Here is a 111051-nt window from a genome sequence, read left to right as displayed (position 1 = left end):
CCGCCGGATCGGCCGGCAGTAGCCCGTCACCCGACGCCGGACCCGAGGTGGGCAGTGCCCCGGCGGCCGCGACCAGGGCCGCTCCCGGCGCGGCACGCAGACACGCGGCGACCGAGGCCCGGTCCGTGCACCCAGCCTTGTCCGCGAAGGCACGGGCCCCGGCCTCCGCCCTCGTGCCGTCGGGCGTGTGCAGCAGCGAGCAGGGCCCGCTCTGCAGCACGGCCCGGTGGAACAGACCGGCGGCCGACGGCGCGGCCAGCAGGGCGCAGACGGAACCACTGCCCGCGGACTGCCCGGAGACGGTCACGCTGCCCGGATTCCCGCCGAAGGCGGCGATGTTCTCCCGCGTCCACCGCAGGGCCGCGAGCTGGTCCATCAGACCGAACGAGCCGGAACGGGACCCGTTCTCCCCGGCCAGCTCGGGCAGACCCAGATAACCGAGCTGCCCCAGGCGGTAGTTGATGCTCACCACGACGCTCTGCGTGAGATCGGCCATGGTGCGCCCGCCGAACTGCGTGCCCGTGCCCTGGCTGTACGCACCCCCGTGCATCCAGAACACCACCGGGAGGCGGGCCCCGGGACGCGCTCCCCGGGGCCGGTACACGTCCAGGTACAGGCAGTCCTCGCTGACGGCCTGCGGATCGCGCAGCCCGAACGGCGAGAACTGCAGGCACGCCGGGGCCTGGCGCACGGCCTCGCGTACGCCGTGCCACCGGGGCGGCGGCTGCGGGGCCCGCAGCCGGCCCGCCCCGACCGGGGGAGCGGCGTACGGGACACCGAGGAACTCCTCGGCCCCGCCCTCCTCCTGCCCCCGCAGGGCGCCCTGCGCGACGGCGACCACCGGGCGCGGGGACCCGCCGGGCAGCGCCCCTGCCGGCACCGCAGGGGTGAGCAGGGACGCCACCAGCGCAAGGACCGTGCAGAGCAAGGGCCTCGTCGGGTATGTCACGGACGCAGGCCGGCGATCAGGGCCGAGGTCACGGCCGTGTCGACCGGACCGGTGTTCCAGTCCGCGTTGATGGGGCTGACCGCGATCCTGCCCGCGTTCACGGCCTCGACGTCGCCGCCCTTGGCCGCCGGGCGCAGGGCCACCTTCACGGTCATCTTCCAGGTGCCGTCGCCCGCGTCGGTGTACTCCGGCTCCAGGACGGTCTGCGGGTCCTGGAAGGTGGCGGCGACACCGGCCGCAGTGCCCCTGCCGTCGGCGCCGACGACGGGGTGGTTGACGTTCAGGCCGACGCCCTGGGGCAGCAGCGGTCCGGAGCGGGCCCGCGAGTGCAGCCGGTCGATGAGCTTGACGGCGAAGTCGAGGGTCGGGCCCATCGCGTTGACGGTGGTGACGGGGTCGGGTGCGGAGGTGCCGCCGGTGCTCAGTGCGATGGCGGGCACGCCGTGCTCCAGGGCGGCGACGGCGCCGCCGACCGTACCGGAGTGGTTGGCCAGACCCGCCACGTTCGGGCCGAAGTTGGTGCCGGAGACCACCAGGTCGGGGGCCCGGCCGGCGAAGACCTGGGCGAGACCGAAGGCCACCGAGTCACCCGGAGTGCCGTCCACGGCCCACACCTTGGGCTCGGGGTGCTTCACCGTGACGGAGGGGGAGCCCGCCATCTTCGTACCGGTACCGCTCTGGTTGGTGAGCGGGGCGACGATGGTGACGTCGTGCCCGGCGGCGGTCAGCCGCTCGAAGGCCTTGCGGATTCCGGGCGCGTTGTACCCGTCGTCATTGGTGAGCAGGATCCGCAGCGGGCCACCGGTCGGGGCCGGCGCCTGCGGATCGGCGAGCGCGGGTGCCGTCCCGGCCACGGTCGACGTGCACAGCATCAGGGCAGCCAGGGGCAGAACACGCTTGAGCTTCACGGAGCGCTCCTCGGAAGGGAGTTGCAGCGGACGAGGGTGGACCGGCTGGAGACCGGCGGGCGCGCGACCCTCGGCGCGCGCCCGCCGAGGATGAGGGGTCAGCGCACGCTGCGGATCGGGAGGATGGCGAGCGCGCCGATCAGGGAGAGGGCTCCGCCGACCAGGAAGAGCGGGGTGTAGCCGCCCAGTCCGGTGACGATCGCCGAGGCGACGAAGGGGGCGATGATCTGCGGTCCGGCGTTCGCGATGTTGAGCACGCCCATGTCGCGGGCCGCGTCCTCGGCGCTGGGGAGGACCAGCGTGACGAGCGCGGTGTCGACGGCCATGAAGCAGCCGAAGGCGAGTCCGTTGAGTGCGCTGAACACGAGCATCCCGGTCCAGGTCGGGCTGACGACGGGGACCACCATGACGAGTCCGGCGAGTGCGGCGGAGACGCCGACGAACACCTTGCGGCGGTCCCAGCGGTCGGACAGCATCCCGCCGAGCAGGGTGGAGACCGCCATGGCGACCATCGACACCGGGGTGAGCACGGCCATCGCGGCCGGCGGGGTCAGCCCGGAGGGCAGCTTGATGTGGTCGTCGAGGATGTACAGCTGGTAGCCGACGACGGAGAAGTAGCCGAGCACCATCAGGGCGCGGCCCATGAAGGCCCACCGGAAGTCATGGTTCGCCAACGCCGAGAGGAACGCAGCCAGTTGGGCGCCCTTGGGCTTGGCGGCCGTGGGCTCGGTGCGCGGGACGTCCCGGCACAGGGTGGTCAGCAGCAGCGCCGACACGGCGACGATCGCGCCGAAGACGAGGTAGCCGGTGCGCAGATGGGCCGCCGTCTGCGAGGCGATCAGCACGCCGACCGTGCCGCCGATGGGCAGGCCGAGACCCACCAGGGCGGACGCGGTGCCGCGGCGGGCGACCGGGACGCGGTCGGGCACGATCGCGGTGACGGCGGCCTGGTAGACGTTCATGGTCGCCTGGACCAGACACCAGGCGATGCCGACGAGCAGCGCCGTGGACACGCTGCCGAGGAGGGCCAGGCAGGCGAACGCGGTGAGGGCGCCGCCCACGATCCACGGATTGCGGCGGCCCGTCCGGTCGGAGAGGGCGCCGGCGATCGGGTTGAAGGCGGTCGCGAAGATCGCGCTGATCCCGCCGATGAGTCCGAGGACGGCGACCTTGTTCGCCGGGTCGATCGCGGCGACCTGGGTGGGGAGCAGGACGGATCCCACACCCATGTAGACCGCGAGCATCGAGGAGTTGGCCACCAGCAGCAGGGGCAGGAGTGCGCGCTGGCGGGGAGGCCGAGCGGGGGCGGGAACGGGCGGATCGGCGACTTCGTGCGTGGCCATGACGACTCCTCGGGGGGACGGAACGGGGAGGTGGCGTACGAGGGGGAGAGGGGGCTGCGGGCTGTCCCGCGAGCGGACTCCGGGAAGCGGTGTCGCCGGCAAGCGCGGCGGACGGGACGCGGTGCTGCGGGGTACTGCGCGTTCACCTGATGTTGTTACACGTGTCACCAAGTGCGCTGGAGACTGTGTAGCACCCATTTCCGGGCCGCACTAGTGCCTGCGGGCGGTCGTTGTGCAGATCGTGACCGACGGGGCAGCCCGTTTGGAATGACGTGTAACCACCGTTCCACGGCCACCGGACCGGGCTGCCGTGTCGGAAAACCCTCTTGCTCTTGTGGCGGCCGTCACGCATGGGCCATACTCCGTGCCGCACCGCGACGAACCCGTCGCCGGCTGCCACTGCCGCCCCGCGTCCCGCCCGGCGGCCCCCGGTCGGCCCCGCGGGCCATCCCATCCGGATCCCGCCCGACCTGCGCCGCCCGCCACCGCACCTCTCCCCCCGGCCACCGCCGGGAGGTGCGCCCGGCGCCGGCGGAGCGCCCCGGCGCCTCCCGTACGCCTGCGCCGGTCCGCTCCGCCATGCCCTGCCGTCGTACGGGCCGAAGGCGCCTCGTGCCGGCGGTCCGTGCGGGCTCGGTCCGTGCGGGCTCGGTCCGCGCGCATCACCCGGTCGCGGCGCCGGTCGGAGTGCCCCGGTGCCCCGCCGGACCGCGCCCGTGCGTCCGGTACGAACTGCCGCCCCGCCGATCCGTCCCCCGTCGCTCCGCTCCCGCCGCCCGGCCCGCCGGGCCCCGCGGTGCGGCAACTCCCCGTACGCACGGCCGTGCTCACGCCGCGCCGCTCCCCGCCCGCTCCCCGTACGCCCAGCCCCGCCGCCCGGGGCGGCGATCGTGAAAGGCCCGTCATGCAGCCCTCTCGTCCCCCTGCGCCGTCCCGCACGCCGTACCCCGCACCGCCCGCGCGCCACCACCTTCCGGCGGCCCCGCCGCGCCACGCGCTCGGCGTCGGGCTGGTCCTGCTGCTCGTTTCGTTGCTGGTCGCCGGGCTTCTGGGCCTCGGCGGACGTCCCTTCTTCCAGGGGCTCGACGACCACTGGGCGGCCTCGGTGCGGGGCCCGGCCGAGGGATTCGTCCTCGTCCTCGACCGGCTCGGCGGTCCGATCGGCCTGGTCCTGCCGCTCGGGCTCATCGGCGGCCTCTGCGTATACGGCCGCTGGCGCTCGGGGCTGTTCGCCTTCACCGTGGCCGTCGGCGCCAACCTCCTGGCGGTCCTGCCCCTCAAGGCCCTCGCCGACCGCCCGCGCCCGCCGTACCCGGCGGTCCTGGTCAACGACGGTTCGTACCCCTCCGGGCAGGTGTTCAGCGCGGTCGCGCTCGTGTTCGTCGTCGCCGTGCTGGCCTTCCCGCCGCGCGCCCGGCGCTGGTGGTGGCCCGTCGGCGGTGCGTACGTCGTCGCCATGATGGCGAGCCGGACCTGGCTGCACGCCCAGTGGCTGACCGACACCTTCGCCGGTCTCGTCCTGGGGCTCGGTGTCTGTCTCGTGCTGTGGCGGGCGTTCGCGCCGATGCTGGAAGAGGAGGCGCGGCGCATGGCCTCGGGCACCCTCTGGCTCTGAGCAAGGATATGGCGAGCTGTTGACGGTCGCCAAATTCGCGCAATAGTCTCGTGGTGCCGGCCGGTCCGCCTCCGGCGGCGCAGCAAGGAAGGATCTGCTCATGTCTCATTCCCCGGCTCCGGACCACGTGCTGGTGGACCCGCCCGCAGGCTCGCTCCGAGGGGTGGTCGAGGACGGCCTCGCGGTCTTCCGGGGCGTGCCCTACGCCGCACCGCCCGTCGGCGACCTGCGCTGGAGGGCCGCCCGGCCGCATCCGGGCTGGAGCGGGGTCAGGGACGCAACCGCGGACGGGCCGAGCGCCCCGCAGATGTACCGGGAGGAGGGCGATCCCGTGCTCGGCGGGCACGGGTCGCCCCCCTTCGGCGAGGACTGCCTGACCCTCGACATCTGGACGCCGGCCGCCGACGGCGCCCGCCGGCCCGTGCTCGTCTGGATCCACGGCGGCGGCTTCGTCTCCGGTTCCGGCTCGCTGCCCTGCTACTCCGGCGCGACCTTCGCGCGCGACGGCGACCTCGTCGTCGTCAGCATCAACTACCGCATCGGGCCCCTGGGTTACCTCTACCTCGGCCCGTACGGCGATGCGCCCGAGGAGGGCGGCAACCACTGGCTCACCGACCAGCTCGCCGCCCTGCGCTGGGTGAAGGAGAACATCGCCTCCTTCGGCGGCGACCCGGACCGGGTCACCGTCGCCGGCCAGTCCGGCGGCGCCGTGTCCACCGCAGCCCTCGTGGGCCACCCGCAGGCGCGGGGCCTGATCCGGCGGGTCGTCCTGCAGAGCCCGCCCCTCGGCCTCGAGCTCCCCGGCCCGGACACGTACCTCGAACGCACCGCCGCGTACCTGGAACTGTGCGGGGCCGAGGATGTGCACGGACTGCGGGCCCTGCCCTGGCAGGACCTGATCGCCGCGGGCGCCGGACTGTTCGCGCAGACCGTGCAGTGGGGGTACTGGCCCACCCCGTTCCTGCCGGTGATCGACGGCATCACCCTCCACCACCACCCGGCCGAATCCCTGCTGCAGGCCGAGGCGGCCGGCATCGACGTGGTCATCGGGTGGACGCGCGAGGAGGCCAACTTCGGCTTCGCACTCGACGAGGGGTACGCCGCCGCCACCCGCGAACAGGTCACGGCCCGGATCGCGCAGACCTTCGGCGGGCCCTCGGCCGCCGGGGTGTACGAGGCATACGAGCGGGCCCGGCCCGGATCCCGCCCGGCCGACGTCCTCATGGACCTCATCACCGACGAGCTCTTCAGAATCCCCGCGGTCCGGCTGGCCGAGGCCATGGCCGAGGCCGGAAGGCCGGTGCGGGCCTACCAGTTCGACCTGCCCACCCCCGCGTACGAGGGCCGGCTCGGCGCCGCGCACTGCCTCGAACTCCCCTTCGTCTTCGACAATTTCGACCAGTGGAGGCACGCCCCCTTCCTGGCCGGGCTCGCACCCGTGGTCCGGGACGGCCTCGCCTGGACCATGCACCGGGCCTGGATCGCCTTCGTGCGCACCGGCGACCCGAACCACCCGGACATGCCGGCCTGGGACCCGTACGACACGGGGACCCGCACCACGATGCGCTTCGACTCGGTCGTGACGGCCCTCGGGGACCTCGCGGGCGCCTCCCGGCTCCTCTTCGGGCCCGGGCGGCCTTCCGCGTAGCCCCGCTCACCTGCCGTAACTCGTGTAACCTGAGGAGGGAAGACAGCAGCGAGCGACACACGAGCGGCAAGAGGATCGGCAAGGGACGTCATGGCCAAAGACACGCAGGTCCCCGCCTCCATCACCAGCGCGGACGTGGCCCGTCTCGCAGGGGTGTCCCGGGCCACCGTCTCCTTCGTCCTCAACGACACCCAGGGCCACCGGGTCAGCGCGAACACCCGCGCCCGCGTGCTCGACGCGGCGAAGCAGCTCGGCTACGTCCCGCACGCGGCCGCCCGCTCCCTGCGGGCCGGCCGCAGCAACCTGGTCCTGATGCCCGCGTCGATCTCCGCGATCGGCCGCCTCGTCAGCGACTGGGTCGACGACCTGCACAGCGAGCTCGACCGCCACGGCTACACCGCCGTGCTGCACGCGGGCCGCTTCGCCGACCCCCTGGACGCCGCCCGGGCCTGGGCCGAACTGCGCCCGGCGGCCGTCGTCGCCCTCGACGGGGACCGCTTCACGCCGCAGGCGGCCGAGCTCCTGGCCCGCGCAGGGGTCCGCGCTCTGCTGGCCTTCGCGGCCCGCCCCGTCGAGGGCATGTTCACCGTCGGCCTCGAGGGGGCCGACATCGGCGCCACGGCGGCTGAACACCTCATCGCCCGGGGCCGGACCAGGATCGGCGTGGTCATGCCCCTGGAGCGCGGCCTCGGCACCCTCGCCCAACCCCGCCTCGCGGGAGCGCAGTCGGTGGCGGCGCGGCACATGGCCACCGTCACCCCCGTGGAGCTCGCGTACACGACCGACTCCGCGACGGCCCTCGCCCGCCGCTGGCGGAGCCTGGGCCTGGACGGGGTCTTCGCCTACAACGACGAGTACGCCGCGCTGCTGATGCACGCGCTGCGGGCCGAGGGCATTGCCGTACCCGAGGACGTGGCCGTCGTCGGCTCCGACGACCTGGTCCTCTCCAGCCTCCAGCAGCCCCCGCTCACCACGATCCGGCTCGAGCTGCCGTCGCCGGCGCAGATCGCGGACACGGTGCACGACCTGGTCGAATCGGGCACGGCGCCGGCGGTCCCGCCGGTGAAGGCCGTCCTCGTACCCCGCGGCACCTCCTGAGCGGCAGGCCCGCCGGCGCGAACGCCGAGCGGGCCCGGACCGGCCGAGCGGGGACCGGACGGCGTCCCGCGCCGGTCAGCCGATGTCGCCCGCCGTCCGGCCGGTGTCCACGGCCGCCCCCCGACGGCCGTGGACGCGTGCGCCCTCCCGGGCGAGAGCGGGCTGGAAGAGCCACCAGACCAGGAGTCCGGCCCCGGCGCCGGCGGCCGCTCCGGCCACGGTGTCGCTCAGCCAGTGCGCGTGCAGCCAGGTGCGGCTCCACATCATGGCCAGCGTGAAGACCGCGCCCCCGAGCCACCACGCCCGCCGCCGGACCACCGGGACCAGCAGGATGCCGACGGCCACCACCAGCAGGGCCGCCGTGGCCGCGTGGCCCGACGGGAAGGAGCCGTGGTCGACGCGGACCAGCGGGTTCGCTGGGCGCGGCCGGTCCACCACGTTCTTGAGCGTCTGCACGACGAGCAGGTTGCCGCCGAGGTGGACGGCGAGCAGGAAGCCGGCCGACACCCACCGCCTGCGGACCAGCAGGAAGGTCAGGAGGGCGAGCGGGACGATGACGCCGACGGGTCCGCCGAACAGGTTCAGGGCCGAGGCCAGAACCTCGTACACCCCGTCGTGCGGACCGCCCATCCACCTCAGCCAGCGGTCGTCCAGCCCCTGGAAGGGCGGATCGGTGACGTCCGAGCGGACGACGAGCGCCGCCAGCCCGGCGGCCCCCAGGAGGGCGAGGGCCAGTACGAGGACGCCTGAACTGCGCGCCGCTTCGCGGCTGCCCGGTCTGGTGGGGTGGATGGTGGCCGGAATGCTGGACATGACTGCCTCTCGCGGCCGCGGCAGGGGCCGCGAGCCGGGTGTGCTGTGTGCCGTTCGGGGGTGAGGGGAGGGCGGGGGCGCGGTCCGAGTCGCGCCGCCGCCCTGGATCCGGCGCCGGGGGTCAGGCCCGCGCGCCGAGGTGGCCGGCCAGGAAGGCCACGCACTCGTCGACGATCATGACGATCTCGGGGGAGCCGAGGAAGATGTGGTCCGCGCCCTCGACGGGCCGCAGGGTGACCTCGCCGCCGGCGCGCGTCAGCGCCCCGGCGAGGGCCTCGCTCTGGCTGTACGGGACCAGGCCGTCCGCGGTGCCGTGCACCAGCAGGAACGGCGGCGGGTTCGAGCCCTCCGCGTACGTCACCGGGCTCGCGGCCCGCGCCAGCTCCGGGTGCTCGTCCACCCGGGCGCCCAGCAGGGCCTCGTACGGGTCGGGGAACTCGACCTCCGTCGGCATCACCGGCATGGGGTGCGCGGCCGCGGCGACCAGGTCGGAGACGCCGTACCAGTCGACGACGGCCAGCACCCCGGTCTCGCCGGAGCCGACGCCGTGCGTGCCCTCCAGGGCCGGGCCGTCCGGGCTGCCCGGGCCGACGAGCCCGGCCAGCGCGGCGAGGTGGCCGCCCGCGGACTCGCCCCAGACGCCGATGCGCTCCGGGTCGATGCCGAGGGCGTCGGCGAAGCGGCGGACGTAGCGGATGGCGGCCTTCACGTCGTGCAGCTGGGCCGGGAAGGGGGCCTCGAGGCTGTGCCGGTAGTCGATGGAGACGAGTGCGAGCCCGGCCTCCAGCACCGCGCCGTGCAGCAGCTCGGCGGGCACGGTCGGCGGCGGGTAGCGGCGGTCGCCGTCCAGCCAGCCGCCCCCGTGGATCCAGACGACCGCGGGGAACGGCCCTTCGCCGGCCGGGACCTGGACGTCGAGCAGCCGGGGACGGTAGCCGGGGGTGGTCGCGTACGTGATCCCGTCGAAGCGCCGTACGCCGTCCGCGCCGGTGACGGGCGCCACGGGGGACTGGAACGGCGGCGGAGGCCAGGTCATGTCGGCGGCGTCGAACGCGACCGGAGGGGATTGGGTCATTGCGGCCCTTCCAAGGCGGAGTGGGGCCCGGCGGACGGGGCAGGTTCCGTAACGTTTGTCCGAAATGCTTGCGCGGGCCGCCGGGATGTGCGTAGTGTGTTACACGTGTAATCAAGGACTCTAGCGACGCATTTCCGCTGGCGACAAGCCCTGACGTGATCGGGCTTCGAGATCAGTTACACGAGCCACCCCGGCGGCTGCGGCGCCTTCCCACCCCGGGAGCACGTCATGCACATCTCCACCGGCACCTGCGCGGTCCCCGCGCCGCAGGCGGTCCGCAGCTTCGTCCACTGGGTCGCGGACCCCGTCGCCGCCCACGTTCCGCAGGTCAGGGCCCGGGTGCGCACGCTCCTCGACGGCTGGCGGGTCCCCGTCCACACGGCCGACGCCCTGCTGCTGGCGGTGAGCGAGCTCGTCGGCAACGTGGTCCGGCACTCGGGTGCCGGCCGCATGCGGATCGCCCTGAGCTGCGGCGGGGGCTGGTTCCGCCTGGAGGTCGCCGACCAGGGGGCCGTGCTGCCGCGGCTGCCGTCCCCCCGGGCGGAGGCCGACCCGGAGTCCGAGGACGGGCGCGGGCTGCTGCTGGTGCAGCTGCTGACCGCCGAGCTGGGGGGCGGGCTCACCGTCACCGCCGATGCGTCCGGGAAGTCGGTCCGGGTGCGCATACCGGTGCGCATACCGGTGGGCTGAGCGGGTGCCGGCTCGGGGTCGTGCTCGTCGCTCGTCCTGTGCGTGGCGGTGGCCGCGGTTCCCGGGTCCTTCGATCAGTTCGTGTCGTCCGATGCTCCCCCCATCGCTCGCCCGTCGAGGTGCCCCATGGAGCCGTCCTCCTCCGCGCACGCCGACTCCTTCTGCCGGGACCGGCTGCCGCCCCCTTCCCTCCGGCCCGAATTCCATTTCGACCTGCCCGAGTTGGACTACCCCGACCGCCTCAACTGCGCCCACCGGCTGCTGGACGACTCCGTCGCCCGCCTGGGTCCCGACCGTCCCTGCCTCCTCACCCCGGACGACCGCTGGACCTACGGCGAACTGCTGCTGCGCGCCGGTCAGGTCGCCCAGGTCCTCACCGAGGACTTCGGCCTGCGGCCCGGCAACCGGGTGCTGCTGCGCGGGCCCAACAACCCCTGGCTCGTGGCCGCGTGGTGCGGGGTCCTCAAGGCCGGCTGCGTCGCCGTCACCACCATGCCGCTGCTGCGCGCGGCGGAGCTCTCCGAGGTGGCCGACATCAGCCGGCCCGCCCTCGCCGTGTGCGACCACCGCTACACGGAGGAACTGGACGCGACGGGCCGCGCCGGTACCGCGCCGGACCTGCCCGTCCTCACCTACGGGGCCTCCGGGCCGGCCGATCTGACCGCCCGGTGCGCGGCCAAGGACGGCCGCTTCGCCACCGTGGCCACGGCCGCGGACGACGTGGCGCTGATCGCGTTCACCTCCGGTACGAGCGGTCGCCCCAAAGCGACCCTGCACTTCCACCGGGACGTGCTGGCCACCGCAGACACCTTCTCCCGGTACGTCCTGCGGCCCCGCCCGGACGACGTGTTCACCGGCACCCCGCCGCTCGCCTTCACCTTCGGGCTCGGCGGGCTGGTGGTCTTCCCGCTCTCCGTGGGTGCGTCGACCCTGCTGGTCGAGCAGGCCTCTCCGGAGGGGCTGGCCGGGCTGGTGGAGGAGCACGGCGTCACCGTGCTGTTCACCGCGCCGACCGCCTATCGGGCGATCATGGCGGCGGGGGTGGTGGGACGGCTGGCGGGCCTGCGGCGCTGCGTGTCGGCGGGGGAGGCGCTGCCGGCGGCGGTGTGGGAGGAATTCCACGCGGCCACCGGGCTGCGCATCATCGACGGGATCGGTTCCACCGAGATGCTGCACGTGTTCCTCGCTGCCGCGGACGAGGACATCCGGCCCGGGTCGATCGGCCGACCCGTCCCCGGGTACCGCGCCGCCGTCGTCGACGAGCGGGGAGACCCCGTCCCCGACGGCCGGCCCGGCCTCCTCGCCGTGACCGGCCCCACCGGCTGCCGGTACCTGGCGGACCCCCGCCAGGCCGCGTACGTCCGGAACGGCTGGAACATCACCGGCGACACCTGTGTCCGCGACGAGCACGGCTACTTCTGGTACGTGGCCCGCAGCGACGACATGATCGTCTCCTCGGGCCACAACATCGCGGGCCCCGAGGTGGAGAGGGCCCTGGCCACCCATCCGCACGTGGCGGAGTGCGGTGTCGTCGGCGCGCCGGACGAGCGGCGCGGCATGCGCGTCACGGCGTACGTGGTCCTGCGCGCCGGGGTCCCGGCCGGCGGGGCGACGGTCCGCGAGCTCCAGGCCCACGTCAAGAGGGCCATCGCGCCGTACAAGTACCCTCGGGCCGTCGAGTTCGTGCCGGAACTCCCACGCACCGGCACGGGCAAACTCCGCCGCGCGGAACTGCGTGCCCGCGCCGGCGGCGAGGCGGTGCCCCCGGCGTAGCCTCCAGCGCGGGGGGCCGGCCGCGTACCCGCGGGCCCGCCCGCGCCCTCCGGCCTGCCGGCACCCTCCAGCCCGTCCGGCGTGTGAGGACCGGGGGTCCGGGGGCGGAGTCCCCGGCGGGTCCGGGGCGGAGCCCGGGTCTTTCAGCCTCGCCGGCGTTTGAGGCGCGGGGTCCGGGCGGAGCCCGAAGGGCGGGGCGGGGAGCGGCTCCGCGCAGCGGCACCCCGGGGCGGCCCGCACGCGAGGGGGGCCGCCGGGGCCGGGCCCGCGGCGGGGCACCTCCTCGGCCGTCGAACGTTTCCAGGGGTCGCAGAGGGAGAGCGGTGGTTGCGTTCGACGCCCTGCGGGGGCGCCCCACCGCACACCCGGCCCCGGCGGCGCGGGGCATTGCGGCGCCGCCCCGCCGCACACTCGGCCCTCGCGGTGCGGGGCTCCGCGTCCTGCGGGGGGGTGTCACGCGGGCCACGCCAGGCGCACGCGTTCCGTAGGGCCCCGTCCAGATGCCGGGGATCCGCCGCGCCGGCATCCACGCCGTGAACAGGGCCGCGATGACACACGCGAAGAACGCCGGCGGAATGAACCAGATCGTCACCCACGGGCGATCATCCCGATGGCCATGTACGACCCGAACGCAGCTCCTGCGACGGTGCCGCCCAACCCGCGGTGTCAATCCCGGCCACACGCCGCCGGGGCGTCAGGGCGCGCCCTCGCCCGCGCGGGCCACGGCCAGGACTCCCGCGCAGATGAGGGCCACACCCAGGAGTTGGGGGAGCAGCCACCACTGCGAGCGCAGGTGCTCCTCGTACAGCAGCACGCCCAGCGCGACGCTGACGCTCGCGTCGCCGAGGGTCAGCGCGGGCTGGGAGGCGACCAGCGGGCCGCCCTGCATGGCGTGTTCGAGCAGCAGCAGGGCGCAGATGCCGGTCGCGCCGAAGGCGTACGTCTCCCAGGCGGTCAGGAACGCGACGATCCCGCCCTCGTCGAGGAGGTGCACGGAGGACTTCATCAGGGCCGCCGTGAGCGCGTAGCAGACGGCCGTGGCCGCGCCCAGGCAGCCGGCCCGTGCCCGGCCCGGCGGGCGCCGCAGCCCGGCCAGGGCCAGTGCGGTGACGGCCACCGCGCAGGCGGCCAGGGCCAGGACCCAGCGGTCGAAGGGGACGTGCGTACGGTTCCCCTCGGGCGACGCGGCCGCCATCGCGATCCCGAGCCCGACGACCAGGATCGCGACCGCCAGCCACAGGGCTCCAGGCAGCCGTCGGCGTGTGAACAGCGAGGCTATCAGCAGGGCCAGCGGCAGTTCCAGTACGAACAGGGGCTGTACGAGCGCCAGCGCGCCGGTGCCCAGTGCCACGGCCTGGCCCACCCCGGCCGCGATGACCGCGAGGATCCCGCCGATCCACAGCGGGCGCCGCAGCAGGTCCAGGATCAGGCCGAAACGGAAGCCCTCGCTCTGCGGCACGGTGAGGGCGGCCCGCCGCTGGAGCACGGTGGCGAGCGCGTTGGAGAACGCCGCGAACAGTGCGCAGAGGACCGGCAGGACGACGCCCATGCCCCGATCCTCGGCCATCCCGGGGCCGGCCGCGGCCCGCGACACCCCCGCCTACCGGGTGGCGCGGGTCCGTCCGGTCGCATGGCGCAGGGCGAGCGCCGCCAGGGCCTCGGGGGCGCCGGCCTGGCCCCGGATGCCGGGGAAGGCGTTGACGTCCACGATCAGCGGCCTCCCGTCCCCGACGTCGATGATGTCCACGCCGTACACCTCCAGGCCGAACACCGTGCCGGTCTCCCGCACCAGACCGGCCCATCCGGCGGGCAGTTCGTCCAGGGGCAGCGACCGGGTCGGGCCCCGGCCCCCGGGGGAGAGCTCGGAGCGGCGCAGCGCGCAGAAGACCTGGTCCCCGATGGCCCAGAGCTTGTGGTCCCAGCCGTTGTTGGGGGCGAACTCCTGGACCACGACCGGCTCGTTCGGCCACTCCTGCGCCAACTGCCGCAGCTGCGCGCCGTCGTCCGCCCGGGCGACGAGGTCGCCCCGGCGGCTGCGGCGGCTCTTGACCACCACGGGGGAGGGGAGCTCGGCGGCGGACGCCCACGCCGAGAGGGAGCCGTGGGTGCGGGTGGTGGCGAAGGGCAGGCCGGCCCCCCGGGCGAGTTCCGCCATGAGGGTCCGGTCCTGGCACAGCGCGGTGGCCGCCGCGGAGTTGACGACGGCCGAGCCCCTGCCCTCCAGCTCCCGGGCGAGCTCCAGGGCCCGTTCGGTGCGCGACTTCAGCAGGTAGACGTCGGCCGGCCGGCCGGGAGCCCCGTGCGGGCCGCCCGGGTCGAGCACCTCGACGGTGTGCCCGGGTGCCAGCAGGGCGGTGGCGGCCGCGAGCAGCGGATGCCCGGGATCCGGGGTGATCAGGCCGATCCTCACGCGTTCTCCCCCGCCCGGGCGGAGATCCCTTCCGGCGCCGCCTGCGCCGGAGCCGCCTGTACCGGAATCGACACGGGCAGGGTGTACGGCAGGGCAGGGGCGTGGGCCGGGCCCGTCCGTGCCAGTTCCAGCACCGCCGCGGCCACCCGTGCGGCCGCGTCCGGCACCTGGCGGAAGCTCGGGAAGTCGTTCACGTCGACGACCACCGGACCGTCCGGGCCCAGCAGCACGTCCACGCCGAACAGGTCGAGCCCGTACACCTCGCCCACCCGCGCGGCGATCGCCGCCACCTCCGCGGACAGCGGCACGCGCCGCTCCCGCACCGAGGGGTCCGGGTGCAGCGGGGAACAGCGTTCGGTGGCGAACAGCTCGCCGCCGACGCCGTACACCTTGATGTCCGTACCGCGGTTGGGTACGTACGGCTGGGCGATGAGCATGCCCTCGCCCGCGAGCAGGGGGAGCATCGCCTCCAGCTGCTCCGGCGAGGACACCAGGTGCACGGCCCGCCCGGAGCTGCCGTCGGCGGGCTTGACGACCAGCGGGTACTCCGCCTCCGGTATCTCCCGCAGCAGTTCGGGGAGGGCCACCGCATAGGTGACCGGAAGCGGGAGCCCCTTGCCGCGCCCGATGGCGGCGGCCAGCGCCTTGTCCCGTACGCCCCGGATCGAGCGGGCGTCGTTGACCGTGGTCGTCCCGGCCGCGGCGGCCGCTTCGAGGAGGGTCAGCCCGGGGCCGCCGGAGACCGTCTTGAGCACCCAGGCGTCGTGCGCACCCGCGTCGACCGCCTCGCTCATGCGCAGCAACGAACCGCCCGGCCGCACCACGTCGACCCGGTGGCCCCATGCGGTCAGTTGCCGGATCACCTCGTTCGGCATGCCGTCATGGCGGTAGTGCTCCTCCACCAGGAAGCAGAGCCTCATGGACCTTCCCCATATTCCCCGGACGTCCGCCGATCCCGTCCGGCGAGTTGTGACGCCACAGGATGTCATGAACCGCAATGTGATGATCGGTCCGGGCCTGCCCGGCTGTCACGCCGCCGGTCCGCCGCGCCGTCCGGGGAGCGGGGCGGAAATCCGGGTGAATCATCGGACAAGCCGCTGCTACGTTGATCGCGTGCCGAAGCTGAATCAGATCATCGCAGTCGAAAAGGGCGTCAAGTCCAAGTCCCTCTCGGAGCTCACCCAGGCCCATCACGACGTGCAGAAGCCCGCCCTGCTGGCCGGCATCTCGCGGACGTACCAGCCCAAGGACGAGGAGGGCGAGCAGCTCCCGCCCGAGTCCACCCGGGTGCAGATCAAGGCGGAGGACGTGCTGCGCGCCACGGCGGGAACGCTGACGCGGCTGTTCGACGTCACGGCGACCAAGGACTGGGCGAACCGCAGCGCGGCCGCCGACGTGGTCGTGGACGGGAACGTCCTGCTGCCGCAGGTGCCCGTCCCGTACCTGCTCTTCCTGGAGAAGCAGCTCACAGATCTGCACACCTTCGTACGCAAGCTGCCGGTGCTCGACGCCTCCGAATCCTGGAACCTGGACCCGTCCACGGACTCCTGGAAGACGGACCCGGTGCGCACCGTCCGCACCAAGAAGGTGCCGCGCAACCACGTCAAGGCCGAGGCCACCGAGAAGCACCCGGCGCAGGTCGAGGTGTACTACGAGGACGTGCCGGTCGGCTACTGGACGACCGTGAAGTTCTCCGGCGCCCTCCCCGCCCGTCGTGTCAACGAGCTCCTCGACCGGGTGGAAAAGCTCCAGCAGGCCGTGAAGTACGCCCGCGAGGAGGCCAACAGCACCGAGGTCACCGACCAGCGGGTCGGCGACGCGGTGTTCGGCTACCTGTTCAGGTAGCCCCGTGAACGCCCCCCGCCCGTGTGCGGGGGGTGCGCGAGAGCGCAAGCTGAAACTGAATGTCGAAGCTGAACGTGGGGTGTCAGTTGGGGGTTCGAATCCCTCCCCCGGCACACGTGCCGGGGTGGCCCAAGCCTGGCAGAGGCGGCCCCGTAAATCTCAGATTCTCGCTCCAGTCTCAGTATTCGCCGCCGAACACCGGATCGACCGAGCGTGGACGATCATCGATGGATGGGGGTTCAAGTCCCCTCTGCGCCTCTCTCGTGGCGCGGTAGTTCAAAGGCAGAACACGTCGATCTAAGAATGATCCGCGACTCTTAAACGTGCCGGTGTGCGCAATTGGGTGGCACACAGGAGCCCGGGAGCTGGATATGCTCCCGGGCTCCGTCACGTCCGCAGTCAGACCCGTACGGACACGAACGCGCGGCCCGCCTCGTTCTCGACCAGGATCTGCTGGACGTCCGCGGGGTCCACGGCCGCCGAGCCGTCCAGCGACGCGCCCTTGCCCTCGCCGCTCGAAGCGCTGCCCACGACCCAGCCGCCTGCGGTGGTGCGCGTGCCGTCCTTGGCGACCACGACCAGCCGGCACCGCTCGCCCGGCGGGACTCCCGTGACCGCCGCGTTCAGCCGCACCCACTTCATCGCGGGTGTCATCTTCACGGTGATGCGCGCCCCGGTGCCCGGATCGGTCGCGGAGACCACCTTGGTCCCGGGGACGGGAGCCGAAGGGGCCGTCGACACCGTCGGGGAGGGCAGCGGAGGTACCGCCACGGCCCCCTCGTTGCCGGAGCCGAGCTGCGTACCGGCCCAGAACACCGCGGCCAGCGAGGCCGCCGCGGCCACTGCCACGAGCCCGGTGCGCCGGCGCCGCCTGCCCTCCAGTTCGCCGCGCACCTGCCGCAGCGTGCGCTGGAGCAGCAGGTCGCCGCCCTGCGGGGGCCCGTCGAGGAACGCCTCCCCGGGCACCTCGCCCAGCGCCGCCTCCATCTCCCTCAATGCGGCCACCTCCTCACGGCACCCCACGCATCCGCTCACGTGCTCCTCGATCCGGCGGACGTCCTCGTCGTCCAGCACGCCGAGGACGTACGGGCCGAGGAGTTCCTCCTCGTGCCGCTGCCCGTTCATGCCACCACCTCACGCAGTCCGGCGGGCTGCTGGGGCGGCCTGCCCGATCGTTTGCCGTCTCTGAAACTGCCTTCCCTCGCGCCGGCGTCGACGAAGAGCTCGCGCAGGGCCTTGAGCGCGTAGTGCGCACGCGATTTGACCGTACCGGCCGGGATGCCGAGGCTGTCCGCGGCCTCCGCGACGCTCAGCTGCCGGTAGTACAGCACCGTCAGCACGTCCCGGTGCTCCGGGGACAGCCGGTCGAGGGCGCCGAGGACCGTCATGGTGTCCACCACGGACTCGGCGTGGTCCGCCTCCACCGGGGGAGCGGCCGCGGCCCCGGAGACCTCCGGCGGCCGGGCGGCCTTGGCCCGGTAGCGGTCGGTGATGATGTTGCGGGCCACGGTGAGCAGCCAGCCGCGCACCGAACCCTTCCCGTTGACCAGGACTTCGGAGTGCCGCCAGGCCCGGATGAGGGTCTCCTGGACCACGTCCTCGGCGGCGGCCCGGTCCCCGGTCAGCCTCGTGGCGTACGCGAGCAGGGCGTGACCGTGCTCCTCGTACACCGACTTGATCAGTGCCTCGTCGGTCGAGCCCCGCCGAGTGCGGGGCCACAGTGGTCCGGCCATCTCACCCTCTCCGTCTTCCTCGCATGGTCGTGCGGTCGGAACACGCCGCCCGCGCGGAGACGGTTCAGGTGACGTGCGTCACTCAGGTGCGGCAGTCGCGGCCCGTGTTGAGGCAGTCGACGACCCCGGCCATCTGGCCGTCGGTCATCGCGTTCACGAACATGGCGTGGTCCGTCCTGGGGCTGTGCCGCTGCTCCGGGAAGGAGTCGAGGGCGATCGGCGCGCCCGCGGGGACCTCGTAGGCGAGGGTGAGGCGGAGTTCGGGGACGGGGAAGGTGCCCTGCGGGCAGATGCCGCCCGCCCCCGGGAACAGCAGGTGCGAGCGGTGTCCGGCGCCGGCGCCCGCCGTGTCCAGCCCGTTCCAGCAGCTCGGGAAGGCGAGGGTGCGGGTGACGAGGTCGCCGGCCGGGCAGCGCGGGTAGCGGGTGGTGGAGCGGTCGGGGGAGCCGGAACAGCCCCACCGGGCCCGGACGTCGGCGCCCGCACCCGCCGTGAACGCGGCGGCGTCCCCCGTCATCCCGCGCAGGAACCGGGGCATCGGCACCACCTTGCTCACCGGGTTCCCGCGGAACTCCACCCGCACCGAGGCCTCCGGCAGGACCGCGCCCGCGTTGCCGTGGCCCGCCGAGGTCTCGAACGGGCGGGTGCCCGGCCGGTCGGTGCGGCGCAGGACGGGCCAGTAGTACGTGGACCGGTCGCCGCCCCTGCAGCTCGTGGCGGCCGCGTCCAGGGAGGCGTCGGTGGACATCGCGTCCGCGGAGAGGTTCCCGACGTACGCGTGCGTGTGGTGGGCGCCGGCCCGCAGCCCGGGGGAGACCACCAGGTTGTCCTCGTTGTAGTGGCCCTCCCCGTTGCGCCCGCACTCCACCGTCACCGAGCCGGCCGACCCGTCGGGCCCGGGGGCCGGACCGGGACCGGGGGAGGGGGAGACGTCCCCGATGTCCACGTAGTCGGCGGGTGCCGGTCCGGCGGAACCGTGCCCCGGCTGCGGGGCGGACGCCCGCGAGGCGCCCAGCACGGCGGCGAGCAGGCCGCCACCCAGCACCAGGCAGATGACGAGAGCGAGCAGTCGGCGTTCGTTCCCCATGGCGGTCACCGTCGCTGGTGGGGCCACCGCCGTCAACCGGCCGTCCGCATGCCGGTCCGGCCCGCCGGGGCCTGCCGTCGCATTCCCGTCAGCCCCGCCACGACGGGCTCCGGGCCTGAAGCGTTCTTGTCCGGTGGCCCGGCGGATGCGCACAGTACGTCCCATGACACCTGCCGAGCTCGTGAACGCCCTCGCCCGCACCCGCGCGTCGCTCGACGGCTCCGAGGTCACCCTCTGGTGGTCCGGCGACGTCCACTCGTGGGGCCCGGGGGAGCCGTACCGGCGGCTCTTCGGCTTCGAAGGGGTCAGCGTCGCCCGCCTCCTGCCCGACGAGGAGACCGGGGGCTGGCAACTGCTGAACCGGGAAGCCGCGTTCTACCTGGACCCGGTGACCAGGGAGATCATGGAGACCTGGGAGGGCAAACCGGTCATCCACGTCTGGAACGATCCGGCGAACCTGCGGCTGCGGCCGTTCCCCGTCCCCATGACCGAGCTCGGCGACCAGGTCTGCTTCAGCCTGGAGATCCCGCTCGCCTATCCCTCGCCGCTGCCGGTCGCCGAGTTCCCGCTGAACTCCGGGGACGACACCTACCGGGCGCTGGAGCTCTTCCAGTACTTCGCCCCGGCGAGCGTGACGACCACCGACGCGCCGAGCGTGCCCGCCACCCTGTCGTGGACGCGGATGTCCCCGTGGCTGCCCTGGATGGAACAGGGCCCGCGGCAGGGCGGCCTCGCCTTCCACTGCCGGGGCCGCAAACTCGCCTCCTACGACGAGGTGCCCGAACGCACCCGCGCCTACATCGCGGCCCACCACCCGCAATTCGCCCGGGCCCCGGAGAAGTGGACCGAGCCGAACGAGACCAGCTGGACGTACTTCCGCAAACTGGCCCGTCCCCAGTGAAATCGCCGCACCGGGCCCACACGGCCGAACCCGGTGCACACCCCGCCGAACCTCCCCCGGGAGGCTGCGCCTAATATCCCGCGAGGGGATCTCCGGGGGCCCGACAAGGGTTTTCCCCGTATCCAGTTCATCAGCCCGTTGCCTACTGTCTGCCCATCGGCGATCTTCCCCCGGGCCGGCCGGACCCCACGCCAACCCCACATGGCGTGAATCCGAGCCGCCCGGCGGACCGCCGGTACCGCCGTTGCCCTGCCCCGCCGTCGAGGCCGGAGCGACGTGGCGCGCGGTGGCGGCCGGGGCGAGTTCGACCAGCTCGCTCCCGGCCCCGCAGCCGCCGGTTCACCTCCCACACTGCACCGACCGGCCGCTCCGGCCTGCCCGGAAACGGCCCGTGAAAGGGAACACCGTGCACGCATCCAGACGTCGCAGGCTCATATCCGTGGCGGCCATCTCCGTCACCCTGCTCGCCGGCAGCGCCACCGCTTCCGTGGCCGTCGAGACCCCCGCCGGGGCCCCCGCCGCCGCTGCGGCCGGCACCGCGCCGGTGGAGAACCTCATCGTCGGATACAAGACTTCGGCCTCCGAGGCCAGCTCCAACACGGCGGCCGCCGCCGACGCCACGGCCAAGGGGAAGAAGGCCGGCAAGAAGGCGAAGTTCGACCGCCGCCTCGGCACCGGTGCCGCCCTCGTCAACCTCGGCGGTTCCGTCGCTCCCAAGGACGCGGCCGACGTGATGGCCCAGTTCCGCGCCGACCCGGACGTCGCCTACGTCGAGGTGGACTCCCGGGCCTACCCGCTGGCCGTCAACCCGAACGACACCGAGTACGCGAAGCAGTGGGACCTCTTCGAGCCCACCGCCGGCATGAACGTTCCCGCCGCCTGGGACACGACCACGGGCTCCGGCGTCACCGTCGCCGTGATCGACACCGGCTACGTGGCCCACTCGGACGTCGCCCCCAACATCGTCGCGGGCTACGACTTCATCACCAGCTCCACCGCCGCCCGTGACGGCAACGGCCGCGACAACAACCCGGCCGACCAGGGCGACTGGAGCGCGGCCGGCGAGTGCGGCACCGGCTCGAAGGCCAGCGACTCCTCCTGGCACGGCACCCACGTCGCGGGCACCATCGCGGCCGCCACGAACAACTCCAAGGGCGTCGCGGGCATCGCGTACGGCGCGAAGATCCAGCCCGTCCGCGTGCTCGGCAAGTGCGGCGGTGCCACCTCGGACATCGTCGACGCCATCACCTGGGCCTCCGGCGGCAGCGTGGCGGGCGTCCCGGCCAACGCCACCCCGGCCAAGGTCATCAACATGAGCCTCGGCGGCTCCGGCGCCTGCAGCTCCACCTACCAGAACGCCATCAACGCGGCCGTCGCCCGCGGTACGACCGTCGTCGTCGCCGCCGGCAACAGCAACGCGGACGCCGCGGGCTTCTCCCCGGCCAGCTGCAACAACGTGATCAACGTCGCCTCCACCAACCGGACCGGCGACCGCTCGTTCTACTCCAACTACGGCGCCATCATCGACGTCGCCGCCCCGGGCGGTGAGACCCGCCGCGCCACCGACACGCCCGGCACCGTCACCACCCCCGAGAACGGCATCCTCTCGACGCTGAACGCCGGCACCACCACCCCGGGCGCCGAGATCTACAAGCCCTACCAGGGCACCAGCATGGCCGCCCCGCACATCGCGGGCCTGGCCGCCCTGCTGAAGTCGGCGAACCCGGCGCTCACCCCGGCGCAGATCGAGACCGCCATCAAGGACCACGCCCGCCCGCTGGCCGGCACCTGCACCGGCGGCTGCGGCGCCGGCCTCGCCGACGCGGCCGCGACGGTCGCCGCGGTGACCTCGATCCCGCCCACCACGGGCTTCGAGAACACCACGGACTACTCGATCGCCGACAACAGCACCGTGGAGAGCCCGATCACCGTCACCGGTGTCACCGGCAACGCCCCGGCCGCCCTCAAGGTGGGCGTGAACATCGTCCACACCTACATCGGTGACCTCAAGGTCGACCTGGTCGCCCCCGACGGCACCGTCTACACCCTGCACAACCGGGCCGGCGGCAGCACCGACAACATCAACCAGGTCTTCACCGTCGACGCCTCCTCCGAGGTCGCCAACGGCACCTGGAAGCTCCGGGTCAACGACAACGCCGGCGGCGACACCGGCAGGATCGACTCCTGGAACCTCGGCTTCTGACCGAGCCCGGACCCGCCCTCCGCGCCGAGCCCCCCAACTCGGCCTGACGGGGCGATAGTACGGACCAACCGAGCCCGCGGACCTGCTGATACACCTCGTATCGGCAGGTCCGACGGGTTTTCCTGTCGGTCGGCTGATTTCTGCGTCACAATCGGGGCCCGCCCGCCCTGTGACCTCGTATTGTCGCGTCTCACAGGAAGGGCACAGGAGCTGGGGACCGAGAGGCTGGTGGCTGTGCGTGGTGGCGGCGGGGCACCCTGACGCAAGTGTCGGACATGTTGAACTCATCAAGGCGGTCGACCGCGCGCTGACCACGCACGGCCGGGCGCTCGTCACCGGACCCGCCGGCGCGGGCAAGACGGAGCTGGTCCGCGCCGTCGCGGCCGCGGCCGAGGCGCGCCGCGAGACGGTGCTGCGCCTTGCCCCCGAGGCCGCCGACCAGCGGATACCCGAGGCCTCCGCCGCGGCTCTGCTCGCCTCCGTGCCCGGGGCCGGCCTCGAGCAGCTCGCCGGGCCGCAGCGCACCGCCATCGCCCTGCTGTGCCGCGAGGCGGAAGCCCCGCGCGTCGGCCGCGACCACGTCGCCCTGCGCCTCGCCGTCGTCGAGGTGCTGCGGACGCTCGCCGCCCGCCACCCGGTCCTGCTCGTCCTGGACAACGCCCAGTGGATGGACGCCGAGAGCACCGACCTGCTCCGCTTCGCCCTGCGCCTCACGCCGCCCCGCGTACGGGTCCTCGTCGCCGAACGGCCTCAGGACGCCGCCTCCGTCGGCGAACCCCTCTGCGGCCCCGGCACCCCCGCGATCCGGATCCCGCCGCTCGGCGCCGACGAGGTGGCCGAACTCCTGGTCCGCCACGGCCTGCCCGCCCGCCTCGCCGGCCGCATCCACCAGGCCAGCGGCGGCAATCCGCGCCTCGCCCTCGCCCTCGGCCACTCCTTCGCCGAAGCCGCCGGTGCCCGCGACGGCGGCGCGCACCACGCCGACGCCCTGCCCGTCTCCGGACAGGCCCGCGAGGTGGCGCGCAGGCTGCTCGCCGGAGTCCCCGCGGAGGCCCGCCGCACCCTGCTCCTCGCCGCGCTCGCCGCCCGCCCCACCACCGCGCTGCTGCGCCGGGCCGGACGCCCCGACGCGGAGGCGGAGCTGGCCGCGGCGGAACGGGCCGCACTGGTGCGGGTCGGGGAGGACGGCAGCGTGGAGTTCACCGCCGGCGCCCTGCCCACCGCGCTCGCGGCCGACGCGGGCTGGCCCGAACGCGCCGCCGGGCACGCGGCCTTGGCCGACGCCGTGGACGACCCGGTCCAGGCCGTACGTCACCGGGCGCTCGCCGTGGACGCCCCCGACCAGTGGCTCGCCGCCGAGATCACCGAGGCCGCGGACGTCTGCCGCCGCCTCGGCCGGCGGGCCCTCGCGGCCGAACTGGGCCTGCTCGCCGCCGAACGCACCCCGTCCTGCCTGGCCGGTGAGGAACTCGCCCGGCTCGTCACCGCCGCCGAGGACGCGGGCTGGGCCGGCCGGGCCGACCTCGCCCGCCGCGCCACCCGGGCGGTGCTCGCCCGCGACGCCTCGCCCGCCGACCGGGTCCGCTCCAGGCTCGCCGTCATCGACGCCGCCGGGCAGGCCCTGGGCACCCTCGACGAGACCTTCGCGTGCGCCATGGCCGACGCCGCCGGGGACCCCTCGCTCCAGGCCGCGGTCCAGCTGCGCATGGCCTGGAAGCACAACCTCAGCGACGGCGACCCCGTCCGCGCCCGCGACGCCGCGGCCCGGGCCGGGGCCCTCGCCGCGCTCGGCGGCGACCAGGTGGCCGAGGCCATGGCCCTCACGGTGCGGGCCCGCATGGGCCGCATCCTCGGTGACCCGGGCGCCGAGGCGATCCTCGCCGAGGCGCTCGCGCTGCCCGCCCCCGAAGTCCCGCTCGGCATGCGCAACGCACCCCAGTACCTGGCCGTGCGGCACGCCCTCTTCGACGACAGCCTCGACGACGCCCGCCGCCAGCTGATGGTCCTGCTCCCGGCGGTCCAGCGCACGGGCTCCGCCGAGGACGTCTTCGAGGTGCTGCGCAGCCTCACCGAGGTCGAACTGCGCGGCGGCCGCTGCGAGGCCGCCTCCACGCGTGCCCGCCAGGCCCTGGAGCTGACCATAGAGGCGGGCCTCTCGCCCGGCCCCGCCTGGTACCTCGCGGCGATGGCGGAGGCCGCGGGCGGCAGTTTCGCGCGGGCCGCCGGATACGCCCGCCGCGGCATCCAGGCCTCGCACGAGGAGCGGGACCAGGTCTTCCTCTCCCGCAGCCTCCATGCGCTCGGCCTCGTCGAACTGGCCACGGGGGAGGCGGCGAAGGCCGTCGCCACCCTGCGCCGGGTCGAGGAGCTCGAAGCCGCACAGAAGGTGGCCGACCCCTCGATCCTGCGCTGGCACGGGGAGCTCGCCGAGGCGCTGGTCGCCGCCGACGCACCGGCCGAGGCCGCCCGGCTGACCGACCGCGTCCGCACCGTCGCCGTCGGCCTCGGCCGGGGCGGGGTCGTCGCCGCCCTCGACCGGGCGCGCGGTCTGTGCCTGTCCGCGCAGGGGGAGCCCGATGCGGCCGTCCACCTGCTGGAGACCACCGCGCAGCGGTTCGAGGCCCTCGGACTGCCGCTGGAGCGAGGCCGTACGCTCCTGGCCCTCGCCCGGGTCGAGCGGCGGCGCCGACGGCGCGCACCCGCCCGCGCCGCGCTCATGGCGGCGGCGGAGGTGTTCGGCCGGGCCGGGGCCACTCCGTGGGCGGAGCTCGCGAGGGAACCGGCCGTGGGGGAGGGCGTCCGTACGGAATCGGCGGCCCTGGCCCTCACCGAGGCGGAGGCCCGGCTCGCGCTGCTCGTCAGCCAGGGGGCCAGCAACCAGGAGGCCGCGGCGAAGCTGTTCGTCAGCGTCAAGACGGTGGAGGCCCGGCTGACCCGCATCTACCAGAAGCTCGACGTGCGCTCCCGGGCCCAGCTGGCCACCGCCCTGACCAAAAGGAACGCGCCGGCGTAGCGGGTGCTACGCCGGCGCGTGACCGGAGACGGACCGGGAAGGTCAGCTGCCGGCGGAGAGGTTGCCGGACAGGACCGGGATGTTGCTGAGGATGTGCGAGGCCGTCTCGTCGCCCTTGGCCTGGGTGGAGTTCTCGGCGCACTGCTGGTTCTGCGGGTTGGACGCGATCGGGATGTCCTGGACGCCCACGTTGACGAGCGCGAGGATCGACTGGGCGTTGACCTTGGCCGGCAGGCCGACGCAGAGCTTGTTGAGGGAGCCCTGGACCAGGCTCGCCTGCGGGCTCATCGCGCCCTGGGTCTCCTGGTTGCCGTAGATCTGCGCGGAGCCGTTGCCGTTGACGGTGTTGACGCCGTTGTCGTTGCCGATCGCCATCGCCGGGGCGGCTACGGCGGCACCGGCACCCAGGACGGAGGCGGTGACCGCGGCGGTGGCCATGAGCTTCTTGAGCATTTCGGGGATCCTTCTGTCGCACTGTCGCATGAGATAGCTGCCCTCGGCGGGACAGGCTGATCAACTGCTGACGGCGTCAGGGGTTATCCCCCATCACCCGGGTGGCCCATTTGGCACACCGGACCACCCGGCGTGGACTCCTCGCCCCGGGCTCAGCCGGTCTTGCGGCGCACCTTCTTGTTCTTGCCGCCGCCGCCGCTGCTGGCACCCTGGACCTTGGCGCGGTTCTGGTGCGCCTGCTGGGACCGGGCATTGGCGGCGTTGCGGTCCAGGGCCTCCCGGAACTTGCGCTTGGCCGCTTCCGCCGGGGTCTCGTCCGGCGGGGTCTGCGTCTCGTCTGCCATCTGTCCTCCTGGGGTGATCAAGAATTCAGTCTGTCAGCCGGTGCCCCGGGTGACCAGCGAGTTCGGCAGGGAGGGGCCGCCCGACCGGGAGGGGAGCGGGCGCCCCAAAGGGATGCTTGGGCAAGTCATAAGTTTTGTTTATGGGGGTATAGGCCGGCACCGGGTGCTAGGTAAGGCTGCCTTTCGTTTAGGGTTCAGCATGATCCACTGTGCTGTCGCTCGAAGGGAACCATTGCCATGCCTCGCCCTCTGCGAGTAGCAATCGTCGGTGCCGGCCCCGCCGGCATATACGCCGCCGACGCCCTGCTGAAGTCCGAGACCGCTGCCGAACCGGGCGTGTCCATCGACCTCTTCGAGCGGATGCCCGCGCCGTTCGGCCTGATCCGCTACGGGGTCGCGCCGGACCACCCCCGGATCAAGGGCATCATCACGGCCCTGCACCAGGTGCTGGACAAGCCCCAGGTCCGGCTCTTCGGGAACGTCGACTACCCGAACGACATCGGCCTCGACGAGCTCCGGTCCTTCTACGACGCCGTGATCTTCTCCACCGGGGCCACCGCCGACCGCGCGCTCCCCATCCCCGGTGTCGGCCTCGAAGGCTCCTACGGCGCCGCCGACTTCGTCTCCTGGTACGACGGCCACCCCGACGTCCCGCGCACCTGGCCGCTGGAGGCGGAGAAGGTCGCCGTGCTCGGCGTCGGCAACGTCGCCCTCGACGTCGCGCGCATCCTCGCCAAGACGGCCGACGAACTGCTGCCGACCGAGATCCCGGCGAACGTCTACGACGGCCTCAAGGCGAACAAGGCCCTCGAGGTGCACGTCTTCGGCCGCCGCGGTCCGGCCCAGGCCAAGTTCAGCCCGATGGAGCTGCGCGAGCTGGACCACTCGCCGAACATCGAGGTCATCGTCAACCCCGAGGACATCGACTACGACGAGGGCTCGATCGCCGAGCGCCGCAAGAACAAGCAGACCGACATGGTCGCCAAGACCCTGGAGAACTGGGCGATCCGCGACGTCGGCGAGCGCCCGCACAAGCTGTTCCTGCACTTCTTCGAGTCGCCGACCGAGGTGCTCGGCGAGGACGGCAAGGTCGTGGGCCTGCGCACCGAGCGCACCGAGCTCGACGGCACGGGCAACGTCAAGGGCACCGGGCGGTTCACCGACTGGGACGTCCAGTCCGTCTATCGCGCCGTGGGCTACCTCTCCGACGAACTGCCGAAGCTCCCCTGGGACGCCGAGTCGGGCACCGTCCCGGACGAGGGCGGCCGTGTGATGGAGGCCGGCAGCCACCTGCCGTCGACGTACGTGACCGGCTGGATCCGGCGCGGTCCGATCGGCCTGATCGGCCACACGAAGGGCGACGCGAACGAGACCGTCGCCAACCTGCTGGCCGACCACGCGGCGGGCCGGCTGACCGTGCCGGACGCGCCGGAACCGGAGGCCGTCGAGGCCTTCCTCGCCGAGCGCAGCGTCCGCTACACGACCTGGGACGGCTGGTACAAGCTGGACGCCGCCGAGAAGGCGCTGGGCGAGCCGCAGGGCCGTGAGCGCGTGAAGATCGTCGAGCGTGAGGGCATGCTCGACGCGAGCGGCGCGTAACGCCGCGGAGGGCCGGTGCTCGTGGGCGGTTTCTACCGGCCCTCGCGCGCGTGGCGGGGTCCGGTGATCCGGCACGGCGCCGCTGCCGGCGGCTCCGCCCCCCGCGCCCCGCGCCTCGAGCGCCGGAGGGGCTGGATTCTCGTCCACGGCTCAGCCGCGGCGCTCCAGCAGGCCCCGTACGAAGGCCGCCTGGCCCGCGTGCTGCCAGTCGTCGCCCAGCACGCTCACCAGGCGGACGCCGAGGGTGACCGGCGGGTCCCAGCGCTCGTCCACCACCCGCTCCAGGTCGGCGGCGGCGAGGCCGCGGACGAACCGCAGGGTCTGTTCGTGCACCGCGTCGTAGTACCCGAGGAGCAGCTCGGGCGAGTCGACCCGGACCGCGGCGACCTGGCGGGCGGTGTGCCCGTACCCGGTGGAGCCGGCGGGCAGCGGCAGCGCGAACCGGTCCTGCCAGCCCTGGGACCGCCAGACCTGCTCCAGCTCCGCCGCGTCCGCGATGTGGTCGTCCTGGATCCGGGTCAGGTGCCAGACCAGCCAGGTGATCGAGTTCGCGGCCGGGTCGACCTGGGCGTTCAGCGACTGCGCCGGGAGCCCGTCCACGACCTCGTGGACGAGCTCCCGGATGCGTCCGAACCCGTCGGTGATGACCTCCGTAGCCTTCATGCACCCACCATGCGGGGCCGGGCGGCCGACCCGCCGCGCGCGACACGCGGGGGGCCGGACGGAGCTGCTCAGGCGGTCGCGTCGGCCTTCTCGGCCTTCTCGGCCTTCCCGGGGTTCGCCGTGACCGCGGCCCCGGCCTCGGCGGGCGCCGGGACCGACGCGGTCGCCACCGTGCCGTGGCCGCCGCGCAGGCCCAGCCAGCCGATCACCGCGACCAGGGCGAAGGCCACGGCCCCGATCCCGAAGGTGAGGGTGAAACCGGACTCCGCGGGCAGCGGGGGCACGCCGGCGGGCAGGTGCTCGATGGTCTTCGAGGCGAGGATCGTGGTGACGATCGCGCTGCCGATGGCGCTGCCCGTCGAGCGGGAGATCGAGTTGATGCCGTTGGCGATGCCGCTCTGGTGGTGCGGGACGCTCGACATGATCACGGCGGGCATGGCCGCGTAGCCGAAGCTCACGGCCGCGCCCACGACGAGACCGGCGCCGATGACCGAGGCGGTGTGGTCGTGGTCGAGCGCCAGCCAGGCGAACCCGGCGGCGCCGAGCGCGGCGGCCAGGCCCAGCGCCACGCGCGGACCGCGGTGGCGGACCAGCTGGCCGCCGAGCGGGGAGGCGAGCAGCGAGACGATCGCGCCGGGCAGCAGGAACTCGACGGACGCGCGCAGGATCGAGGCGCCGAAGCCGTAGCCGGTGAGGGCCTCGGGCATCTGGACGAGGTAGGAGACGCCCAGGAAGTTCGCGAACATGCCGAAGCCGACGAGGATGCCGGCCAGGTTGGCCATCAGCACCGGGCGGTGGATGAACATCCGCATGTCGACCAGCGGCTCGCGGACCTTCAGCTCGGTCAGCACCCAGACGGCGGCCATGACGGCGGCGCCGGCGAAGCTGCCCAGCGTGCGGCCGGAGGTCCAGCCCCAGTCGTGGCCCTGGGAGATCGGCAGCAGGAGCAGCAGCAGCGTGATGCCGAGGGTCAGGGCGCCGAGGAAGTCGGTGCGCCCGCCGGTCTTGTGGCGGGTCGCGGGGACCAGGAAGACCACGGCCAGCAGGGCGAGGACCGCGAAGCCGCTCGCCATCCAGAAGGCGTTGCGGTAGTCGGCGCCGGAGCCGGAGGTGAGCAGGCCCGTGGCCACCAGCGCGAGACCGCTGCCGAACGCGAGCGTGCCGCTGACCAGAGCCATCGCACCCGGCAGCTTCTGCGGCCGGACCTCTTCGCGCAGCACGGACAGCGCCAGCGGGAAGATCGCGGTGGCGGCGCCCTGGAGCACCCGGCCCAGGATCAGCAGCGGCAGCGAGGAGGCCAGCGCGGCGATCACGGAACCGGCGACCATCACGCCGAGCACCGCCACCAGGGTCGGCTTCTTGCCGTGCTGGTCGCCGAAGCGGCCCAGCAGCGGGGTGAAGACGGCCGCAGAGAGCAGGGTCGCGGTGGTGACCCAGCTCACGCCGGCGGTCGAGGCGCCGAGGTCGGCGCGGATGAGGCCCAGGATCGGGATCGGCAGGGTCTGCATCATCGAGACGACCATGGCGGCCAGGCTCAGGGCGAAGACGATGACCGTCTCGTTCCTGTGCCCGGTGGCCGGGGCGGCAGTGGTGGAGGGGGTGCTCATGGCGGGCAGGTCCTTCTCGGGAGCTTCAGGGTGCAGATGTTTGATGTCTTCAAGTAACTCGACAGAAGGTAGACCTCAATAGTTCAGGTGGTCAAGTAAACAATTGATAATGTGAAGCAATCTGAGTACGCTCCAGGCATGAGCGACACCGCCGCCCCGCACGCCCCCGCCAAGCTCCAGCTGCTGGAACTGCTCGCCGCCATCGGCACCGCCCAGTGGCGCGATTTCGCGGCCGCCGCCGCCCGCTACGGCCTCACCTCCACCCAGGCCCGGGTCCTCGCCCAGCTCGACGGCCCCGTGCCGATGCGCGGCCTGGCCGCCCTGCTGGTCTGCGACGCGTCGAACGTGACCGGCATCGTCGACCGCCTGGAGGCCCGCGAGCTGGTGCGCCGCGAGCCGGCCCCGACCGACCGCCGCGTGAAGAACGTGGTGGCCACCGACGCGGGCCGGGAGATCATCCGGCGCGTACGGGAGGAGATGCAGGCGACGCACGGCGCGCTGGACACCCTCGACGAGAACGAGAGCGCCACCCTCTACGCCCTGCTGGAACGGCTGCGGCCCACCATGGAGAAGCACGCCTGAAGTAGCCTCGGCTCCCATGAGTACTCTGCGGACGATCAACGACGTACCGGTGCTGGTGTGCGAGGCCGAGGGCGAGCCCATCGCGGGTGAGCGCGAGGCCCTGGACCACATCGGGAACGCGGGATACCAGGGCGCCGAGTGGGTGGTGGTCCCCGCCGGGCGCTTCGACGAATCGTTCTTCCGGCTGGACACCCGGGTTGCCGGCGCGATCATCCAGAAGTTCGTCCAGTACCGCGTGGGGATCATCGTCCTGGGCGACATCTCCCGGCACACCGAGGCCAGTTCGGCGCTGCGCGACTTCGTCCGCGAGTGCAACCGCGGCACCCAGACCTGGTTCGTCGCCGACGACGACGAGCTGCGCGAGCGGCTGGCCGGGGCGAGGGCGTGAGGAGCGGCGCCCGGATCCGGACCCTGCGGGCGGCCGGCCGGCCCGCCGCCGTCTGGAAGAACGGCGGGGGAGTCACCCGGGAGATCGCCGTCTTCCCCGAGGGGGCCGGCATGGACGACTTCGTCTGGCGGGCGAGCCTCGCCGAGGTCGCCGAGGACGGTCCCTTCTCGGCCTTCCCCGGGATCGACCGCACCCTCACCCTCGCCGAAGGCGCGGGGATGGACCTCATGGTCGGGGGCCAACGGCGCCTCGTGGACGAGCGGTTCGCGCCGCAGGACTTCCCCGGGGACGAGCCGACGGACTGCCGGCTCCTGGCGGGCCCCGTCGTCAACCTCAACGTGATGCACCGCCGGGGCGCCGTCGAGGCGGCGACCGCCGTCGTGCGCGGCCGGCTCTCACGCGCCGTCGTGTCGGACGAGACCCTGCTGGCGGTCGCCCTGGAGGGGGGCGCCACCGTCCAGGTGGGGCGTGCCCCGGCCCTCGTCCTGGCCCCGTACGACGCGGTCCTGGTGACGGGCGACTTCCTCGACTACCTCGACGTCTCCGGGCACGCGGCGCTGGTCTGCTTCCGCTAGGGGCCGCAGGGGGTGACGCGCGGTCGCCCCCTGCGGCCATAGAGGTGAGAGCGGGCCGTTCCTCGACCGCGCCGAGCCTCCCCGGCCGCCGCGGAGCGCTATCCATGTCGACGTGATCAAGTCGCTCCGTACCGGATTCACCGCAGCCGCCGTGACCGCAGCTCTCGTCACGCTCAGCCCTGCGGCCGGGGCCTCCGCCCCGTCCCCCGCCACTCTGGCCCCCTCCGACAAGGTGACCGTGGACGTCGCCACCGTGAACGGATCGGGCTGCCGGCCGGGCAGCGCCACCGTCGCCGTGGCGCCCGACAACTCGGCCTTCACCGTCACCTACAGCGAGTACGTGGCCCAGGCCGGCGGGGGCATCTCCGCCGTCGAAGGCCGCAAGAACTGCCTCCTGTCGCTGATCGTGCACGTCCCGCAGGGCTTCACCTACGCCGTGGCCCAGGTCGACTACCGGGGCTTCGGCAGCCTCCAGCCGGGCGCGGTCGGCACGCAGAAGGCCAGCTACTACTTCCAGGGCATGAGCCAGACCGCCCAGCGCAGCCACAAGTTCGCGGGCGCGCTCGACGACAACTGGCAGGCGACCGACACCACGGGCATCGAGGCCCTGGTCTTCGCGCCCTGCGGGGAACAGCGCAACTTCAACATCAACACCGAACTGCGCGCCGAGGTGGGCACCTCCGACCCGTCGAAGATCAGCTTCATGGCCCTCGACTCGACGGACGGCAGCATCAACAGCAAGTACCACTTCTCCTGGAAGCAGTGCCCGAAGCGCTGACCCGGAGCCCCACGGGCCAGGGCCCGTCGTCGAACTCCCGTCTGTCCGCCCTCCGGGCGACGACGGGAGTTCGACGACAGCCCCTACGCGGACGCGCGCCGCACCAGGGAGGTGGCGGTGACCACCGATCTGGGTGCTGCGTGCTCCCCGGGCTCCCCGCCCAGCGTCTCCAGCAGCATCCGCGCCATCAGGCGCCCCATACCCTCGATGTCCTGACGCACCGTCGTCAGCGGCGGGTCGGAGCTCTCCGCCACCGGTTCGGCGTCGTCGAAGCCGACCACCGCCACCCGCGCCGGAACCTCCAGGCCGCGCTCCCTCAGCACCCGCAGCGCGCCCGTCGCCATGAGGTCGTTCGCGGCGAACACCGCATCGACGTCCGGGCAGCGGTCCAGCAGCCCGGCCATCGCGCGCGCCCCGCCCACCACGGTGAAGTCGCCCTCGGCGACCAGCGCGGGGTCGGCGGCCGGCAGCACGTCCCGGTAGCCGCTGAGCCGGTCGGCGGCCGAGGTCTGGTCGAGCGGGCCGGCGATGTGCGCGATGCGCCGTCGCCCCTGCGCGACCAGGTGCCGTACGGCCTCCCGCGCGCCCCCGCGGTTGTCCGCGTCCACGTACGACACCTCCTCGGCCCCCGCGCAGCCCCCGGTCCAGCCGGGCCTGCCGCCGTAGACCGTGGGCATGCCGATCCGGCGGGTGATCCCGGGCAGCGGGTCGTCGGTGTGCAGGGAGAAGGCGAGGGCCCCGTCGACGTGCCCGCCCGCCAGGTAGCGCTCGATCCGCTCGTAGTCGCCCCGGTCCTCCACCAGCAGCAGCACCAGCTGCGTGTCCTGCGCGGTCAGTTCCTTCGCGATGCCGCGCACCTGCCGGGAGAAGAAGGGGTCGGAGAAGATCCGGGTCTCCGGCTCGGCGATGATCACGGCCACGGCGCCGGTGCGCCGGGTGACCAGCGTGCGGGCCGCGGGGTTGGGCACGTAGCCCAGGTCCCGTACGGCTGCGCGCACCTTGTCCACCAGGTGCGGGCGGACCCCGTCGCCGCCGTTGACCACGCGGGAGACGGTCGCCCGGGACACCCCGGCGTGCATCGCCACCGCCTCCAGGGTGGGCCGGCTGCCGGGACGGTGTTCGGGCATCGGCGCTCCTCCTGGGTGTCCGCGGGCGGTCGCCTCGCCGGGCAGCAGGTTAGCCCGTACCGCCGGAAGGCCGGGGGCGCTCCGGGCGGTACGGGCAGTCCGTGCTCCGGACCTGTCCGGTCCGGGCCGGTCAGTGGCCGAAGTCGAACCAGTTGACGTTCACGTAGTCGGCGCCCTGGCCGCTCGTGAAGGTCAGGTAGACGTCGTGCGTGCCGGTGACGCCGTCGATGTTCGCCGGTACCGTCCGCCAGCTCTGCCAGCCGCCGGTGTTCGCCACGGAGAAACTGCCCACCGGGGCGCTCGTACGGCTGTCCAGCCGGACCTCGACGAGCCCGCTGACCCCGCCGGCCGCGCCGGAGGCGACCCGCCCGTAGAACTGCCGGGCAGCCGTGGACCCGAAGTCGACGCCCCGGTACACGGCCCAGTCGCCGTTGCCGAGGGCGCTGATGTTCTGGCCGCCTCCGGTGTCCGAGGTGGTCTCCCTGCCCACTCCCGCCTGGTCGTCGTAGGACTCGGCCTGGATGGCCGCGTACGCGTCACGGTGGCCCGCAGGAGGGGTGGTGGGCGGCGGGGTCGTGGGCGGGGGCGTCGTGGGCGACGTGCCCGTCGACCGCAGCACGGAGACGTAGTCGACCACCATGGGGTGGCCGGGCTCGGTGCCGGCGTCGGGTCCGCCGCCGAAGGCGTCGGGGAACCCGCCGCCCATCGCGACGTTCAGGATGACGAAGTAGCCGTGGTTCGTGGCGTTGGTCCAGGTGGCCGCGTCCACCTGGTTCGCCCGCACGGTGTGGAAGTTCACCCCGTCGACGTAGAAGCGCATCTCCTCGACGGCCGTGGACCTGTCCCACTCCACGGCGTACGTGTGGAACCCGCCCTGGCAGCTGGTGCCCGGGCAGACGCGCTGGCCGCCGATGCCGGAGGTCTCGTTGCACGGCCCGCCCGGGCTCGTGCCGCAGTGCATGGTCGCCCAGACGTTGTTGATGCCCTGGACGTTCTCCAGGATGTCGAGCTCGCCGATGCCCGGCCAGTTCCACCAGTTCCCGCGGTACGGGGCCCCGAGCATCCAGAAGGCCGGCCAGTAGCCCTTGGCCGCCGGGCCCGTGACGTTCGGCATCTGTATGCGGGCCTCCGTGCGCAGCTTGCCGCCCGGCGCCGGCGCGAAGTCGGACCGGCGGGTCTCGACGCGCCCGGAGGTCCAGTTGCCCGCGGCGTCCCTCCTCGGGGTGATCCGCAGGTTGCCCGTCCCGTCGAGGGAGACGTTGGCGGGGTCGGCGGTCATGGTCTCGATCTCGCCGGTGCCGAAGGCGGCGGGGCCGCCGGGGTAGCTCGTCCCGGTGGTGTACTGCCAGTCGGCGGTGTTCACGCCGGAGCCGGCGGGCCCGTCGAACTCGTCCAGGAAGACCTGTGACCAGCCGGCCGGGGTGGGGGGAGCCGCGGCGCCGGCCGGCAGGGTGGCGGCGGCCGCGGCGGCCACGACCACCGCGACCGTGCCGAGTGCGGCTAAGACCGATCGCCGGACGGGCGGTCGTTTCCTGCGGGGTGTCTCACGCATGGGTGCCCTCTCTGAAGCGCCGTGCGACGCGGTGCGGGGGGAAGAGCCAGGGGAGTTCGCCGTTCGGAGCCGCTGTGAAAGCCCTGTGAGAGCGCTCTCAAGCGTGCGCCGCTGGACACTGTGCTCCCCACCCGTTCGGGCGTCAAGAGATGGAACCGCGAAAGGGCCTGCGCGGGCGGAGCGGTTCATTGGCCGAACGCTCGGCCCTCACCCGTCAGGCCCAATCCACACGAAGACTTCAGTAGGCCGGGCCGAGGACCTCCTGCGCGCCCGGGAGTTCGTGGACGGAGGCCGCCGTCCCCGTGAGCGGCAGCAGGGAGGAGAGCGGGCACGCCACGGGCATCTCGTGGTCCACCTCCCAGTCCCCGACCGCTCCCCGGCCGCCGCGGTTCGCGCGGTCGGTGGTGCAGACGGCGTACAGCTGGCCGGCGCAGCCCCGGCAGAACAGGAGCTGGTGGCCGCTCACGGCGCCCCCGCAGGCATTGCGGCCGGCGCACCTGCCGGAGCGGGGGCCGGACGGCGGAGCCCGTTGCCCCGAGTGCCGGGCAGGCCGTGCGCTTGTAGCGTCGGTCGCGTCAGGAGTCCCGGTGAACCGACAGGACTCCGCAGGCCGGTTCGCACCCGCGGAACACGTCCCGCCGGCGCACCGAGCCGCACGTGTGCAGCCCGCGCCGGCGCCGAGCCGGTCCGCCCCTCGCGACCCGACGACCGGGCGCACGCGCAGCCCCCGTGAGAGAGGCCGTGCCGATGACGAACGACGCCCCGATAGCGCCGAGCACCCCGATCGCCCAGGAGGCGAGCTTCCTCCGCATCGAGAAGGGCTCCGCCGGGCCCGAGGAACTGGCCGCGATCGCCCTCGTGGTCGCCTGCTGCGCGCGGCGGACCTCCGGCGACGCCGCGGGCGCCGCCGGCCGGGACCGGGCCGGGAACGCGGGGAGAGGTGCCGGGCACCGCCCGGGCCACCGACCCGCCCGCACGAACACCGGCTGCTGGGCAGGCTGCTGGGCCTGCCGCTGAACCCCGCCCGCCGGCCGCGCGCACGGCCGGCGGGAGGGAGAGCGAGGTGGTCACGCCCGGCGCAGCACCGTCGAGAGGGCGCCCCGCAGCGCCGCCCGGGGATCCGGCACGGCGCCCTCCGAGCGCCACGCCACGAACCCGTCCGGCCGTACGAGCACGGCGCCCTCGGCGCTCATCCCGTGCGCCTCCGCCCAGTCGGCGCCGCCCTGCGGGACCAGGTCCGCTCCGGGCCCGGAGCCGATGGCGTAGGCGTCCAGCCGCACCGACAGGTCCCGGGCCACCTGTTCGGCCGCTTCCCGCCAGGGCGTGCCCGCGCCGCTGAGGAGCACGAACGAGCGCTCGTACAGGTCCAGCGAGGAGAGGCGTTCGCCTCCCCTGGACAGCCACATGTGCGGGGCCCGGGTGCCGGTGTCGCCCTTCAGCCGCAGGGCGTCCGGGATGATCGGCCGGCCCGGGTCGCCGCCGACGACGGCCCCCTGCGGGTAGCAGTAGCCCATCGCCGTGGTGAGCACCCCGCTGCCCGGCCCGCCGCCCATCGTGGGCGGCGGCGCGTACCCCGGGTGGCTGTGCTCCGCCGAACGGGCCGAGGCGCGCTCGCTCGTGGCCCTGGCCACCGGCAGCCGCTCGGCCTCGTACGTGTCGAGCAGCTCCGTGCCGGCAGAGCCGTCCAGCACCGCCGCGATCTTCCACGCCAGGTTGTGCGCGTCCTGGATGCCGGTGTTGGAGCCGAACGCACCCGTGGGGGACATCTCGTGGGCCGCGTCGCCCGCGAGGAACACCCGGCCGACGGAATACTGCTCCGCCACCCGTTCGGCCGCGTGCCACGGAGCCTTTCCGCCGATCACCACGTCGAGGTCGGGCACGCCGATCGCCGCCCGGATCTGCTCCACGCACCTTTCGTCGGTGAAGTCCTCCAGTGTCTCGCCGTCCTCCGGGTGCCAGGGGGCGTGGAAGACCCACTGGGTGCCGTTGTCCACCGGCAGCAGCGCCCCGTCGGCGCCCGGACGCATCAAGTAGCAGACGATGAACCGCAGATCGCCCAGCACCTCGGGGAGCCGCCGCGAGCGGAAGGTCACGCTCACGTTGTGGAACAGCTCGCCGTTGCCCGTCTGGGGGATGCGCAGCGCCTCCCGCACGGGGCTGCGGGGGCCGTCCGCGGCGATCAGGAAGTCCGCGCGCACGGTGGTGTGCTCGCCGGTCTCCCGGTCCTTCACCACGGCGCTCACCCCCGTCGCGTCCTGGTCGAAGCTCATCAGCTCGGTGGAGAAGCGGATGTCACCGCACATCGCCCCGCTCTGCGCGGCCAGCACCGGCTCGATGTTGTTCTGGCTGCACAGGCACCAGCCGGTCGGGCTGAACCTGCTCAGCTGGCCGGAGGGATCGATCTCCTTGATCAGCCAGTTGTGCTGCTCGCTGTCGATCAGCGAGGTGGCCTGCAGAATGCCCTGGTTGCCCTCCAGTACGGACGCCGCCCGGCGGATCGCGGGCTCCGCGCCTGCCGTTCGGAACAGCTCCATCGTCCGGGCGTTGATGCCTCTCCCGCGCGGGTGCAGTGACGTACCGGAGTGCTTCTCGACCAGCAGGTGACGCACCCCGTGGCGGCTCAGGAAAAGCGACGTGGACAGGCCCACGAGGGAGCCGCCCACGACGAGAACCGGTACGCGAACATCGGCTTTGTCTTCCATCAGCTGCGGGCTCCTGTTTTCTGTGTGGGGGAGTGGAGTCTTTATGCCACCGATCGAAGACCAGGCCCGGTTGATTCGCCGGTTGTCACCCGCTTGATCCGGACATGTAGCGGTACGCCCCCACCCGGACGACGATGAGCGACAGCGGCGCCCCCGACAGACGCGCCCGGCCTGCCGTTCCCCACCGAGGCGGCCGGCGGCCCGGGTGGACGCCACCGGTGACGGACGAGGGGTCCGTACGCGATGGATCTCCACCCCCTCATGAAGGAGTGAGTAGATGACAACCACCTTGTCCGAACGGGTGTCGCAGTCAGCCTTCGACGGCTCCATGCTCCGGGTCGTCCTGCTGATGGACCTCCATGAGGGCCGCCAGCAGGAGTTCTTCGAGGCGTACGAGCGACTCCGCCACGACATCGCGTCGGTCCCGGGACACATCAGCGACCAGCTGTGCCAGTCCTTCGAGAACCCCTCCCAATGGCTCATCACCAGCGAGTGGGAGAGCGCCCCCCAGTACCTCGCCTGGGTCAACAGCGAGCACCACGCCGAACAGGTGAAGCCGCTGGGAGCCTGCGCCCGCGCGATGCGCCCGCTCAAGTTCACCGTCCTGCGCGAGACCGGCCGCGGCTACGACCAGGCCTCCCGCCCGGCCGGGGCCCGCCTCCAGCCCGGGCCCCGGCTCGGCGCCGGCATCGTGCGCCACGCCCTGACCTTCACGGTCAAGCCGGGCAGCGAGAAGGAGGTCGCCTCGATCCTCTCCAGCTACGCCTCCCCGACGGCCCGCGTCGACGCCCACACCCGCCTGTGCCGCACCTCGCTCTTCATGCACGGCAACCGGGTCGTACGCACGGTGGAGGTCCAGGGCGACCTGATGACGGCCCTGCGGCACGTCTCCGAACAGCCCGAGGTGCGCGCCGTCGAGGAGGCCATCAACCCCTACCTCGAAGTGGACCGGGACCTCGGCGACCCCGAGTCAGCCCGCATGTTCTTCATGCGCGCGGCCGTCCCCGCGGTCCACCACATCGCCGCCCAGGGGCCCGACTCCGCCGACGTGACCCGCCACGCGCTCTTCTACCCGGCCAAGCCCGGCTGCGGAGCCGCGCTCGCCGAGTTCCTGGCCAAGCAGGACGAGGCCGCCGCGCACGTCCCCGCGAACCCCATTCGGAGCAGCAGCATCTTCCAGCGCGACGACATCGTCGTCCGGCTGATCGACGTGAACGGCCCGTTCGACGAGCAGCAGGTGGCCGCCGTCGGCGCCGCGGACCCGCGCAAGGCGGCCGTACTGGACCGCCTGATGGACGAACCCGGCGGGCGCTCCCGCCCGGCGCGGCACACCATGAAGCTGATCACCGACCGCCGGGCCCCGGCCGAGTCCTGACCCCCGGTCCCGACACCCGGGACCCTCCCGCACCCGACCCGACATCCCCGTTCCAGGCACCCCCACACGCCAGGAGGAACCCGCCATGACCAGACAGCGCCCACGCATCGTGGACCTCGGCGAGACGCCGCCCAACCGCCGCCGCGGAGGCGACCTGAGGGCCGTGCTGACCCCGACCTCGGTGGGCTCCACCAGCGGATTCATGGGCATGGCGATCATGGCGCCCGGCGAGTCCATCGCCGAGCACTACCACCCGTACTCCGAGGAGTTCGTGTACGTGGTCGCCGGCCGGCTCGAGGTGGACCTCGACGGCGAGGCCCATCCGCTGCGCACCGACCAGGGCCTGCTCGTCCCGCTCAACGTGCGCCACCGGTTCCGCAACATCGGCGACACCGAGGCCCGCATGGTCTTCCACCTCGGCCCGCTCGCCCCGCGCCCGGAGCTCGGCCACGTCGACACCGAGGAGGCCCCGCACCCGGAGGGCACGGCCTGGGAGCAGCCTCCGGACCGCACAGGAGTGGTCTCGTGACCCGCCGCCGGGTGGCGGTGACCGGGGTCGGCGTCGTCGCCCCCGGCGGAATCGGGGTCGAGGCCTTCTGGGACCTGCTGTCCAACGGCCGTACGGCGACCCGGGGCATCACCCTCTTCGACCCGGAGGGGTTCCGCTCCCGGATAGCCGCCGAGGTCGACTTCGACCCCGCAGCGCACGGCCTCACCGACGAGGACGCGGCGCGGGCGGACCGGTACATCCAGTTCGCCCTGGTCGCGGCCCGCGAGGCCCTGAAGGACTCCGGACTCGAGCTCACCGCGGACGACGCCTGGCGGACCGGGGTCTCCCTCGGCACCGCCGTCGGCGGCACCACCCGCCTGGAGCACGACTACGTGGCCGTGAGCCAGTCCGGCGCCTGGTGGGACGTCGACCACAAGCTCGCCGGGCCCCACCTGCACCGGGCGTTCACGCCCGCCACCCTCGCCTCCGCCGTCGCGGAGGAGACCGGGGCGCGAGGCCCGGTGCAGACCGTGTCCACGGGATGCACCTCCGGACTCGACGCCATCGGGTACGCCGTGCACTCCATCGCGGAGGGCCGGATGGACGTCTGCATCGCGGGCGCCTCCGACTCACCCATATCGCCGATCACCGTGGCCTGCTTCGACGCCATCAAGGCGACCTCGCCGAACAACGACGACCCGGCCCACGCCTCCCGCCCGTTCGACGCGGACCGGGACGGGTTCGTCCTCGGCGAGGGCGGCGCGGTCCTCGTGCTCGAAGAGATGGAACACGCCCGCGCCCGCGGTGCGACCGTCTACTGCGAGATCGGCGGCTACGCCACCTTCGGCAACGCCCACCACATGACCGGGCTGACCGCCGAGGGCCTGGAGATGGCCAGGGCCATCGAGACCGCCCTGGCCCAGGCCCGGGTCGGGGCCGAGGAGATCGACTACGTCAACGCGCACGGCTCCGGCACCAAGCAGAACGACCGCCACGAAACGGCGGCGGTCAAACGGGTCCTGGGCGACCACGCGTACAAGACGCCGATGACCTCCATCAAATCCATGGTGGGCCACTCCCTCGGCGCCATCGGCGCGATCGAACTCGCCGCCTGCGTCCTCGCGATGAACCACCAGGTGGTCCCGCCGACCGCCAACTACGAGACGCCCGACCCCGAGTGCGACCTGGACTACGTCCCCCGCACCGCCCGCGCCCGCACCCTGCGCAACGTCCTGTCCGTCGGCAGCGGCTTCGGCGGATTCCAGTCCGCCGTCGTCATGTCCCGGCCGAAGGAAGAGGTGTCATGACCCGCAGCCGTACGGTCATCACGGGCATCGGGGTCGTCGCGCCCAACGGCATCGGCGCCGATGCCTTCTGGAAGGCGACCCAGTCCGGCACCAGCGTGCTGGACCGGGTCACCAGGGCCGGGTGCGAGCACCTGCCGCTGCGCGTGGCCGGCGAGGTCCGGGGCTTCGACCCCGGCACCCTCGTCGAGGACCGCTTCCTCGTCCAGACCGACCGCTTCACCCACCACGCGCTCGCCGCGGCCGACCTCGCCCTGGAGGACGCCCGGCTCGGCCGCGCCGACTACGAGGGCGACCCCTTCTCCATCGGGGTCGTCACCGCGGCCGGCTCCGGCGGCGGCGAGTTCGGACAGCGCGAACTGCAGCACCTCTGGGAGCAGGGGCCGCGCTACGTGGGCCCGTACCAGTCCATCGCCTGGTTCTACGCCGCGAGCACCGGCCAGATCTCCATCCGGCGGGGCCTCAAGGGCCCCTGCGGGGTCGTGGCCAGCGACGAGGCGGGCGGACTGGACGCCTTCGCCCACGCCGCCCGGGCCATCCGTCAGGGCAGCCGGGCCATGCTGGTCGGAGCCACCGAGGCACCGCTCGCGCCGTACTCCATCGTCTGCCAGCTGCAGTACGAGGGACTGAGCACCGGGGACGACCCCGAGCGGGCCTACCGGCCGTTCACCGCCAAGGCCTGCGGGTACGTCCCCGCAGAGGGCGGTGCGATGTTCGTCGTCGAGGACGAGGAGGCCGCCCGGCGCCGCGGAGCCACCGCACGCGCCGTGCTCGCCGGCCACGCCGCGACCTTCACCGGCACCCTGCGGCCGGAGGAGTCCGGCGAGGGCCTCGCCCACGCGATCCGCGGGGCGCTGCGCGAGGCCGGCTGCGCCCCCGAGGAGATCGACGTCGTCTTCGCCGACGCGCTCGGCACCCCGCAGGCCGACGCCGCCGAGGCCGCGGCCATCACCGCCGCCCTCGGCGGACACGGACGCAAGGTGCCGGTCACGGCGCCCAAGTCCGGTACGGGAAGGGCCTACTGCGCGGCGCCCGCCCTCGACACGGCCGCCGCGGCCCTGGCGCTGGAGCACGGCGTGGTCCCGCCGACCCCGAACGTCTTCGACGTGTGCCACGACCTCGACGTGGTGACCGGCAGCGCCCGCCCCGCGCAGCTGCGCACCGCGCTCGTGCTCAGCCGGGGCCGGATGGGCTCGAACTCCGCGCTCGTCCTCCGCAAGGGTCCCTCGGCGTCCCAGTGATCCGGAGGGACTCGTGCAGTCCCCTTCCAGGAAGAGAGAAAGCGACCATGTCCGACCGACTGACCCTGGAGGAGCTGGCGGCCCTGATGAAGACCGCCGGCATCACCGTCGACCCCTCCGAGATGGCGAACCGTCCGGATTCCGCCTTCGACGACTTCGGCCTCGACTCGCTGGGCCTGCTCGGCATCGTCGGCGAGCTGGAGAACCGGCGCGGACGGGCGCTGCCCACGGACGCCGACCGCTGCAAGACCCCCGGGGAATTCCTCGACCTCGTCAACAACAGCCTGATGACTGGAGCATGAGATGGCAGGACACACCGAGAACGAGATCCACGTCGACGCGCCCGTCGACCTCGTGTGGGAGGTGACCAACGACCTTCCGAACTGGCCGAAGCTGTTCAGCGAGTACGCCTCCCTCGACATCCTCGAACAGGAGGGGGACACCACCCGCTTCCGGCTCACCATGCACCCCGACGAGAACGGCACGGTGTGGAGCTGGGTCTCGGAGCGGACCGTCGACCGCAAGGGCCTCCAGGTCAAGGCGCGGCGCGTGGAGACCGGCCCGTTCGCCCACATGGACATCCACTGGCAGTACTCCGAAGTCCCGGGCGGCGGCACGCGGATGAAGTGGACCCAGGACTTCGCGATGAAGCCGACGGCCCCGGTCGACGACGCGTGGATGACCGACAACATCAACAAGAACTCCAAGATCCAGATGGCGCTGATCCGCGACAAGATCGAGCAGCGAGAGCGCGAGAGCCGCGACGCCGTCAGCAGCCGCCGGTAGGAACGAGCAGGAACGAAAGGCGCACACCCGGATGCACAGCAAGCACCGCGCTCTCATCGTCGCCCGCATGGCGCCGGGGTCGGCCCCCGACATCGCCGGGCTGTTCGCGGACTCGGACGCCGGTGAACTCCCGCACCTCGTCGGGGTCACCCACCGCAGCCTGTTCCAGTTCGGCGACGTGTACCTCCACCTGATCGAGTCGGACCGGCCCCCCGGCCCGGCCATCGCGAAGGTCACCGAACACCCCGAGTTCCGGCAGCTCAGCGACCGGCTCACCGCGTACGTCAGTGCGCACGACCCGGAGACCTGGCGCAGTCCGAAGGACGCGATGGCCCACGAGTTCTACCGCTGGGAGAACCCCCGCGCCACGTGACCCGGCGGCCCGGACGGGACCCGCACACCCGCGTGTGCGGGTCCCGCCGCGCGTGCCCCACCGCCCCGCAGCAAGACCGGAAGACCAGGAGACGGCGATGACCCCGAACGGCAGCGGCAACGACCACGGCAGGGACCACTTCCCGGCGGATCCCGCCCGTCCGCACGACGGTGACCACGGCCGGGGCTCGCTGCGCGTGCTCGTCCTGTCCGGGTCCTCCCGCGCCGGCTCGGTCAACGCGCGCCTCGCGGCGCTCGTGGCCGCCCGGATCGGCCGGACCGGGGCGGTCGCCGAACCCGCCACGCTCGGCGACTTCCCCATGCCGCCCTACGACGGCGACGCGGAGGCCGACGAGGGGCTGCCGCCGGGCGCGCTGGCCCTTTGCGCGCGGATCGAGGCCGCGCAGGCGCTGGTCATCGCCTCCCCGGAGTACAACGCCTCCGTGCCGGGCGTACTGAAGAACGCCATCGACTGGGTCTCCCGCTACCGCCCGCAGCCCTTCAAGGACAAGCAGGCCCTGCTGGTGTCGGCCTCGCCCTCGATGGTCGGCGGCAACCGCGGGCTGTGGGCCCTGCGGGTACCGCTGGAGCACCTCGGCGCCCGCGTGTACCCCGACATGTTCAGCCTCGCGGGTGCCCACCACGCCTTCGAGGACGACGGCTCCCTCGCCGACCTGGGGCTCGCCGAGCGGCTCGGCGCCACCATCGACTCCTTCCTCGACCTCGTCGAGGCGGACACCCGCTACCTGTGCCTCCAGCGCCGCTGGTACGAGTTCCTCGGCGACCGCACGGACGCCCCGGTGACCTCGAGGGCCCAGGATTGATCTTCGTGCAGCGGCCGGTGAGCTATGTTTGAGCGCGAGTGTGGTGAGAAGGAGGCCCTCCCGTGTCATCGGGGCAGCAGGCACGCGCGCAGGCGGCGGCGATCAAGCCGAGCGGCCGTTCGTCCGAGGAGGTCCGCCCCCCGGCCGACCGGGTCCTCGCGCTCTTCGACGGCCGCAGGCTGTCCCCGGGCCAGCGCCGCATCGCGCAGTACCTGATCGACCACCTCACCGAGGCCGCGTTCCTCTCCATCACCGAGCTCGCCGAACGGGTGGGGGTCAGCCAGCCGTCGGTGACCCGCTTCGCGGTCTCCCTCGGCTTCAGCGGCTACCCGGCCCTGCGCGACGTGCTCCAGCCGATCGCGCTGAGCGCGGTCGCGGGGGCCCCCGACCTCCGCGAGCAGATCCGCCGCAACGAGCTGCAGGCGGCCGTCGACGCCGAGATCGACAACCTGGAGAACGTGCGCCGGCTGCTCGCCGACACCAACCAGGTGCTCGACATCGGCCGCGATCTGGCGGCCTCGGTGCCCCTGACCGTCCTCGGCCTGAGGATCTCCGTCTCCCTGGCGGAGTACTTCGCGTACGCGGCCCGGCGCATCCACCCCGACGTACGCCTGGTGACCCGCGGCGGCAGCGTCGCCTTCGACGCCCTGCTCCAGTCCAGGGAGGCCGGCGGGACGTGGGTGCTGGCCTTCGCCATGCCCCGGCACGCCAAGGAGACCCTGGCGGCCCTCCGGTCCGCCCGCAGCACGGGGCTGCGCGTCGTGCTGATCACGGACCCCACGGTGGGGCCGATGGTGGACGAGGCGGACGTGGTGCTCACCGCAGGCACCGGCTCGCGCCTGGTGTTCGACTCCTATGCGGCCCCGGGAATGCTCTCGGCGGCCCTCCTGCAGTCGATGGCGGACGCCGATCCCGAGCGCACCCAGGCCCGGCTCGAGCAGTACGAGCACGCGGCGGAGCAGCACCACTTCTTTCTGTAGGGCCGTCGCCGGTCTGCCGGAACCCCGCATTCAGCCCGTCCGAAACGGCTTGGACCTGGACATATTCATGTCTGGCGGTGCATGAAATTTTTCATACTCTTGCTTACTCGACGGTATATATGTTTACTGACGACGGCGCTCCGGATCTACCACGATGCCAAGGAGGACTCTCCCCAGGTCCTCCTGAACGGGCAGCCGGCACGACGAACCTCCTCACGTCGGGCCGGGTGCCGAGTCCAGGCTTTCGGATCCCGCAGAGCGCCCATGGCGGCCTCGGTCAACCCCTGGACCGAGGCCGCCCCCAAGCAACGTCTCGATCAGAGTTCGACACCACTCGGAAGTGACGAGAATGCCCCAGACCGCGACCCTCACGCGCAGCCCGGACTGGCCCATGCAGGTCAAGGCCCCCGGGACCCACGACTGGGAACGCAGCGCCACGCGCTGGCTGCGCGACCTGCTCCCCGCCCGCTACGGCAGCTATCTGACCCTGACCCGCCATCACGCGCTCCTGGCCCGGCACGTACAGCTCCAGTTGCAGCACGAGATGCGCGCGGTGCGCGTGGCCATGCAGACGAGCAGGGCCGAACTGCCGATGATGGGCATGGCCGAGTCGGTCATAGAGAACACGATCCGGATGTACGCCGTGGAGCTCGAGCAGCTGGGCCGCCTCGCCCGCGGTGCCCGGCTCGTCAGCGACGCGCTCCTCGTCGGAACCCCTGCCCAGCGCAGGCGCTGAGACCGGTCCCCCCGCCCCGCGCCCGGTCATGGGGCATTTCGGGCGGGGCGGGGAGACCAGCGGCCGGGCGGAGGGCCGCTACGGCTTCGGCAGCGTGCAGCCGGGGCGGTTCAGGTCGATCACGTTCTTCGGGCCTATGCAGGGGACGATGATGTACGTCTCCTGGGCGTAGTTGATGCCCTGGCGGACCGTCACGTTGCCGTTCTGGTCCACCTCGCACGGGTTGTTCACGGTGCAGCTCGCGCCGTCCTCGTTGCCCGTGTTGTTGACGGCGACGACCTTGCCCGTCGTCCTGTCGATCACCGGGGAGCCGGACGTGCCGCCGATGGTGTTGCAGGACGAGGTGTAGCGGACCGAGTCCTTCCAGGTCCAGTCGCCCTCCTTGAGGCGGTAGACGAAGCCGTCGACGTCGCAGTTGTAGATCCGCTTCCAGTACCCGGACACCACGCTGATCGGCGAACCCTGCACCGGGTGCGCGTCGTTCAGGGTGAGCGGGCTGATGCCGTACTGGCTCTGGATCTGGGCGTACGTCTTGGTCAGCTGGTAGATCGAGATGTCCGTGTCGGTCATCGTCGCGTACGAGATCTTGCTCGCGCGGAGCGTGGCGACCTTGGAGCCGGCCGAGTTGAGCAGCGAGAAGGAGCGGCTGGAACGCTGGTCCTTGACGACCTCGCCGGCCGCGGGGAAGCCGGTCTCCAGGCAGTGCCCGTTGGACAGGACGAGCGCGGGGTCGTTCGGCTGAGAGCCGGGGGCGCGGACGACGGAGCCGGAACAGTTGCTGAGCGCGACGGTGCCCGCGAAGTCGACCGCGACGGCGGTCTCCCCGGGTGCGGCCACGGCCGGTGCGGCGGCGGCTCCGATCAGGAGCAGGGTGAGTGACGCGCCGACGAGAGGCTTCTTCATGTGGGGGTTCCCCTCTGAGGACAAGAACGCGACCGAAGATCCTTCGGTTGTCATGCGCATTGTTGAGATCCCCGGCCCAACCCGCAAGACCGCGTGGTGAGTTGGACGCCCGGGGCGGGGGAGGGCCCCGGGGTGCTGCCGGAGCCCGGAGATCTCGTCCCCGCAGGGGTGTTCCGTAGCGGACGCCTCGCCTCCTACGGTCTGTGCAGCACAGTCCCGGATCAGGAGGCAGCGTGAAGCGCGAGATCGACATCGAGCAGCTCGTGACGGCGATGAAGAGCGTCGACGAGGCGGGCCGGCTCTTCGAGGAGGCGCTCGCCGTGTACGAGGCGCGAGGTCTCCAGCGCACCGGCGACGACTTCAAGGTGGCGGGCGGCTCCGTCCAGACCCTCCAGGGCGCGGAGGAGATGGCCCGCGGCGCCCGCAAGTTCCTCGCCGACCTCGCGCTGGTCGCCGGCTACGCGAGCGCGGGCTTCGAGGACCGGGTGGCCGGACGGTACGAGACGGCGTGCAAGGGCTTCAGCGCCCTGTCGGGCGGCGCGGCCCGGATGGCCCGCCCGCTGCTCGACCCGACGGTGAGCGGGCTGCGGCTGCTGCAGTCGGTGGACCTCTTCGAGGCGTCCTTCGGGGAGGAGGTCGAGCAGGTGCTGCAGGCGGAGAAGGCGACGTACCCCGACCCCTCGATGTTCCGCGTGACGGCCCAGCGGGCGGCCTCCACCCCCGTGGGCGGCCGCCCCTGAGCCTGCGCGGCGAGCGGTGGTCCGCCGGGACCCGGTCCGGGATCCCGACGGGCCCGCTCAGCCCGCCGGGCCGTTCAGCCCGCCGGGACCCGGGCCCCGGCGGTGGTTCCGGGCGCGGGGACGCCGTGTTCCGCGGCGCGGCTGACGTGCTCCCACGCGGCCCAGGTGAACACGCGCTTGCGCGCGATGTCGAAGGCCAGGTCGTAGGCCGTGCCGCCCAGCAGCAGGCGCAGCGGCGGATCGTCGCTGTCGACGAGGTGGAGCAGCGCCTCCGCGGCGAGCTTCGGGTCGCTGTCGACCGACCCCTCGGCGAACTGCTCCTCCAGCTCGGCCCGCAGCGGAGCGTAGGCGTCCAGCGGGCTCGTGCCGTGCATGGCCGTGTAGAGGCCGGTCCAGTAGCCGCCGGGCTGGAGGATGCTGACCTTCACCCCGAAGCCGGCCGCCTCCCTCGCGAGTGCCTCGCTCATCCCCTCCAGGGCGAACTTGCTCGCGCTGTAGAGACCGGTGGCGGGGAAGCCGCCCAGGGCGGCGATGCTGGACGTCTGCACGACGTGGCCGGAGCCCTGGGCGCGCAGGGTGGGCATCACCGCCTGGGCCACCCAGAGGGCACCGAAGAAGTTGACCTCCATCTGGGCCCGGGCTTCCGCTTCGGTGAACTCCTCGACCATCCCCATCGACAGCGCGCCGGCGTTGTTGAGGACGATGTCGAGCCGCCCGAAGTGCCCCACCGCCTCGGCGACGGCCGCGAACACCGCGTCGCGGTCGGTCACGTCCAGGGCGAGGGGCAGTACCCGCCCCGGATGCGCGGCCGCCATCTCCTCGAGGGGTCCGGCCGTACGGGAGGCGATCGCCACGCGGTCGCCGACGGACAGTGCCGCGTCCGCGAAGGCGCGGCCGAGCCCCCGTCCGGCGCCCGTGACGAACCAGACCCGGTCGGGGCTTCCGTCCGAGGTGTACATGGTGGGGTTCCTGCCTTCGGTGTGGTGGGGATGGGGTCCGTCAGAAATTGATCATGTGTCCGGCGAGTCCGTGCACGGCCTCCTTGACCGCTTCGCCCAAGGTCGGGTGGGCGTGCACGTTGCGGGCGACCTCGTGCACGGTCAGGTCCCACTGCTGGGCCAGGGTCAGTTCGGGCAGCAGCTCGGTGACGTCCGGCCCGATCAGATGGGCGCCGATGATCTCGCCGTGGGTGGCGTCGCCGATCAGCTTCACGAAGCCTGCCGTGTCGCCCAGGCCGTGCGCCTTCCCGTTGGCGGTGAACGGGAACTTCGCGACCGCGACGTCGAACCCCTTCTCCCTCGCCTGCGCCTCGGTCCAGCCGAAGCTGGCGATCTGCGGCTGGCAGTAGGTGGCCCGCGGAATCATCGGGTAGTCCAGCTCCATCGTCTCGGCGTCCGCGATCGTCTCGGCGGCGACGACGCCCATGGCCTCGGCGGTGTGCGCCAGCATCAGCTTGGCCGTGACGTCGCCGATGGCGTACAGGTGCGGCACCGAGGTGCGGCAGCGGCCGTCGACGTCGATCGCGCCGCGCTCGGTCAGCCGTACGCCCGTGGCCTCCAGCCCGTAGCCCGTGACGTTCGGCGCGAAGCCGATCGCCTGCAGCACCTTGTCGGCCTCCAGGACCTTCTGGGCGCCGTCCTTCCCGGTGACCGTCACGCGCACCTGCGGGCCCGACTCGTCGATCGACTCGACCCTGGTCGAGGTGAGCACGTCGATGCCGAGCTTGCGGTAGCGCTTGGCCAGTTCGGCCGACACGTCGGCGTCCTCCAGCGGGGCGATCCGGTCGAGGAACTCGACGACGGTGACCTTCACCCCGTAGTTGTGCAGGACGTACGCGAACTCGATGCCGATGGCGCCGGCGCCCGCGATCACGATCGACTGCGGGACACCGTCGCTGAGGATCTGCTCCTCGTACGTGACCACCCGCTCGCTGCGCCGGGTGCCCGGCAGCAGCCGCGGCGTGGCGCCGGTCGCGATGATGCAGTGGTCGAAGGAGATGGTGCAGATGGTGCCGTCCGACTGGGTGACCTCGAGGGTGTTCGCGTCCAGGAAGGTGCCCCGGCCGTCGAACTCCGCGATCCCGTTCTTCTTCATCAGGTAGTGGACGCCCTTGACCCGGCCGTCGGCCACCTGGCGGCTGCGCCGGAACGCCGCGCCGTAGTCGAACGACACCCGGCCCTCCACCTCGATGCCGAAGGTCTCGGCCTCGTGCGTGAACAGGTGCGCCAGCTCGGCGTTGCGCAGCAGCGCCTTGGTGGGGATGCAGCCGACGTTGAGGCAGACGCCGCCCCAGTACTTCTCCTCCACGACCGCCACCCGCCGGCCCAGCTGGGCCGCGCGGATGGCGGCGACGTAACCGCCGGGCCCCGCACCGAGGACGACGACGTCGAAGCGCTTGCACATAAGGATTTCCTCGAGGGTTGTGAAGGGAGGGGAATCAGGTGGAGGTCCTGCGGTTCCGCCCGGCCGTCAGGGCAGGTCCGGCGTGGCCGACACGGGGGCACCGGCGGTCCAGCGGTCCAGTGCCGTGCACGAGTGCCGCCACCGGTGCTCGTACGCCTGACGGGCGGGCGCCGGGTACGAGGCCAGTACGAGCGCGACCGTCCGCTCGTCGGCGCCGTCCAGGAGCCACGGCAGCAGCTGCGGTGCGTACGGCCCGACCCGCACGGCGTGCACCTGCCGGAAGTGTGCCCACAGGTCCGCGCCCAGGGCGGACTGGACCAGCGGGAACACGGTGTCCTCCTCGTGGTCGAGGTGCCCGACGAGGCCGGACAGCAGGGATTCGGCGAGCTCGCCGAAGAGGTCGAGTCCGATGCCGGGGGCGGTCAGCGCCCCGTTGATGGCCCCGACGAGGGAGGCGATCGCGGCGTGCTCGGCCTCCCTCGCCTCCAGCCGCGCCAGATCGAACGGGCGGCCCGCAAGGGCCTGGCGCAGCGGCGGCCACAGCGCGTCGTCCTCGGCCGACTGGTGGGCGGACAGGGCCCGCCTGAACATCTCCCAGTCGGCGCCCACGCGCAGGATGTACCGGGGATCCGAGTCGAACCGGGCGGTGGCCCGGGCGATGTGGGTCAGTTCCCGTCGCAGTTTGTTGTGCGTCGCGTACATCACCGTCATGTCGAGCCTGTCGCTCACGGCTGTCCCTCTCCTCCCGCGGGTGGGCGGCTGCGCATGATCGATTCCTCCAGGGAATGAGGGGGGAGCGGGGCGTGCGGAAGCAGCGCCCGGCCTTCGGGCGGGGCACTCGCCGACCCCCCTACCCTCCGCCGAGGTGACCTCGCGATCAACGTAGAATCGGTGAGTTGATCGATAACCTTGCGGTTATCGCGGTACGGGGGCGGCGATGGAACTGAGGGACATAGAGATCTTCTTGACCCTGGCCGAGGAATTGCATTTCGGCCGCACGGCCGAACGGCTGAGGGTCTCCCCGCCGCGGGTCAGCCAGGCGATCAAGAAGCAGGAGCGGCGGATCGGCGCCGCCCTGTTCGACCGGACCAGCCGGGCGGTGACGCTCACCCCCGTCGGCAAGGTCCTGCGTGCCGAGCTGCAGCAGGCGTACGACCTGATCCAGGGCGGGCTCGCCCGGGCGAGCGAGGCCGCACTGGGCGTGCGCGGGACGCTCCGGCTCGGGGTCATGGGCGTGCTGGGCCAGGAACTGCGTCCTCTGATCGAGGCTTTCCGGGCCGGGTATCCCCAATGCGACGTGGAAGCCGTGGAAATCCTCTTCAGCGAGCCGTTCACGCCGCTGCGCACCGGCAGGACCGATCTGCAGCTGTTGTGGCGGCCCGTCCACGAGCCGGACCTGAGCGTCAGCCCGACCCTGCTGACCGAGGACCGGGTGCTCGCGGTCTCCACGGACTCACCGCTGGTGGAGCGGGGGACCGTGTCCATGGAGGACCTCGGCGACCTGCGCGTCCTCGACCCGGGCCCCGAGCCGCCCGCGTACTGGTTCGAGACCATGCTGCCCGCCCACACGCCGCTCGGACGCCGCATCGAGCGGGGGCCGGTCGGACGTACCTTCCACGAGGTCCTCGCCCTGGTGGCGGCCGGGCAGATCGCCTGCCCGGTCAACGCCCACGTCCGGCGGTACTACACCCCGCCCGGCATCGCCTTCCTGCCGATCCACGACGCCCCGGTCACGGAGTGGGCGCTGGTCTGGCCCACCGCGGACGAGAGCGCCCTGCTGCAGGCGTTCATCCGGACGGCGCAGGACTTCCCGGCGCGGCACATCACCTGAGCCGCCGGCCGGGCCCGTCACCGCAAGCTCCCGGGATGCCGGGCCGGGCCGGCGGGGCGAGGGTGGGGGTATGCACCATGCACCCGTCGTCGTGCACCGCGTCTTCCCCTCGGGAGGGCGCCGGGTGACGCTGCGCACCGGGAGCGGCGAGCAGTCCCTGGGGCTGGCCCGCTCGGACGAGGACGTCATCGAGTTCCTCCGGCTGGCCGGCCTGCCCGATCCCGACGAGGCGGTCTTCGGCGACACCGCCCTGGTCGAGTGGGACTCGGACGCACCCCACGTGTACGCGGCGGACCCGCCGACCGACGACCTCCCGTGACCGGGGCACCGGTGCGGCCGCGTCACGGCGAGGGCCCGGCCACCGCGGCCGGCCGGTAGTCGAGGACGACCGCTCCCGAGTCGAAGGTGGTCGTACCGGCGAGGGTCCAGGTCGTGCGGTCGCCGCTGTCGGGGAACAGGCGGCGCCCGCCGCCCACGACGACGGGGTGGAGGAACAGCTTGAGCTCGTCGATGAGGCCGTGCCCGAGCAGGTGGTTGACGAGCCGGCCGCTGCCGTAGATCAGCAGGTCCCGGCCGGGCTCCCGCTTGAGCCCGGCCACCTCCTCGGCCACGTTCCCCTTGAGGACCGCGGCGTTCCACTGCGGGTTCTGCAAGGTCGTCGACGCGACGTACTTGGGCATGTGGTTCATCCTGGCCGCGCCCTCGTCGGCGTCCCCCATCGTGGGCCACGCCTTCGACATCCCTTCGAAGGTCTTCCGGCCCAGCACGAGCGCACGGCTGCGGGCCAGCTGGCCCGCCTGGAACTTGCCGTGGTCGTCGTTCCAGAACGGCGCCGTCCACGAGGGCTCCTCCACGACGCCGTCCATCGACAGGTAGATCACCGCCACCAGCTTGCTCATGCCATGCCTCCGGAAAGGGGTTAGGTCGGTGTCGGCGAAAAGCCGCTTCCGCCGAACACCCGTGAATACCTTGCTGGTTGGTTTTCACTCCATCAAGACGCGATCATGGAACGGGCCCTTTAGGCAGACTCAACGACGGGAGCGTCACATGCTGGAACGGTTCGAGCTGGAGACGCTCTTCGCCCTCGCCGACGAACTGCACTTCGGCCGTGCGGCGGCCCGGCTGCACGTCAGCACCGGCCGGGTCAGCCAGACGCTCAAGCAGATGGAGCGCCGGATCGGGACCCCCCTCTTCACCAGGACCAGCCGCACGGTCTGCATAACCCCCGCGGGACAGCAGCTCCACGACGACCTGCGGCCCGCCTACGACCAGCTGAGGGCCGGCCTCGAGAAGGCCATGGCCGCCTCGGGCACGGTCAGCGGCACCCTGCGCGTCGGCTACACCACCCTGTGGTGCGGAGACCTCGTCGTCAGGGCCGCGGACCTCTTCCGCATGCGCCACCCCGATGTCGAGGTCCACATCCAGGAAGTCCTCATCCACAACCCCATCGGCGCCCTGCGCGCGGGCGAACTCGACCTGCAGCTCTCCGAGTTCCCCATCATCGAGCCGGACATCACCACGGGCCGCGTCGTCCTCAACGAACCCCGCGCCCTCCTCGTCCCCGCAGACCACCCGCTCGCCCGGCAGGAGACCGTGTCCCTGGAGGACTACGCCCTGGCCCCGCTCATCACCGTGGAAGGGGACGTCCCGGACTACTGGCTGGAGGCGCACTTCCCCTCGCGCACGCCCTCCGGCAAGCCGGTCCCGCGCGGCCGCGCCGTCACCTACTGGCAGGAAGTCCTCCCGGACGTCAGCGCGGGCAAGGGCGTCACCACCGTCTGCGCGCGTGCCGTCCACCACCACATGCACCCCGGAGTCGCCTTCGTCCCCTTCCGGGACGCGCCGCCCATCCGGTACGGGCTGATGTGGCCCACCGGCAGTGAATCCGCCCGCGCCCAGCTGTTCATGGACACGATCGTCGAAGTGGCCGACGCGGCACGCGCCGCCCACTGACCGGCAGGCCGGGCCCTGGACTCCGGGCATGGATGCGATCGTACGTTCGTTCCGCTCCGCCGCGGTGCCGCTCGCAACGGGCCGCGGTGTCTGAGCGCCAGTGGGAGGACCTGTGCCGCGGCCGGGGCGCCCGGGACTACTCGGCGGCGACGGCGCGCAGGATGTCCAGGCGGGCCGCGCGGCGGGCCGGGCGCCAGCCCGCGAGCACGCCGGACGCCACGCCCACCGCCGCGACCACGGCCAGCTGCAGCGGCGGTACGGCGAACGAGAACGCGCTGTCGCCCGTCCCGTCCGAGGCCTTCACCAGGACCCACCCCAGGAGTGACCCGAGGCCCAGGCCTCCCGCCGTGCCGAAGGCGGCGACCAGCACCGACTCCCAGCGGACCACGGCCCGCAGCTGGGCCCGGCTCTGGCCGACCGCCCGCAGCAGCCCCAGTTCGCGGGTGCGTTCGTGCACGGCGAGCGTCAGCGTGTTGGCGATGCCCAGCAGGGCGATCAGCACGGCGAGGGCGAGCAGCGCGTAGACCAGGGTCAGCATCATGTCGATGCCGGCCGCCGAGGACTGCGCGTACTCCTCCCGCGTCCGGACCTCCGGGCCGCCGAACCGCTCGGCCGTCCGCTCGACCGCCGCCACCCCCTCCGCGAGCGGCACCCCCTTCTTGAAGGACACGCTCACCAGCGTGTCCGAGTCCTGTGCCCGGTGCGGGGCCCAGGCCGCGCGGGTGATGACGTAGTCGCCCGCGAGATCCGCGTTCGCGTAGACCGCGCGGACGGTGAAGGTCTGCTTCCGCCCGTCGGCGAAAGCGAGTTCGACCGGGCTGCCGGGCCGCCACCCGTACCGGCCGGCCTCCTTCCCGGCCACGGCGATCCCGTCCGTCCCGAGCGCGTCCAGCCGTCCGTCCACGCGGCCCAGGTCCAGGCCGACCGCCAGGGCGGCCGGGTCGGTGACGGTCAGCGCCCGCCCGGATCCGTCGACCTCCGCGACCCCCTTGCCCAGGCCGACCGCACTCGCCACCTCGGGGAGCGCTGCGACGGCCGGGGCCAGACCGGGGCTGAGGCCGCTGCCGCCCGCACCGAACGCGGGCGCGCTGACGGCGACGTCACCGGCGAAGGAACGCGACACCGTACGGTCCATGGTGGCCTTGAGGGAGGCGCCGAACACGGTGAACAGCGAGACGACGGCGACGCCGATCATCAGCGCGGTCGCGGTCGACGCGGTCCGCCGCGGACTGCGCAGCGCGCTCCGCCCGGCGAGCACCCCGGTCACCCCGCGGAGCCGTTCCAGCGGGCGCGCGAGGAACCGTACGGCGTACGAGGACACGACCGGGCCCAGCACGACGAACGAGGCCGTGGCCAGGACCACACCCGCCCCGGACAGCCACAGCGACGGCACCGCCAGCGCCCCGCCCGCCAGGGTCAGGGCGGCGGCCGCACCCAGGGCGGCGCCGACGGCCGTCCTGGAGCGCGAGGTGCCCGCACGGTCCACGGAACTCTCGCGCAGGGCCGCCAGCGGCGCCGCACGACCGGCCCGCAGCGCGGGCAGCAGGGCGGAGCCGAGGCAGACGGCCACGCCCACGGCCAGGGGCAGCAGCATCGACAGGCCACTGACCACCAAGTCCCCCTCGGGGAACGCGAACCCGACGGCCGGGAACAGGGCCTGCAGTCCCGCGGCGATCCCGATGCCGCCCAGCAGCCCCGCCGCGGAGGCGAGGACGGCGACGACGGCCGCCTCGGCCAGCGTGCCGGCGAAGACCTGCCGGCGCGAGGCACCCAGGGCGCGCAACAGGGCGTTCTCGCGGGTGCGCTGGGCGACGACGATCGCGAACGTGTTGTGGATGCTGAAGGTGGCGACGAGCAGGGCGATGCCGGAGAAGACGAGCAGCAGGGTCGTGAACAGGGACAGGAACCGTCCGGAGACCATGTCGCTGTTCTCGTCGGCGGATTGCCGACCGGTGATCGCCTCGACGCCCTGCGGCAGCACCGGGGCCAGGGCCTCCACCAGCTCCCGCTGACCGGTGCCGGGGCCCGCCCGCACGTGGATGGCGGCCGCCTGACCCGGGCCGGACGTCAGGTACTTCGCCGCGTCCGCCTCGGTCATGCCCGTGTACGTGACCTGCCCCATGCCGTCCGCGCCGCCGAAGGTGGCCAGGCCGACGAGTGTCACCCGGACCGGGTCGGGGGTGCGCAGGACGGTCGTGTCGCCGAGCTCCAGCCCGCCCTCGAGGGCCGCGCCCCGGTTGACGACCACTTCGCCGGAGCGCTCGGGTGCGCGGCCCTCCGCGAGCCGGTACGGGTTGAGTGCGGGGTCCGTGATCCAGTTGCCGGCCAGGGTGGGCGGACCCTGGCCGCCGACCGGTTCGCCGTTCGCGCCGAGCAGTTGCCCCGCGCCCTCGATGGAGGCGGCCGCGCCGGCCACGCCCGGGGTGCGGCGGATCCTTTCCACGAGCTCGGTGGGCACGGGCTGCCGGCTGCCCTGGGCGGCGCCCGGGAGGGTGACGACGCGGGAGCTGCGCACGACCGCGTCGCTGCCGCTCGAGGCGCTCGCGAACATGGTGTCGAAGCTCGTGCGGAGGGTGTCGCCCATGACGAGCGTCCCGGCGAGGAACGCGACGCCGATCAGCACCGCCGAGAAGGTCCCGGCGAAGCGCCGCCCGTGCGCGCGCAGCGAGGCGGAGGACAGCCTCCAGAGGGTGCCGGCCGCACTCATGACCCCGCCCCCTCGACGGCACGCAGGCTTCGGGTGTCGAAGGCCTTGAGCCGGTCCAGGACCCGGTCGGCGGTCGGGGCCTCCATCCGGTCCACCAGCCGCCCGTCCGCGAGGAACACGACCTCGTCGGCGTGGGCGGCGGCCACCGGATCGTGGGTGACCATGACGACCGTACGTCCCATCTCGCGCACCGCGCGGCCCAGCAGCCCGAGCACCTCCTCGCCCGCACGGGAGTCGAGGTTGCCGGTCGGCTCGTCCGCGAAGACCACCTCGGGGCTGCCGGCCAGGGCGCGGGCGACCGCGACGCGCTGCTGCTGTCCGCCCGACAGCTCGGCGGGACGGTGGTGCAGCCGGTCGCGCAGGCCCACGACGTCGATGAGGGCGTCCAGCCAGGCGGCGTCCGCGCGGGTGCCGGCGAGGTCCTGAGGGAGCGTGATGTTCTCGGCGACCGTCAGGGTGGGCACCAGGTTGAAGGCCTGGAAGACGAACCCCACGCGCTCGCGGCGCAGCAGGGTGAGCCTGCGGTCGTCGAGGGCGCCCAGCTCCGTACCGCCGATCCAGGCGGACCCGGAGGTGAGGGTGTCGAGCCCGGCGGCGCAGTGCATCAGGGTGGACTTGCCCGATCCGGAGGGCCCCATGATCGCGGTGAACCGGCCGGCCGGGAAGCCGACGCTCACCCCGTCCAGGGCCCGCACCTCGGTGTCGCCCCGGCCGTAGACCTTCCGGGCGTCGACGACCCGGGCGGCGGGGTCCCCGCCGCCCGGGAGGGTGCTCGCGGTGCTCATGCGGCACCGTCCTTGAGGGAGCGGCCGAACTGCTCGTCCAGGACGGACAGCCGGCGCCAGTACTCGTCCTCGTCGATCTCACCGGAGGCGAAGCGGCGCCCCAGGACCGCGATCGGCGACTGCTCGCCGTACCCGGCCCCCCGGCCCTGCCAGGGCCCCCGGCGCCCCCGCCACACCGTGCGGCGCAGCACGGTGACGACGGTGACCACGACCGCCGCCCAGATCAGCGGGAAGAACAGGATCCACGGGCCGGGCCCATAGTAGGCAAGGGTGGTGAGGGTGTTCATGGCGGTTCAGCTCCTCGGGAGGCGTGGACTTCTCGTCTCCCTCCGAGCCTGGCTCCGGGAGGCACCCCGGGTCGTCGTCCACCCGGCTGCACCGCGGCTGCTCCCGCGGGAGTACGGCGCGGCGGGAGGAGTACCGCGACGGCGCCGCCGATCGGCACTTCCAGGTGACCGCCGACGGGCCCGAGGCCGTGATTGCGACGATGACCGGCTGGGCCCGTCAGGAGACCGAAGGCGGCGGCACCGGTCCGGATGCGGCGTGGGCTAGCCGAGCCAGCCGGGGCGCACCAGGCCCGATTCGTAGGCCAGTACGACCAGCTGCGCGCGGTCACGGGCGCCGAGTTTCACCATCGTCCGGCTGACGTGCGTCTTCGCGGTGAGCGGGCTGACCACCAGTCGGCGGGCGATCTCCTCGTTGGACAGGCCCAGGCCCACCAGCGCCATCACCTCCCGCTCCCGGTCGGTGAGCCGCTCCAGCCCGGCCGCCGCCGCGGGCTGCTTCGAGCGGGCCGCGAACTCGGAGATCAGCCTGCGCGTGACGCCGGGGGACAGCAGGGCGTCGCCGTCGACCACCGCACGGACCGCGCGCAGCAGTTCGGCCGGCTCGGTGTCCTTGACGAGGAAGCCCGAGGCACCGGAGCGGATGGCCTCGAAGACGTACTCGTCGAGCTCGAACGTGGTCAGCATGACCACCCGGACGCCGGCCAGCGACTCGTCCGCGGTGATCCCGCGGGTGGCGGCCAGCCCGTCCAGCACCGGCATCCTGATGTCCATGAGCACCACGTCCGGGCGCAGCTCCCGGACCAGACGCACGGCCTCGTCCCCGTCGGCGGCCTCGCCTGCCACCTCGATGTCCGGCTGGGCGTCGAGCAGCGCCCGGAACCCCGCCCGCACCAGCAGTTGGTCGTCGGCGAGCAGCACACGGATCACGGATCCTCCTGGATCGAAGCGGCCTTCAGCGGGAGCCGCGCCACCACCCGGAAACCGCCGTCCGGACGCGGACCGGCCTCGATGGTGCCACCCAGGGCCGCGGCCCGCTCGCGCATGCCGATCAGACCGTTGCCGCTGCCGCCCGCAGGATCCCCGGTCGGCGGGCCCTCGTCGTCCATGCGCAGCTCCAGCGCCCCCGGCTGCCAGCCGATGCGGACGCGGGCCGAACGCGAACCCGAGTGGCGCACCACATTGGTCAGCGCCTCCTGGAGGATGCGGAAGGCGGCCAGGTCCATGCCGGGGGCGAGTGGCCGCGGGGGGCCTTCGACCGCCACGTCGACGGTGAGCCCCGCTGCCGCGGCCTGTTCCACCAGCTCGGGCAGCCGGTCGAGACCGGGGGCCGGCGTGCGCGGGGCGTCCCCGGGGGCGCGCAGGGTGTCGAGGACCTGGCGCACCTCGCCGAGCGCCTCCTTGCTGGCCGTCTTGATGGTGGTCAGCGCCGTACGGGCCTGCTCGGGATCGGTGTCGAGGAGGGCCAGCCCGACCCCCGCCTGGACGTTGATGACCGAGATGCTGTGGGCGAGGACGTCGTGCAGCTCGCGGGCGATCCGCAGCCGCTCCTCGCCGACGCGGCGTTTCTCGGCGGCCGACCGCTCGGCCCGCTCGCGGGCCCACTGCTCGCGGCGCGCGCGGACCACTTCGGCCAGGGCGAGCATCGCCAGCACCCACGCGGTGATGCCCAGTTCCTGCGCCCAGGGCGCGGGCCCGTCCCCGGCGGGCGGGAGCCAGCGGTAGAGCCAGTGGGAGATGAGCAGGTGCCCGGCCCACAGCAGCCCGACCGCGCCCCAGGCGGCTCTCCGGCGACCTGCGACCACGGCGGCGAAGCAGGCCACGGCCAGGCTGATGAAGACCGGGCCGTAGGGATACCCGGCCCCGATGTAGACCAGGGTGACGGCGCAGACCCCGTACACGACGGCCACCGGATACCGGTGCCGCACGACGAGCAGGGCGGGCCCGAGGAGCAGCAGGAGCCGCCCGAACCAGTCCAGAGACACCCGCCCGGTCTGCGTACGCTCGGCCCAGCCGGAGCCGACCTGGGTGACGACGGCGACGAACAGCGCCGAGCGCCAGGCCGGGCTCCGCCCGGTCCGCTCCACCCATCGCCGCCAGGGAGGGCCCGGGCGCCCGTGCTGCTCGTCCATGGAGCCACGCTAGAGCGCACCCGCCGTCACCCGCGTCACCCCCGCGTAGCGTTTCCGGTGTACTCCCCAGGTAGTACGCCGCGGGGCGGTCCGGGGCCGCCCCGGAGCGGGTTTCTGCGGTCAGTTCTTGGAGGTGGTGCGCAGGGCGAGGGCCAAGCGCGCGGCATCGGGGAGGCCGGTGGGATCGGCGAGGCGGAGCACGCCGAAGGTGGTCGCACCGCTCCATGCGCAGATGGCCCGGTCTCCGTCCGGGCCCGTGGTGTATCCGCAGCTGAGCCCGCCGCAGTCCGGACCGGGGTCGAACTCCCTCACGTCGTGTGCCTTCGCACCGGCGAAGAAGTTCCGGAATTCCTGCGAGACGGAATCGCGTTCCTTCTCACCCCGCAGCTCGGGGTCCCATGCGGTGCTCCTCGCGAGGAAGAGGGCGTGCACCACTTCGTCCCCGTCCTTGTCGTAGTACCAGAACCGCCCGATGTCCGGCTTGCGTCGACCCGCCAGTACGGCGGCCTCGGCGCGCGCGGCGGCGTCACCGGTCAACAGCCGGTAGTCCCCGAGGCTTTCCGGCGCAGTGACCGGGCGCTCCCGGGCCGCGGGCGAGGCCGCCATGTCACCGGGGGCCGCCCCTTGCGGCGTCTGCGCAGCCCGTGGCTCCGGGGCGTAGTCGCTCGAACGGTGGGGGCGTCTAGGGTGGGCGGCGTGACGGTGGATGCGGGTGTGGGGCAGCGGGTGTTGTACGGGTGCATGGGGCTCGGCGGGAGCTGGGGGCCCGAGCCGTACGGTGCGGGGGACATCGAGGCTGCCGAGGCGGCGGTGGCCGCCGCGCTCGACAGCGGGATCACGGCCTTCGACCACGCGGACATCTACCGCGGCGGCAAGTCCGAAGCGGTGTTCGGCGAGGTGCTGGCCAGGACACCGGGGCTGCGCGCCCGCATCACCCTCCAGACCAAGTGCGGGATCCGGCTGCCCGACGGGGACCGGCCCGGGATGTACGACCTGCGCGCGCGGACGATCGTGCAGCGCGTGGAGGAGAGCCTGACCCGGCTGCGGACCGACTTCGTCGACGTGCTCCTGCTGCACCGCCCCGACCCGCTGGCCGACCCGGACGAGATCGCCTCGGCCCTCGCCTCCCTGCACCGGCAGGGCCTCGTACGGAACTTCGGCGTCTCCAACATGGGGGCCCCGCAGATCGCCCACCTCCAGGCCCGGCTCGACGTGCCGCTGGTGGCGAACCAGCTGGAGATGAGCCTGTACCAGCGCGACTGGGTCGAGGCCGGCGTGCTGGTCAACACCCCCGGCTTCGCGGGCAACGGCTTCCCCTTCGGGACGCTGGAGCACTGCCGTGACCACGGCATCCGCCTGCAGGCCTGGGGGGCACTGGCCAAGGGCCGGTACACCGGTCTCCAGGAGACCCCCGCCGAACGGGCCACCGCCGCGCTCCTCGCCGAGCTCGCCGAGCGCAAGGGCACGACCCCCGAGTCGGTGCTGCTGTGGTGGCTGACCCGGCACCCCGCCGCCGTCGCGCCGGTCGTCGGCACCACGCGCCCGGACCGGATCCGCGCCTGCCGCGACGCCGCGACGCGCGAACCGGACCTCACGCACGAGGAGTGGTACGAGCTCTGGACCGCGGCCCGCGGAGTCCGCCTGCCCTGACGCGGGCGTCCGGTACCCTCGCCGCGGACCCGGGTGCCGACCCCTTCGCGGAACCGGATCGGGCCGCGCCGGGGCAGATGCCTGCGGGCTTCGAGCCGGGAGGCTCCGCCTGTGTGCGGCCTTTGAATCCAAGGTGAATAGATGGTTCCACCCCGCTGAACATCTGTTACTGTGCCCGCGCTTGGTGTTCATCCATCAATCCGTCTCTCCTCGCACGCCCCGCGTCCGAGGGTGCTGCGAGGTGTCTCGTACGTGTACAGCACTCCGTTTTCCCCCATCGAGGCCAGATCCGCGCGCGAGCGCATGGGCCTGACGCCCGAACAGGTGGCGCAGTCCATGGCGGCCTGCGGCGTCCCCGTCCACCCCCAGCTCGTGGCGGCCTGGGAGTACGGCTCCCAGGTGCCGACGGACCAGCAGCTCTTCTCGCTGGCCGCCGTCCTGTGGTGCGACACGGCCACGCTCATGGGCATCCGTCCGCAGACCCTGGCCGAGCACCGGCTGGCCCGGCAACTCACCGTCGAGCGGCTGGCGTACCGCATAGGCATGGGCCCCTTCGAGTACCGCGCGGCCGAGGACGCGGGGCAATGGCACGGCGACGCACGGCAGACCAGGGCCCTGGTGGAGGCACTGGGACTGTCCCTGCGGGGGCTCGTCGGGATCATGGGGCGGGTGGAGGAACTGGAGGAATGCCTGCGCGCCGCCGTGGCCGGACGCTGGAAGACGTACGTCGAACCGGTCGCGGAGATCGTCGTCGTCGACGAGACCAGCGTGGGCGACGCACTGCGGACGATGCACGCCGAGTTCTCCGGGTTCTCGGAGCGCTACATGGGCCACCTGGTCGCCCGCAACAACGACGCCCGGCTCAAGGAGATCGCCGCCGAGCGCGCGGCCTTCCTGCGCCGGCTCGTCGACCACTTCTGGGAGTTGATCGGCGAGGCGGGCGAAGCCCCGCCGTTCCCCGCAGGGGGCTGACGACGGGCACCGCGCGCCGGGAGGTCCGGCGCGCGGTCGACGGCGTGACCCGCCTCAGTGGGCGGGTTCCCCGATGTCGTCCCAGTCGATCTCCATCGTGGTACGGCTGGTGAAGACGTTGAAGAGCAGGTTCAGTGCGATGGCGGTGAGGGCGCCCAGGGTGATCCCGCTGTCCAGTACGGCCCGTACGTCGTCCGGCATCCGGTCGAAGAACGACGGGACCGTCGCCGGAAGCAGCGCCGCGCCCAGACTGACCGCCAGGATCAGCGTGTTGCGCTCCTCCCTCAGGTCGACCTTGCCCAGGATCTGGACCCCGACCGCGGCGACGATGCCGAACATGGAGATGGCGGCCCCGCCCAGTACCGGATGCGGGATCGAGGCGACCAGGCTGCCCGCCTTCGGCAGCAGCCCCAGCACGACCATGAACAGCCCGGCCGCGACGACCACGTACCGGCTCATCACCTTGGACATGCGCACGATGCCGATGTTCTCGGCGAAGGCCACGTACGGGAACGAGTTGAGGACACCGCCGAGGACCGTCGCCGCCCCGTCCGCGCGCAGCGCCCGCGCGACGGTGTCGGCGTCGACCTCCTTGTCGGTGATCTCCCCGATGGCGTACACGTCGCCGGTGGTCTCCACCATGGTGATCAGCATGACGACGAGCATCGCGACGATCGGCAGGAGTTCGAAGCGCGGCATGCCGTAGTGGAAGGGCGTGGTGACCCCGAACCAGTCGCTCTCGCCGACCGCCGAGAAGTCGACGTCGCCGAAGGCCCATGCCACCGCCGTGCCGCCGACGAGGCCGAGCAGGACGGCGAGGCTGGACAGGAACGGCTTGCCGATCCGGACCATCGAGAGGATGAAGAGCAGGGTGCCCAGGGCGTAGGCGAGGTTCTTCGGGGCCCCGTAGGCGGGGGTGCCGATCAGGTGGGCGCCGCCGGCGGCGTCCTGCAGGGCCACGGGTATCAGGGTGATCCCGATGATGGTGAGGACCGTGCCGATGACGATCGGCGGGAAGTACTTGACCAGCTTGCTGAACAGCGGGGCGAACGCGAACGTGGCGATGCCCGCGGTGATCACCGCTCCGTAGACGACGAGCAGGCCGGCCGTGCCGCCGCCCGCCCCCGTGCCGATGGCGATCATGGGGGAGACCGCGGTGAAGGTGACGCCCTGGACCAGGGGCAGCCGGGCGCCGACCTTCCAGACGCCGAGGGCTTGGATGATCGTGGCGATGCCGCAGGTCAAGAGGTCGGCGTTGATGAGGTGGACGAGCTCTTGGCGGGAGAGGCCGAGCGCGTTGCCGACCAGGACCGGGACGATGACCGCCGCCGCGTAGAACGCGAGGAGGTGCTGGAAGCCGTAGAGCGCGAGCCGGGGGACCGGCAACAGTTCGTCGACGGGGTGGGACTGCTGCGGGGACCGCCGGGAGGACGGTCGGGTGATGCGTGCCATCTCTGCCTTGCCTTGCGAGGTAGGTGAATGAGAAGACCGCCGCCTCTCAAGCGCCTGGGTGGCAGGGCGAGGGCAGGCCGGATCGTACGGAGCCGACGCCGGGCGGTGTTGCCGGCACCGCGTCGCTCTGTACTGTGCGATTGCGTCCCGGATTGGCGGGACTTCCTTCGATCGAAGCATCGAATCCGTGTCTTTTCATGGGATCCGAAGGTCGCTTGATCGGCGGGGCGCTCACCATAGCCAAAGCTTCTCTTTCCTCGCGAGTAACCGCGGAGGGGTCTACGGGCGTAGCAGAGGGGGCCGCCCGGGCGTGCATCCGTCAGCTCCCGCTACGGCGGGGCCAGTTCGGGCACCGGCGGCACCCGCGCACTACGGCTGAAAGACCGGCTCCTCCCGCTCCTTCTCGGCGCGCCGCAGCCGTGCGTCCTCGTCGGTGCCGGAGTCGTACGAGACCAGCTTCGGCAGCAGCGCCGCCAGCAGCGCCACCGACGCCACGCAGGCCAGGCCGCCGCTCCAGAAGGCCGCCCGGGTGCCGGTCCAGCCGGCCATGGCCCCCGCCCGGACCGCGCCGAGCTGCGGTCCGACGCTGTACGAGAGCACCTCGATGCCCGCGAGCCGCCCCCGCAGCTCCTCGGGGATCGTCTGGTTCCAGATCGTCCCGCGGCCCAGCCCGCTCAGCATGTCCCCGGCGCCCGCCACCGCCAGGCACAGCAGCACCAGCCAGATGTCGGGGGACCAGCCGGCGGCCGCGACGGCCAGTCCCCACACCGTCGCACCGCACACCACGAGCAGCCCGTGCCGGCGCACCCGCGAAAGCCAGCCGCTGGTCAGCCCCAGCAGCAGTGAGCCCACCGCGCCCGCCGCGTACATCAGGCCCAGGGCCCACACCGCGTCGAGTTCGTCCGCGAGGAAGGGGTAGACGGCGTTCGGGAAGGCGAAGAACATCGCGGCAAGGTCGACGGCGTACGTGCCGAGCAGCACGGGCCGGCTCCACGCGTACCGCGCCCCCTCCGCGATCCCCCGCAGCGACGGACGCGCGGCGCCCGCCACGGGAGGAGCCGGACGCAGCCGCAGGCACAGCAGGACGGAGACGAGGAACCCGGCGACGGTGACCGAGTACGCCGCGGGATAGCCGGCGTACGCGACGACCACCCCGGCCAGGGAGGGCCCGGCGATCGCGCCGAACTGGTAGCGCAACCCGTTCAGCGCGGCGGCGGCCGTCTGCTGGTCGTGCGGCACGATCCGCGCCATCAGGGAATCCAGGGCCGGCCGCTGCAGCCCGGTCAGCGCCGACACGCCCGCAGCGACCACGTACAGCGGCCACAGCATCGGGTGCGGCAGCAGCGCGTTCACCAGGAGCACCAGCGCGAGCACCCCGAGCCCGGCCTCGGTCAGCAGGATCATCCGCCGCCGGTCGACGGCGTCGGCGAGCGCACCCCCGTACAGCCCGCACACCACCAGCGGAACCAGCTCCACCGCACCCATGGCGCCCACGGCCAGCGGCGAGTCCGTCAGGTGCTTGATCTGGAGCGGCAGCGCGATCATCGCCATGAACGAGCCGAAGAAGGTGACCGTGCCCTGGTAGAACAACAGCCGGAAGTCGGGGCTGGACCGCCACGGGGCGAGATCGGGGAGGACGGCGGTCAGGCGGGATCTGCTCACGACCGGTCATCCTCGCCGTCCCGCCCGGGGGCGGGCAACGGAATATCCGGTTCGCGAAGATCCCCGCCGGGTCCACCGGCGCCGCGCCGGCATCGCCCCGGACGGGGGAATCCGGCGCCCGGCGCGTGGCAACCCGGCTCCGCCGTGGCAGCCATGGACCATGCAGCCGGTGTCACCCTTCCTGCGTACGGCCGCGTCGTACGCCTGGCGCCTGCTGGTCGTCGGCGCCGCCGTGTACGCGGTCTTCGCCGTGCTGGGCCGGTTCCACGAGATCGCCGTGGCGCTCTTCCTCGCCCTCGTGGTGACGGCACTGCTGTCCTCGCCCACGCGGGGCATCGCGCGCAGGGTGCCCCGGTCGATCGCCGTCGCGTTCAGCCTCGTCGGCAGCGCCGTCCTGCTGCTGGGCGTGCTGACACTGGTCGGGGAGGCGGTCGCGGGGGAGAGCACCACCCTGGCCCGCGAGTTCCGCGAGGGACTCGACAGCATCGAGGAATGGCTGGGCAGGCCGCCCTTCCGGATGGACCCGGGCGCGCTCTCGAACCTCCAGACGAAGGTCGGCGACTACCTGGCCACCCACCGCTCCGCGCTGCTCAGCCGGGCGGTCAGCGGCGCCGGGCAGGTGGTGCACGTGCTCACCGTCATCGCGCTCGCCGTCTTCTGCTCCGTCCTCTTCCTCTACGGCGGCGACCGGCAGTGGGCGTGGTTCCGCGAGCAGCTGCCCGCACCGGCACGGGAGCGCGTCGGGATCGCCGGGAGCGTGGCCTGGCGCACCTTCACCGGCTACACCCACGGGATCGTCGTCATCGCGGCCGTGAACGCCGTCCTCGTCGGGCTGGCCCTGTTCGTCCTCGGGGTCCCGCTGGCCCTGCCGCTGGCCCTGCTGGAGTTCCTCGCGGCCTTCGTCCCCCTCGTGGGGTCGCCGGTCGCGCTGGCGGTCGCCGCCGTGGTCGCGCTGGCGGCGAAGGGGCCGCTGGTCGCAGGGGTGGTGATCGCGCTGATCGTGGTCATCGGCCAGCTCGAGGGCCATGTGCTGCACCCGCTGGTGATGAGCCGGGCGGTCCAGCTCCACCCGCTGGTGGTGGCGATCTCCGTCGTCGCGGGGACCATCGCGGCCGGAGTGGTCGGCGCCGTGGTGGCCGTCCCCCTGGTCTCGGTGGTCTGGGCGGTGCACACGGCCCTGCGCGAGGACCGCCTGCGGGCCAGGCATCCTGCACAATCGGCGGATGAGTGATGAAGACCCCTACCTCTGGCTGGAGGACGTGTCCGGCGAGGAAGCCCTCGCATGGGTGCGCGAGCGCAACGCCGAGACCGTTGCCGCACTGACCGGGGAGCCCGGGTTCAAGGTGCTGGAACGAGAGATCCGCGAGGTCCTCGACGATGACGGCCGGATCCCCTACGTGGTCCGCCGCGGCCCGCACCTCTACGACTTCCGGCAGGACGCCGGACGCGTCCGCGGGGTGTGGCGCCGCACCACGCTGGAGGAGTACCGCACCGAGCATCCGGCCTGGGAAGTGGTCCTGGACCTGGACGCGCTCGCCGAGGCCGAGGGGGAGAAGTGGGCCTGGGCCGGCGCGGCCGTGCTCGCCCCCGAGTACCGGCACGCGCTGGTCATGCTGTCCCGGGACGGTGCGGACGCGTGCGTGGTGCGCGAGTTCGACCTCGAAACGCTGGAATTCGTCCAGAACGGGTTCACGGTCGCCGAGGCCAAGACCCGCATCGGATGGATCGACCGGGACCGGATCTGGATCGGCACGGACTTCGGACCCGGCTCGATGTCCGGGTCCGGCTACCCGCTCCAGGTGCGCCGCTGGCGGCGCGGCACCCCCCTCGCCGAGGCCGAGCTGGTCTACGAGGGGCGCTCCGGCGACCTGTCGGCCTCGGGCTGGCACGACGACACTCCCGGCTTCGAGCGCGACTTCGTCCACCGGCAGATCGACTTCTGGAAGCAGGAGCTCTTCCTGCTCCCCGAGGACGCCGACGGTCCGCCGGTGAAGGTCGACGTCCCGGACGACGCCGGCGCGCACGTCCACCGCGACTGGCTGACCGTCACGACCAAGTCGCCGTGGCTGGGCCACCCCGAGGGCACCCTGCTCGCCTTCCGGTTCGAGGCCTTCCTAGCGGGCGGCCGGGAGGCCGAGGTGCTGTTCACCCCGGACGAGCGCACCGCGCTCGCCGGCTACAGCTGGACCGCCAACCACCTGATCCTCAGCACCCGCGCCGACGTCTCCTCCCGGATGGAGCTCCTCACCCCGGGCCCGGACGGCTGGGAGCGCGCACCCCTGTCCGGGGTGCCGCCGCTGTCCACGGCCTCGGTCACCTGCACCGACCCCGACGCGGGCGACGAGTACTTCCACCACGTCACCGGCTTCCTCCAGCCCTCCACCCTCTACCGGGGGACGGCGGGCGGAGACAGCGAGAGCCTCAAGCAGGAGCCGGCCCTCTTCGACACCTCCGGCCTCGCGGTACGCCAGTACTTCGCGACCTCCGCGGACGGCACGGCCGTGCCGTACTTCGTCGTCGGCCCCGAGGACCGTCCGGGCCCCGGACCCACCCTGCTCTACGGGTACGGAGGCTTCGAGATCTCCATGGTCCCCGGGTACAGCGCGGTCACCGGCCGGGCCTGGCTCGCGCGCGGCGGCACGTACGTCGTCGCGGGCATCCGCGGCGGGCACGAGTACGGGCCCGCCTGGCACAAGGCGGCCCTCGGCGCGAACCGGGTCCGGGCGTACGAGGACTTCGCCGCCGTCGCCCGGGACCTCGTCGCCCGGGACATCACCACGCACGCCCAGCTCGGCATCGAGGGCGGCAGCAACGGCGGGCTGCTGATGGGAGCCATGCTCACCCGGGACCCCGGGCTGTTCGGGGCGGTCGTCGCCCACGTGCCGCTGCTGGACATGCTCCGCTTCCACAAGCTGCTGGCGGGCGCCAGCTGGATCGCCGAGTACGGGGACCCGGACGACCCGGCCGACCGGGCCCACCTGGAACGGATCTCCCCGTACCACCAGGTCCGGACGGACGGGCCCGCCTACCCGCCGATGCTCCTGCTGACCTCGACCCGCGACGACCGCGTCCACCCCGGCCACGCCCGGAAGATGGCGGCCCGGCTGCGCGAGCACGGGCACCCGGTCCTCTTCCACGAGCACCTCGGCGGGGGCCACGCGGGCGCCACCGACCACGGGCAGACCGCCTTCAACGAGGCACTCGTCCACACCTTCCTGTGGGAGCGGCTGACCCCGGCGGGGTGACCGGCAGGATCCGAAAGGGGCGGCCTAGATCTGGCAGCCGATCTCGGCCGCGACGCGCTCGCCGGAGGAGACCGCCGCGTTCAGCGTGGCGTTCTCCACGTCGGTGTGCTCGCCGTCGGCTGCGGGCGCCGGGCCGAGTCGGGCCGGTGTTGCTGATGCCGTTGTGACGATCCTCGCACCCATCAATGGGGGGCGATTCCCTTCAGCTCGTGTGGGCGGGCTTCGGGGCTTCACGCATCCGCCTCCGGCCGGTGGCCGGGACTCGCATCCTGGGGATGCTGCGCGTGCTGTTGATGTCCGAGCCACCCGTCCGGCGGGCTCGGGCCTCGATCTCGACCGAGGCATTGTGGTCGGCGTCGTCCTCGTGCCCGCAGCGGGTGCAGGCGAACAGCCGGCCGCATCCCTTGCGGGATTCGGGATCAACCCGGCCACACTGGGCGCAGGTCTGAGAGGTGTGGAACGGCGGGACGGTGACGAGTACGGACCCGTACATGCGGGTCTTGTACTCAAGCTGGCGCCGCCGTTCGCCCGGGGCGTTGTCGAGGATAGACCGGTTCAGTCCGGACTTGGCCCGGACGTTCTTCCCCGGTGCCTCGGGAGTGCCCTGGGCGGAGGCGGTCATGTTCTTCACGCGGAGGTCCTCGATTCCGATCAGGCCGTGGTTTTTGGCGAGGTCGGTGGTGAGTTTGTGCGTGAAGTCCGCGCGGCGATTGGCCCGTCGGGTTGTCAGCTTCGTGATCTGGGCGATCGTCGTGCACAGGCGGCGGCCGTACCTCCCGCCGTTGTGCTTCTTCGTGTAGGTGACCTGGCGGGCCTTGCGCTGTTCCAGCGCCTTGAGCCGCCAGCGTTCGTTTACGGTCAGAGACGGGGGCATCAGGCGGGGCGTGGTCTCGGTAGACACGAAAGCAGACGCTGCGACCCCGAAGTCCACCCCGCAGGCGGGCTTCCCGTTCGGCGCCTTGGGCTTACGGCCGGTGTGGACGCCGAAGGAGATGTGCCAGCCGTTGCCGTCGCAGGACACGGTGGCGTTGCGGATCGTGCCGCCCATCGCGCGGGAGAGCCGGAAGCGCAGCCAGCCGAGCTTCGGCAGACGTACTTCGGCCCATTTGCGGTTCAGCTTGCGGACCTCTACAGCCTGCCCGGGGAACGGGACCGACAGTCGGTGGCCGCGCTTCTTCCGCGCCGGGAACCGGGCCGGATTGTTCGGGTTCCAAAAGTTGTCGTAGGCCCGGTCAAGGCTCCGCAGGATCTGCTGCCCGGCCTGCGCGGGCAGGTCACCGATCCAGTCAAGGTCGGTACGGGCGGCCGTCAGGAACTTGCACTGCTCCGCCGACCGCAACGTGTACCGGCGCTGCTCCCACAGGTAGACGCGCTGCTCAAGAGCCACGTTCCACAGAGCGCGCGCCGTATGCCCCCACCCGGTCAGAACCTCGTCCTGGTCCCTGGTGGGGTACGCACGATACCTGCGCCCCGCGTCTGCTTTCACGCGCCTCATCGTGCCGATGATTCACGGCCGACATGAGCCGGATGCGAAAAAGGACAGAAATTGCACCTTTGCGATCCGCGCACCCGAGCTTTCTGCGAGGATAGTGCGCCCTCGTGACGGCGTTGCGGTGGCCGGTCCACGAGCCGGACTACGCTCCGCGCAGTGTCCGGACCCGCGTCTCGATGGAGGTGATCAGCGCCTCGACCCGGGCCCGGAAGATCTGTTCGTTCGTCACCTCGGCCAGTTCGCCGCTCAGCCGGGTGATGTGGGGGAAGCCCTCGGGGTCGACGAGGCGGTACTCGCGGCTCCAGGAGGTCTCGTCCGCCTCCCGGATCTCCGGGGCGAACAGCAGGTAGGCGGCGCGCTGGCCGACGTACGCGAGCAGGGAGTCGCCGACCATCCGGTAGTGGACGGCCGCCTCGGCCCCTTCGAGGCCGGCTTCCGTCACCGCGCCGAGGATCAGCTCGACGACCCGGAACTCGTTGGGCCGGCGGGTGGTCCGGCTGGCCATGGTCGAGCCGACCACCGGGTACTTGAGCGCGACTTCGAGCGAGCCGTCGGCGAGGGCCCGCAGCCGGTCCTTCCACCCGAGGCCCTCGGGGATGCTGTCGAGCACCTCGCCGAGCGTGCGGTCGGCGACGGAGAGCAGCAGGTCGTCCTTGTCGCGGAAGTGCCGGTAGATCGCTGTCGGGTCGGCGCCGAGCTCCTCGCCGAGGCGTCGGACGGTGAAGGCGTCCGCGCTGCCGCGGGCCGCGATGCGCAGGCTCGCTTCGATGATCGCGTCGGGTGTGAGCTGGCTGCCCGCACGCTTGGACCGGGGTGTGGTCTCAGATGACTTCGGCATGGTGCGGCCAGTGTATCGATTCGGAAGAGACGCAGCGCAACATCGTTGACAACACTGTTGCGCTCCCGTTCACTCCTCCTCAACGAACAAGCCGAGCGGGTTTCGACCCGCCGAGCCGGAGGGCGTCGATGGCCAGTAACACACCGCGGGCGAGCCAGCGGGCCGACACCGTCTTCGTCGGAGGGCGGGTCTTCACAGGCACCTCACCCACCCCGGTCGACGCGGCCGTCGCCGTCGGCGGCGGGCGGATCCTCACCGTCGGCGACGAGGCGGAGGTGCGCGCCCTCGCGGACGACGCCACCGAGGTCGTCGACCTCGCCGGAGGCCTGCTCATCCCCGGATTCCAGGACGCGCACGTGCACCCCGCCGTGGCCGGCGTCCAGATGCTCGGCTGCGACCTCAGCGGGGAACGCACCATCGACGGCTACCTGGCGGTGGTCGCCGCGTTCGCCAAGGCCCACCCCGACGCGGACTGGATCCGCGGCGGCGGCTGGTCGATGGACGCCTTCCCCGGGGGCACCCCGGCCCGCGCCATGCTCGACGCGGTCGTCCCCGACCGGCCCGTACTGCTCACCAACCGGGACGGCCACGGAGCCTGGGCCAACACCCGGGCGCTCGAACGCGCGGGCGTCGACGCCGCCACCCCCGACCCGGCCGACGGCCGGATCGAACGCGAGGCGGACGGCAGCCCGGCCGGCACCCTCCAGGAGGGCGCCGTGGAACTGGTCGCCCGCCACGTCCCCATCGCGACCCCCGACGAGGCGCACGCCGGACTGCTCGCCGCGCAGGAGCACCTGTTCTCGCTCGGCGTGACCAGCTGGCAGGACGCCATGATCGGCGCCTTCCCCGGCAACCCCGACAACTACGGCGTCTACCTGCGCGCCGCACGCGAGGGCTCCCTGCGCGCCCGCGTCGTGGGCGCCCTGTGGTGGGACCGGGAGCGCGGCCTGGAGCAGATACCCGACCTGGAGGAGCGCCGCCGCACCGGACGGGTCGGCCGCTTCAACGCCACCACCGTGAAGATGATGCAGGACGGCATCGCCGAGAACTTCACCGCCGGCATGCTCGAGCCCTACCTCGACGGCTGCGGCTGCTCCACCGGCAACTCCGGGCTCAGCTTCATCGACCCCGAGGTGCTCACCGAGGCCGTGTCCCGACTGGACCGTTCGGGCTTCCAGATCCACTTCCACGCCCTCGGCGACCGCGCCGTACGCGAGGTGCTCGACGCGCTGGCCGTGGCCCGCGCCGCCAACGGAGCCAACGACAACCGCCACCACCTCGCCCACCTCCAGGTCGTCCACCCCGACGACATCGGCCGCTTCGCGGAACTGGAGGCGGCCGCCAACATCCAGGCACTGTGGGCCGCGCACGAACCGCAGATGGACGAGCTCACCATCCCCTTCCTCGGCCCCGAACGGGCCCGCCTCCAGTACCCGTTCGGCGACCTCCAGCGCGCCGGGGCCCGCCTCGTCGCCGGCAGCGACTGGTCCGTGAGCAGCCCCAACCCGCTGTGGGGCATCCACGTGGCCGTCAACCGCTCCGTACCGGACGAGGCCCCCAACGCGCCCGCGACCTTCGCACCGGCCCCGCCGTTCTTCCCGGAGCAGGCCCTGACCCTTTCGCAGGCCCTCACCGCCTACACCGCCGGCAGCGCCTGGGTGAACCACCTCGACGAGGTCAGCGGCACCGTCGAGACCGGCAAGTACGCGGACCTCGTGGTCCTCGACCGCGACCCGTTCGAGCACCCCCCGCTGGAGATCGCCGACACCCGCGTGCTGCGCACGTACATCGAGGGCGAACTGGTCTTCGCCGCCACCGGCTGAGCCCCTCCCCGGCGCAGCCGTCACCGACTGGGCATCCACCCACCTCGCAGAGCTCATCCCTCAGGGAGTCAGACGATGTCATCAGCCCGTACGAGAACCCCGCTGATCCGCCGCACCCCCACCGCCGCCGCCTTCGCGGCCGCCACGATGCTCGTCGCGAGCGCGTGCAGCGGTACCGCGCACCCCGAGGAGGACCGGGCCACCGCCTACAAGACCACGGACCAGACGCCGGCCGCCGCCGGGAACCTGGGCTCCTTCACCTGGTCGATCTACGCGGAGCCGACCACCATCGACTACGCCTACTCGTTCGACTACCCGCCGAACCAGATCCTCGCCAACGTCTGCGAGAGCCTGCTGCGCTGGAACCCGGACCTGACGACCTCGCCGAACCTCGCGACCTCGTTCCTCAACCCCACGCCGACCACCTGGGTCTACCAGATCCGCCCCGGCGTCCGCTTCCACGACGGCACGAAGCTCACCGCCGACGACGTCGTGGCCTCCCTGCGCCGCAACCTCGACCCGGAGACGGCCAGCGTCTGGGCGAGCCCCTTCCGCAACGTCAAGTCGGTGGACAAGACGGGGCCGATGGAAGTCACCGTCACCCTCACGCAGCCCGACTCCAAGTTCAACAAGTACCTCGCCGCCGGCCCCGGCACCATAGAATCCGCCGCCACCCTCGCCAAGTCCGGCAAGAACTACGGCAATCCGCAGACCGGCGTGAACTGCACCGGCCCGTTCGCCTTCGACAACTGGACCGCCGGCCAGTCCCTCACCCTCAAGCGGTTCGACGACTACTGGAACCCCGCGCTCAAGGCCAGGTCCGGCCAGGCCAAGTTCGTCTTCCTCGCCGACCCCACCACCCGCGTCAACGCCTTCCAGAGCGGCGAGGTCGACGGCGGCTGGATGGTCCCGCCGAACGCGTACGCCCAACTGGGCAAGACCGAGGCCGGAACGCTCTACTTCGGCCGCAACACCAGCGTCGCCGACGAGGTCGTCAGCAACCTCAAGGGCCCCCTCGGCGACCCCCGGGTGCGCCAGGCCCTGCTGATGGCCACCGACCGCAAGGGCATCGTCAAGGCCGGCGCCGGCGGTGTCGGCGAGGTCGCCGACTCGCTCGTCACCGACAACCTCTGGGCCGACGCCCCCGACGCGACGCGCGACAGAATCATGAAGGACCTGCCCAAGTACCCGTACGACCCGGCCAAGGCCAAGGCGCTCGCCGCCGAAGCCGGGGTGAACGGCCAGAAGGTCGTCATCGCGACGAGCCCCCTCGACTCCCAGACGACGATCATCACCCAGGCCATGGCCCAGGCCGCCACGGCCATCGGCCTCAAGCCGGAGATCAACTCCCTCTCCGCGGAGAAGTACACCACCCTCTTCACCGACCCGGCCGCACGCGAGGGCATCGACCTGTTCCTCACCTTCTGGTACACGTCGATCACCGACCCGCTCGACATGTACGGCTCCCTCCAGACCGGCGCCTACAGCAACTACGGCAACTGGTCCAACCCCGCCTTCGACGCCTCCGTCGACAAGGCCATCGCCTCCTACGACCCGGCCCTGCGAGCGGACGCCAACGCCGAGGCGCAGAAGGTCGCCCTGCAGGAACTGCCCTGGCTGCCGCTGTACACCCAGCCCGTCAGCGTCTTCCTCGGCAAGAAGATCACCGGCGTCCAGCCCTCCATCGCCTACCTCTACTACCCGTGGGCGGCCGAGATCGGAGCCAGGGGATGACGGCCCCGGCGGCGACCGCCGCCCTGGCCCGGGCCGGACGGGTGCTGCGCCGGCTGGCCGCAATGGCGGCCACCCTGCTCGCCACCTCCTTCCTCGTCTTCTCCTCCCTCTTCCTGGCACCCGGGGATCCGGCGGGCTTCCTCACCAAGGGCCGCAGCCCCAGCCCCGAGCAACTCGCCGAGATCCGCCGCCAGTACGGCTTCGACGAACCGTTCCTGGTCCGGTACTGGAACTGGCTCGACGGCGTGCTGCACGGCGACTTCGGCCGCTCCTACCTCTTCCACCAGGACGTCGGCTCGGTCATCTGGTCGCGGCTGCCCTCGTCCCTGCTGCTGATCGGTGTGTCCGCCCTGATGATCGCGGTGTTCGGCATCGGCTCCGGGATCGTCGGCGCACTGCACCGCGGATCGCGCACCGACCGCTCGCTCATGCTCATGGTGACCGTGGGCGCCGCCGCGCCCGCGTTCGTCGCCGCCCTGCTGCTCAGGTCCGTCCTGGGCGTACGCCTCGGCTGGTTCCCGACGATCGGCAACGGCGCCGGCGTCCTGGACCGGCTGCACCACGTGATCCTCCCGGCCGCCGCCCTGTCCGTGACCTTCACGGCCCTGGTGACCCGGGTGACCCGCTCGGCCATGCTCGACGAACTGCGCCGCGAACACGTGGAGGTCGCACTGAGCCGGGGAACCCCGCGGCGGACCGTCATCAGGCGCCACGTCCTGCGCAACGCGCTCGGGCCGATCGTCACCGTCTCCGCACTCCTCGTCTCCGGCATGCTCGTCAGCACCGCGATCGTGGAGACCGCCTTCGGGATGTCCGGAGTGGGTTCCCTGCTCGTGCAGTGCGTGGACCAGCTGGACTTCCAGGTGGTCCAGGCGATCGTGCTGCTCGTGGTGGCCGCGTTCGTGATCGTCAACGCCCTCGTGGACCTCGTCCAGCCGCTGATCGACCCGCGCTCCGCGGCGGCGGGGAGCGCCCGATGAGCACCCTGCGCGAAACGGGCACCACGACCCGCACCCCCGGCGCCCCGCGCCCCGCACGCACCCGGCCCGACCGGTTCGCCGGGCTCCGCCGCCTCGGCGGCGGCCCGCTCCAGCGGACCTGCCTGGTCCTGCTCGTGCTGTTCGTCCTCGTCGCGCTGTCCGCCCCCTGGATCGCCCCCCAGGACCCGGCCTTCGGCGCGCTCGGCGACACCCTGCTCGGGCCGGGCGCCGGACACTGGCTCGGCACCGACCAAGGCGGACACGACACCCTCTCGGCGCTGATCGTCGGCACCCGCACCAGCCTCACCGGCCCGCTCGCCGTCGTCGTCTTCTCCACCGTCCTCGGCATCGCCGTCGGCCTGTTCACCGCCTGGTGCGGAGGCTGGGCCGACACCGCCGTCGGCCGCGTCCTCGACGTGCTGTTCGCCTTCCCCGCGCTGCTGCTCGCGATCCTCGCGGTGGCCCTCTTCGGCAAGGGGATGACGGCGCCGGTGCTCGCCATGGCGATCGCCTACATGCCGTACACCGCGCGCGTGGTCCGCGGACTCGCCCTGCAGGAGAAGTCCCGCCCCTACATCGCGGCCTACCGGGTGCAGGGCCACTCCGCCCTGTACGTGAACGTCCGCAGACTGCTGCCCAACATCGCCCCCACCCTGCTCGCCCAGTCGACGGTGAACTTCGGCTACGCACTGCTCGACCTCGCCGCGCTCTCTTTCCTCGGGCTCGGCGTGCAGCCCCCCACCCCCGACTGGGGCGCCATGATCAACCAGAGCCAGACGGCCGTCCTGCAGGGGCAGCCGCTGTCCGCGATCGCGCCGGCCGTGGCCGTCGTCGTGGTCGTCGTCGCCTTCAACGTCGTCGGGGAAGACCTCGGCGACCGCATCGCGGGGAGGGACTCCTGATGACCCTGCTCGCATACGACGACCTGCGCATCACCCTCCCCGCGACGGCCCGCCCGGTCCTCGACGGCATCGGCCTCAGGGTCGCCGCCGGGGAGGTCGTCGCCCTCGTCGGCGAATCCGGCTCCGGCAAGTCCGTCACCGCCCGCGCCGCCCTCGGCCTGTTCCCGCAGGGCGCCGAGGTCGGCGGCCGGGTCCGGGTGGACGGCACCGACCTGGTCGGCGCCGACCCCGCGGACCTGCGCGACGTACGCACCAACAAGGCGGCGATGATCTACCAGGATCCCCGCGCCGCCATCAACCCGGTACGCCGCGTCGGGGACTTCCTCACCGAGCCGCTGCGCGTCGTCCACGGCTGGACGAAGGCGCGCGCGGCGCAGCGGGCCGCCGAACTGCTCGGCGCGGTCGGCCTCCCCGACCCGGTCCGGCACCTGGGGCAGTACCCGCACGAGCTCTCCGGCGGAATGCTCCAGCGCGTCGTCATCGCCGCGGCCCTCACCACCGAACCGAAACTGCTGCTCTGCGACGAGCCGACCACCGCGCTCGACGTCAGCACCCAGGCGGAGATCCTGGCCGTCCTGGGACGGCTCCAGCGCGAACGCGGCCTCGGGCTCCTGCTCATCACCCACGACATCGAGCTGGCGGCCTCCGTCAGCGACCGGATCTACGTGATGTACGCGGGCCGGATCGTGGAGACGGCGCCCGTGGCGGAACTCTTCGCCGCCCCGCGGCACCCCTACACGGCGGGCCTGCTCGGCTCCTCCCCGCCGCTCACCGGCCCCATGGCCCGGCTCACCCCCATCCCCGGCGCCCCGATGGGACTGCTGGAATCCGCCCCCGGCTGCGCCTTCGCACCACGCTGCCGGTTCGCGGAACCCGGGCGCTGCGACCAGGCCCCGCCGGAACTCGAACCGCACGGCCCGGCAGAGGTCGCCTGCCACCGCGCCGCCGGACTCACCCGCAAGGAGGGCAGATGAGCACCGGGGAACTCCTCGAGGTGACCGGCCTGCGCAAGACGTACCGCACGGGCGGCACCGAGGTCGTCGCCGTCGACGACCTGTCCTTCTCCCTGCGCAAGGGCGGCGCGCTCGGCATCGTGGGGGAGTCCGGGTCCGGGAAGACCACGACGGCCCGGATGCTGATCGGGCTGGAACGCCCCGACGCCGGCGAGATCCTGGTCCAGGGCACACCGCTGGCGGCCTCCGTACGGGGGAGGCCGGCGCGGCTGGCGAGGGCCAAGGCCGTCCAGATCGTCTTCCAGGACCCCTATCTCTCCCTGGACGCCCGGCTCGGCATCGGCGCCACCATCGACGGGGTGCTCAGGCTGCACGGAACGACCGACCGCACGGCCCGCGCCGCCCGGGTCCGGGAGCTGCTCGGCCAGGTGGGCCTCGGCGACCGCGAGGCCGCCGCCCTGCCGCGCCACCTCTCGGGCGGCCAGCGCCAACGCGCGGCGATCGCCCGGGCGCTGGCGGTCGAACCCGCCGTCCTGGTGCTCGACGAGGCGGTGTCCGCACTCGACGTGTCCGTGCAGGCGCAGGTGCTGAACCTGCTCTCGGACATCCGCCGGGACACGGGCGTCGGCCTGGTCTTCGTCAGCCACGACCTGGCCGTCGTGCGCTACGTCTGCGACGAGGCGCTCGTCATGTACCGGGGCCGCACGATGGAGCACCGCCCGGTCTCCGAGCTCCTCACCGACCCCCACCACCCGTACACGCGGCTGCTGCTGGCCTCCGTACCCCGACCGGGCTGGGACCCCGGCTCGATCAGCCGCCGGCGCCGCGAACTGGACCCCCTAGGGGGCACTCCGACGGCATGACGCAGGGGCCGGGCCCGTACGGGGCCCCGGCCGACCGGCCTGCCCGCCCCGCACGTAAAACGCTGGCCGGGTGCGGAGGCGGGGGTTAGGTTCGGTGCGTCTGCGAGACCGTTCCCGCTCCCCGAAGGCTGCCAGTGACGTCGATCCGTTCCGCCCGCCCCCACGAACTTCCCGCGCTGATCGAGTACCCGGACGACCCCGAGCGCAACGCGGCGACCCGCGCCTACCTCGGCGGGCTGCTGGAGACGAAGTGCACCCGGCCCGAATGGTGCCTGGTCGCCGAGGACGACGGGGGGAGGCCGATGGGCAGTGTCGTGCTGTGGACCCTGCCGGGACACGAGGTTCCCTACGCCTTCGTCCTCTTCGAAGTCCCGGCCGGCCGGGCGGAGGTGGGGGCCGCGCTGCTCGACGCGGCGGCCCGGACGGCGCGCGAGCTCGGTGCGCAGGAGCTGGAACACGTCGTCGACTCGCCCGCGCAGGCACCGCAGTTCCAGCGGGAGCCGGAGCGCCGCGGCGAGCTGCTGCGGGGCTCCGGCTTCCGCGTGATCCGCGACGGGCGCAGGTTCGGCCTGCACCTCCCCGCCGAACTGCCGGCCGACGATCCCCGGCTGACGTTCCGTTCCCTGGCGGATATCGGCCCTGGCCCGTTCGTCGACCTGCTGGAAGCCCTGCTCGCCGAGACCGCGGACGCCCGGCTGGCCGCCGACGTCCGGACCCACGGGGCTCGGCGCGCCGCCGAGCAGCTCTTCGAGGAGACGGCCGAACTGGCGCACGAACCGGGATGGTGGGAGATCGGCTACGACGCCGACGGCACCGCCGCGGTGATCAGCCTGCCGGCGCGGAACCCGAGCGTGCACGTCATCGGCTTCGTCGGGGTCGCGCCCGCCCACCGCGGCAAGGGCTACGCCGTCTCCGCGGTGGTCCGCGGTACGCGGATCCTCGCGGAGCACGGCGCCGCCGAGATCCGCGGGGACTGCGACGCGGCCAACACGGCCATGGCGAAGGCCTTCACCCGGGCCGGATACGAGAACTTCGCCGACCGGCTGGAGTTCAGCAGGGCCCTGTGATCTATGCGCCGGCGGGGTCGGGGACGAGCCCGTCGGCGATCAGACCCGCCAGCACGGCCTGGCCCAGGGCGTGCACCGCGGACTGCGGGCGGACCATCACCGTGAACTCCTTCACGCGCCCCTCCTCGTCGAACTGCAGCAGGTCGATCCCGTGCACCTGCTTGCCCGCGACCGTGGCCCGGAACGGCAGGATCACCGACGGGGCCTCCTCGCCGTCGGCGCTCGTCTCCGCGGTGCCCTCGAAGCGCCCCACGTAACGGAGGTCGTCGAAGGTCCGCAGCAGCACCCCGAAGAGGCCCAGCACCATGGGCTTGCCCTCGAACGGGGTGAACTTGACCGGGCTGTACAGCCGGATGTCGTCGGTGAACAGGTCGTCCAGCACGCTCAGGTCGCGCTTCTCCACTGCCTCGCGGAAGCGTTCTGCAGTCTCCACGGCCCCTCCTCGCAATGATGCACTACTCATGAATGTGACTAATCAATTTCATGAGTAGGATGCAGGGCGGGGTGAGGAAAGGGAAGGGGCTGCTCCCATGGCTTTGAGACATGCCGTCCTGGCGTCGCTGCTGGGCGGCGAGTTCAGCGGCTACCAGCTGGCGAAGGGGTTCGACATCGGCGTCGCCAACTTCTGGCACGCCCTGCCGCAGCAGCTGTACGCCGAGCTGGCCAAGCTGGAGAAGGAAGGCCTCGTGGCCGGCCGCGAGGTGGTCCAGGAGAGCAGGCCCAACAAGCGCCTGTTCCACGTCACCCGGGCCGGCCTCGCCGAGCTGGAGGCGTTCGCCGAGGCCGCGTCCAAGCCCTCCGTGATCCGTGACGACCTCCTGGTCAAGGTCCAGGCCGCCGACGGCATCGACACCGCACCTGTCATCGCACAGCTCGAAGAACGGGCGGCCGCGGCCGAAGCCAAGATCGAACTCCTCGATGCGCTGCTGCGCCAGATGCGCGGCGAAGCGGACGAGGAGGAGTTCCTGCTCCGCGGCGAGGGCGTCGGCGGGTACCTCACCGCCCTGCGCGGCCGGGCCTTCGAACAGGGGCACCGGGACTGGTGCCTGCGTGCCGCGACCGTGCTGAAGGAACGGAGGACGGCCCGTGCCGAACGGTGAGTACCTGCGCTACGTCGCGCTCGGCGACAGCCAGACCGAAGGGCTCGGGGACGGCGACGACACCGTCGGCCACCGGGGCTTCGCCGACCGGCTCGCCGAGCACCTCGCAGCCGCCGAACCGCGGCTCCGGTACGCCAACCTGGCCGTACGGGGACGCGTCGCGGCCCAGGTCCACGCCGAGCAGCTGGCGCCGGCGCTGGCCATGGAGCCCGACCTGGCCAGCGTGGTCTGCGGGGTCAACGACCTGCTCCGGCCGTCGTTCGACGCCGCGGAGACGGTCGGGCACCTGGAGGGGATGTTCGCCGCGCTCACGGCGGCCGGCGCCGACGTCGTGACCGTGACCTTCCCCGACATCGGGAAGATCGTCCCCCTCGCCCGGCCGCTGCGCCACCGGGTGTCCGACCTCAACGACGGCGTCCGGGAAGCGGCCGCCCGGCACGGGGTCGCCGTCGCCGAAACCGGCCGCGAGGCCGTCGGCGCAGACCCGCGGCTGTGGGCGGTGGACCGGCTCCACGCCAGCTCCCTCGGCCACGAACGCATCGCCGCCGCCCTCGCCCACACCCTCCGGCTGCCCGGCAGCGACGACAGCTGGGCGGACCCGCTGCCGCCCCTGCCTCCCGTCACGGGAATGCGGACGGCGGTCGACGAAGTGCGCTGGCTGGCCGGGTTCCTGGGCCCCTGGCTCGGCCGCCGCCTGCGCGGCCGCTCCTCCGGCGACGGCCGGACGGCCAAGCGCCCGCGGCTCCTGCCGCTGGACGGCTACGGGGCGGGCGGGACGGCGTAGCGCGCGAGGAACAGGCCGACTCCCGAAGCGGCCACGCGGCCGAGCTCCGCCTGGTCGATCCCGGAGTCAGCCCGATCGGCGCGGCCCGCAGGTCGGCGGCCCGGGCCAGGCCGGCGTTGACGGATTGCAGCCCCGCGTACGTCGTGGGCAGTATCCCGGCGACGACGGAGGGGAAGAGCCGCTCCTCGCTGCCGAAGTGCCGGTAGATCGTCGCCCTGGAGACCCCGGAGCGGCTGGTGATCGTGTCCATGGAGGCGGCCCAGTAGCCCCCGGCGAGGAACTCCACTGAACTGACGGTCTAGTTTGGGGCCGTCGAGACCGCCTCACTCCTTCGGAGCGTCCTTCATGTCCTCCTTGATCACCGTGACCCACCTCGGCACCGCCACCCTCCTCATGGAGATCGGCGGGCTGACCGTCCTCACCGACCCGGCCCTCGACCAGGCCGCGGCCGAGTACCCGGCCGCACGCCCGCTGCGCCGCACCGCCGGAGCCGCCCTCGCGGCGGCCGACCTCCCGCCCGTGGACCTCGTACTGCTCTCCCACGACCAGCACGCCGACAACCTCGACCCCTCGGGCCGCGAGGTCCTCGCCGGGGCCGGGCTGGTGCTCACCACCCCAGAGGCGGCCGGCCGGCTCGGCGGCCGCGCCGAGGGGCTGGCGACCTGGGAGACCCGAGAGGTCACCGCCGGCGGTACCACCGTGCACGTCACGGCGACCCCGGCCCGCCACGGGCCGGCCGGCACCGAGGCCGTCACCGGGACCGTCACCGGCTTCGTGGTCCGGTACGACGGGGGCACGCTCTACATCTCCGGCGACACGGTCCGCCACGACGCGCTCGACGAGATCGCCGAACGCTTCGACGTCGACACGGCCTTCCTGCACCTCGGCGACGCGCACTTCCCCGCCACCGGGGACCTGGCCTTCTCGCTCAGCGCCGCCGAAGGGGCCGAACTCGCCCGCACGCTCGGCGCCCGCACCGTGGTCCCCCTGCACTTCGAGTCCTGGGAGCACTTCACCGAGGACCCGGCCCGTATCGAGGAGGCCTTCGCCGCCCCCGGCCTCGCCGGCCGCCTGCGCCGCCTGACACCAGGTGTGGCGGAAGAGCTCTGACCGTCCATCCGGTGCCGTAACGTGGAATCAATATGGGGGACATGAGGTGTTAACCTCCGCCGCGCGTCCGGAACTGCTCCACGATCGGCGGACGCAACCCGGCCAAGGAGGCCCCATGACCACGCCCTTCGCGTCCGCCGCCGCGCACCACGCCCGCCACGGGACGCCCTACCCGGCGCAGCTCCACTCGAAGCTCGCGGAGCGGTTCGCGCTCGACGGTTCGCAGACCGTACTGGAACTGGGCGCGAGCGGCGCGGGCCCGGGCCCCGGCGTGCTCGCCCTGTCGCTGACCCCGCTGGCCGACCACGTCTACGCCGTCCACCCGGAACCGGCCGTGCTCGCCGAGGGGAGCCGGCTGGCGGGGGAGCGCGCCTGTCCGAACGTCTCCTGGCTGGAGGGCGATGCCTCCGCGGTCACCCGCCTCTGCCTGCCGCGCATCGACCTGTGCGTCATCGGCGGCGCCTTCCACCGGATGGACGGGGAGCGGGTGCTGGCCGACCTGGACACCGTGCTCGCCCCACGGGGAGGCATCGCCGTGATCACCTCCCCGGACGGGCTCGAGGACCTGACCGACCTGCTGGCGAAGTCGGCGTTCTCCCGGGTCGAGACCACGACCTGGGAGCAGTCCGCCGCCGTCACCGCCGCCGTCACCGCCGTCGTCGCCACGAGGCCCCGGCGCTGACGGCGGTGCGGGTACGGGACGGGTGAGGGGGCGGGTTCAGTCGCCTCCGCCGCAGCCGCCCCCGCAACTGCTGGAACAACTGCTGCCGCAGCTGCTCGACGACCCGCAGCCGGAACCGCCGTCCGAACCGGAGCCGCCCGATGCCCGCTCCTTCCGCCGGCGGGCACTCTGCTCCTGCTCCTGCTCCCGCTCCCGCTCCCGCTCCTGCAGGCGGTAGGAGGTCCTGGCCGGGTGCCATCGCCCCGGCCTGTTCCTGCGCTCGGGAACCAGCGGGACGGCCGTGACGTCGGCGGAGACGACGGTGTCGCCGTAGACCGCCGCGTGTTCGAGGACGACTTCGGCGCCCTCGAACGGAACGCCGTACAGGAGCGCCTCGAAGGGCTCGCTCTGCGCGTTGACGTCGTGGTGGTCGATGCGCAGCCGGTGCTTCATCCCGCCGACGAGGGTCCTGGTGCGGTGCCGGGTGTTCTCGTACCGGTCGCGGAAGGCGATCAGGGCCGGAGCGTCGGTGGTGCGGGCGTCCGGGTACAGCCACAGGTGCTTCGGGTAGCGGGCGCGCACGCCCACGCGCAGCACGGGCTGCGGCCCCCGGTGCAGCCGCCGGGCGGCCAGCCGGGCGGTGAGGCCCCTGCCGAGCGCGGGAGTGCCGGGGACGAGGAGCAGCAGGGCGAGGACCTGCTGGCCCACCGCGTCGTACGAGGATCCCGTACGCCGGGCGGCGAGGTCCTGGGCCAGGCCCCAGCCGAGCAGGGCCGCGGCGGCCAGGCAGAGCCCGCCGCCGGCGAGCATCGGCCGCAGACCCCGGCGGCGGTGCGCCTCGGGGAGGGCCATCGGGAGCGGGACGCGGACGTCTCCGGCGGCGGCCAGGGCGAGTTCGCGCTGCCGGCCGCGCGAGCCGAGGCGCCACAGGGCCCCTGTGAAGGCGTACGCACACCCCGTGAGGAGCAGGCATGCGCCCACCCGGCCCGCGGTGTCACCGGCCGCGGCCGAGGACAGGGAGATCCCCGCCGCCACCGCGACCACCGAAGCCGAGGCCATGGCCGCGGCAGGCAGGAACCGGAACCACAGGGGGAGGCAGAACAGCGGCACCACGAACCAGTAGCCCGCCCAGTCCGTGCCCTGCCCGCCGCCCCCGGGTCCGTTCCAGCCGGTCAGGACCGCCCCGCCGGCCGCGAGCGCGGCGAGCGCCCAGCCGCCCGCCGCGGGCGAGAAGAAGCCGGGCGTGCGGGCCGCCCACCAGAGCCGGGCATCGGCCACGGCCCACTCCGCGGCCCCCTCCCTGGGTATCGCTGCCGGTGGCAGGTACTTGACGTTGTCGCTCACGGCGCCAGTATGCGGACCGGTCCCCGCAGGCCAGAAGGGGTGCAGTGCTACGGAACGGCTACAGCGCGCGGTGCATGCAGACCCTCGGCCAGCGGTCCAGGCCGTGCTCCGCCTCCCGCGCCCGGATCTCCCGCAGGCCCGGAGTGAGCTCGCCGTCGTCCAGGCGCCGGAAGCCGCAGCGCTCGTAGTACGGGGCGTTCCAGGGGACTTCGGTGAAGGTGGTGAGCGTCAGCGCGGGCACCCGCTCGAGCACGGCGTGCTCCGCGAGGTGCTCCAGCAGGGCCCTGCCGATGGCGCGGCGCGCGTGGTCCGGGTGCACCGACACCTGCTCGACGTGCAGGGCGCCGTCCACGCGGTCGGCGATCAGGTACGCGGCCGGGGGCGAGTCCCCGGCCCCGGCCCCGCCCTCGCCCTCGCCGTCGCCGTCGCCGTCGACGGCGACCCAGGCCAGCCCGGCCGCCACGTACCGGTCCAGTTCCCCGACGGGCAGTGGCTCGTCGTCCGCGATCTCCGGCATGCCGATGTCCCGGAAGCACAGTCCGGCGGCCCTCTCGATGTCCTGGAGGTCCGTCAGTTCGTCCCGGCGTGCTGCTCTGATGTGCATGGGCCGCATTCTTCCACCTCAAGATCCCTTTCGGGTAAGGCAGTTGATCCAATGCGGGGGTGGGTACGATCGCTGCCGAGGGGGACACATGACACACAGACGCGGCTCCGCGCTGCGCGCCTGCGGGTGCGCGGCAGCGGGCCTGTTGGTACTGGCGGGCTGCTCGGCCGGGGGCGGGGCGAAGAGCGGCGCGGGCGGGCACACCCCGGCCGCGACCACCGCCCCGGCGAGCGGGAGCGCGAGCACGACCGCGGCGCCCGCGCCCACGAAGCCGGCCGCGCCGGCCGCCCCGCTCGTCCCCGCCGTGGACGAGTCCAAGCAGCCCCGGACGGCCGCAGAGGCCCGCGCCCTCCTCGCCCGCATCGTGGTCGACCAGGAGGCGTTCGGCCCCGAGATCGTGCGCCGGACCCCGTTCGAGAGCGATCCGCACCGCTGGCCCGTCCTCGACGAGGCCTGCGTCTGGCAGACCTCGCGGCTGCCCGATGACGTACTCGCCACCAGCACCCGGTACTTCCAGCTCCCGGCCGCGGAAGGCCACGGACGCGTGCAGATCAACGTGACCGTGACCGTGCACCGCAACCGCCAGGACTCCGGCTGGGAGACCGCCCACGCCATGGAGGAGGTGCTGCGCTGCCCCGACCAGCGGCTGCGCGCGGGCGAGGAGCTCAAGGGCCTGTGGGGAGCCTCCCTCTACGAGGGGGAGCAGCTGAACGGCTGGACGGAGGACGCCTTCACCGAATCCGGCGAGTACGTCAGCGAGGAGGACGGCGGCCCGTACCCCTACCTGTGGTCCCAGGGGCAGTTCGGGCCGGTCACCATCGCCGTGGCGGGCAAGGGCGCGGCGGGCTTCGCGCAGGAGGCGCTGAGCGCGCTCGTCGTCCAGGGCACCGCCCGCATGATGCTGCAGGCCAAGCAGCAGCTCGGAAAGGCGGAGGGCTGATGGAACGGCTGCACCCCTCGGACCCCTCCCGGATCGCGGACTACCGCCTCCTCGGGCGGCTCGGCGCCGGCGGCATGGGCGTCGTCTACCTGGGCCGCACCGACGATGGCGCGCTCGCCGCCGTGAAGGTGATCCGCGCCGAATACGCCGACGAGGACGATTTCCGGGCGCGCTTCCGCCGCGAGGCGGACATCGCCGCCGAAGTCGACAGCCCCTGGGCCGTCCGGATCACCGGCGCCGACCCGGAGGCCCGCGAACCCTGGCTGGCCACCGCCTTCGTCGCCGGTCCCTCCCTCGCGGAGGCCGTCGGGGCCCACGGGCCGCTCCCGCTGCGCGCCGTACGGGTCCTGGGCAAGGCCATGGCCGAGGCCCTCGGGGTGATGCACGGGCAGGGCCTCGTGCACCGCGACGTCAAACCCGGCAACGTGCTGCTGGGCATGGACCGGCCCCGGCTCATCGACTTCGGGATCGCGCGGGGCGGCGAACACACCGCCCTGACCTCCGCGGACGCCGTCCTCGGCACCCCCGGCTTCATCCCGCCCGAGCAGGCCGAGGGCCGCCCCGCCGAGCCGGCCGGCGACGTCTTCGCGCTCGGCTGCCTGCTCGCCTACGCCGCCACCGGCCGGCTGCCCTTCGGCAGCGGCACAGTCGAGGCCGTGCTCTACCGCACCGTCCACGACGAGCCCGAGTTCGGCCCGGAGGTCCTCGCCGACCCCGAACTCACCGCGCTGCTGCGGACCTGCCTCGCCAAGCACCCCGACATCCGCCCCACCGCCGCCGAACTCGACGCGGCGCTGACCGAGGACGCCCCGGGGGAGGGGACGGCCTGGCTGCCCGATCCGGTCGTCGCCATCATCGCGGAGCGCGCCGCAGCCCTGCTGGCCCTGCCCGGCATCGACGAGACCACCGCCGACCCGGACGCGGCCCCCGCCCCGGGCGCCGGACCCGCGCCCTCGCGCAGGCGCTTCCTCGGCTTCGCCGCCGCGGGCGCCGTGCTCGCGGCCGGCGGAGGCGTGGCGACCTGGCTGGCCCTGCGCGATGACGGCAAGGAGAAGAAGGCGGCGGCGCCCGCGCCCCGGAAGTGGGTGATCGGTGTGCAGGCCGACCTCTCCGGCCCGCAGAAGGCCCTCGGACAGGCCCAGGAACGCGGCGTCCGGCTCGCCGTCGACGCCTTCAACTCCCGCAAGGACAAACCCTTCACCCTCACCGTGGCCACCGCCGACGACGCCGGCCGGGCCGACCGCTCCGCCGAGGCCGCCGCCGGCCTCATCGCCGACCGCGACGTGCTCGCCGTCATCGGCCCGACCGGCAACGCCACGGTCCCCCCCTGCCTCGAGCTGTACGGCGAGGCCGCGCTGCCCCTGCTCACCGTCTCGGCCCTGGCCACCTCCTTCGGCGTCACGGACCGGCGCAGCTTCTTCCAGACCAGCGCCCTCTCCCTCGGCCAGGGCTCCGCCGTCAACCTCCAGCTGGTCGCCGGCCAGGGAGCGCGCCGGCTCGGTGCGCTCTGCGACCGGGAGGGCGACGTCGAGGGCTGGCAGGCGGTCCTGCAGGGCAACCGCACCCTCACCATCGTCTCCCCGCAGGCCACGTCGTACGGACGGGTCGTGCCGCGCGGCGCCGGGGACCTGTCCCCGGTCGTCAAGGACATGCTGGCCCACGGGATCGACTCGTTCTTCTACTCCGGCACCCCGGCCGGTGCGGCCAAGGTGGCCGGGCTGCTCGCCGCCGAGGGCTTCAGGGGGCCCCGGGCCGCCGACTACACCATCGTGGGCCCCGAGTTCCTCGCCGCTGCGGGCCCGGCCGCCGAGGGCTGGCAGCTGCTCGCCCCGTACACCGGGCCGGAGGCCCCCGGAATCGCCGACGTCGCCCGGGCCCACCGGGCGGCGTACGGCGCGGCGCCCGAGGCCTGGACGGCCGAGGCCTACGACGCGGCCGGTCTGGTCATCGACCGGCTCGTGGCGGCGGCGGGCGGCGGCGCCCGGCCGGCCCGCGCCGATCTGCTGACCGCCCTCGGCAAGGGATCCTTCCGGGGCCTGACGAAGGAGTACACCTTCGACGAGTACCGGCAGGTGAAGGGCAACACGTACTACGCCCACCGCGTGGAGGGCGGCCGGATCCGCTACACGGGCCCGGCCGGCCAGGCCCCGCCGGCGTAGCGGCGGATGCGCCCCCTGCTGCCCGCCGATCCGGCCGCGATCGGCGGAAACCGTCTGCTGGGCCGTCTCGGCTCGGGCGGCATGGGCACGGTCTACCTCGGCCGTTCCCCCGCCGGGACCCTCGTCGCGGTCAAGGTGATCCGCGCCGACCACGGCGCCGACCCCGCCTTCCGCGCCCGGTTCCGCCGCGAGGCGGAAGCCGCGGCGGGGCTGGCCGGGCGCTGGGTGGTCCCGGTGATCGCGGCCGACCCGGAGGCCCGCGAGCCCTGGCTGGCCACCCCGTTCGTGCCCGGGCCGTCCCTGTCGGAGGCCGTGTCCGGGTACGGTCCGCTGCCCGCCCGGAGCGTACGGATCCTCGGGGCGCGGCTCGCCGAGGCCCTGGCGGAGGTGCACGCGGCCGGGCTCGTCCACCGCGACGTGAAACCGGGGAACGTACTGCTCGCTCCGGACGGCCCCCGCCTGATCGACTTCGGGATCGCGCGGGTCGCCGGGGCGACCACCCTGACGGCCGCCGACGCGGTCGTCGGCACCCCCGGCTACCTGGCACCGGAACTGGCCCGCGCGGGCGGCCCGGCGCCGGGCCCGGCCGGGGACGTCTTCTCCCTCGGCTGCGTCCTCGCGTACGCGGCGACCGCGCGGGGGCCGTTCGGCGGCGGGCACGCGGCCGCGGTGGTCTTCCGCACGGTGCACGACGAGCCCGAACTGGGCGATCTGCCGGCCGAGTTGCTGGAGGCGGTGAGCGCCTGCCTGGTGAAGGAGCCCGAGGCCCGGCCGACCCTCGCGGAACTGACCGGCCTCCTGGCCGGGGGTGATCCGGGGGACGACGACGGCCGGGACTGGCTGCCGGCCCCGCTGCCCCGGCTGATCGCCGAACGCTCCACCCGGGCCCTGGACCTCCCCGCCCCCGAGCCCACCCGGATCGACACGCCGGAGGCCGGAACGGGGACCCGCGGGAACTTCACCCGCAGGCGGCTCCTCGCGGCGGGCGGAGCCCTGCTCGCGGCCGGCGCACCGGTCGCCTGGTTCACCACGCGGGGGCGCGGCGGCACGGGCGCACCCCCGGCCGGTTCCGGGCGGGACCTGCCCCTGCTCACCCTCGGCCTCCAGGCCGATCTGACGGGGCCGGGCAAGGCCACGGGACAGGCGCACGAGCGCGGCATGCGGCTGGCCGTCGATCGGCACAACGCCCGCAAGGACGCCGTGTTCCGGCTGGCCCTGCGCGTCGCGGACGACGGCGGCGACCGGGCGCGCGCCGCGCAGACGGTCAAGGAACTGGCCGCCGACCCCGCGGTGCTGGCGCTCGCCGGGCCCACCTGGGAGGCCGCGGTGCCCGACCTCGCCACCGCGTGCACCACGGCCGGTCTCACCTTGCTGCTGGTCTCGGTCAACGGTCTGGACGAGGCCCAGTTCCGCGGCTGGCGGACGCTCTGCCCGACCCGTCCCGCCTGGGACTACGTGACCAACCCCGTGATCCACTACCTGACCAACGTGCGGCCCTCGCGCCGGACCGCGGTCGTGGAGGACGCGGCCGGCGGAGACGAGGGCTGGCGGATCTCCCGCGTGCTCCAGCAGAGCCCCCCGGGCAAGGGGTCGGTGAGCGTCCACCGGATTCCCGAGGGCGGCTCCGACTTCGCGGGCGCCGTACGGGACCTGACGGCCGCCGGGGCGGAGGGGGTGGTGTACGCCGGGACCTCGCCGCAGCGTGCGGGGCTGCTGGCCCGCGCCCTGGCCGACGCCGGGTTCCGGGGCCCCCGGGCGGGCATCCAGCACATCATGGAGCCGGAGTTCCTGAGCACGGCCGGCCCGGCGGCCGAGGGCTGGGAGATCGGCGCCTTCTTCACGGATCCCACGGCCGTGCCGGCCGCCGCCGGGTTCGTCTCCGCGTACCGGGCCGCGTACGGGGAGGCGCCCGCCCGGTGGGCCACCGAGGCGTACGACGGCGTCGGCCTGCTGGCGGACTGCCTGACGGGACTCGGGGAGGAGGCCCGGGACAGGGCGGGCCTGGTCCGCCGCTTCCCCCGGCAGACGTACGAGGGCCTGGCCAAACCGCTGGCCTTCGACGCCGACACCCACGCCCTCACCGGTGCGCGGGTGTCGTACCTCTACCGCGTCGAATCCGGCGCGTACCGCTACCTGGGGCCGTACCCCGACGTCACCTGAGGCGGAGCCGGCGCCGGCGCCGGATCAGGATTCCCGCGGCCGCCCCGGCGAGGGCGAGCACCGCCACGCCCGCGGTCGTCCACCAGAGGCCCGCATCGGCGTCGTCGCCGGCCGGCTCGGGAGCCCCGGCGGTGGCCGGGGCACCGGCGAGGGTGGACGCGGTCACGGGCGCGGCAGCAGTGGCCGGGGCAGAGGGCTGCGCGGAGGGCGCCACCGAGGGGGCCGGTGCGCCGGTGGCCGGCGCCGGGTCCACCACCGGTACGGCGACGTCGAGTTCCCCGTGCCCGAGGGACGGGAAGCCCACGTCGACGGTGACCTTCCAGGAGCCCGGCGGCAGGGCCTCGGCCGTGGTCCACGCGGCCTTCGAGGGGCCGGTGTCACGGATGAGGCGCCAGGGGCCGAGCGTGCGCGAGCCGTCCGGGCTCGTCGCGTTCACCGTGGCGGCGACGGCCTCCTCGATGGCGTCCCCGTCGTTCTCCCAGGTGATGTCGGCGGTCACCCGGCCTTCCCGCTGCCCCGTGACCACCACCTTCACGGTGTCCCCGTGGGCGTGGGCGGTGACGGGTGTCAGGAACATGAGGCCGAGTACGGCGAGTACGGCGGGTACGGCTGCCCGTACGGCCGGGAAAGCGATCTTGGTGCGCATCGTCGCGTCTCCGCTCGGGAAGAGGGGTCCGGCGGGCGGCCGCCGCGCGGGGCGGCCGTCCGCCGGGTAGGAATCACGGCATTGGCCCGTCAGGCCGTCAGCCGGCCTTCTGCAGGGTCCAGACCTGCGTCGCGCGGCCGTCCGCGCGCTGGAGGTCGAGCAGCCAGTTCCCGTAGTAGGGGCGGCTGCTCACGGTGAGGGCGAAGCCGCCGCTCGGGTCCGTGATCGTCACCGAGCCCGACTTCGACGAGACCTTCCAGTTCTGCGCGGTGTTCGAGCCGCACGGCTGCTGCGCGATCCACATGCCCGCGGCGGGGGTGCCGCCCGGCTGGAGGCACTTGCCGGAGGCGGCGGACTTGATGCGGACCTGCCCGCTGCCCGCGTCGTCGAAGTACCACTGCTGCTGCGCGTACCCGTTGGCGCGGCCGCCGACGAGGACGGTGCCGTCGGCGGTGCGGCCGCCCCACAGCTCCGCGGCCATGCCGGTGCTGCCGTTGCCGAGCGTGTACTTGGTACCGGGGGCGGTGGTCGATCCGCCGCCGCCCGTGCCCGACGTCGTACGGAAGGACGCGGCCTTGCCGGGCCCGCTGTCACGGCCCGAGGAGTCGCGGACGGAGACGGCGATCTTGTACGAGGTGTCGGGGCTCAGGTTGTAGATGCGCAGCGACTGCGACTGGACCCACGTCAGGTGCTTGCCGTTCAGCAGGACCTGGTACCAGGAGGCGCCCTCGACCTTCGGCCAGCTGACCACGACGGAGTCGGACCGGATCTGGCCCGCCGTCACCGCGGGGCCGCCGGTGGGCTGCTTCGTCGGGCTCGCCGTCGGCTTCTTGGTGGGCGTCGGCGTGGGGGTGGGGTCGGTGCCGCCGCCCTTGCTCTTCATCAGGAACTGGTTGTCGGCGATGTTCCAGTGCGTGGCCAGGTAGCTGCCGGCCTTGGGGCTGGTGTGGAAGTAGTCGTCGTGGTTGCAGTCGAGGATGTTCTCCGACGCCTGGTTGGTGCAGATGTTGCGCATCTGCGGGTAGTACGGGGTGTCCGAGTAGCACATGACGTCGTACTCGTCCGTGCAGTGCGCGCCCCGGCTGGTGTTCGGTGCGCTGTTGTTGACCGCGCCCAGGTTGTGGCCGAGTTCGTGCGCGGCGGTGTGTCCGCCCCAGCAGCCGGAGTCCGTACGCCCGTAGGACGGGCCGAAGTTGCTCTGGTTGTTCTGGCCGGGCCGCTCGTCGCCGTTGAACGTGCCGATGCCGCAGTAGACCTGGGTGTCGGCGAAGATCATGTACTTGCGGTCGCGGCGGTCGAGGCCCTTGCCGGCGAGCGCGTTGTTCGTCGCGCTGAACTCGGACAGCGCCGAGTCCGGGAGCTCGATGTTGAGCACGGTCGGCGTGCAGTCGGCGGCCGTCACGTAGCGGATGTGGCGGATTCCGCCGGTCTCCTGGGCGCTCGCTGCGTAGATGACGTCGGCGTCGGCCGCCCACTTGCGGAACGAGGCGGCGTACTGGGCGTACCGGTCGCGGCCGGGACCGTGCACGTACACGACCTGGACGCGGTTGCCGGTGCTGCCGTCACCGTCGCACTGGACGGTCTGGCCCGCGGGCCCGGCGGCCACGGTCTGGCCGCCCGAAGCGGCGGCGGGCGCGTCGGCCTTGGTCTTGGCGGACCCGGCGTCGGCGGCAGCGGGCGCGTCCTGAGGACGCCCGCCGCCTTCCGTGGTGGCCGGGTCGTCCACGGCGGGGTGGGCCGGATCGGCGGCCGCGGCCGTCTCCTTGACGGCGGGCGCGATGTCCTTCGTGATGTCGACGCCCTTGGGCGGGGCGTCGGGGCCGTGGGTGCACAGACCGCCCTGGGTGCGGTACACGCCCACGCACCGGTCGCCCTTGGGAGCGGCCTGGAGGCCGTCGTACACCATGCCGCGGTCGGTCTCGTTGGCGGGAGCGGCCGACAGCGGGGCCGGCTCCTGGTCCCGGGCGGGCTCGGCGGCCATCACGGCCGTCTCGGCCGCGGCCCCGGAGGCCTCCCCGGCCTCGGCGCCGTCTCCGAGGCCGGAGTAGGCGATGCCTGCGGTGATCACCGCCGCCGAAGCCATGGCGGCGGTGAGGAGTATCAACCGCCGGGGTTTGCGGCGGTGTTCGCGTCGTCTGCGTCGTCCTGTCATGGGCACCTCAAGTCGTTGGTCGGATGACTGGGTGCGCGGAAGCCTGCCAGACGAATGCGCCGGAGAATTCGGACAAAGGTGAGGGGGGCTCAAGAAACCGTTCTGTTACCTGTCGCTCAAATTTGACGAACAATCAATCTGCAATAAAACAAGGCCAGTTACGCGCGTCGCAGTTGATTGGTCCAGGCCTTGCGGGATGATTCGTTATCGAATCGAGATATGGCGAGTTCGCTTGTTGACGGGAATTCAGTCAGGGATTCATCCAATTACTACCTGTCGAATTCCCTCCGTTACGACCCGTGAGGAACCGTGGCGTCCGGTCGGCCTCGCGCCCGTCCGGATCGCTCCGGCGTCGGGGTGGCCCCTTCTCTGCCCCGAGCCCTGAACGGTGACGCGGCGAAGGCGAAGTCCTCCCTCGCCCTCGAGGCCCCCTGTCAGCCGGCGCCGTCCCGGTAGCGTCCCGGGGTCGTGCCGAACTCCCTGCTGAAGGCATGGGACAGGGCGTACGGAGTGCCGTAACCGACCCGGCGGGCGATGGCCGCCAAGGGGTCCGGGGTGTCGCGCAGCATGGTGGCGGCGAGCGTCAGGCGCCACCAGGCGAGGTACGCCATCGGGGGGCGGCCCACCAGGGCCGTGAACCGGCGGGCCAGTGTGGCGCGGGAGACGCCCGCCTCGGCGGCCAGCCGGTCGTTGCTCCACGGCGCGGACGGCTCCGAATGCAGCGCCCGCAGGGCGGCCGCCGTCACCGGGTCGCCCAGCACGGCCGGCCAGGCCCCGGTCGTGTCCTCGGCCACCCACGATCGGACCATGTACACGAGCAGCAGGTCGAGCAGGCCGGGGACCGCCAGGCAGGATCCCGGCCGCTGCCCGTCCAGCTCCCGGCCCAGCAGGTCGATGGCGGCGCGCAGTTCGGGCCGGACGCCGACCCGGTTCGGCAGGTGCACGACCGGCGGCAGCTCCGCCAGCAGCGGATGCACGCGGCTGTGGTCGAGCCGGTACTTGCCGCACAGCAGCTCGACCTCCCCCGGGGCGGCGCCCCGCAGCGGGCCCGGCGCCTTCCCGCCCGTCCACTGCTCGAAGGGCACGGCCCGCTCCACCGTCCCGGCGTCGGCGGGGGAGTCGGCGATCACGTGCCCGGTACCGTGCGGCAGCAGCACGGCGTCCCCGGCGCCGAGCGGGACCGGGGAGCCGCCGTCGGGCAGCAGCCAGCATCTCCCCTCCAGCACCACGTGAAACCCCGCGCCGTCGTACGGAGCCAGCCGTGCACACCAACTTCCGCTCACCCGGACCCGGTTGGAGGAGGCCTGCCCCGTGCGCACCGCCGATATCGCATCGCTCACCACATCCATCGGATCAGAGTACGGAACCGGACTGAGACGCACGCGTATCCAGACGAGCAGAACGGGCATTGAGGAACTCACGGCGCCGTTCCTATCGTCGAGGACATGAGCAACGAGAGCGCACAGCGCATGATCCTGGGAGACGTCGAGGTCATCCGGGTGGTGGAGTGGCAGGGCCCCTTCGTCCCGGCCCGGGACCTCGTGCCGGACGCCCCGGCCGAGGTGTGGAAGAGCAACGGGCACCGGCTGGCGCCGGACCACTGGGAGCCGGAATCCGACAGGGCCGTGATGGCGCTCCAGACCTGGGTGCTGCGCAGCGCCGGGCGGACGGTGCTGGTCGACACCGGCGTGGGCAACGGGCGGGAACGGCCCGGTTCGCCGCAGTTCCACCAGTGGCAGGGCGACTTCCTCGGACGGCTGGCCCGGGCCGGCGTCCGTCCGGAGGACGTGGACGTCGTCGTCAACACCCACGTCCACGCCGATCACGTCGGCTGGAACACGGTCGGAGCACAGGGGGAGTGGGCGCCGGCCTTCCCCAACGCCCAGTACCTCATCCCGGCCGCCGACGACTTCCACTTCGGTCCCGGCAACGCGTACGCGCAGGGTCTGCGGGAGGACGACCGGCTCATCTACGAGGACAGCATCGAGCCCGTCCACCGGGCCGGGCAGTCCCTGCTGTGGGACGGCGCCCACCGCATCGACGAGAACCTCACCCTGGAATCCGCACCCGGGCACACCCCCGGCTCCTCCGTGCTGCGGCTCGCCTCGGGCGCCGACCGGGCGGTCTTCGTCGGCGACCTCCTGCACAGCCCGGTGCAGATCCTGGGGCCCGCCTGCAACAGCTGCTTCTGCATGGACGAGCACCAGGCCGAGGCCAGCCGCCGCCGTGTCCTCGAACGCGCCGCCGACGAGCGGGAGCTGGTCGTCCCCGCCCACTTCGGCGGGCCGGGAGCCGTGGAAGTGCGCCGGGACGGCGACGGCTTCGCCCTCGCCCGATGGGCGGCCTGGGGCCAGGAATAGGGGGTGCCCCCGCTCAGCCCTCGCCCGGGAGGAGGAACGCGCGCCGCTCCTCGGCCGACAGCCCGTGCAGGAGGCGCGAGCGGGCACGGCGCAGCAGGGCGTCCGGGTCGGTCTCGGACACGTCCCAGATCCGCACCGTGCGGTCGCGCGAGGCGGTCACGAGGCGGGAGCCGTCCGGGTGCCAGTCCAGGCTGTTGACCCAGTCGCCGCCGACCCCGACGACGGCGAGCTGCGAAGCCGTCCGCGGGTCCCACAGGCGGACCGTGCGGTCCCGGGACGCGGAGGCGATGCGGGTACCGTCCGGCGACCAGGCCACGCCCTGCACCCGGTCCTCGTGGCCGGTCATGACGGCGAGTTCGACGCCGAGCGCCGGGTCCCAGAGGCGGAGCGTGCGGTCCCGGGAACCGGTGACCAGACGGGTGCCGTCGGGCGACCAGTCGACCTTCCAGGCGTGGTCGGCGTGGCCCGTCAGCACGGTCCGGGCGAGCCCCGTGTCCGTGTCCCACACGACGACGCTCCACCCGGTGCCGGAGGTGGCGAGCAGCCGGCCGTCCGGGGACCAGGCCGTCCCGGTGAGCCAGTCGTCGTGGCCGCGGACGCGCGGCCCGGACTCCAGGACGTGCAGGACGGCGCCCGTGGCCGCGTCCCAGATCCGAACGGTGCTGTCGCGCGAGGCGGTGGCGACCCGGGCGCCGTCCGGCGACCACGCGATGTCGGACAGCTCGTCCCGGTGCCCGCGCAGTTCGGTACGCGAACCGCCGCCCGGACCGGGTCGCCACAGCAGGGCCCGCCCGTCGCGCAGGGCCGCCGCCACCCGGGCGCCGTCGGGGGACCAGGCGACGTCCGCCACCTCGGCCGCGGGGCGCAGCAGGTCCGTCTGGCGGCCGGAGCGCGGCTCCCACAGCCGGACGGTCCCGTCCTGCGAGGCACTGGCCAGCTGCCCGCCGTCCGGGGACCAGGCGGCGTGCCACACCGAATCCTCGTGGCCGTGCAGGCTGCCGGTCCGTTCGGCGGCGTCCCAGACGGCGAGGACGCAGTCGCGGGAGGCGCTGGCCAGCCGTGTCCCGTCCGGTGACCAGGAGACGGCGTACAGGGTGTCGGTGTGGCCGGTCAGCCAGAGCGCGGCCTCCGCCGCGGGACCGTCAGGCGCGGGACCGTCCGGTACTCCGGTCAGCTCCCAGACGCGCACCCCGCGGTCCTGGTCGCCCGCGGCCAGCCGCCGCCCGTCCGGTGACCAGGCCAGGCAGTTGAGGCCGTCCATGCTGTCGAGCCGCCGGTCCACCGTCCAGGTGCCGGTCGACCAGATCCGCACCGTACGGTCCTTGGACGAGGAGGCGAGCCTGCTCCCGTCCGGGGACCAGCACACGGCCTCCACCGTGTCCTGGTGCTCCCGCAGTTCGCGCACGGTCTCCCCGGTGTCCGCCGCCCGGATCCGCACGACCGTTCCCTCGCCCGCGCTGGCGATCCACCGGCCGTCGGGGGACCAGGCCACGGCCCACACCGGTCGTGCGTGCCCCTGGAGGGCCATCACCTCGGCGTACGTGCCGGCCGGGCCGGTGTCCCAGACGCGCAGGACCCGGTCGCTGCCGACGGAAGCGAGGCGGCTGCCGTCCGGTGCCCAGGCGATGCCGGTCACCCCGTGGCCGGCATCGCCGTGCCGCAGCGAGGCGAGGGGCGTCCAGGTGGCGGTGGACCAGATGGCGACCGCCCCCTCCCGGGTGCCGCAGGCGATCCGGGACCCGTCGGGCGACCAGGCCACGGAGCGGATCCAGTCGCGCCCCGTCAGGTGCACGGCGGGCTCCGCCGCGAGGTCGGCCCCGGCGTCCGCTACGGGCCACGCGCGCAGCCCCCCGTCCCCCGAAGAGGCCGCCAGCCACCTGCCGTCCGGCGACCAGGCCGCATCCGTCACGGAGGCGCGGAAGCCCCGGTGGACCCCGAGCAGCCGGGAGGAGCCCAGCGCGGTGCGCAGCGCCTGGGCCAGCGCCGGCGTGAGCCCGCACTCCTCCGCCGCGGCCACCCCGGCCGCCACGGCCGACTCCGGCCTGCGCTCGGCGCTTTCGAGCACCCGCAGCGCCACCGCGTCGGCCGTGCGCGCCAGCGTCGCCCGGTCCGCCCGCGCCGAGCGGTCCACGAACTCCGCGACCAGCGCCGCCGCGCCCAGCGCCCGGGCGGACCCCTCCATCCACTGCCGCGCCAGGACGAGCCGTTCCCCGGCCAGCAGGTACGCGTCCGGGCGGCCGGCGTGCTCCCAGTCCTGGGCCCAGCGCTCCAGTTCCGTACGCCGGTGCAGCTCGTCGGCGCGGGCGGCGACCGCCTGGCTCAGCGGCGGCCACCGCCGGAACAGCGCCTCGTGGGCCACGTCCAGCGTCCCGCCGTCGCCCGTCAGCAGCCGCCCGGCCACGAACGCGTCGGCGACCTCGAGCTGCGCCGGCTCCAGCTCGGCGCGCGGCACCCGGCGCCGGGTGGGCTCGCCCCGGTCCACCGTGACGAAACGCAGCAGCGCGGGCAGGACCGGTGCCTGCCCGCCCAGCTCGGCCGTGATCCGGTCGGCCCGCTCGGACAGGGCGCCGGGGACCCCGCCCAGAGCGCGGTAGGTCTCGTGGGTCACCGTCCCACCCGAGCCGCCCGCGCGCAGGTACAGCTCCTGCAGGGTGTAGGCCAGCAGCGGCAGGGCGTCGCCGCCCCCGCAGTCGTCGACCATGCGGGCGACGACGCCGGGTGCGAAGGAGAGGCCGGCCTGTTCGGCGGGCCGCTCGATGACCTCGTACAGCTCCTCGCGGCCGAGCGCCCCGATCGCCATGGTGTCCCGGACCAGCTCGGCGAGCCCGCCCTCCAGGACGCCGGTGAGGAAGTCCGAGCGCAGGGTGGCCACCACCCACAGCTGCGGATCCTCGCGCAGGGCCGTGCGCAGCACCGTGAGGAATGCGGTGCGCTCCTCGGGACCGGACAGCGTGAGCAGCTCCTCCAGCTGGTCGACGACGACCAATGCGGGCCGGGCGTCCGGCAGCCGGTCCAGTCGCAGGCGCAGCGCGCCGACCGGGTCCGTGCCGGGTGAGAAGGGCTCGGCCACCGCCCAGCGCCTGCGCCGCCGGGCCAGCGCGGGCAGCAGTCCGGCCCGGACGAGCGAGGACTTGCCGCTGCCTGACGGCCCGACGACGGTCACGCACCGCGCCGCCCGCCCGGGCACCGCCGGATGCAACCGGCCCACCAGCTCGGAGACTTCGCGGTCGCGGCCGAAGAAGACGGCCGCATCGGCCTCGGTGAAGGCTTCGAGGCCGGGATAGGGCGGCTGCCCGGAAGTCCACGTCCGCCGGACGGCCACGGGCCGGTCGAGGTAGTGCAGCCAGACCTGACCGGCGACCAGCGCCAGCACCCCGAGGCCCAGCAGCGGCACCGACCAGGTCCGCAACAGCCGCAGCGGGAACGGGACGTCACCGTCCTCGCTGGTCGCGTAGTTCGTCGTGACGGCCAACAGCGCCCCGACCAGGACGAGCAGGACATCGAGTATGAGTTTGACAGGCCGTCGGTCCACCCCGACAACCTAACCCGGCAGAACGGCGCCGCTCGGCCGGAGTCAGCGAGCGCCCGTGGGGCCGAGCAGCCCGCGGAGGTCGATGACCTCGTAACCCTCCTCCTGGACCGCGTCGATGATCCGGGGGAGGGCCTGGGCGTCGATGACGACCCCGTCGCCGGTGCTGCCCACGTGCATCTGGAGGATCGCGCCGGGCGCGAGTGCGCCGACGGCCCGCTCGACGGCCTCGTCCACGCTCATACCGCCCTCCGCCCCCAGGTAGCCGTTGGTGTCCGTGGTGAACTCGACGGCCGCGTACCCGAGGTCGTTGACGTCCGCCACGGACTCCTCGGAAGTGGCGCTGTACGGGAACCGGAAGAAGGGCAGCGGCTCCGTACCGGAGGCCGCGCGGATCGCCGCGTCGGCGCGGCGGACCTCGTCCGCACGCTCCGCCGTGCTCAGGTCGTCGAAGTAGGGGTGGCTGTGCGAATGGTTGCCCAGACCGTGCGCGGCGCCCATGGCACGGACCGCGGCGGGGTGCTCCTCGGCGAACTGCCCGGTCGGGAAGAACGTCGCGGACAGCCTGCGGCGGCGCAGCTCGGCGAGGACCGTGCCGATCCCGCTCTCGTCCCAGGCGGCGTTGAAGGTGAGCGCCACCACCTTGCGGGAGGTGGGCATCCGGCGGATCTCCCGGCCCAGCAGCTCCGCCGGCACCGGTACCGGGCCCGAACGCCCCGTCCGCGTCGGCGGCGACGCCGCCGACGCGACCGCACACGGCGCCAGCGCAGCGGCCGCCGGTGAAAGCGCTGCCAGCGAAAGCGCCGCCAGTGCGGCGCGTCGTCCCGGGTCCACCATCGTCGCCTCACCCTCCGTACGGTCTGCGACGACTATGGAAGAGCCGGAGCCCGCTGCCCGGCAGGCCCGGCCGGGCACCCGGGTGATCTCAGACGGGCATCCGGCGCAGCCGGGTGGTGAGGTGGTGCTGCAGCGGCCGGCCCACCGCCGCCATGTCGTGGGTGACCGTCATCTCCCCCTCGCGCAGGGCGTAATGGCGCCGCGTGCCGGTGACCACCTTGGCCAGCGGGGTCAGCGCCACGTCCTTCGTCTCGATCTCGATCTCCGTGTCCGAGACCCGTCCGACGTACGTCTCGACGATGCCGGTCGGGTGGGCGAGCACGACTTCCAGGGTCGCGTCGGGCGTCACCCGCCACCACCCCGCCTCGCGCCCCGCCGGGCGTACGGGAGCCCCGTCGCCGTCGATCAGCCACGCCCGTGCCTCGTAGCGCAGGAACGGCCGGCCGTCGTGGCTGAAGGTGATCTCCTGCTCGTACCGGAAGTCCTTCTCCAGGGTCGGGTACTGGCCCTCCCCGCGGCCGTGCCAGCGCCCGATCAGCGGGAGAACGGGCTTCAGCAGCGGGTGCGGCTCGGGCCCCTCGCCGAGGACGTGGGTGTCGGGGTACGGATTGTCCTGCGCCGGCTCGAACATGTTCACCTTGCCTGTTGTACGAAGATCCCGGGCTCCGCAGCCTAATGCCCGGCCCCCGGCCGGACCCGCCCGTCCCGGGGAGCGGGACGGGCGGGTCGGCGCGGGTCGGCGCAGGGCAGCCTGGCCGGCCGGATGGGCCGGCCAGGCGGGGCCCGCCCGCTACCGGGTCAGCACGGTCCCGGCCACCGAGGCCGGAACCGGCGCCAGACCGGCCGGCCGGGTGGTGAAGGTGCCCCGGCCCTGGGTCCGGCCGCGCAGCCGGGACGCGTAGCCGAAGAGCTCGGCCAGCGGCACGGCAGCGGTGACCACGGCGGCTCCGGCCCCGGCGGTGGACGCCGAGACCCGGCCCCGGCGGGCCGCGAGGTCACCCAGTACGCCACCCACGGCGTCCTCGGGGACGCTCACCGTCACCTCCACGACCGGCTCCAGCAGTTCCACCGCGCTCGCGCGCAGCGCCTCGCGCAGGCCGAACCGGCCCGCCGCGCGGAACGCCGGCTCCGAGGAGTCCTTGGAGTGGGTCGCCCCGTCGGTGAGCGTGACCCGCAGGCCCGTCACCGGGTAACCGCCCAGGGGACCCTCGGCGAGGGCGTCCCGGCAGCCGGCCTCCACGGCACGCGCGTACTCCTGCGGCACCCGCCCGCCGACGACCGTCGACCGGAACTCGAACACGGCCTCCTCCAGGGGCTCGACATCGAGGACGACGTGCGCGAACTGCCCCGCGCCGCCGTCCTGTTTGACGTGCCGGTACACCAGGCCGGTCACCCCGTGCACGACGGTCTCCCGGTACGAGACCTGCGGACGCCCGACCTCGATCTCCACCCGGTGGGCGCGGCGGACCTTCTCCACCGCCACCTCCAGATGGAGTTCACCCATCCCCGACAGCACCGTCTGACCCGTCTCCGGGTCGGACCGCACCGCCAGCGAGGGGTCCTCCTCGACCAGCCGCGCCAGCGCCGAAGCCAGCCGCCCGGTGTCGGTGCTGCGCCGGGCCTCGACCGCCACCGACACCACCGGGTCGGCCACCGACGGCGGTTCCAGGACCAGCGGCGCCCCCGGCGCGCACAGGGTCGTGCCCGCCCGGGCCGCCTTCAGCCCGATCACCGCGACGATGTCGCCCGCGCACGCCTCCTCCCGCTCCTCGTGCCGGTCGGCCTGCACCCGCAGGATCCGGCCGACGCGCTCGGTACGGCCCGTCGCCGGATCAAGTACCGACTCGCCCTTGCGCAGCGTGCCCGCATAGACCCGTACGTAGGTGAGCCGCCCCGTGGCCGTGGCCGTCACCTTGAAGGCGAGGGCCGCGAACGGCTCCGCCGGGTCGGGGGCGCGCTCCTGCTCCGCGCCGCCCGCCACCGTCCCGCGCACCGGCGGCATGTCCGCCGGCGAGGGCAGGTACGCCAGTACGGCGTCCAGCAGCGGCTCGACACCGCGGTTGCGGTACGCCGAACCGCAGAGCACCACCACGGCGTCCCCGCTCAGCGTCAGCTCCCGCAGCGCGCGGACCAGGGTCCGTTCGGTCAGCGCCGACGTCGCGCAGAACTCCTCGAGGGCCTGTGCGTGCAGCTCGGCCACCGATTCCTCGAGCAGCCGGCGCCGCCGCAGGGCCTCCTCCCGCAGGGATTCGGGGACGGGACCGACCTCGTACGCGTCGGAGCCGGCACTCCAGAGCAGTGCGCGCATCGCCGGCAGGTCGACGACACCGGTGAAGGCGTCCTCCTGGCCCACGGGCAGCTGGACCACCAGCGGAACGGCGCCGAGCCGCTCCCGGATGGAGGCGACGGCCCTGTCGAGGTCGGCGCCCGCCCGGTCCAGCTTGTTCACGAACGCGATCCGCGGCACCCCGTACCGGTCGGCCTGGCGCCACACCGACTCGCTCTGCGGCTCCACTCCGGCGACGGCGTCGAACACCGCGACCGCCCCGTCCAGCACGCGCAGGGAACGCTCGACCTCGTCGGCGAAGTCGACGTGCCCCGGGGTGTCGATGAGGTTGATGCGGTGTCCGCCCCAGGTACAGCTGACGGCCGCGGCGAAGATGGTGATGCCGCGGTCGCGTTCCTGGGCGTCGAAGTCGGTGACGGTCGTGCCGTCGTGGACCTCGCCGCGTTTGTGGACGGCGCCGGTCGCATACAGGATGCGTTCGGTGATCGTGGTCTTGCCGGCGTCGACGTGGGCGAGGATGCCCAGGTTGCGGACGGCGGTGAGAGGGGTGCTGCGCATGGCCCGAGGCCTTTCGGATGACGAGGAAGAGGGCAGCGCGATTCCCGGACGCGGACCCGCCGCGGCGGCCGGAGGCCGCAGGGGCGGGGCGAACTCGGATGAGCAGAGGTGAACCGAGCCGGGACGAGCCGGACTCAGCTGTGCGTCACGGGCATACGGTGACGGCCGCGCGGCCGGCACCGCACGCTCCGAGACACCGGGATCACGTCGTACCGGGACCGGGGAGCGAAGGCGGCGGTGCGGTGGACGCACATGGCTCGGCTCCCCTTTCTCTCCACTCGGCATGAGGCGGCGCGATGCCCCGACGGCAGCGCGTGAGGCGAGTGTAGTGAGCGAACGCGCCGCGGTGCGCGGCAATTTAGGGCCTGCCGCAGGCTCAGACGCCCGCCCCGAAGTCGGGCAGGATCAGGGACCCGTCCTCGGCCAGGGTGAAGCCGGGGTTGTGGGCGATTTCCCAGGCGTGGCCGTCGGGGTCGGTGAAGACACCCGAGTAGAAGCCGATCGCGTTGACGGCGGCGGGCCGGGTGACGGTGCCGCCGGCCCGCGCGGCGGCGTCGAGCAGGACGTCGACCTCCGCGTCCGTGCGTACGTTGTGCGCCAGGGCGATGCCGCCGAAGCCGGAGGCCGGCGGGGCGTCGGGCAGCCCGCAGTCCGCGGCCAGTTTCCGGCGGTCCCACAGGACCAGGGCCAGACCGCCCGCCTGGTGGAAGACCGTTTCCTCGACCTCGGTGCCGCGCCAGCCGAGTGCCGCGTAGAACCCCTTGGCGCGGGCCACGTCGGCGACCCCCAGGGTGACCAGGCTGATCCGCTGTTCCATTCCGTCACCGTAGCCGCCGGGAGCGTGCCGCGCCGGGAAGGCGTGCCCGGCGGAGGTGTGAGCGGGCCGGAGGTGTGAGCGGGCCGGAGGTGTGAGCAGCCCGGGCGTGGGCAGACCCGGGGTACGGGGCGCGAGCGGTGGAGCCGCGCCCCGGCCATGCGGGCCCGTGGGATCCGCCGGGTCAGGACGCGTCGTCCGGTCCGGCCGGTGCCTCCATCGCGGCGATGCGCCGCCTGACCACGACGGTCGCGGCGGCCGCGCTGAGCCCGAAGGCCACCAGGATCACCGCGGGACGGTCGAGCCGGTGCCCGCTGACGTGGTCGAGCGAGAGGCGCCCGGGCCCGGTGACGCCGAGGCAGGCCGCCACGGACCCGAGGAAGGCCGGGTACTCGAAGCCGCCGCCCTGGGCGAAGAATCCGGCGGGCGCGTGCACGGAAACGGCCCCCGCCATGGCGCCCGCCGCCGCGGCACCGGCCGCCGGAGTGGCGAGCCCGAGCGCGAGCAGGGCGCCGCCGCCCGCCTCTCCGAGTCCGGCCGCGATTGCGCTCTGCCGGCCCGGGGTGAAGCCCATGTGCTCCATCGCCTGGGCGGTGCCGTCGATGCCGCCCCCGCCGAACCAGCCGAAGAGCTTCTGCGTGCCGTGCGCGATCAGTACGCCGCCTGCCGCGAGGCGCAGGGCGAGCAGCCCGAGGTCCTTACGAAGGGTGAAGTGCATGGGGCGACCTTTCGGCAGGCGGGGAACGGATCGGCGGGCGCGGATCGGCGGCATCTGTTCCCGCACTCCGCCCGCTGCCACACCGCACCCCCTGCCGAATGGCGCAGGGGGTGCGGTGTGGGCAGCGGGCGGAGTCCCGGCGTTCGCCGGTCAGTCGGGCGGCTCCGGCACGGCCGGGGGCTCTCCGGGTGAAGGCTCGGGCGGTTGCGGGGAGGGCTCGGGCGGGCGGTCGCCGGGGTCCCGGGGCCGGGGATCGCGCGGGACCGGATCAGGGCTCTCGGGTACGGGTGCGGGGCCTTCCGGCTCAGGCTCTGTGGTCCGGTCCATTCGGCTCTCTCCTCCTGTCCGGCGTCGCGGCTACCGGCTTCCCGCCGGCCAGTCCTGTTCCTCCATGCCGATGGCGTCCTCCAGCTCCCGGTGGGCCGAACTCCAGGCCCCTTCCTGCTGCTCCAGGAGTGCCGCGGCGATGGCGTCCAGCTTGCGCTGGATGGCGTGCTCGGCCCGGCGCTCGGAGTTCTTCAGCAGGGCGAGCAACAGCAGCGACACCGCGCCCATGGCGTCTCCGGCGAGGTGCTGCCATTCCATCGGCAGACGGAACAGGTGCACGGTGGCGAAGGCCGCCACCAGCAGGACGCACAGGAACGAGAAGAACGCGGAGCTCGTGAAGTTCGAGGCGAGTTCCGCCAGCTTCTCGAAGCGGCCGAGCCGCCCGGGTTCGCCCTTCTTCGCCGGATGCGTGAACGTCATGCCCGGCGCCTGCCCCCGTGCGGCCCGCCTAACCCCGTCCCGTACGGGCGATACGCACCGCAGCCGACGGCCACGGAGCGCTCAGGAGAACGCCCCCGGACGGCGGGGGCGGTCCCGGGGGCGTCAGGTGCGCAGGAGCCGGCCGAAGAAGGACCGGTACTTCTGCAGGGCCAGCCGCAGCTCCTCGGTGGCGACCTGCTCGCCCTGCTGCCACTGGCCCTCCAGCTCCTTCTTGTGCTCGGAGAACACGCCGGCCAGCGCCTGCATGACCTCGGCGACCAGGCCGTCGGCCTCGCGCACCGCACCCTGCGGGTCGTCCACGAAGCGGCCCTGGATCTCGCCCCAGGTCTTCCGGTAGCCCTCGGCCTCCCGTTCGGGGAGCAGCGCTTCGGCTTCCCCGGCGGCTTCCCCGCCCGCGGACGCTTCGTCCCGGGAGCCCGGGCCCTCCCCGTAGGCGCCTTCCTCCGCGTCGGTCAGATCGGCCTCCTGCCGCATCTCGCCGCGGTCCGCCGCGCGGGTGTCGTCGGCGGTGGCCTCACCGGGATACAACGGCGGTTGCGCCTGGTCTCCGGACCGGGCGAACTGCTCCGTGGTCAGGCCCTGTTCCTCCGTGCGCCGTTCTTCGTCCTCGTGCATGTCCCGTCACCTCGCCGTTCCGACCAGTTCGTCGAAGAGCGCGCGGTAGTGCACCATCGCCCCGCGCAGCTCCTCCGTGGTTGCCTGTCCCTTGCCGCTGCGTTCGTTGACCTCGTGCGCCGCGCGGTAGTGCTCCAGGGTGCGTCCGTGTTCGACGGACAGTTCGCGCAGCTGCTGGTCGTATCCGGCGGTGGGGTAGCCACGGTCGCGCATCACGCGGGTGATCAGGTCGTCCGCCTGCGACACCGCGCCCTCCGGGCGGTCGACGAACCGCTGCTGAACGGTGTTCCAGGCCTCGGTGTAGCGGTGCCGCTCCTCGGCGGGGAGTTCCCTGATGTCGAGGTCGTCGTGCCGTGCCTGGCGCTTGTGCAGCTCCGTGTCGGCCGCGTGCCTGCTGCCCGTGCTTTCGACGGTGCGCTCGTATTCCGGACCGAAGCGATCCTGCAGCCGGCGCCGCCGCTGGTACATCCAGGCGGCGATTCCGGCGAGGACCAGGACGACGGCGACCGGGATCAGAATGGCGAGAAGTGTGCTGGTGGACATCGCATCCTCCACAGGGCCGGGGCCGGCCGTCTCGTTCGGACGTTCGAAGCGGCGCCTGCCCTGAACCCGCGTGCTCAAACGGGTGGAGGCCGGCCGGCCGCCTGCCGGTGCCCGTTGCCGGGAGTCAGGCAGTAGAGCGCGAAGGCGCGGTCGATCACGGGCATCGCGACGTTGCGGACCCGCACCCCGCCCGCCGTCGTGCCGTGTTCCGTGCCGAGGTGCGCGTGCCCGTGCACGGCGAGATCGGCACCCGCCTCGTCCACGGCCTCCGCCAGCAGGTAGCTCCCGAGGAAGGGATAGATCTCCAGCGGTTCGCCCGCCAGGGTGTCCGGCACCGGCGAGAAGTGCGTCAGCGCGATCCTCAGCACGCTGCCCTCGGCACGCAGTTCGTGCAGCGCCCGGCCCAGGCCCTGCGCGCAGCTGCGGGTGTACCGGATGAACGCCTTCATCTCCGGCTCGCCGAACTCGCTGCCGCTGCGCCCGGCGAAGCCGCCGCAGAACCCCTTGGTCCCCGCCACGCCGACCCTCGTACCGCCGATGTCGAGGACGACGCCCTCGCCCTCGAGGACGCGGACGCCTTCCGCGGCCAGTTCCCCGGCGACGAGGTCCTGCTGGTCGCTCTGGTAGTCGTGGTTCCCCAGGACGGCGACCACGGGCAGCGGCAGCCCGGACACCTCGCGGGCCACGACCCGGGCCTCCTCCGGAGTGCCGTGCCGGGTGAGGTCGCCCGCCAGCAGCAGCAGGTCCGCGCAGTCTCCGAGGGTGTCGAAGGCCGGGCGCAGCACCCCCGCGCTGCCGGGGCCGAGGTGGATGTCGCCGACGGCGGCTACGCGGATCACGACAACTCCTCGGCGTGAGCGGGGGGTCCCGCGTGGTTGACGGTCAGGTCCTCCTGCCAGTGCACGCCCGCCAGTTCCTCCGCGGCGATCCGCAGGACGGCCGCGCGGATGCCCGGGTCGGAGACGGCCCCCCTGATCAACACCCCGGAGCCGCGTACTTCGACGCACGCGCCCAGCTCGGACACGTCCTCGCGCGCCAGGCGGTCGCGGAGGTGCTCCACGCGGTATTCGACGGCGTCGGCGTACGTCATGACGTCACCTCGCGGGGGTCGATGACACGGAGGCGTTCCAGGAGGTACAGGAAGGCGTCGGGCAGCGGATCGGCCCGGTGGGCGCGGTCGAGCCGGACCCAGTCGATCTGCTCCCTCAGCATCCGGGCCATGGGCAGGAGGTCGCCGAAGTCGCAGTAGTGCTCGCACAGGGCGGCCAGACGGCTGTCCATGAGGTCGGTCGGCGAGAGCACGGGCATCCAGACCGAGTCCACCGCCTTCACCGTCGCCCGGTCGAGCAGCTCGGTGCTGACCGGCTTGCGGGCGAGCTCGAAGATCAGGTCGATCTCCTCCCCGCCGGAGCTGCCCTTGACCAGCCAGTCCTCCGGGGCCCTGCGCAGGGCGATGCCGCCGGCCTCCAGCGTCTCGATGACGGCGTCCGCGTCCTCGTGGCGCACGCAGAAGTCCGTGTCGTGCTGGAAGCGGGCGGGCACCCCGTGCGCGAACGTGGCCACGCTGCCGGCGAGCGCGAAGGGCTGCCCGGACTGCTTGAGCAGGGCCGCCACGTGCTTGGTGACCTCCAGGATCGCCTGGGTGTGGTCCCTGGGGAGAGGGCCGTCGGACGGCGTCGGCGGACCGAGGCCTTCCGGGGGAGGCGGACCACCCGGACGGCCCGGCCGGAGGACAGGATGACTGTTCATGGGGGCCTCGCTCACTCGCGGCGACAACGCCCGTACCTGCGGACGGATGCGGGACCCGGCCGCCACAGCGGGCACCTTGCCGCTCCCGCCGCTCCGAAACCCCTGCCACCGGGGGCGGTACGGGCCGGCATCGCGGGTAGGCGCCGGGCATGAGCTACGTGAGCCGCGGCCGGGGATACACCCGGGACAGCCGGTACATCACCACCCGGATCACCGCCGACGGCGGCGACGGCTACCGGGTGGAACCCGGCCGCTACCGCCTGGTGGTCAGCCGGGCCTGCCCCTGGGCGAACCGGGCGATCATCGTACGGAGGCTGCTCGGGCTGGAGGACGCGCTGCCCATGGCCGTCGCCGGACCCGTGCACGACGAGCGCAGCTGGACCTTCGACCTCGACCCCGGCGGGCGCGACCCGGTGCTCGGCATCGCGCGGCTCCGGGACGCCTACCTGGCGCGCGATCCCGGCTACGACCGCGGGATCACGGTCCCGGCGGTCGTGGACGTCCCGAGCGGGCAGGTGGTGACCAACGACTTCCCGCGGATCACGCTGGACATGTCGCTGGAGTGGACGGCCTACCAGCGCCCGCGGGCGCCGGAGCTCTACCCGCCCGCGCTGCGGGCGCACATCGACGACGTGAACGACGTCGTCTACCGGGACGTCAACAACGCGGTCTACGAGGCCGGGTTCGCCGGCAGCCAGGAGGCGTACGAGGAGGCCTACGGGCGGCTCTTCGGCCGGCTCGACCTGCTGTCGGACCGGCTCGAACGCTCCCGCTACCTCGTCGGCGACACCATCACCGAAGCGGACGTGCGGCTGTTCACCACCCTCGTCCGCTTCGACGCCGTCTACCACGGGCACTTCAAGTGCAACCGGCAGAAGCTGAGCGAGATGCCGGTGCTCTGGGCGTACGCGCGGGACCTGTTCCAGACACCGGGCTTCGGCGACACGGTCGACTTCGACCACATCAAGCGGCACTACCACCTGGTCCACGACGACATCAACCCGACCGGCATCGTGCCGGCCGGCCCCGATCCGGCGGGCTGGCTCACCCCGCACGACCGGGCCGGCCTGGGCGGACGCCCCTTCGGCGACGGCACGGCTCCCGGGCCGGTCGCTCCCGGCGAGGAGGTACCGGCCGGCCACAACCCGCTGGCCTGAACCTCCCCGCCCCCGTGGTCACTTGCCGTTGACGATCCTGCGCACGTTCTCGATGCTGCCGCAGCCGGACGACAGCTGCTGTTCGCGCTCCCGCAGGAAGGCGCCGCCCAGTTCGGCCCGCCGCTCGTCCGGGACGTTCTCCCGGGCTCCGTTGAGGATCGTGCGCTCCTCCTCGTCCACGTGGTGGGAGACCGCCTCGACCAGGTCCTCCAGCCGCTCGTCCCACTCCTCGGAGCCGACCTCGTCGACCTCCAGCAGCGCCAGGAGCGCCTTGTTGCCCTCGGCGTGCTCCTCCTCGCCGTGCTCCACTTCCTCGTTGTCGACGTCCTTGAAGCGCTTGAGCGCTCCGTAGACCTCGGCCTCCTCCGCCTCGCCGTGCGCGATGAGCAGGGAGGAGAACGCCTCCAGTGCTCCCGCGCGGTCGTCTTCGACGCTCCGCATCCGGCGGAAGAGGTCCTCCATCGTGCGGTGGTCCTCGAGGATCACCTCGACCACGTCCTGCTCCGTGACGCCGCCTGCCATACGACCCACCTCCTGGATCCGCGTCGGCATACGGAGCGGCTGCCCCCGGCAGGCCCGTTCATGCGGGGCGTTCAGCCCCGCAGGAGGCGGTCCTTCTGGACGGCGAATTCCGTGTCCGTGAGCACGCCCTGCTCGTGCAGCCTGCCCAGGCGCTCCAGGGCGTCGAGCGTCTCGTCGGTCATCCCACCGGCTGCGGCGGCGGGCGCGGCGGGCGGCGGTGCCTCGTACTGCTGCTGTTCGACGGTCTGCTGCGCGGCGGCGCGCTCGGCCTGGTGCCGGGCGACACGGCCGGATACGGCTGTAGCGGTTCCGGCGACCACGGCGGTGCGCGCTGCGACACCGACGATGCCCGGTCGTCCTCCCCGCGCGAGGCGGCGTCCTAGCATGGTCCTCACCCTTCCTTCACGATGCGTTCTCGTACGCCTGCTCGACGACGGCCGCCGGGATGCGCTCGTGTGCGACGAGTTGACCGCCGGCCCTGCGAATGGCACTGGTGATGCCGGCGGCCCAGGTGTTCTCCCAGACCAGCATCGCGGCCGCCGAGTCCGGCACCAGTTCCTCGGCGATCAGCTCGAGGTCCTCATGGCTGAACAGGCCGCCGATCTCGCCCTCGATGTCGTCGAACACCGAGGCTTCGTCGGGCTCCAGCGCGTCGAGTTCGATGTAGGTGACCTCTCCGTCCGCGTCCTTCTTGACGAAGGTGAGGTCGAGGATCCGTACCGTGCCGCTCGCCACGAGCGCCTTCAGCTCCGGGACGATCTCGCCGCGGAACCGGTTGCCCGGGAAGGCGATGACCACGTAGTCGACAGCTCCCACTTCCATGTCCCTTGTCCTTCCTCGCGTGTACTCGTCGGCATGTCTCCGGGCGGCCCTCAGTTCGCGAGGACCTTGGCCTTGGCCTGCTCGTACTCGGCGGGCGTGATGTCGCCGCGGTTCTTGAGGTCGGCGAGCTTGGACAGTTCCTCGGCGTGGCTGGTCGGGGTCCCGGCGCTCTCGCGCACATAGGCCTGGAAGGCCGCTTCGTTCTGCTGCACCCGCTGCATCTCGCGCATGCCCATGCCGCGCCCGCGGGCGATGAGGTAGACGAAGACGCCGAGGAAGGGCAGGAAGACGACGAACACGCACCATCCGGCCTTGCCCCAGCCGCTCAGGTCATCGTCGCGGAAGATGTCGCCGATGATGCGGAAGAGCAGCATGAACCACAGGATCCAGATGAAGATCATCAGCGTGGTCCAGAACACGTTCAGCACCGGATAGTCGTAGGCCAGGTCGAGCGTCGCGCCGTTCATGCCGTTCTCCCGTCGATCGTGGTGCCCGTCGGTTCCACCATCGCGCCGGCGCGATGCGGATGCCTTCGCGCGGGTGTCCGTGCCGGGACTGCTCCAAGAATGTGGCGCCGGGCGCAGGTGCCGCCTCACCCCGCGGGGGTGAAGCACGGGGCACGGTCCGGACGGGTCCGGGAGTCCCGGTCGCGCGGCGCCGGGGCCGGTGCCTCACCCGGGCCAGGTGACACGACTGGTGATCACCACCGATCACGGCTTGAGTGGATGCCGTGGGCCGATCACAGTCCGTACCTGCGGTACCAGGGGTCCCGGCGACGACCGGTGACCCCATGCTCACGGTCAGGTTCACCGTGCCGGCCGTGCCGAAGCACCTCGTCCACCGGAGCGGACTGCTCAAGCGTCTGACCGCCGGCGTGGAGGGGCCGCTCACCCTCGTCAACGGTCCGGCCGGCTCGGGCAAGACCGTGCTCGCCGCCCACTGGGTCGCCGAGCGGATGGCGCCCGGCCCCACCGCATGGCTGACCGCCGAGCCCGGCGACGCCCCCGGCGCGTTCTGGGCGTACGTCCTGGAGGCCCTGAACCGGGGCGGGGCGGTGCTGCCCGCCGGGGTGGGCAGGCCGACCCGCGCCGAAGGGGTGACCCGGTCCTTCCTGGTGCGCCTGGCGGACGCGCTGGCCGGGTCCGAGCGGCCCGCGGTC

The 111051-nt window shown here is 73.1% G+C and carries 107 protein-coding genes and 1 pseudogene (2 of these 108 cut by a window edge); 50 read left to right on the top strand and 58 right to left on the bottom strand.

The genetic code is table 11. The features are described 5' to 3' along the window. The 3 genes from ACIGFK_RS20785 to ACIGFK_RS20775 all read right to left on the bottom strand — a co-directional run. Positions 1 to 949, bottom strand: the 5' portion of a protein-coding gene (locus ACIGFK_RS20785) for a carboxylesterase/lipase family protein (protein ID WP_376658681.1). Its footprint begins 623 nt before the window's first position; 949 of the gene's 1572 nt are visible here — the first part of the coding sequence; it begins with the start codon at positions 947 to 949; its stop codon lies beyond the left edge, outside the window. Next, positions 946 to 1857, bottom strand: coding sequence for a 5'/3'-nucleotidase SurE (gene surE, locus ACIGFK_RS20780; protein ID WP_376658682.1), 912 nt, complete (start codon positions 1855 to 1857; stop codon positions 946 to 948). Before surE ends, ACIGFK_RS20785 begins: the two co-directional genes overlap by 4 nt. A 98-nt stretch (positions 1858 to 1955) precedes the next feature. After that, positions 1956 to 3200, bottom strand: coding sequence for an MFS transporter (locus ACIGFK_RS20775; RefSeq protein ID WP_376662058.1), 1245 nt, complete (start codon positions 3198 to 3200; stop codon positions 1956 to 1958). Positions 3201 to 4104: 904 nt separating this feature from the next. Here ACIGFK_RS20775 and ACIGFK_RS20770 point away from each other — a divergent pair. The 3 genes from ACIGFK_RS20770 to ACIGFK_RS20760 all read left to right on the top strand — a co-directional run bounded on the left by ACIGFK_RS20770 (position 4105) and on the right by ACIGFK_RS20760 (position 7561). Next, on the top strand, positions 4105 to 4815 hold the full coding sequence (locus tag ACIGFK_RS20770) for a phosphatase PAP2 family protein (RefSeq protein WP_400053054.1): 711 nt from the start codon (positions 4105 to 4107) through the stop codon (positions 4813 to 4815). 100 nt (positions 4816 to 4915) lie between these two features. Continuing rightward, positions 4916 to 6463, top strand: a complete 1548-nt coding sequence (locus tag ACIGFK_RS20765; protein WP_400053053.1) for a carboxylesterase/lipase family protein — start codon at positions 4916 to 4918, stop codon at positions 6461 to 6463. A 90-nt stretch (positions 6464 to 6553) separates the two neighbouring features. After that, complete coding sequence (locus ACIGFK_RS20760) at positions 6554 to 7561, top strand: LacI family DNA-binding transcriptional regulator (RefSeq protein ID WP_386468058.1); 1008 nt, start codon at positions 6554 to 6556, stop codon at positions 7559 to 7561. 75 nt (positions 7562 to 7636) lie between these two features. Here the strand turns inward: ACIGFK_RS20760 and ACIGFK_RS20755 are convergent, their stop codons facing one another. Beyond that, complete coding sequence (locus ACIGFK_RS20755; RefSeq protein ID WP_400053051.1) at positions 7637 to 8374, bottom strand: phosphatase PAP2 family protein; 738 nt, start codon at positions 8372 to 8374, stop codon at positions 7637 to 7639. 121 nt (positions 8375 to 8495) lie between these two features. After that, on the bottom strand, positions 8496 to 9449 hold the full coding sequence (locus ACIGFK_RS20750; protein ID WP_400053049.1) for an alpha/beta hydrolase fold domain-containing protein: 954 nt from the start codon (positions 9447 to 9449) through the stop codon (positions 8496 to 8498). Between the two features lie 228 nt (positions 9450 to 9677). Between ACIGFK_RS20750 and ACIGFK_RS20745 the strand changes: the two genes are divergently transcribed. Next, positions 9678 to 10139, top strand: a complete 462-nt coding sequence (locus ACIGFK_RS20745; RefSeq protein ID WP_376662373.1) for an ATP-binding protein — start codon at positions 9678 to 9680, stop codon at positions 10137 to 10139. 126 nt (positions 10140 to 10265) lie between these two features. Continuing rightward, a complete protein-coding gene (locus ACIGFK_RS20740; protein WP_400053047.1) occupies positions 10266 to 11912 on the top strand; it encodes an AMP-binding protein in 1647 nt (548 codons plus the stop codon). Between the two features lie 694 nt (positions 11913 to 12606). Here the strand turns inward: ACIGFK_RS20740 and ACIGFK_RS20735 are convergent. Genes ACIGFK_RS20735 through ACIGFK_RS20725 form a run of 3 tightly spaced genes read right to left on the bottom strand, consistent with a single transcriptional unit; the run spans position 12607 to position 15242 of the window. Next, positions 12607 to 13461 carry a DMT family transporter gene (locus ACIGFK_RS20735; protein WP_386468064.1) on the bottom strand — a complete coding sequence of 285 codons (855 nt, stop codon included), beginning with the start codon at positions 13459 to 13461 and terminating at the stop codon, positions 12607 to 12609. A gap of 51 nt (positions 13462 to 13512) precedes the next feature. Beyond that, positions 13513 to 14322, bottom strand: coding sequence for a RimK family alpha-L-glutamate ligase (locus ACIGFK_RS20730; RefSeq protein WP_386468066.1), 810 nt, complete (start codon positions 14320 to 14322; stop codon positions 13513 to 13515). Beyond that, complete coding sequence (locus ACIGFK_RS20725; RefSeq protein WP_400053044.1) at positions 14319 to 15242, bottom strand: RimK family alpha-L-glutamate ligase; 924 nt, start codon at positions 15240 to 15242, stop codon at positions 14319 to 14321. The genes ACIGFK_RS20730 and ACIGFK_RS20725 overlap by 4 nt, the downstream gene beginning before the upstream one ends. A 193-nt stretch (positions 15243 to 15435) precedes the next feature. Between ACIGFK_RS20725 and ACIGFK_RS20720 the strand changes: the two genes are divergently transcribed. Further along, complete coding sequence (locus ACIGFK_RS20720; RefSeq protein WP_376660059.1) at positions 15436 to 16167, top strand: hypothetical protein; 732 nt, start codon at positions 15436 to 15438, stop codon at positions 16165 to 16167. A 399-nt stretch (positions 16168 to 16566) separates the two neighbouring features. Here ACIGFK_RS20720 and ACIGFK_RS20715 read toward each other — a convergent pair whose 3' ends face one another. The 3 genes from ACIGFK_RS20715 to ACIGFK_RS20705 all read right to left on the bottom strand — a co-directional run bounded on the left by ACIGFK_RS20715 (position 16567) and on the right by ACIGFK_RS20705 (position 18987). Then, positions 16567 to 17292, bottom strand: a complete 726-nt coding sequence (locus ACIGFK_RS20715) for an anti-sigma factor family protein (protein ID WP_376660060.1) — start codon at positions 17290 to 17292, stop codon at positions 16567 to 16569. Next, positions 17289 to 17900 (bottom strand): sigma-70 family RNA polymerase sigma factor, encoded by a 612-nt coding sequence (locus ACIGFK_RS20710; RefSeq protein ID WP_376660061.1) that lies wholly within the window; start codon positions 17898 to 17900, stop codon positions 17289 to 17291. The genes ACIGFK_RS20715 and ACIGFK_RS20710 overlap by 4 nt, the downstream gene beginning before the upstream one ends. Before the next feature lie 82 nt (positions 17901 to 17982). Further along, entirely contained in the window at positions 17983 to 18987 is a 1005-nt protein-coding gene (locus tag ACIGFK_RS20705) for a DUF1996 domain-containing protein (RefSeq protein WP_400053041.1), read from the bottom strand. Between the two features lie 163 nt (positions 18988 to 19150). Here ACIGFK_RS20705 and ACIGFK_RS20700 point away from each other — a divergent pair, with 163 nt between their 5' ends. From ACIGFK_RS20700 to ACIGFK_RS20690, 3 genes are all read left to right on the top strand, one after another. Then, positions 19151 to 19888, top strand: a complete 738-nt coding sequence (locus ACIGFK_RS20700; RefSeq protein ID WP_376660063.1) for a DUF1838 family protein — start codon at positions 19151 to 19153, stop codon at positions 19886 to 19888. Positions 19889 to 20327: 439 nt separating this feature from the next. Then, complete coding sequence (locus ACIGFK_RS20695; RefSeq protein ID WP_376660064.1) at positions 20328 to 22091, top strand: S8 family serine peptidase; 1764 nt, start codon at positions 20328 to 20330, stop codon at positions 22089 to 22091. A gap of 238 nt (positions 22092 to 22329) precedes the next feature. Beyond that, complete coding sequence (locus ACIGFK_RS20690) at positions 22330 to 25104, top strand: AAA family ATPase (protein ID WP_386468077.1); 2775 nt, start codon at positions 22330 to 22332, stop codon at positions 25102 to 25104. Between the two features lie 42 nt (positions 25105 to 25146). Here ACIGFK_RS20690 and ACIGFK_RS20685 read toward each other — a convergent pair whose 3' ends face one another. Beyond that, entirely contained in the window at positions 25147 to 25557 is a 411-nt protein-coding gene (locus tag ACIGFK_RS20685; RefSeq protein ID WP_376660066.1) for a rodlin, read from the bottom strand. A gap of 152 nt (positions 25558 to 25709) precedes the next feature. Continuing rightward, a complete protein-coding gene (locus tag ACIGFK_RS20680) occupies positions 25710 to 25901 on the bottom strand; it encodes a DUF5302 domain-containing protein (protein WP_376660067.1) in 192 nt (63 codons plus the stop codon). 237 nt (positions 25902 to 26138) lie between these two features. Between ACIGFK_RS20680 and ACIGFK_RS20675 the strand changes: the two genes are divergently transcribed. Further along, a complete protein-coding gene (locus tag ACIGFK_RS20675; RefSeq protein WP_386468079.1) occupies positions 26139 to 27500 on the top strand; it encodes an FAD-dependent oxidoreductase in 1362 nt (453 codons plus the stop codon). Positions 27501 to 27650: 150 nt separating this feature from the next. Here the strand turns inward: ACIGFK_RS20675 and ACIGFK_RS20670 are convergent, their stop codons facing one another. Beyond that, positions 27651 to 28163 carry a DUF664 domain-containing protein gene (locus ACIGFK_RS20670; protein ID WP_376660069.1) on the bottom strand — a complete coding sequence of 171 codons (513 nt, stop codon included), beginning with the start codon at positions 28161 to 28163 and terminating at the stop codon, positions 27651 to 27653. Positions 28164 to 28231: 68 nt separating this feature from the next. Then, entirely contained in the window at positions 28232 to 29770 is a 1539-nt protein-coding gene (locus ACIGFK_RS20665) for an MFS transporter (RefSeq protein WP_386468081.1), read from the bottom strand. Positions 29771 to 29908: 138 nt separating this feature from the next. On the opposite strand from ACIGFK_RS20665, the gene ACIGFK_RS20660 reads away from it, so the two are divergent. The 4 genes from ACIGFK_RS20660 to ACIGFK_RS20645 all read left to right on the top strand — a co-directional run bounded on the left by ACIGFK_RS20660 (position 29909) and on the right by ACIGFK_RS20645 (position 32093). Beyond that, positions 29909 to 30352: a MarR family winged helix-turn-helix transcriptional regulator gene (locus ACIGFK_RS20660; protein WP_376660071.1), complete on the top strand. Its 444-nt coding sequence runs from the start codon at positions 29909 to 29911 to the stop codon at positions 30350 to 30352. Positions 30353 to 30368: 16 nt separating this feature from the next. Continuing rightward, positions 30369 to 30740, top strand: a complete 372-nt coding sequence (locus tag ACIGFK_RS20655; RefSeq protein ID WP_376660072.1) for a DUF4180 domain-containing protein — start codon at positions 30369 to 30371, stop codon at positions 30738 to 30740. Further along, positions 30737 to 31315: a HutD family protein gene (locus ACIGFK_RS20650; RefSeq protein ID WP_376660073.1), complete on the top strand. Its 579-nt coding sequence runs from the start codon at positions 30737 to 30739 to the stop codon at positions 31313 to 31315. The genes ACIGFK_RS20655 and ACIGFK_RS20650 overlap by 4 nt, the downstream gene beginning before the upstream one ends. Positions 31316 to 31427: 112 nt before the next feature. After that, on the top strand, positions 31428 to 32093 hold the full coding sequence (locus ACIGFK_RS20645; RefSeq protein ID WP_376660074.1) for a DUF4360 domain-containing protein: 666 nt from the start codon (positions 31428 to 31430) through the stop codon (positions 32091 to 32093). Positions 32094 to 32176: 83 nt separating this feature from the next. Here ACIGFK_RS20645 and ACIGFK_RS20640 read toward each other — a convergent pair whose 3' ends face one another. The 3 genes from ACIGFK_RS20640 to ACIGFK_RS20630 all read right to left on the bottom strand — a co-directional run bounded on the left by ACIGFK_RS20640 (position 32177) and on the right by ACIGFK_RS20630 (position 35238). After that, entirely contained in the window at positions 32177 to 33220 is a 1044-nt protein-coding gene (locus ACIGFK_RS20640) for a LacI family DNA-binding transcriptional regulator (protein ID WP_400053035.1), read from the bottom strand. 130 nt (positions 33221 to 33350) lie between these two features. Continuing rightward, positions 33351 to 34772, bottom strand: a complete 1422-nt coding sequence (locus tag ACIGFK_RS20635; protein ID WP_400053034.1) for a glycoside hydrolase family 16 protein — start codon at positions 34770 to 34772, stop codon at positions 33351 to 33353. 238 nt (positions 34773 to 35010) lie between these two features. Beyond that, the gene (locus ACIGFK_RS20630) at positions 35011 to 35238 is read right to left on the bottom strand and encodes a hypothetical protein (protein WP_376656458.1); all 228 of its coding nucleotides are present in this window, start codon (positions 35236 to 35238) and stop codon (positions 35011 to 35013) included. 281 nt (positions 35239 to 35519) lie between these two features. Between ACIGFK_RS20630 and ACIGFK_RS20625 the strand changes: the two genes are divergently transcribed. Beyond that, positions 35520 to 35789, top strand: a complete 270-nt coding sequence (locus ACIGFK_RS20625) for an acyl-CoA carboxylase epsilon subunit (protein WP_376656457.1) — start codon at positions 35520 to 35522, stop codon at positions 35787 to 35789. A 50-nt stretch (positions 35790 to 35839) separates the two neighbouring features. On the opposite strand, the gene ACIGFK_RS20620 is transcribed toward ACIGFK_RS20625, so the two are convergent. Beyond that, positions 35840 to 37474, bottom strand: a complete 1635-nt coding sequence (locus ACIGFK_RS20620) for an FAD-dependent oxidoreductase (protein ID WP_376656456.1) — start codon at positions 37472 to 37474, stop codon at positions 35840 to 35842. 277 nt (positions 37475 to 37751) lie between these two features. On the opposite strand from ACIGFK_RS20620, the gene ACIGFK_RS20615 reads away from it, so the two are divergent. The 10 genes from ACIGFK_RS20615 to ACIGFK_RS20570 all read left to right on the top strand — a co-directional run bounded on the left by ACIGFK_RS20615 (position 37752) and on the right by ACIGFK_RS20570 (position 45582). Beyond that, the gene (locus tag ACIGFK_RS20615) at positions 37752 to 38849 is read left to right on the top strand and encodes a SchA/CurD-like domain-containing protein (RefSeq protein WP_400053031.1); all 1098 of its coding nucleotides are present in this window, start codon (positions 37752 to 37754) and stop codon (positions 38847 to 38849) included. 85 nt (positions 38850 to 38934) lie between these two features. Beyond that, positions 38935 to 39378, top strand: coding sequence for a cupin domain-containing protein (locus tag ACIGFK_RS20610; RefSeq protein WP_376656454.1), 444 nt, complete (start codon positions 38935 to 38937; stop codon positions 39376 to 39378). Next, the gene (locus ACIGFK_RS20605; protein WP_376656453.1) at positions 39375 to 40646 is read left to right on the top strand and encodes a beta-ketoacyl-[acyl-carrier-protein] synthase family protein; all 1272 of its coding nucleotides are present in this window, start codon (positions 39375 to 39377) and stop codon (positions 40644 to 40646) included. The genes ACIGFK_RS20610 and ACIGFK_RS20605 overlap by 4 nt, the downstream gene beginning before the upstream one ends. Continuing rightward, the gene (locus ACIGFK_RS20600) at positions 40643 to 41884 is read left to right on the top strand and encodes a beta-ketoacyl synthase N-terminal-like domain-containing protein (protein ID WP_376656452.1); all 1242 of its coding nucleotides are present in this window, start codon (positions 40643 to 40645) and stop codon (positions 41882 to 41884) included. Before ACIGFK_RS20605 ends, ACIGFK_RS20600 begins: the two co-directional genes overlap by 4 nt. Before the next feature lie 47 nt (positions 41885 to 41931). Further along, positions 41932 to 42186: an acyl carrier protein gene (locus ACIGFK_RS20595; RefSeq protein ID WP_376656451.1), complete on the top strand. Its 255-nt coding sequence runs from the start codon at positions 41932 to 41934 to the stop codon at positions 42184 to 42186. 1 nt (position 42187) lies between these two features. Next, a complete protein-coding gene (locus ACIGFK_RS20590; RefSeq protein WP_376656450.1) occupies positions 42188 to 42670 on the top strand; it encodes an SRPBCC family protein in 483 nt (160 codons plus the stop codon). A 31-nt stretch (positions 42671 to 42701) separates the two neighbouring features. Then, on the top strand, positions 42702 to 43043 hold the full coding sequence (locus ACIGFK_RS20585) for a TcmI family type II polyketide cyclase (protein WP_376656449.1): 342 nt from the start codon (positions 42702 to 42704) through the stop codon (positions 43041 to 43043). Between the two features lie 190 nt (positions 43044 to 43233). After that, entirely contained in the window at positions 43234 to 43866 is a 633-nt protein-coding gene (locus ACIGFK_RS20580; RefSeq protein ID WP_376656461.1) for an NADPH-dependent FMN reductase, read from the top strand. 62 nt (positions 43867 to 43928) lie between these two features. After that, the gene (locus ACIGFK_RS20575; protein ID WP_376656448.1) at positions 43929 to 44846 is read left to right on the top strand and encodes a MurR/RpiR family transcriptional regulator; all 918 of its coding nucleotides are present in this window, start codon (positions 43929 to 43931) and stop codon (positions 44844 to 44846) included. 349 nt (positions 44847 to 45195) lie between these two features. After that, positions 45196 to 45582, top strand: a complete 387-nt coding sequence (locus tag ACIGFK_RS20570; RefSeq protein WP_376656447.1) for a hypothetical protein — start codon at positions 45196 to 45198, stop codon at positions 45580 to 45582. A 78-nt stretch (positions 45583 to 45660) separates the two neighbouring features. Here the strand turns inward: ACIGFK_RS20570 and ACIGFK_RS20565 are convergent, their stop codons facing one another. After that, positions 45661 to 46485, bottom strand: coding sequence for a serine protease (locus tag ACIGFK_RS20565; protein ID WP_376656446.1), 825 nt, complete (start codon positions 46483 to 46485; stop codon positions 45661 to 45663). Positions 46486 to 46718: 233 nt separating this feature from the next. On the opposite strand from ACIGFK_RS20565, the gene ACIGFK_RS20560 reads away from it, so the two are divergent. Further along, entirely contained in the window at positions 46719 to 47225 is a 507-nt protein-coding gene (locus ACIGFK_RS20560; RefSeq protein WP_376656445.1) for a hypothetical protein, read from the top strand. A 74-nt stretch (positions 47226 to 47299) separates the two neighbouring features. Here ACIGFK_RS20560 and ACIGFK_RS20555 read toward each other — a convergent pair whose 3' ends face one another. The 3 genes from ACIGFK_RS20555 to ACIGFK_RS20545 all read right to left on the bottom strand — a co-directional run bounded on the left by ACIGFK_RS20555 (position 47300) and on the right by ACIGFK_RS20545 (position 50357). Continuing rightward, positions 47300 to 48184 (bottom strand): SDR family NAD(P)-dependent oxidoreductase, encoded by an 885-nt coding sequence (locus ACIGFK_RS20555; RefSeq protein ID WP_376656444.1) that lies wholly within the window; start codon positions 48182 to 48184, stop codon positions 47300 to 47302. 40 nt (positions 48185 to 48224) lie between these two features. Continuing rightward, on the bottom strand, positions 48225 to 49628 hold the full coding sequence (gene lpdA, locus ACIGFK_RS20550; protein WP_376656443.1) for a dihydrolipoyl dehydrogenase: 1404 nt from the start codon (positions 49626 to 49628) through the stop codon (positions 48225 to 48227). Positions 49629 to 49694: 66 nt separating this feature from the next. After that, complete coding sequence (locus ACIGFK_RS20545) at positions 49695 to 50357, bottom strand: hemerythrin domain-containing protein (RefSeq protein WP_400053025.1); 663 nt, start codon at positions 50355 to 50357, stop codon at positions 49695 to 49697. 208 nt (positions 50358 to 50565) lie between these two features. On the opposite strand from ACIGFK_RS20545, the gene ACIGFK_RS20540 reads away from it, so the two are divergent. Further along, positions 50566 to 51459 carry a LysR family transcriptional regulator gene (locus ACIGFK_RS20540; RefSeq protein WP_376656441.1) on the top strand — a complete coding sequence of 298 codons (894 nt, stop codon included), beginning with the start codon at positions 50566 to 50568 and terminating at the stop codon, positions 51457 to 51459. 70 nt (positions 51460 to 51529) lie between these two features. After that, the gene (locus tag ACIGFK_RS20535) at positions 51530 to 51778 is read left to right on the top strand and encodes a hypothetical protein (RefSeq protein ID WP_376656440.1); all 249 of its coding nucleotides are present in this window, start codon (positions 51530 to 51532) and stop codon (positions 51776 to 51778) included. A 22-nt stretch (positions 51779 to 51800) separates the two neighbouring features. On the opposite strand, the gene ACIGFK_RS20530 is transcribed toward ACIGFK_RS20535, so the two are convergent. Then, positions 51801 to 52358, bottom strand: coding sequence for a dihydrofolate reductase family protein (locus ACIGFK_RS20530; protein WP_376656439.1), 558 nt, complete (start codon positions 52356 to 52358; stop codon positions 51801 to 51803). Between the two features lie 148 nt (positions 52359 to 52506). On the opposite strand from ACIGFK_RS20530, the gene ACIGFK_RS20525 reads away from it, so the two are divergent. Continuing rightward, complete coding sequence (locus ACIGFK_RS20525) at positions 52507 to 53412, top strand: LysR family transcriptional regulator (RefSeq protein WP_376656438.1); 906 nt, start codon at positions 52507 to 52509, stop codon at positions 53410 to 53412. Between the two features lie 136 nt (positions 53413 to 53548). On the opposite strand, the gene ACIGFK_RS20520 is transcribed toward ACIGFK_RS20525, so the two are convergent. The 6 genes from ACIGFK_RS20520 to ACIGFK_RS20495 form a co-directional block, all read right to left on the bottom strand. After that, positions 53549 to 56119 carry an FtsX-like permease family protein gene (locus tag ACIGFK_RS20520; protein ID WP_400053022.1) on the bottom strand — a complete coding sequence of 857 codons (2571 nt, stop codon included), beginning with the start codon at positions 56117 to 56119 and terminating at the stop codon, positions 53549 to 53551. Next, complete coding sequence (locus tag ACIGFK_RS20515) at positions 56116 to 56904, bottom strand: ABC transporter ATP-binding protein (RefSeq protein WP_386471340.1); 789 nt, start codon at positions 56902 to 56904, stop codon at positions 56116 to 56118. The genes ACIGFK_RS20520 and ACIGFK_RS20515 overlap by 4 nt, the downstream gene beginning before the upstream one ends. Further along, on the bottom strand, positions 56901 to 57191 hold the full coding sequence (locus ACIGFK_RS20510; protein WP_400053020.1) for an SHOCT domain-containing protein: 291 nt from the start codon (positions 57189 to 57191) through the stop codon (positions 56901 to 56903). Before ACIGFK_RS20510 ends, ACIGFK_RS20515 begins: the two co-directional genes overlap by 4 nt. A gap of 261 nt (positions 57192 to 57452) precedes the next feature. Continuing rightward, positions 57453 to 58118, bottom strand: coding sequence for a response regulator (locus ACIGFK_RS20505; RefSeq protein ID WP_376656434.1), 666 nt, complete (start codon positions 58116 to 58118; stop codon positions 57453 to 57455). Continuing rightward, complete coding sequence (locus ACIGFK_RS20500) at positions 58115 to 59320, bottom strand: sensor histidine kinase (RefSeq protein WP_400053017.1); 1206 nt, start codon at positions 59318 to 59320, stop codon at positions 58115 to 58117. The genes ACIGFK_RS20505 and ACIGFK_RS20500 overlap by 4 nt, the downstream gene beginning before the upstream one ends. Before the next feature lie 120 nt (positions 59321 to 59440). After that, positions 59441 to 59926 (bottom strand): hypothetical protein, encoded by a 486-nt coding sequence (locus tag ACIGFK_RS20495; protein ID WP_400053016.1) that lies wholly within the window; start codon positions 59924 to 59926, stop codon positions 59441 to 59443. A 90-nt stretch (positions 59927 to 60016) separates the two neighbouring features. Here ACIGFK_RS20495 and ACIGFK_RS20490 point away from each other — a divergent pair, with 90 nt between their 5' ends. Both ACIGFK_RS20490 and ACIGFK_RS20485 read left to right on the top strand, forming a co-directional pair. Beyond that, a complete protein-coding gene (locus ACIGFK_RS20490) occupies positions 60017 to 60970 on the top strand; it encodes an aldo/keto reductase family oxidoreductase (RefSeq protein ID WP_376656431.1) in 954 nt (317 codons plus the stop codon). 252 nt (positions 60971 to 61222) lie between these two features. Further along, positions 61223 to 61942 carry a helix-turn-helix domain-containing protein gene (locus ACIGFK_RS20485; protein WP_376656430.1) on the top strand — a complete coding sequence of 240 codons (720 nt, stop codon included), beginning with the start codon at positions 61223 to 61225 and terminating at the stop codon, positions 61940 to 61942. Between the two features lie 54 nt (positions 61943 to 61996). Here ACIGFK_RS20485 and ACIGFK_RS20480 read toward each other — a convergent pair whose 3' ends face one another. Then, positions 61997 to 63394: a nucleobase:cation symporter-2 family protein gene (locus tag ACIGFK_RS20480; RefSeq protein ID WP_376656429.1), complete on the bottom strand. Its 1398-nt coding sequence runs from the start codon at positions 63392 to 63394 to the stop codon at positions 61997 to 61999. A 369-nt stretch (positions 63395 to 63763) separates the two neighbouring features. Then, entirely contained in the window at positions 63764 to 65056 is a 1293-nt protein-coding gene (locus tag ACIGFK_RS20475) for an MFS transporter (RefSeq protein ID WP_376656428.1), read from the bottom strand. Positions 65057 to 65216: 160 nt separating this feature from the next. On the opposite strand from ACIGFK_RS20475, the gene ACIGFK_RS20470 reads away from it, so the two are divergent. Further along, entirely contained in the window at positions 65217 to 66287 is a 1071-nt protein-coding gene (locus ACIGFK_RS20470; RefSeq protein WP_376656427.1) for an AI-2E family transporter, read from the top strand. Beyond that, positions 66280 to 68301, top strand: coding sequence for a prolyl oligopeptidase family protein (locus ACIGFK_RS20465; protein WP_400053012.1), 2022 nt, complete (start codon positions 66280 to 66282; stop codon positions 68299 to 68301). The genes ACIGFK_RS20470 and ACIGFK_RS20465 overlap by 8 nt, the downstream gene beginning before the upstream one ends. 24 nt (positions 68302 to 68325) lie before the next feature. Here the strand turns inward: ACIGFK_RS20465 and ACIGFK_RS20460 are convergent, their stop codons facing one another. The 3 genes from ACIGFK_RS20460 to ACIGFK_RS20450 all read right to left on the bottom strand — a co-directional run bounded on the left by ACIGFK_RS20460 (position 68326) and on the right by ACIGFK_RS20450 (position 70631). Further along, complete coding sequence (locus ACIGFK_RS20460) at positions 68326 to 68484, bottom strand: hypothetical protein (RefSeq protein ID WP_400053010.1); 159 nt, start codon at positions 68482 to 68484, stop codon at positions 68326 to 68328. Between the two features lie 19 nt (positions 68485 to 68503). Further along, entirely contained in the window at positions 68504 to 69796 is a 1293-nt protein-coding gene (locus ACIGFK_RS20455; RefSeq protein WP_400053008.1) for an RNA-guided endonuclease InsQ/TnpB family protein, read from the bottom strand. A gap of 139 nt (positions 69797 to 69935) precedes the next feature. Beyond that, entirely contained in the window at positions 69936 to 70631 is a 696-nt protein-coding gene (locus ACIGFK_RS20450) for a TetR/AcrR family transcriptional regulator (protein WP_376656424.1), read from the bottom strand. 128 nt (positions 70632 to 70759) lie between these two features. On the opposite strand from ACIGFK_RS20450, the gene ACIGFK_RS20445 reads away from it, so the two are divergent. The 7 genes from ACIGFK_RS20445 to ACIGFK_RS20415 all read left to right on the top strand — a co-directional run bounded on the left by ACIGFK_RS20445 (position 70760) and on the right by ACIGFK_RS20415 (position 78953). Then, a complete protein-coding gene (locus ACIGFK_RS20445; protein WP_400053006.1) occupies positions 70760 to 72454 on the top strand; it encodes an amidohydrolase in 1695 nt (564 codons plus the stop codon). A 75-nt stretch (positions 72455 to 72529) separates the two neighbouring features. Next, the gene (locus ACIGFK_RS20440) at positions 72530 to 74188 is read left to right on the top strand and encodes an ABC transporter substrate-binding protein (RefSeq protein WP_386471363.1); all 1659 of its coding nucleotides are present in this window, start codon (positions 72530 to 72532) and stop codon (positions 74186 to 74188) included. Continuing rightward, on the top strand, positions 74185 to 75168 hold the full coding sequence (locus ACIGFK_RS20435) for an ABC transporter permease (protein WP_400053003.1): 984 nt from the start codon (positions 74185 to 74187) through the stop codon (positions 75166 to 75168). Before ACIGFK_RS20440 ends, ACIGFK_RS20435 begins: the two co-directional genes overlap by 4 nt. Further along, positions 75165 to 76070 carry an ABC transporter permease gene (locus ACIGFK_RS20430; protein ID WP_400053001.1) on the top strand — a complete coding sequence of 302 codons (906 nt, stop codon included), beginning with the start codon at positions 75165 to 75167 and terminating at the stop codon, positions 76068 to 76070. The genes ACIGFK_RS20435 and ACIGFK_RS20430 overlap by 4 nt, the downstream gene beginning before the upstream one ends. After that, complete coding sequence (locus ACIGFK_RS20425) at positions 76070 to 77044, top strand: ABC transporter ATP-binding protein (protein WP_376656419.1); 975 nt, start codon at positions 76070 to 76072, stop codon at positions 77042 to 77044. Before ACIGFK_RS20430 ends, ACIGFK_RS20425 begins: the two co-directional genes overlap by 1 nt. Then, entirely contained in the window at positions 77041 to 77886 is an 846-nt protein-coding gene (locus ACIGFK_RS20420) for an ATP-binding cassette domain-containing protein (RefSeq protein WP_400052999.1), read from the top strand. Before ACIGFK_RS20425 ends, ACIGFK_RS20420 begins: the two co-directional genes overlap by 4 nt. Before the next feature lie 134 nt (positions 77887 to 78020). Next, a complete protein-coding gene (locus ACIGFK_RS20415; protein ID WP_400052998.1) occupies positions 78021 to 78953 on the top strand; it encodes a GNAT family N-acetyltransferase in 933 nt (310 codons plus the stop codon). Position 78954: 1 nt separating this feature from the next. Here the strand turns inward: ACIGFK_RS20415 and ACIGFK_RS20410 are convergent, their stop codons facing one another. Beyond that, complete coding sequence (locus ACIGFK_RS20410) at positions 78955 to 79386, bottom strand: nuclear transport factor 2 family protein (RefSeq protein ID WP_376656416.1); 432 nt, start codon at positions 79384 to 79386, stop codon at positions 78955 to 78957. Between the two features lie 97 nt (positions 79387 to 79483). Between ACIGFK_RS20410 and ACIGFK_RS20405 the strand changes: the two genes are divergently transcribed. Next, positions 79484 to 80053, top strand: a complete 570-nt coding sequence (locus ACIGFK_RS20405) for a PadR family transcriptional regulator (RefSeq protein ID WP_386471373.1) — start codon at positions 79484 to 79486, stop codon at positions 80051 to 80053. Continuing rightward, positions 80040 to 80837 carry an SGNH/GDSL hydrolase family protein gene (locus ACIGFK_RS20400; protein WP_376656414.1) on the top strand — a complete coding sequence of 266 codons (798 nt, stop codon included), beginning with the start codon at positions 80040 to 80042 and terminating at the stop codon, positions 80835 to 80837. Before ACIGFK_RS20405 ends, ACIGFK_RS20400 begins: the two co-directional genes overlap by 14 nt. Positions 80838 to 81021: 184 nt before the next feature. Here ACIGFK_RS20400 and ACIGFK_RS20395 read toward each other — a convergent pair. Next, a pseudogene (locus tag ACIGFK_RS20395) lies at positions 81022 to 81123 on the bottom strand (TetR/AcrR family transcriptional regulator); the annotation flags it as partial. 59 nt (positions 81124 to 81182) lie between these two features. Here ACIGFK_RS20395 and ACIGFK_RS20390 point away from each other — a divergent pair. Together ACIGFK_RS20390 and ACIGFK_RS20385 are read left to right on the top strand one after the other, a co-directional pair. After that, positions 81183 to 81947 carry an MBL fold metallo-hydrolase gene (locus ACIGFK_RS20390; protein WP_376656413.1) on the top strand — a complete coding sequence of 255 codons (765 nt, stop codon included), beginning with the start codon at positions 81183 to 81185 and terminating at the stop codon, positions 81945 to 81947. 115 nt (positions 81948 to 82062) lie between these two features. Further along, complete coding sequence (locus ACIGFK_RS20385) at positions 82063 to 82629, top strand: class I SAM-dependent methyltransferase (protein WP_400052996.1); 567 nt, start codon at positions 82063 to 82065, stop codon at positions 82627 to 82629. A gap of 36 nt (positions 82630 to 82665) precedes the next feature. Here the strand turns inward: ACIGFK_RS20385 and ACIGFK_RS20380 are convergent, their stop codons facing one another. Further along, positions 82666 to 83952 carry a hypothetical protein gene (locus ACIGFK_RS20380; protein ID WP_400052994.1) on the bottom strand — a complete coding sequence of 429 codons (1287 nt, stop codon included), beginning with the start codon at positions 83950 to 83952 and terminating at the stop codon, positions 82666 to 82668. Between the two features lie 58 nt (positions 83953 to 84010). After that, entirely contained in the window at positions 84011 to 84556 is a 546-nt protein-coding gene (locus ACIGFK_RS20375; RefSeq protein WP_400052992.1) for a GNAT family N-acetyltransferase, read from the bottom strand. An 88-nt stretch (positions 84557 to 84644) separates the two neighbouring features. Here ACIGFK_RS20375 and ACIGFK_RS20370 point away from each other — a divergent pair, with 88 nt between their 5' ends. Genes ACIGFK_RS20370 through ACIGFK_RS20360 form a run of 3 tightly spaced genes read left to right on the top strand, consistent with a single transcriptional unit; the run spans position 84645 to position 89815 of the window. Next, positions 84645 to 85496, top strand: a complete 852-nt coding sequence (locus ACIGFK_RS20370; protein ID WP_376656409.1) for a hypothetical protein — start codon at positions 84645 to 84647, stop codon at positions 85494 to 85496. Then, positions 85496 to 87655, top strand: coding sequence for a bifunctional serine/threonine-protein kinase/ABC transporter substrate-binding protein (locus tag ACIGFK_RS20365; protein WP_400052990.1), 2160 nt, complete (start codon positions 85496 to 85498; stop codon positions 87653 to 87655). The genes ACIGFK_RS20370 and ACIGFK_RS20365 overlap by 1 nt, the downstream gene beginning before the upstream one ends. Positions 87656 to 87661: 6 nt before the next feature. Next, positions 87662 to 89815: a bifunctional serine/threonine-protein kinase/ABC transporter substrate-binding protein gene (locus tag ACIGFK_RS20360; RefSeq protein ID WP_400052988.1), complete on the top strand. Its 2154-nt coding sequence runs from the start codon at positions 87662 to 87664 to the stop codon at positions 89813 to 89815. Here the strand turns inward: ACIGFK_RS20360 and ACIGFK_RS20355 are convergent. From ACIGFK_RS20355 to ACIGFK_RS20345, 3 genes are all read right to left on the bottom strand, one after another. After that, positions 89808 to 90461, bottom strand: coding sequence for a hypothetical protein (locus ACIGFK_RS20355; protein WP_376656406.1), 654 nt, complete (start codon positions 90459 to 90461; stop codon positions 89808 to 89810). The genes ACIGFK_RS20360 and ACIGFK_RS20355 overlap by 8 nt on opposite strands. A 97-nt stretch (positions 90462 to 90558) precedes the next feature. Continuing rightward, a complete protein-coding gene (locus ACIGFK_RS20350; protein ID WP_400052986.1) occupies positions 90559 to 92613 on the bottom strand; it encodes an RICIN domain-containing protein in 2055 nt (684 codons plus the stop codon). 434 nt (positions 92614 to 93047) lie between these two features. Beyond that, the gene (locus ACIGFK_RS20345) at positions 93048 to 93962 is read right to left on the bottom strand and encodes an AraC family transcriptional regulator (protein WP_400052984.1); all 915 of its coding nucleotides are present in this window, start codon (positions 93960 to 93962) and stop codon (positions 93048 to 93050) included. A 96-nt stretch (positions 93963 to 94058) separates the two neighbouring features. Here ACIGFK_RS20345 and ACIGFK_RS20340 point away from each other — a divergent pair, with 96 nt between their 5' ends. Continuing rightward, a complete protein-coding gene (locus ACIGFK_RS20340) occupies positions 94059 to 94973 on the top strand; it encodes an MBL fold metallo-hydrolase (RefSeq protein ID WP_376661178.1) in 915 nt (304 codons plus the stop codon). A 13-nt stretch (positions 94974 to 94986) separates the two neighbouring features. Here the strand turns inward: ACIGFK_RS20340 and ACIGFK_RS20335 are convergent, their stop codons facing one another. From ACIGFK_RS20335 to ACIGFK_RS20280, 12 genes are all read right to left on the bottom strand, one after another. After that, positions 94987 to 98505: an NACHT and WD repeat domain-containing protein gene (locus ACIGFK_RS20335; protein WP_400052983.1), complete on the bottom strand. Its 3519-nt coding sequence runs from the start codon at positions 98503 to 98505 to the stop codon at positions 94987 to 94989. A gap of 42 nt (positions 98506 to 98547) precedes the next feature. Continuing rightward, a complete protein-coding gene (locus ACIGFK_RS20330) occupies positions 98548 to 99162 on the bottom strand; it encodes a polysaccharide deacetylase family protein (protein WP_400052981.1) in 615 nt (204 codons plus the stop codon). A gap of 265 nt (positions 99163 to 99427) precedes the next feature. Then, the gene (locus ACIGFK_RS20325; protein ID WP_376661181.1) at positions 99428 to 99970 is read right to left on the bottom strand and encodes an FABP family protein; all 543 of its coding nucleotides are present in this window, start codon (positions 99968 to 99970) and stop codon (positions 99428 to 99430) included. Between the two features lie 159 nt (positions 99971 to 100129). After that, entirely contained in the window at positions 100130 to 102184 is a 2055-nt protein-coding gene (gene fusA, locus ACIGFK_RS20320) for an elongation factor G (RefSeq protein ID WP_400052979.1), read from the bottom strand. A gap of 376 nt (positions 102185 to 102560) precedes the next feature. Then, positions 102561 to 103001 (bottom strand): VOC family protein, encoded by a 441-nt coding sequence (locus tag ACIGFK_RS20315; protein ID WP_376661174.1) that lies wholly within the window; start codon positions 102999 to 103001, stop codon positions 102561 to 102563. Positions 103002 to 103182: 181 nt separating this feature from the next. Further along, complete coding sequence (locus ACIGFK_RS20310; protein ID WP_376661173.1) at positions 103183 to 103716, bottom strand: DoxX family protein; 534 nt, start codon at positions 103714 to 103716, stop codon at positions 103183 to 103185. 357 nt (positions 103717 to 104073) lie between these two features. Continuing rightward, positions 104074 to 104463 carry a hypothetical protein gene (locus ACIGFK_RS20305; RefSeq protein WP_376661524.1) on the bottom strand — a complete coding sequence of 130 codons (390 nt, stop codon included), beginning with the start codon at positions 104461 to 104463 and terminating at the stop codon, positions 104074 to 104076. Between the two features lie 123 nt (positions 104464 to 104586). Next, positions 104587 to 105099, bottom strand: coding sequence for a hypothetical protein (locus tag ACIGFK_RS20300; RefSeq protein WP_400052976.1), 513 nt, complete (start codon positions 105097 to 105099; stop codon positions 104587 to 104589). A gap of 6 nt (positions 105100 to 105105) precedes the next feature. Then, positions 105106 to 105642, bottom strand: coding sequence for a hypothetical protein (locus ACIGFK_RS20295; protein WP_400052974.1), 537 nt, complete (start codon positions 105640 to 105642; stop codon positions 105106 to 105108). A 74-nt stretch (positions 105643 to 105716) separates the two neighbouring features. Then, the gene (locus ACIGFK_RS20290) at positions 105717 to 106481 is read right to left on the bottom strand and encodes a metallophosphoesterase (RefSeq protein ID WP_376661527.1); all 765 of its coding nucleotides are present in this window, start codon (positions 106479 to 106481) and stop codon (positions 105717 to 105719) included. Next, positions 106478 to 106732 (bottom strand): hypothetical protein, encoded by a 255-nt coding sequence (locus ACIGFK_RS20285; RefSeq protein WP_376661528.1) that lies wholly within the window; start codon positions 106730 to 106732, stop codon positions 106478 to 106480. The genes ACIGFK_RS20290 and ACIGFK_RS20285 overlap by 4 nt, the downstream gene beginning before the upstream one ends. Next, positions 106729 to 107391: a hypothetical protein gene (locus ACIGFK_RS20280; RefSeq protein ID WP_376661529.1), complete on the bottom strand. Its 663-nt coding sequence runs from the start codon at positions 107389 to 107391 to the stop codon at positions 106729 to 106731. The genes ACIGFK_RS20285 and ACIGFK_RS20280 overlap by 4 nt, the downstream gene beginning before the upstream one ends. Positions 107392 to 107540: 149 nt before the next feature. Here ACIGFK_RS20280 and ACIGFK_RS20275 point away from each other — a divergent pair, with 149 nt between their 5' ends. Continuing rightward, positions 107541 to 108548: a glutathione S-transferase family protein gene (locus ACIGFK_RS20275; protein ID WP_376661530.1), complete on the top strand. Its 1008-nt coding sequence runs from the start codon at positions 107541 to 107543 to the stop codon at positions 108546 to 108548. Positions 108549 to 108566: 18 nt separating this feature from the next. Here ACIGFK_RS20275 and ACIGFK_RS20270 read toward each other — a convergent pair whose 3' ends face one another. The 4 genes from ACIGFK_RS20270 to ACIGFK_RS20255 form a co-directional block, all read right to left on the bottom strand. Next, positions 108567 to 109070, bottom strand: a complete 504-nt coding sequence (locus tag ACIGFK_RS20270; RefSeq protein ID WP_400052971.1) for a hemerythrin domain-containing protein — start codon at positions 109068 to 109070, stop codon at positions 108567 to 108569. Between the two features lie 71 nt (positions 109071 to 109141). After that, positions 109142 to 109456, bottom strand: a complete 315-nt coding sequence (locus ACIGFK_RS20265; protein ID WP_376661532.1) for an SHOCT domain-containing protein — start codon at positions 109454 to 109456, stop codon at positions 109142 to 109144. A gap of 16 nt (positions 109457 to 109472) precedes the next feature. Beyond that, a complete protein-coding gene (locus ACIGFK_RS20260) occupies positions 109473 to 109892 on the bottom strand; it encodes a DUF6325 family protein (RefSeq protein ID WP_376661533.1) in 420 nt (139 codons plus the stop codon). Positions 109893 to 109942: 50 nt separating this feature from the next. Next, positions 109943 to 110359, bottom strand: a complete 417-nt coding sequence (locus ACIGFK_RS20255; protein WP_376661534.1) for an SHOCT domain-containing protein — start codon at positions 110357 to 110359, stop codon at positions 109943 to 109945. A gap of 323 nt (positions 110360 to 110682) precedes the next feature. Here ACIGFK_RS20255 and ACIGFK_RS20250 point away from each other — a divergent pair, with 323 nt between their 5' ends. Next, positions 110683 to 111051, top strand: partial view of a LuxR C-terminal-related transcriptional regulator gene (locus ACIGFK_RS20250; RefSeq protein WP_400052968.1) — the start only. It continues 2247 nt past the right edge of the window; 369 of the gene's 2616 nt are visible here — the first part of the coding sequence; its start codon is at positions 110683 to 110685; its stop codon lies off the right edge, out of view.

It is taken from the genome of Streptomyces sp. NPDC085524 (assembly GCF_044541755.1).
Classification (GTDB): Bacteria; Actinomycetota; Actinomycetes; order Streptomycetales; family Streptomycetaceae; genus Streptomyces.
The sequence above is the reverse complement of the archived record's forward strand: the minus strand, read 5'-3'. Positions and strand labels throughout refer to the sequence as shown.

Bases quoted from the DNA above. Each gene is read 5' to 3' on its own strand.
- ACIGFK_RS20775 (WP_376662058.1), bottom strand. From the start codon at position 3,200: ATGGCCACGCACGAAGTCGCCGATCCGCCCGTTCCCGCCCCCGCTCGG.
- ACIGFK_RS20770 (WP_400053054.1), top strand. From the start codon at position 4,105: ATGCAGCCCTCTCGTCCCCCTGCGCCGTCCCGCACGCCGTACCCCGCA.
- ACIGFK_RS20765 (WP_400053053.1), top strand. From the start codon at position 4,916: ATGTCTCATTCCCCGGCTCCGGACCACGTGCTGGTGGACCCGCCCGCA.
- ACIGFK_RS20760 (WP_386468058.1), top strand. From the start codon at position 6,554: ATGGCCAAAGACACGCAGGTCCCCGCCTCCATCACCAGCGCGGACGTG.
- ACIGFK_RS20755 (WP_400053051.1), bottom strand. From the start codon at position 8,374: ATGTCCAGCATTCCGGCCACCATCCACCCCACCAGACCGGGCAGCCGC.
- ACIGFK_RS20750 (WP_400053049.1), bottom strand. From the start codon at position 9,449: ATGACCCAATCCCCTCCGGTCGCGTTCGACGCCGCCGACATGACCTGG.
- ACIGFK_RS20745 (WP_376662373.1), top strand. From the start codon at position 9,678: ATGCACATCTCCACCGGCACCTGCGCGGTCCCCGCGCCGCAGGCGGTC.
- ACIGFK_RS20740 (WP_400053047.1), top strand. From the start codon at position 10,266: ATGGAGCCGTCCTCCTCCGCGCACGCCGACTCCTTCTGCCGGGACCGG.
- ACIGFK_RS20735 (WP_386468064.1), bottom strand. From the start codon at position 13,461: ATGGGCGTCGTCCTGCCGGTCCTCTGCGCACTGTTCGCGGCGTTCTCC.
- ACIGFK_RS20725 (WP_400053044.1), bottom strand. From the start codon at position 15,242: ATGAGGCTCTGCTTCCTGGTGGAGGAGCACTACCGCCATGACGGCATG.
- ACIGFK_RS20715 (WP_376660060.1), bottom strand. From the start codon at position 17,292: ATGAACGGGCAGCGGCACGAGGAGGAACTCCTCGGCCCGTACGTCCTC.
- ACIGFK_RS20710 (WP_376660061.1), bottom strand. From the start codon at position 17,900: ATGGCCGGACCACTGTGGCCCCGCACTCGGCGGGGCTCGACCGACGAG.
- ACIGFK_RS20705 (WP_400053041.1), bottom strand. From the start codon at position 18,987: ATGGGGAACGAACGCCGACTGCTCGCTCTCGTCATCTGCCTGGTGCTG.
- ACIGFK_RS20700 (WP_376660063.1), top strand. From the start codon at position 19,151: ATGACACCTGCCGAGCTCGTGAACGCCCTCGCCCGCACCCGCGCGTCG.
- ACIGFK_RS20685 (WP_376660066.1), bottom strand. From the start codon at position 25,557: ATGCTCAAGAAGCTCATGGCCACCGCCGCGGTCACCGCCTCCGTCCTG.
- ACIGFK_RS20680 (WP_376660067.1), bottom strand. From the start codon at position 25,901: ATGGCAGACGAGACGCAGACCCCGCCGGACGAGACCCCGGCGGAAGCG.
- ACIGFK_RS20675 (WP_386468079.1), top strand. From the start codon at position 26,139: ATGCCTCGCCCTCTGCGAGTAGCAATCGTCGGTGCCGGCCCCGCCGGC.
- ACIGFK_RS20670 (WP_376660069.1), bottom strand. From the start codon at position 28,163: ATGAAGGCTACGGAGGTCATCACCGACGGGTTCGGACGCATCCGGGAG.
- ACIGFK_RS20665 (WP_386468081.1), bottom strand. From the start codon at position 29,770: ATGAGCACCCCCTCCACCACTGCCGCCCCGGCCACCGGGCACAGGAAC.
- ACIGFK_RS20660 (WP_376660071.1), top strand. From the start codon at position 29,909: ATGAGCGACACCGCCGCCCCGCACGCCCCCGCCAAGCTCCAGCTGCTG.
- ACIGFK_RS20655 (WP_376660072.1), top strand. From the start codon at position 30,369: ATGAGTACTCTGCGGACGATCAACGACGTACCGGTGCTGGTGTGCGAG.
- ACIGFK_RS20640 (WP_400053035.1), bottom strand. From the start codon at position 33,220: ATGCCCGAACACCGTCCCGGCAGCCGGCCCACCCTGGAGGCGGTGGCG.
- ACIGFK_RS20635 (WP_400053034.1), bottom strand. From the start codon at position 34,772: ATGCGTGAGACACCCCGCAGGAAACGACCGCCCGTCCGGCGATCGGTC.
- ACIGFK_RS20625 (WP_376656457.1), top strand. From the start codon at position 35,520: ATGACGAACGACGCCCCGATAGCGCCGAGCACCCCGATCGCCCAGGAG.
- ACIGFK_RS20620 (WP_376656456.1), bottom strand. From the start codon at position 37,474: ATGGAAGACAAAGCCGATGTTCGCGTACCGGTTCTCGTCGTGGGCGGC.
- ACIGFK_RS20615 (WP_400053031.1), top strand. From the start codon at position 37,752: ATGACAACCACCTTGTCCGAACGGGTGTCGCAGTCAGCCTTCGACGGC.
- ACIGFK_RS20610 (WP_376656454.1), top strand. From the start codon at position 38,935: ATGACCAGACAGCGCCCACGCATCGTGGACCTCGGCGAGACGCCGCCC.
- ACIGFK_RS20600 (WP_376656452.1), top strand. From the start codon at position 40,643: ATGACCCGCAGCCGTACGGTCATCACGGGCATCGGGGTCGTCGCGCCC.
- ACIGFK_RS20595 (WP_376656451.1), top strand. From the start codon at position 41,932: ATGTCCGACCGACTGACCCTGGAGGAGCTGGCGGCCCTGATGAAGACC.
- ACIGFK_RS20590 (WP_376656450.1), top strand. From the start codon at position 42,188: ATGGCAGGACACACCGAGAACGAGATCCACGTCGACGCGCCCGTCGAC.
- ACIGFK_RS20585 (WP_376656449.1), top strand. From the start codon at position 42,702: ATGCACAGCAAGCACCGCGCTCTCATCGTCGCCCGCATGGCGCCGGGG.
- ACIGFK_RS20570 (WP_376656447.1), top strand. From the start codon at position 45,196: ATGCCCCAGACCGCGACCCTCACGCGCAGCCCGGACTGGCCCATGCAG.
- ACIGFK_RS20565 (WP_376656446.1), bottom strand. From the start codon at position 46,485: ATGAAGAAGCCTCTCGTCGGCGCGTCACTCACCCTGCTCCTGATCGGA.
- ACIGFK_RS20555 (WP_376656444.1), bottom strand. From the start codon at position 48,184: ATGTACACCTCGGACGGAAGCCCCGACCGGGTCTGGTTCGTCACGGGC.
- lpdA (WP_376656443.1), bottom strand. From the start codon at position 49,628: ATGTGCAAGCGCTTCGACGTCGTCGTCCTCGGTGCGGGGCCCGGCGGT.
- ACIGFK_RS20540 (WP_376656441.1), top strand. From the start codon at position 50,566: ATGGAACTGAGGGACATAGAGATCTTCTTGACCCTGGCCGAGGAATTG.
- ACIGFK_RS20535 (WP_376656440.1), top strand. From the start codon at position 51,530: ATGCACCATGCACCCGTCGTCGTGCACCGCGTCTTCCCCTCGGGAGGG.
- ACIGFK_RS20530 (WP_376656439.1), bottom strand. From the start codon at position 52,358: ATGAGCAAGCTGGTGGCGGTGATCTACCTGTCGATGGACGGCGTCGTG.
- ACIGFK_RS20525 (WP_376656438.1), top strand. From the start codon at position 52,507: ATGCTGGAACGGTTCGAGCTGGAGACGCTCTTCGCCCTCGCCGACGAA.
- ACIGFK_RS20520 (WP_400053022.1), bottom strand. From the start codon at position 56,119: ATGAGTGCGGCCGGCACCCTCTGGAGGCTGTCCTCCGCCTCGCTGCGC.
- ACIGFK_RS20515 (WP_386471340.1), bottom strand. From the start codon at position 56,904: ATGAGCACCGCGAGCACCCTCCCGGGCGGCGGGGACCCCGCCGCCCGG.
- ACIGFK_RS20510 (WP_400053020.1), bottom strand. From the start codon at position 57,191: ATGAACACCCTCACCACCCTTGCCTACTATGGGCCCGGCCCGTGGATC.
- ACIGFK_RS20500 (WP_400053017.1), bottom strand. From the start codon at position 59,320: ATGGACGAGCAGCACGGGCGCCCGGGCCCTCCCTGGCGGCGATGGGTG.
- ACIGFK_RS20495 (WP_400053016.1), bottom strand. From the start codon at position 59,926: ATGGCGGCCTCGCCCGCGGCCCGGGAGCGCCCGGTCACTGCGCCGGAA.
- ACIGFK_RS20480 (WP_376656429.1), bottom strand. From the start codon at position 63,394: ATGGCACGCATCACCCGACCGTCCTCCCGGCGGTCCCCGCAGCAGTCC.
- ACIGFK_RS20470 (WP_376656427.1), top strand. From the start codon at position 65,217: ATGCAGCCGGTGTCACCCTTCCTGCGTACGGCCGCGTCGTACGCCTGG.
- ACIGFK_RS20465 (WP_400053012.1), top strand. From the start codon at position 66,280: ATGAGTGATGAAGACCCCTACCTCTGGCTGGAGGACGTGTCCGGCGAG.
- ACIGFK_RS20460 (WP_400053010.1), bottom strand. From the start codon at position 68,484: ATGGGTGCGAGGATCGTCACAACGGCATCAGCAACACCGGCCCGACTC.
- ACIGFK_RS20455 (WP_400053008.1), bottom strand. From the start codon at position 69,796: ATGAGGCGCGTGAAAGCAGACGCGGGGCGCAGGTATCGTGCGTACCCC.
- ACIGFK_RS20450 (WP_376656424.1), bottom strand. From the start codon at position 70,631: ATGCCGAAGTCATCTGAGACCACACCCCGGTCCAAGCGTGCGGGCAGC.
- ACIGFK_RS20445 (WP_400053006.1), top strand. From the start codon at position 70,760: ATGGCCAGTAACACACCGCGGGCGAGCCAGCGGGCCGACACCGTCTTC.
- ACIGFK_RS20440 (WP_386471363.1), top strand. From the start codon at position 72,530: ATGTCATCAGCCCGTACGAGAACCCCGCTGATCCGCCGCACCCCCACC.
- ACIGFK_RS20435 (WP_400053003.1), top strand. From the start codon at position 74,185: ATGACGGCCCCGGCGGCGACCGCCGCCCTGGCCCGGGCCGGACGGGTG.
- ACIGFK_RS20430 (WP_400053001.1), top strand. From the start codon at position 75,165: ATGAGCACCCTGCGCGAAACGGGCACCACGACCCGCACCCCCGGCGCC.
- ACIGFK_RS20425 (WP_376656419.1), top strand. From the start codon at position 76,070: ATGACCCTGCTCGCATACGACGACCTGCGCATCACCCTCCCCGCGACG.
- ACIGFK_RS20420 (WP_400052999.1), top strand. From the start codon at position 77,041: ATGAGCACCGGGGAACTCCTCGAGGTGACCGGCCTGCGCAAGACGTAC.
- ACIGFK_RS20405 (WP_386471373.1), top strand. From the start codon at position 79,484: ATGGCTTTGAGACATGCCGTCCTGGCGTCGCTGCTGGGCGGCGAGTTC.
- ACIGFK_RS20390 (WP_376656413.1), top strand. From the start codon at position 81,183: ATGTCCTCCTTGATCACCGTGACCCACCTCGGCACCGCCACCCTCCTC.
- ACIGFK_RS20385 (WP_400052996.1), top strand. From the start codon at position 82,063: ATGACCACGCCCTTCGCGTCCGCCGCCGCGCACCACGCCCGCCACGGG.
- ACIGFK_RS20375 (WP_400052992.1), bottom strand. From the start codon at position 84,556: ATGCACATCAGAGCAGCACGCCGGGACGAACTGACGGACCTCCAGGAC.
- ACIGFK_RS20370 (WP_376656409.1), top strand. From the start codon at position 84,645: ATGACACACAGACGCGGCTCCGCGCTGCGCGCCTGCGGGTGCGCGGCA.
- ACIGFK_RS20365 (WP_400052990.1), top strand. From the start codon at position 85,496: ATGGAACGGCTGCACCCCTCGGACCCCTCCCGGATCGCGGACTACCGC.
- ACIGFK_RS20360 (WP_400052988.1), top strand. From the start codon at position 87,662: ATGCGCCCCCTGCTGCCCGCCGATCCGGCCGCGATCGGCGGAAACCGT.
- ACIGFK_RS20355 (WP_376656406.1), bottom strand. From the start codon at position 90,461: ATGCGCACCAAGATCGCTTTCCCGGCCGTACGGGCAGCCGTACCCGCC.
- ACIGFK_RS20350 (WP_400052986.1), bottom strand. From the start codon at position 92,613: ATGACAGGACGACGCAGACGACGCGAACACCGCCGCAAACCCCGGCGG.
- ACIGFK_RS20345 (WP_400052984.1), bottom strand. From the start codon at position 93,962: ATGGATGTGGTGAGCGATGCGATATCGGCGGTGCGCACGGGGCAGGCC.
- ACIGFK_RS20340 (WP_376661178.1), top strand. From the start codon at position 94,059: ATGAGCAACGAGAGCGCACAGCGCATGATCCTGGGAGACGTCGAGGTC.
- ACIGFK_RS20330 (WP_400052981.1), bottom strand. From the start codon at position 99,162: ATGCCCACCTCCCGCAAGGTGGTGGCGCTCACCTTCAACGCCGCCTGG.
- ACIGFK_RS20325 (WP_376661181.1), bottom strand. From the start codon at position 99,970: ATGTTCGAGCCGGCGCAGGACAATCCGTACCCCGACACCCACGTCCTC.
- fusA (WP_400052979.1), bottom strand. From the start codon at position 102,184: ATGCGCAGCACCCCTCTCACCGCCGTCCGCAACCTGGGCATCCTCGCC.
- ACIGFK_RS20315 (WP_376661174.1), bottom strand. From the start codon at position 103,001: ATGGAACAGCGGATCAGCCTGGTCACCCTGGGGGTCGCCGACGTGGCC.
- ACIGFK_RS20310 (WP_376661173.1), bottom strand. From the start codon at position 103,716: ATGCACTTCACCCTTCGTAAGGACCTCGGGCTGCTCGCCCTGCGCCTC.
- ACIGFK_RS20305 (WP_376661524.1), bottom strand. From the start codon at position 104,463: ATGACGTTCACGCATCCGGCGAAGAAGGGCGAACCCGGGCGGCTCGGC.
- ACIGFK_RS20300 (WP_400052976.1), bottom strand. From the start codon at position 105,099: ATGCACGAGGACGAAGAACGGCGCACGGAGGAACAGGGCCTGACCACG.
- ACIGFK_RS20295 (WP_400052974.1), bottom strand. From the start codon at position 105,642: ATGTCCACCAGCACACTTCTCGCCATTCTGATCCCGGTCGCCGTCGTC.
- ACIGFK_RS20285 (WP_376661528.1), bottom strand. From the start codon at position 106,732: ATGACGTACGCCGACGCCGTCGAATACCGCGTGGAGCACCTCCGCGAC.
- ACIGFK_RS20280 (WP_376661529.1), bottom strand. From the start codon at position 107,391: ATGAACAGTCATCCTGTCCTCCGGCCGGGCCGTCCGGGTGGTCCGCCT.
- ACIGFK_RS20275 (WP_376661530.1), top strand. From the start codon at position 107,541: ATGAGCTACGTGAGCCGCGGCCGGGGATACACCCGGGACAGCCGGTAC.
- ACIGFK_RS20270 (WP_400052971.1), bottom strand. From the start codon at position 109,070: ATGGCAGGCGGCGTCACGGAGCAGGACGTGGTCGAGGTGATCCTCGAG.
- ACIGFK_RS20265 (WP_376661532.1), bottom strand. From the start codon at position 109,456: ATGCTAGGACGCCGCCTCGCGCGGGGAGGACGACCGGGCATCGTCGGT.
- ACIGFK_RS20260 (WP_376661533.1), bottom strand. From the start codon at position 109,892: ATGGAAGTGGGAGCTGTCGACTACGTGGTCATCGCCTTCCCGGGCAAC.
- ACIGFK_RS20255 (WP_376661534.1), bottom strand. From the start codon at position 110,359: ATGAACGGCGCGACGCTCGACCTGGCCTACGACTATCCGGTGCTGAAC.